We start from the raw sequence: 99,958 nt of genomic DNA on the forward strand, positions 1-99,958 counted from the left end.
CGGCCGCGAGATCGGCGATCGCCGTCTTCTCCGCGGTCGATAGATGGGATTTCTGCGGGAAGCCGGACTCCCTGGTGAAGCCCCCCGGCAGCACCGCACCGCCGTGCCGGCGGTCGAGCAGTCCTTCTGCCTCCAGCGCCCGCACGTCACGCCGTACGGTCACTTCCGAGGTCTGGACGACACGGGCGAGCTCACGGAGCGAGACCGCTCCGTTGGCGCGCACCATTTCGAGGATCAGTTGGCGACGTTCTGCTGCGAACACGAAACTGACAGTAACGCCAATGACCGTCTGCTATCAGCAGTTTGCACCGATTAACAGAAGTTGTTCGCAGGTTCGGACGTCCCGTGCTATATGGGCCGAGGCATTCGCCCCTGCAGGGCGAGACCGGAGGCCGGTGCCGGAGGTCGTTGCCGGGGGACCGTGCTAGAGCTCCCCGGCGGCCTTGCGCGTCGCCAACTGCCGTGCGGCTTCGGCGATCGAACCCGACAGGGAAGGGTAGACCGTGTAGGTGTTCGCCATCTGTTCGATGGTCAGATTGTTGTCGACCGCGATCGAGATGGGGTGGATGAGCTCGCTCGCGCGCGGCGCGACGACCACGCCGCCGACCACGATGCCGGTGCCCGGACGGCAGAACAGCTTCACGAAGCCGTCCCGGATGCCCTGCATCTTGGCGCGCGGGTTGCGCAGCAGCGGAAGCTTCACGACCCGTGCGTCGATGACGCCCGCGTCGACGTCGGCCTGGGTGTAGCCCACGGTCGCGATCTCGGGGTCGGTGAAGACGTTCGAGGAGACCGTCTTGAGGTTGAGCGGGCCGACCGTCTCGCCCAGGAAGTGGTACATCGCGATCCGGCCCTGCATGGCCGCGACCGAAGCGAGCGCGAAGACGCCCGTGACGTCACCGGCCGCGTACACGCCAGGCGCCGAGGTACGGGAGACCTTGTCGGTCCGGATGTGGCCGGACTCCTTGAGCTTGACGCCCGCGCCCTCCAGACCCATGGCGGCGGTGTTCGGTATCGCGCCGACCGCCATGAGGCAGTGGCTGCCGGTGATGACCCGGCCGTCGGCGAGGGTGACCTCGACGCCGTCGCCGACCCGCTTGACGGCCTCGGCCCGGGAACGGGCCATGACGTTCATGCCGCGGCGGCGGAAGACGTCCTCCAGGACGGCGGCGGCGTCCGGGTCCTCACCGGGCAGGACGCGGTCGCGGGAGGAGACGAGCGTCACCTTCGAGCCGAGCGCCTGGTACGCGCCGGCGAACTCGGCGCCGGTCACGCCGGAGCCGACCACGATGAGCTCCTCGGGGAGCTCCTCCAGGTCGTACACCTGCGTCCAGTTGAGGATCCGCTCGCCGTCCGGCTTCGCGTCGGGCAGCTCGCGGGGGCGGCCGCCGGTGGCGATCAGCACGGCGTCGGCGGTGAGGGTCTCGGAAGTGCCGTCGGCCACCTCCACGACGACGGTGCGGGAACCGTCGATCGCCTGCATGCCCTCCAGCCGGCCGCGGCCGCGCATCACCCGGGCGCCCGCACGGGTGACGGAGGCGGTGATGTCGTGGGACTGGGCGAGCGCGAGGCGCTTCACCCGCCGGTTGACCTTGCCGAGGTCGACGCCGACGACGCGGGCGGCCTGCTCCAGGTGCGGTGTGTCGTCCGCCACGATGATGCCCAGTTCCTCGTACGAGGAGTCGAAGGTGGTCATCACCTCGGCCGTCGCGATCAGGGTCTTCGACGGCACGCAGTCGGTCAGCACCGAAGCCCCGCCCAGGCCGTCGCAGTCGACGACGGTCACCTCCGCACCCAGCTGGCTGGCCACCAGGGCCGCTTCGTATCCGCCGGGTCCGCCACCAATGATCACGATCCGAGTCACGTACCCCATTGTCCCGCACGCGCCAAGTGATCACTTACGGGGGCGGCACCCCGCTGTCGTACTCTCGTGAGCATGTCGCTCTACGCCGCCTACGCCGGCAACCTCGACGCCCGGCTGATGACGCGCCGCGCCCCGCATTCGCCCCTGCGCGGTACCGGGTGGCTCAGCGGCTGGCGCCTCACCTTCGGCGGCGAGCAGATGGGCTGGGAGGGCGCGCTCGCCACTGTGGTGGAGGACCCGCTGCACCAGGTCTTCGTCGGGCTGTACGACATCGCGCCGGTCGACGAGGAGGCGGTGGACCGCTGGGAGGGCGTCCCGCTGGGCATCTACCGGCGCCACATGGTGCGGGTGCACACCCTGGACGGCGACGTGCCCGCGTGGATCTACGTCCTCAACGACTACGAGGGCGGTCTGCCGTCCGCGCGCTACCTCGGTGAGATCGCGGACGCGGCGGAGTCCGCGGGCGCCCCGCACGACTACGTCATGGAACTGCGCAAGCGCCCCTGCTGACCCTGCTGACCCCGCGGAAAGCACGGCGTCGCGGTCTCCCCGCGGCCCCCACGGCCCCGTCAATCGGCGGATCCTCCGAAATTTCGCAGACCGTGACCTGGGACGTCTACGCGCGTAGGAGATAACCGGCTACTCTCATCCGCGTGAACTCTTCCGCAACTCCCCACGCTGCCCGCACCCCGCTGGGCGACCCGTACGCCGCCGCCGCGGCCGCCGCCGCACGCCTGCGCGAGCTCACCGGCGGCGAGACCCACGACGTCGCCCTGGTGATGGGCTCCGGCTGGGTGCCTGCCGCCGACGCACTCGGCGAGGCCGACTACGAGTTCGCGGTGACCGAGCTGCCGGGCTTCCCGCCGCCCGCCGTGGCCGGGCACTCCGGCAAGGTGCGCTCCGTGCGGGTCGGCGACAAGCGGGCGCTGGTCTTCCTGGGCCGCAACCACTTCTACGAGGGCCACGGTGTCGCCACCGTCGCGCACGGCGTGCGCACCGCCGTCGCCGCCGGCTGCAAGACCGTCGTGCTGACCAACGGCTGCGGCGGGCTGCGCCCCACCTACCGCCCCGGCCAGGCCGTGCTGATCAGCGACCACATCAACATGACGGCCGCCTCGCCGATCGTCGGCGCGAACTTCGTCGACCTGACCGACCTCTACTCGCCGCGGCTGCGCGCCCTGTGCAAGGAGGTCGACCCCTCTTTGGAGGAGGGCGTCTACGTCCAGCTCCCCGGCCCGCACTACGAGACCCCGGCCGAGATCAAGATGGTCCGGGTCATCGGTGGCGACCTCGTCGGCATGTCCACCACGCTGGAGGCCATCGCGGCCCGCGAGGCGGGCGCCGAGGTGCTCGGCATCTCCCTGGTGACCAACCTCGCCGCCGGCATGACGGGCGAACCGCTGAACCACGAGGAGGTCCTGGAGGCCGGCCGCGACTCCGCCGCGCGGATGGGCAGCCTGCTGGCCCAGGTGCTCGAGCGGATCTGACCGGCTCGCACCCCCCGGTGGGGCAGGCCGGTGTGCCGTACCGGCACGCCGCGCGCGATCGCGGGGGTGCCCGCACCCTGGTTAGGGAAGACGCCCTACGGGGAGGTAACCCAGCGGCGCTCGTCGCGGCAGCCCGCTCCGCCGCCGCCCGGCCGGACGGACCCGGCCGCGCGGCCTCCCACCGCGGCACGGTCGCGGGCATGACGGGCCAGGGGCGCCAGGCCTGCCCGCGCGTGGCGCGGGCGGCACCGAAGACGACATCGCAGGAGCATCACGTGGCAAGCGCAAGCGAGAACGCGGAGCTGATCCCTCAGGCGCGCACCTGGCTGGCCGAGGACCCCGACCCCGACACCCGAGCCGAGCTGGAAGCCCTGCTCGCGGCCGTCGAGTCGGGCGACGCGGCGGCGGCCGGCGACCTCGCGGCCCGGTTCGCCGGCACCCTGCAGTTCGGCACGGCGGGGCTGCGCGGTGAGGTCGGCGCGGGCCCGATGCGCATGAACCGCTCCGTGGTCATCCGGGCCGCCGCCGGTCTCGCCGCGTACCTCAAGGCGCAGGGGCAGGGCGACGGGCTGGTCGTCGTGGGTCACGACGCACGCCACAAGTCGGTGGACTTCGCCCGCGACACCGCCGCCGTCATGGTCGGCGCGGGCCTGCGGGCGGCCGTGCTGCCCGGGCCGCTGCCCACGCCGGTGCTGGCGTTCGCCATCCGCCACCTGGGCGCCGTCGCGGGCATCGCGGTGACCGCGAGCCACAACCCCCCGCGCGACAACGGATACAAGGTCTACCTGGGCGACGGCTCGCAGATCGTCCCGCCCGCCGACGCCGGGATCGCCGACGAGATCGCCGCGATCGGCCCGCTGGCCGGCGTACCGCTGGCGGACGAGGGCTGGCAGATCCTCGGCGAGGAGGTCGTCGAGGCCTACCTGGACCGCGCCGCCTCGGTCGTGGACCGGCACACCCCGCGCGACCTCTCGGTCGTCTACACCCCTTTGCACGGGGTCGGCCGCGACGTGCTGACCGCCGCCTTCGAGCGGGCCGGGTTCGGCGCCCCGCACGTGGTCGCCGAGCAGGGCGAGCCCGACCCGGACTTCCCGACCGTCGCCTTCCCCAACCCGGAGGAGCCGGGGGCGATGGACCTGGCCTTCGCCGCGGCCCGGGCCCTCGGGCCCGACGTCGACATCGTCATCGCCAACGACCCCGACGCCGACCGCTGCGCCGTGGCCGTGCCGGACCGCTCCGCCGCGGACGGCTGGCGGATGCTGCGCGGCGACGAGGTCGGTGCCCTGCTCGCCACCCATCTGGTGCACCGCCGGGCCGGCGGCACCTTCGCGGCGAGCATCGTCTCCTCCTCCCTGCTGTCGCGCATCGCGGCCCGCGCGGGGCTGCCCTACGCCGAGACCCTGACCGGCTTCAAGTGGATCTCCCGGGTGGAGGGCCTGAGCTTCGGCTACGAAGAGGCCCTGGGCTACTGCGTGGATCCCGCGGGCGTGCGCGACAAGGACGGCGTCACGGCGGCGCTGGCCGTCGCGGAACTGACCGCCGAGCTCAAGGCCAAGGGCCGTACGCTCGTCGACCTGCTGGACGACATCGCCCTCGAGTACGGCCTGCACGCCACCGACCAGCTCTCGGTGCGGGTCGCCGACCTGTCGGTCATCGACGAGGCGATGAGCCGGCTGCGGGAGCGGCCGCCCAGCTCGCTGGCCGGGCTCGCCGTCGTCACGGCCGAGGACCTGTCCAAGGGCAGCGCGGAGCTGCCGCCGACCGACGGCCTGCGCTACCGGCTGGCCGGCTCCCCGGGAGCCGGCGTGGAGTCGGCCCGGGTGATCGTGCGGCCGAGCGGCACCGAGCCCAAGCTGAAGTGCTACCTGGAGGTCGTACTGCCGGTGCCGGGCGCCGACCGGCTGACCACCGTCCGCGCCCAGGCCGCCGGGGTCCTCGCGGCCCTCAAGGCCGGCCTCGCGGCCGCCGCCGGGCTCCCCGGGGACGAGGCCGCGGCGCAGGCCTGACGCCCCGGGAACACCGCCCGCCGCGGTCGTGCCGGCCCGGGCACGGCCGGGGGCGCGGTGGGCGCCCGGGCCGGCCGGCTCAGCCGATGGCGAGCAGGACGATCAGCACGACCGCCCCCGCCACCGCCGGGGCGATCACCTCGTAGGCCCAGCGGACCGTGACCTCGCTCTGCGCGCCCGCCCGGCCGCCGTGCCGCTCCGCGAGCTCGCGCAACTCGTCCACCACGCGGTCGGACCAGGCCCGGGTGGCATCCGCGGTACCGGGACGGGACCCCAGCGTCGCGCCCGGGTCGCCCGCGGCGGCGGCGCGCGTCTTGGCCCGTGCGGCCCGCTTGCGGGCGCGCATGGACACGGGCACGGCCCACAGCTGGTACTTCTTGCCCTCCGCGAACAGCTCGGTCGAGTACCCCGAACGCAGCCCCTCCACGGCGCCCCAGGACGCGGTGATGGTGCGGAAGGGGTTGCGCACCAGGAGGCGGTCGTCACCGGCCCGGACGACCGGACGCAGGGTGAACGCGACGACCAGCGGCACGATCAGCAGCAGCAGCGCGAGGGCCACCCAGGGCGTGTTCCCCGTACCGCGGACGATGGCGTCGATGCCGAGCCACAGTGTGATGGCGAGCATGATCACGCCGCCGGCGACACCGGCCGACGAGCGGTAGGAGCGCTCGGCGTACTTCGGCTGCCCGGAATCGGGCTGCGGTTCGGGGACGGGGTTCTCGGAGCTCGTCATGAGATCAGATTGTGCCTGACCGCGAGCCTCCGCCCCGCGGGGCGGAGGTTGCGTTAGTGCATCGGCGTCACCGGCCGCCTACTGGTACCCCTTGTCCTTCCTGGAGTCGTAGACGCGTTTGCCCGCCGCGTCGTAACCCTGGATGTGCGGCAGGGAATCCTCCGGCGCGGCGAGGACCCCGGTCGCGACGAAATAGCCGTGGTCGAGCGCGGCCTGCCGCGTGACGCCGCCCCAGGAGACGGTGACCTTGGCGACCCCGGGCTCGACCGTGCCGATACTGCCCCAGCGGAAGGGGAAGTGGTACGGCAGCCCCGGTCCGGTGGCGGTGTCCTGCTTGTAGAGCCGGTAGGCGTTGTCGTCCGGCACGACGGGCCCGCGGCCCGGAGCGTCGTCCGCTCCGATGCTGCCGTTGATACCGCCCGCCTTCCCGTCCTTGTCCGTGCAGATCAGGCGGACGGGGTCGCCGTCCGCGGTGCCGACCGCCACGACACGGATGCCGTCGCCCGGGGAGTTCCTGTCGCCCGTGGCGTTCAGCGCGAGGATCACCCGGTAGTCCTCGGCCTTCCCATAGTCGCGCGCGAAGGCGGACGCTCTGGGCTCGTGTTCCTCGCTGAACGCGAGACACCGCTCCAGCACCTCGGCCGCGCGCTCCATCGTGATCCCGTCGGCCAGCTGCCCCGGTGTCACCGGACCCGCGGGCCCGCTCGGCAGCGCGCTCGTCCGCACCGGGGCGGAGGGGTGCGGCTCTGCGGTGCTCGCCGGCACCGACGGCCGGGTGTCATGCGCGGGCAGGGCGGCCGAGCCGTCACCGCCGGGCTGGTAGTGCATCGCGACAGCCGTGCCGGGCACCGCGACCAGCGCCGCCAGCCCGGCACCGGCGGCGAGCACCCGGCGTCTGCGGCTCGTCCTTCCCTGCCGCACGATCGTGGCGTAGGGCGCCTCGCCCGTGCGCAGCCCGTCCGTCTGTTCCTCGAGGAGCTCGCGCAGCTGCGCCTCGAACTCCGTGTCACCGTCCGCCGGGCCGTAACCCGCCGTGTCTCCCGTGTCCTTCATCGGGCCCCTCCCGCGACCTTCGTGTCCTTCGCCGTGCCCCACGGCCTCGTCCCTGTCCTCGTCCCCATGGCCGCCCCGGCACCTACGGGCTCCGCGGCCACCACCGCCGTGCCCAGCCGGGCCCGCAGCTTGGCCAGGCCACGGGCCGCCTGGCTCTTGACCGTGCCGGCCGAGCAGCCCAGCGCCTGGGCCACCTCGGTCTCCGACAGGTCGTCCCAGTACCGCAGCACGACCACGGCCCGCTGCCGTGCGGGCAGCTCGCCGAGCGCCGCCAACAGCACCTGGCGCTGCGCCACCCGCGCCGTCGGGTCGGCCCCGACTCCCTCGGGCAGTACGTCCGTGAGCCGTTCGGCCACGCGTTTCTTGCGGAACCGGTCCTTGTTGCAGCTGATCAGAATCCGCCGCACGTACGCGTCCGGGTTGTCGCTGCGCTGCACCCGCCGCCAGGACCGATAGGCCTTGGCCAGAGCTGTCTGCGCCAGATCCTCGGCGTGATGCCCGTCACCTGTGAGCAGATAGGCGGTCCTGACCAGATGGGCCCATCTGGCGCGGACGTAGCCTTGGAACTCCGCCTCGTCGTCTGGATTCATCGATGACCCCCTTCACCCACCAGACCACCGATTCCGCCGATTCGGTTGCCGGGCCCCCCGGAAGGGGACGGACGGATCCGTCCCTACCGGTGACATTCGCTACGCGCGTAGATATGCTGGTCTGGTGACCATGCCCACCACTGTTCCCGCTCACGGCCCCGACGCCGCGGCCCGGCTGGCGTCCATGGCCGACGTCACGGCCTCCGACGCCGCGCTGCGCCGCTACCTGCACGGGCTGCCCGGCGTCGACGCGGTCGGTCTCGAGGCCCGCGCCGCAAGCCTCGGCACCCGTTCGATCAAGACCACGGCGAAGGCGTACGCCATCGACCTGGCGATCTCGATGATCGACCTGACCACGCTCGAAGGCGCGGACACCCCGGGCAAGGTCCGGGCGCTGTCCGCCAAGGGCGTCAACCCGGACCCGACCGACCGCACGACCCCCAAGGTCGCCGCGATCTGCGTCTACCCGGACATGGTCGCGACCGCCAAGGAGGCCCTCGGCGACTCCGGCGTGCACGTCGCGTCCGTCGCCACCGCCTTCCCGGCCGGCCGCGCCGCACTGCCGGTGAAGCTCGCCGACACCGCCGACGCGGTGGCCGCCGGCGCCGACGAAGTGGACATGGTCATCGACCGCGGTGCCTTCCTCGCCGGCCACTACCTGAAGGTCTTCGAGGAGATCAGGGCGGTCAAGGAGGCCTGCCGCCGTCCCGACGGCAGCTCCGCCCGCCTCAAGGTCATCTTCGAGACCGGCGAGCTGGCCACGTACGACAACATCCGCCGCGCCTCCTGGCTCGGCATGCTCGCGGGCGCCGACTTCATCAAGACCTCCACCGGCAAGGTGGCCGTCAACGCCACCCCCGCCAACACCCTGCTGATGCTCGAGGCCGTGCGCGACTTCCGCGCCGCCACGGGCGTCCAGGTCGGGGTGAAGCCCGCCGGCGGCATCCGCACCTCCAAGGACGCCATCAAGTTCCTGGTCCTCGTCAACGAGACCGTGGGCGACGAGTGGCTGAGCAACGAGTGGTTCCGTTTCGGCGCGTCCAGCCTGCTGAACGACCTGCTCATGCAGCGCCAGAAGCTGAGCACCGGCCGCTACTCCGGTCCCGACTACGTGACGGTGGACTGAGGACTCCGATGACACAGACCAAGAAGAACCAGCAGTCCCCGCAGGACCGGGCGGCCGGCCAGCCGGCACCGGGCTCGGCCTTCGCGTACGCGCCGGCGCCGGAGTCCCGCTCCGTCGTCGACATCGCCCCCTCCTACGGCCTGTTCATCGACGGCGAGTTCACCGACGCCGCCGACGGCCGGGTCTTCAAGACCGTGAGCCCGTCCACCGAGGAGGTCCTCTCCGAGGTCGCCCAGGCGGGCGAGGCGGACGTGGACCGGGCCGTCAGGGCCGCTCGCAAGGCCTTCGAGTCATGGTCGGCGCTGCCCGGCTCCGAGCGCGCCAAGTACCTGTTCCGCATCGCCCGGATCATCCAGGAGCGCTCGCGCGAGCTGGCCGTCCTGGAGTCGCTGGACAACGGCAAGCCGATCAAGGAGACCCGCGACGCCGACCTCCCGCTGGTCGCCGCGTACTTCTTCTACTACGCCGGCTGGGCCGACAAGCTCGCGCACGCCGGCTTCGGCCCGGCCCCCCGCCCGCTGGGCGTGGCCGGCCAGGTCATCCCGTGGAACTTCCCGCTGCTGATGCTGGCGTGGAAGATCGCCCCGGCGCTGGCCACCGGCAACACCGTCGTCCTCAAGCCGGCCGAGACCACCCCGCTGTCCGCGCTGTTCTTCGCCGACATCTGCCGCCAGGCGGGCCTGCCCAAGGGCGTCGTCAACATCCTCCCCGGCTACGGGGACGCCGGCGCCGCGCTGGTCGCGCACGAGGGCGTCGACAAGGTCGCCTTCACCGGCTCCACCGCCGTCGGCAAGCAGATCGCCCGCACCGTCGCCGGTACGAAGAAGAAGGTCACCCTGGAGCTGGGCGGCAAGGGCGCCAACATCGTCTTCGACGACGCACCCGTCGATCAGGCCGTCGAGGGCATCGTCAACGGGATCTTCTTCAACCAGGGCCAGGTCTGCTGCGCCGGCTCCCGGCTGCTGCTCCAGGAGTCCGTCGCGGACGAGGTGCTCGACGCGCTCAAGCGCCGGCTGTCGACGCTGCGCGTCGGCGACCCCCTGGACAAGAACACCGACATCGGCGCCATCAACTCCGCCGAGCAGCTGGCCCGGATCACCGCGCTCGCCGAGGCCGGCGAGGCCGAGGGCGCCGAGCGCTGGTCTCCGGCCTGCGAACTGCCCTCGGCGGGCTACTGGTTCGCACCGACGCTGTTCACCGGGGTCACCCAGGCGCACCGCATCGCCCGCGAGGAGATCTTCGGCCCGGTCCTGTCGGTGCTGACCTTCCGTACCCCGGCCGAGGCCGTGGAGAAGGCCAACAACACCCCGTACGGCCTGTCCGCCGGGATCTGGACGGAGAAGGGCTCGCGCATCCTCTCGGTCGCGAACCAGCTCCGCGCGGGCGTGGTGTGGGCCAACACGTTCAACAAGTTCGACCCGACCTCGCCCTTCGGCGGCTACAAGGAGTCGGGCTTCGGCCGCGAGGGCGGCCGCCACGGTCTGGAGGCCTACCTCGATGTCCGATAAGTCCGAGAAGGCCGGGGCAGTGCGGCTGTCCGTCTTCAAGACCTACAAGCTGTTCGTCGGGGGCAAGTTCCCCCGCAGCGAGAGCGGGCGGGTGTACGAGGTGACCGACGCCAAGGGCAAGTGGCTCGCCAACGCCCCGCAGTCCTCCCGCAAGGACGCCCGTGACGCGGTGTCCGCCGCCCGCAAGGCCTTCGCCGGCTGGTCGGGCGCGACGGCGTACAACCGGGGGCAGGTCCTCTACCGCGTCGCGGAGATGCTGGAGGGCCGCCGGGAGCAGTTCGTCCGCGAGGTCGGCGAGGCCGAGGGGCTGTCGAAGTCCAAGGCGGCGGCCGTGGTGGACGCCGCGATCGACCGCTGGGTCTGGTACGCGGGCTGGACCGACAAGATCGCCCAGGTCGTGGGCGGCGCCAACCCGGTGGCGGGACCGTACTTCAACCTGTCGAGCCCGGAGCCGACCGGTGTCGTCGCGGTCCTCGCGCCGCAGGAGTCGTCCTTCCTGGGCCTGGTCTCGGTGATCGCCCCGGTGATCGCCACCGGCAACACCGCGGTCGTGGTGACCAGCGAGCGGGCCCCGCTGCCCGCGCTGTCACTGGGCGAGGTACTGGCCACCTCCGACCTGCCGGGCGGCGTCGTCAACATCCTGTCCGGCCGCACAGCCGAGGTCGCGCCGACGCTCGCCGCGCACATGGACGTCAACGCGCTGGACCTGGCGGGGACGGTGGACGACGCCGGACTGGCGAGGGAGCTGGAGGTCGCCGCCGCGGACAACCTCAAGCGTGTGCTCCGTCCGCAGGCCGTGGACTGGGCGGCCGAGCCCGGCACGGACCGCATGACGGCCTTCCTGGAGACCAAGACCGTCTGGCACCCCGCGGGTGCCGGCGCGGCCTCGGGCTCCGCCTACTGACCCGCTCCCCCGGCGGCCCGTCCCGTCGCCGGGGGACCGGGAGCGCCCGCACGACCCGGCGGCGGGCCCTCGCCATCGTTGTGTCCCCGCGAGGGCCCGCCGCCGTCAGCCGCCCTGCAGGGTCCTGACGGCGTCGCCGATCAACGGCAGGTCCGCGACCGTGCGGCTGTCGGCGACCGGCTTGGTGACGTCCGCGGTGGAGACCGGCTTGAAGTCGGCGACCTGCGAACCCACGGAGTTGTCCAGGGGGTTGACGCTGGTCCGCGCGAGCGGGTTCACCGGCAGGTGGTTCACCGTGCCGATCAGGGCCGACGTCGCCGCCCGGCCGGCCTCGGCGGCCGTGGCCGTTCCTTCGCTCTGGGCGTCCGCGTGCGCCGCCCCCGCCGAGGCGACGGCCGCGACGGACGACACCGCGAGGACGGTGGCGCGGAGGAGGGTGCGGGAGAACTGCGGCATGAGGATCCACCTGCCTGGTCGCCGGCCCGCTCGCTCACGGACCGGTCCCGGGACGACCCGGCGGCCGTCCCCGTACGCGACAATGACATAACTCACCGTAGTTGGTCGAACATCACGCATCCAAAGCATGTCCCGGCGGGTCACTCCAAAGGCGGAATGCGTCACACTGGTGTCCCGTGAGCTCTCGCCCTCCCGCCGCCCGCGTGATCCTGCTGACCGGCCCCTCCGGGTCCGGCAAGTCCTCCCTCGCCGCCCGCACCGGCCTGCCGGTCCTGCGACTGGACGACTTCTACAAGGAGGGTGACGATCCGTCCCTCCCGATGCTGCCGAGCGGCATCGGCGCCGACTGGGACTCCCCGCTGTCCTGGAACGCCGACGCGGCCGTCGCGGCCGTGGCGGAGCTGTGCGCCACGGGCCGGACCGCCGTCCCGGTGTACGAGATCTCCTCCAGCTCCATCACCGGACGGGCGGAGGTCGGCCTCGACGGGGCGCCGCTCTTCATCGCGGAGGGCATCTTCGCCGCCGACATCGTCGCGCGCTGCGCCGAACTCGGTCTGCTCGCCGACGCGCTGTGCCTGAGCCGCGGCGCGGTCACCACCGCCCGCCGCCGCTTCGCCCGGGACCTGCGCGAGAGCCGGAAGTCGCTGCCCTTCCTGCTGCGCCGCGGGTGGAACCTGATGCGCGCCGAACGGGACATCATCGCCCGGCACGCGGCGCTCGGGGCGCATGTGTGCGACCGGGACGAGGCACTGGAACGGATCGGTCGCGCATCTTTTCCGACGGTTGCCGTTCGCGTTTGAACGAAACGGCGCGCGGGTCCGTAAGGCATGCGTGAGGGAGCGGTGCGCACAGACCCCCCGCTGGGCGCGACCGCTCCCTCTTGCTTCCCCCGATTCCCCCCGGTTCCCCCGATTCCCCCCCGTTTCCCCGTTCCCCCCGGCGTCAGGCCACCAGCTCGCCGAACGCCGCCTCCTCGTCGACGCCCGTGCTGAGCGTCGCGTCCTCGCGCAGCCGGCGCAGGGAGCGCCAGATGCTGCTCTTCACCGTGCCGACGCTGATGCCGAGGATCTCGGCGATCTCCGGGTCGGTGCGGCCCTCGTAGTAGCGGAGCACCAGCATCGTGCGCTGCGGCTCCGGGAGCTTGGCCAGCGCCTGCCACAGCACCGCCCGCAGCTCGGTGCCGCGCATCGCGTCCGTCTCGCCCGCCGTCTCCGGCAGCTCCTCGGTCGGGTACTCGTTGAGCTTGCGGCGCCGCCAGGCGCTGATGTGCAGATTGGTCATGGTCCGGCGCAGGTAACCGCCGACCGCGGCCTTGTCGCTGATCCGGTCCCAGGCCCGGTAGGTGGAGAACAGCGCGCTCTGCAGCAGGTCCTCCGCCTCGAAGCGGTCGCCCGTCAGGTGGTAGGCGGTCGCGTACAGAGAGGCCCGGCGCTCCTGGACGTACGCGGTGAAGTCCGCGTCCGCCGTGAAGCACCGCTCCCCCGGGATCCCCCGGGCCCCCGTGGCCTCCCCGTAGGCGACACCCCCGTGCCCCCCGTCTCCCCCGTGACCGCCCTCGATCGCCGTGATGTACGGCGGCCGGTTGCGAACCACCTGACGCCCGGTGCCACGAGCGCACCCCCGCCCGCCCGTGGCACCGGACTTCTCTGCGCCCCGGCCCGCGGTGTGCAGGCGCGGCTGAAGGACTGCGGTGGTCGTCGTGCTGTGCAGTGCGTTCATTTCGCGCCCCCCGTGGGTGGAGCCGGCCTGGTCTTCGTACCCGTCCGGCGGGGGCCGCCCGTTCGGCGTCCCCGTCGATGACCAATAGCGTGCCGCGCCAGTTTCATGGCGCTGTCCGCCGAGTGTCACAGCCCCGTCACAGACCACGGCGGTACCTTCCACGGGCCGTCTTGGGAGAGAATGCGGGCGTGCCTTTCCTGTTGCTGATCGAGGACGACGACGCCATCCGAGCGAGCCTCGAACTCGCCCTGTCGCGCCAGGGCCACCGTGTGGTGGCCGCGGCAACGGGCGAGGACGGGCTGAAGCTGCTGCGCGAGCAGCGACCGGACCTGATCGTGCTGGACGTGATGCTCCCGGGCATCGACGGTTTCGAGGTGTGCCGGCGCATCCGGCGGACCGACCAGCTGCCGATCATCCTGCTGACCGCGCGCAGCGACGACATCGACGTCGTGGTGGGTCTGGAGTCCGGCGCGGACGACTACGTCGTCAAGCCCATCCAGCCGCGCGTGCTGGACGCCCGCATCCGCGCCGTGCTGCGGCGGGGCGAGCGGGACAGCACCGACTCGGCCGCCTTCGGCAGCATCGTCATCGACCGCTCGGCGATGACCGTCACGAAGAACGGCGAGGACCTGCAGCTCACTCCGACCGAGCTGCGGCTGCTGCTGGAGCTGAGCCGCCGCCCGGGGCAGGCGCTGTCCCGGCAGCAGTTGCTGCGCCTGGTGTGGGAACACGACTACCTCGGTGACTCGCGTCTGGTGGACGCCTGTGTGCAGCGGCTGCGCGCCAAGATCGAGGACGTGCCCTCCTCGCCGACCCTGATCCGCACCGTACGGGGTGTCGGGTACCGGCTGGACGCGCCGGCGTGAGTCGACCGCATCACGAGGACACGGCCGGTGACGACGAAACCGACCGGCGGCTGAGCGGCTGGAGGTCACGGCTGCTGCGGCTCACCAGCCTGCGGCTGCGTCTGGTCGCCGTCTTCGCCGCCGTGGCGCTGGCGGCCGCCGTCTCCGCCTCGGGCATCGCGTACTGGCTCAACCGCGACGCCGTGCTCACCCGTGCCCAGAACGCCGCTCTCAACGACTTCCGCGCCTCGATGACCCGCAACGCGGGCTCGCTGCCGCGGCACCCGTCCTGCGACAAGCTGGCCGACGCCGCGCGCAGCATCGGCGCCAGCACCCAGAACTACCAGGTGCTGCTGATCGGCACCGGGCCGGACGGCGAGCGCTGCGCGACCAAGTCGCAGAGCGACGGCTTCTCACTGGACGCCGTCCCCTCGACGCTGCGCAAGGCCGTCAGCAAGCGCAACCCCAAGACGGGCGACTCCGCCGAGTACCACCTGTACTGGCAGCGGGTCACCCGCGACGGCCAGCCGTACCTGGTGGGCGGGGCCAAGGTGATCGGCGGCGGCCCGACCGGCTACATGTTCAAGTCGCTGGAGGCCGAGCGGAAGGACCTCAACTCGCTGGCCTGGTCGCTCGGCATCGCCACCGCCCTCGCCCTGATCGGTGCGGCACTGCTCGCCCAGGCCGCGGCCTCGACCGTGCTGCGGCCCGTGGCCCGCCTCGGCGACGCCGCCAGGAGGCTCGGCGAGGGCAAGCTCGACACCCGGCTGCGGGTCACCGGCACCGACGAACTCGCGGAGCTGTCGCGGACGTTCAACCGCACCGCGGAGCGGCTGGAGCGGCGGGTCGACGAGCTCAGCCAGCGCGAGGCGGCCAGCCGGCGCTTCGTCGCCGACATGTCGCACGAGCTACGCACCCCGCTGACCGCGATCACCGCCGTGACCGAGGTGCTGGAGGACGAGGCGGACTCCCTCGACCCGATGATCGCCCCGGCGGTGCGGCTGGTGGTGAGCGAGACCAAGCGGCTGGGCGAGCTGGTGGAGAACCTGATGGAGGTCACCCGCTTCGACGCGGGCACCGCGCGCCTGGTCCTGGACGACGTCGACGTCTCCGACCTGGTCACCGCCTGCATCGACGCCCGCGCCTGGCTGGACGCGGTGGAGCTGGACGCGCCGCGCGGCATCATCGCCCTGCTCGATCCGCGCCGCATCGACGTGATCCTCGCCAACCTGATCGGCAACGCCCTCAAGCACGGCGGCTCGCCGGTCCGGGTCAAGGTGCGGCAGGACGGGGACGAACTCGTCGTCGAGGTCGCCGACAACGGCCCCGGCATCCCCGAGGACGTGCTGCCGCACGTCTTCGACCGGTTCTTCAAGGCGGACGCCTCCCGGGCCCGTTCCGAGGGGAGCGGCCTGGGCCTGTCCATCGCGCTGGAGAACGCACACATCCACGGCGGAGAGATCGCCGCGGCCAACAGCCCCGGTGGCGGTGCGGTGTTCACGCTGCGGCTGCCGATGCGCACCGGGGCCGGCCAGGCGGCGGAGACCGAGGAAGGGAACGAAGGCAAGTGACGCAGCCGTCCCGGGACGCCGCCCCGAAGGCCCCGGGGCTCCCGTCCCCGGGCGCCGCCCACCGCCGGCGCGCCCCGCTCCTCGCCCTGGCCGGCCTGGTGCTGCTGGCCGGCTGCGGTATCCGCACCACCTCGGTGCCGGTGGACGCCGGGCCGGCGCCCTCCCGCGTCTCCTGCGCGGTGCCCGACGAGGAGGCGACCGCCACGGCCACGGCCACGGCCTCCGCCTCGCCACGGGGACTGACCGCCCGGGTGTACCTGGTGTGCAGCGCCCAGGTGGCCGGCGTGAACCGCTCGGTGCGGACCGAGGGCCCGGACCAGCTGGGCGTGGCGGTGCTGCTCCTGCGCGAGCTGCAGCGCAAGCCGCGCGGCGGCGAGTCGTCGGCCGGCTTCACCACGGCCGTGCAGGGCGACCTGGCGGTGGAGGGGCCGCGGCGCGGCGACCCGCGCGGATCGCTCCGGCTCAGCGCCCCGCTGGGCGACCTCCCGCCGTTCGCGCTCGCCCAACTGGTGTGCACCTACGCCGGCACGGCCGCGGGCTCCGGCGACGGCGGTGTGCTCCTGGGCGGCTCCGACGACACCCCGGTGCGCCGCTTCACCTGCACCGGCGACCTGCGCACCGACCCGGAGGCGGCGGAGACCGCTGGAACCGCCGTGAAGTGACAGACGTCCTTCCAGGCGTGCGGCGCGACGGCTCTCTCCCGAAAGTGCGCGCGGTGGGCCTGACACTCGCCGCGGTCCATCTGGCTCTGCTGGGGTGGCTGATGCTGCGTCCGCAGTACGTGCCCTGGGTGGACGCCCCCAATCTCCGTCCGTTCGCCACCATCCGCCACGACCTCACCATGGGACCCGCGGAGGCGGCCCGCCGGATCGGCGCGGGGCTGGCGCTGCTGGCCCCGCTGGGCGTGCTGCTGCCGATGGCCGGCGGCCGGGTGCGGGTCTCGGCGCCGGGCTCGTTCGCGCGGACGGTCTTCGCGGGACTGATGATCTCGCTGACCCTGGAATTCGTGCAGACCGGGGTGCCGGGCCAGATCTTCGACGTGGACGCCCTGCTGCTCAACACGGCGGGTGTCGCGCTGGCCCACCTCGCCGTGGTGCCCGCGGCCCGCGCGTGGGCGCACCGGCGCAGCCTCCGCCAGGAGGACCGGCTGACCGGTGCTCAGGGGCGGACCCCGAGGATTCACAGGGTCGGGATCGCACCGTAGAGCGATGAATCGCGGCGGTATGCGCTCGTACGGTGATGTATCGGCCGGAGAGACCGGCCTGGACTCCCGAAGGAGCACCCCCATGTCCGCACTGGTCCGCCCCCGTCACGGCCGGATGATCGCCGGAGTCTGCGCCGGGCTCGCAGACCGGTTCGGCACCTCCGCCGCCACGATGCGCGTGATCTTCCTGCTGTCGTGCCTGCTACCCGGGCCGCAGTTCCTGCTCTACCTCGCGCTGTGGCTGCTGCTGCCGGGCGAGGTGAGCACGAAGGCCGCCGTTTGACGCCACGGGCCCCCGGAAGGCCGGCGGGCCGCACCCCGAGGGGGTGCGGCCCGTCCGCGGTACGTCCGGCCGGTGCTCAGCCGCCGATCGGCAGGCCCTGCAGCGGGAGCTGGCCCAGCGGCAGCTGACCGCCGACCGGGAGGCCGCCGAGCAGCGTGCTCAGGCCCTGGGGCGCGTTCTGCACGCCGGGGACGAGGTTGGCCGACTTCGGCAGGCCGCTGGTGACGGCACCGACCGGGACCGCCTTCGCGACGCCCGCGACCGGCAGGGAGGCCGGCAGGGCCGAGGCGTCCGGCAGGCCCAGGCCGGCTTCCGAAGGAGCGGCGGAGGCGACGCCCGCGGCGGCCCCGACGAAGGCCACGCCCAGCGCGGCGGCACCGAGAGTCTTGACGGTTCCGGTCTTCATGGTTGCGATCCTCGTGATGGGGGATGGTGCGTCCGCCGCGGCACACACGGATCGTGTTCGCGGGATATCGGAACGTAGCGACGGAACACGGGGCGGTGCAAGCAGCCGCGCGCCGTCGCACCGGGCCCGGGCCGTCCCGCCGCCGCACGGCGGGACGGCCCGGGGCTCATCCCTCTTCCGGCGAGGAATCGCTGGCCACAGCGGTGGCGGCGGTCGTCTGACGGAACAGCCACTCGGCCTTCAGCTCCGAGTATCCGGGCTTGATCACGTCATTGATCATGGCGAGACGTTCATCGAAAGGGATGAAGGCGGACTTCATCGCGTTGACGGTGAACCACTGCATGTCGTCGAGGGTGTATCCGAACGCGGCCACCAGTTCGGCGAACTCGCGGCTCATGCTCGTACCGCTCATCAGCCGGTTGTCGGTGTTGACGGTGACCCGGAAGTGCAGCCGGCGCAGCAGTCCGATGGGATGCTCCGCGTACGAGGCGGCCGCGCCGGTCTGCAGGTTGGAGGTGGGGCACATCTCCAGGGGGATGCGCTTGTCGCGCACGTAGTTGGCGAGCCGGCCGAGGGCGACCGTGCCGTCGTCCGCGACCTCGATGTCGTCGATGATGCGCACGCCGTGACCGAGCCGGTCCGCGCCGCACCACTGCAGGGCCTGCCAGATGGAGGGCAGGCCGAAGGCCTCGCCCGCGTGGATGGTGAAGTGGAAGTTCTCCCGCTGGAGGTACTCGAAGGCGTCGAGGTGGCGGGTGGGCGGGAAGCCCGCCTCGGCGCCCGCGATGTCGAAGCCGACGACGCCCCGGTCGCGGTAGCGGATGGCGAGTTCGGCGATCTCCTGCGAGCGGGCGGCGTGCCGCATCGCGGTGAGCAGGGCGCCCACCCGGATCCGCCCACCCGCCTCGCGGGCCCGCCGTTCGCCCTCCCGGAAGCCCGCGTTGACGGCCTCCACGACCTCGTCGAGGGAGAGCCCGCGTTCGACGTGGAGCTCGGGGGCGTAGCGCACCTCGGCGTAGACGACCCCGTCCGCGGCGAGGTCCTCGGCGGCCTCGGCGGCGACGCGGGTGAGCGCCTCGCGGCTCTGCATGACGCCGACCGTGTGCGAGAAGGTCTCCAGGTAACGCTCCAGCGAGCCGGAGTCGGCGGCCTCGCGGAACCAGGTGCCGAGCTTGTCCGGGTCGGTCTCCGGCAGGCCGTCGTAGCCCGACGCGCGGGCCAGGTCGACGACGGTCCCGGGGCGGACGCCGCCGTCGAGGTGGTCGTGGAGCAGGACCTTGGGCGCGCGGCGGATCTGCTCGGGCGTGGGGGTCGCCCCCGCAGCGCCCGCGGGGAAGGGGAGCGTGCTTGAGCTCGTCATTTCCGAAACATACCCCCTACGCGCGTAGAACTTTTGGATGATGCCGAATATTGATCTCCCGGCCAGGTCGTGCGCACCTTCCCGTCTGCCATGGTTACGCCATGGCTTCGCAAGCTTTACCGGTGCGTGGTGCGCGGTTGGGAAAGAGAGTGACACCGGGTCTGAACCCGGCGGCACGGCGGGAGGCGGACGGCGAGGCCGTCCGGGCCGCCGTGCTGCTGCTGCCCGGCGGCAGTGCGCTGAGCACCCGTCGGCGCTCCCCCGTGGCCGCCGCGGCGATGGTGCCGCTGGCCCGCCGGCTGGTGCGGGCGGCGGGCCGCGGTGAGGGTCTGGCCGTGCACGTCGTGCACTACCGCTTCCGCGGCTGGAACGGCGGTCACGCCCACCCGGCCGAGGACGCGCGGTGGGCCGTCGACGAGGTCGTCCGCCGTTACGGTGACGTACCGGTGTCACTGGTCGGCATGGACATGGGCGGCCGGGCCGCGCTGCGCGCAGCGGGCCATCAGGCCGTCGACTCCGCGGTCGCCATAGCCCCGTGGCTGCCGGACGCGCCGGAGCCCGATCCGGTGAAGCAGCTGATAGGCCGCCACGTCCTGATCGTGCACGGCACGAACGACGACTCCACCCACCCGGAGCTCTCCTACCGGCTGGCCGAGCGGGTGAAGAAGGTCAACCGGGACGTGTGCCGGTTCGAGGTGCACACCGACGGACATCTGCTGCACGGCCACCGGGCCGAAGTCGCCTCCCTGACCGTCGACTTCGTCCTCGGCACCCTGCTGGGACGGTCCTTCGCCCGCCCGGTCGCCGACGCGCTGGCCGCCCCTCCCCCACTCGGCCTGCGCATGCCCCTGGCCTCGGGTTTCGGACGGTCGCCCCAGATGCGCTGACCCCGACGTGTCCGCGCCATCGGCCCCGCCCCGGCGTCGGCCGCGGGGCCGGGGGCTGCGGCCGTCCGGCAGCCGCGGCCCCGGCCCCGTGCCGTGAGCGGGTGAGCGGCCCACGGAATTCTCGGTGCGACTACGGGTGCCGACGCGCCGTCATCCGGGGAGGAGCTGCCCACGCCTGCCCAGCAGGAACTTCTTGAACGCCGTGACGGGCGCCGTGTCGGGGTGGCCGCCGAGCCAGGCCACGCCGATCTCCCGGACCGCGCGCGGGGCGGTGACCGTCAGCTCCACGACGCCCGGGCGCGGGACGAGCGGGGGCGGCAGCAGGGCCACCCCGAGCCCGGCGGCGACCAGGCCGCGCAGGGTCTCGGCCTCCTCCCCCTCGAAGGCCACCCGCGGGGTGAAGCCCGCCTCCGCGCACAGGGCGTCGGTGATGCGCCGCAACCCGTAGCCGGGCTCCAGGCTCACGAACAGCTCCCCGGACGCCTCCGCCAGGCGGACCCTGCGCCGGGTGGCGAGCCGGTGGTCGGCGGGGACGACCAGCCGCAGCCGCTGCTCGTCCAGGCGCCGGACGACCAGGTCGGGCGCGTCCGGCACCGGTGAGGTCAGGCAGAGGTCCAGCTCGCCCGCGCGCAGCCCGGCGAGCATCGCCTCGCCGTAGTTCTGCACGAGCTGGAACCGGATTCGCGGGTGGTCGGCGCGGAAGGCCCGCAGCAGGGCCGGTACGGTCTCGGGGCCGAGCGTGTGGAGGAAGCCGAAGGCGACCCGTCCCGACTGCGGGTCCGCGTCGGCACGCACGGACTCGGCCGAGCGCTCCACCTCGCCCAGCGCCCGCTCCACGGAGACGAGGAAACCACGGCCCGCGGGCGTGAGCGAGACCGTACGGCCCTGACGGGCGAAGAGCGTGACCCCCAGGTCGAGTTCGAGCCGGACCATGGCCCGGCTGAGCGTGGACTGCGGCACCCCCAGCTCGCGTGCCGCGCGGGTGACGTGCTCGTGCCGCGCCACGGCGGCGAACTGGGCGAGCCTGGGCGCCAGCACCGCCGCCCAGGACGCGCTGTCCAACTCGGCCCGGGTGTCTGTTGCGTCACGGGTCGGTGACAGCGATCGTGCTGACCTCGCTTCATGCGCCATGGGAACGATTATGGCTACTCCGTGCATTGGACGCATGAAACAGGCCCGGCCTAGCGTGAGGACATGTCTCCCGCCGATACAGGGGCGTCCACCGTGACACGGCCGGGCGCCGCCGCCTCCGCCTCCTCAGCCGCCACGCTCCGTCCGGGCGAACCCGGTTACCGCCGAGCCATCCTGGCCCTGTTCGCCGCGGGTCTCGCCACCTTCGCCCTGCTCTACTCGACGCAGGCCCTGCTGCCGGCGCTCTCCACGGGGCTGTCCCTCAGCCCGGCCCAGGCCAGCCTCACCGTCTCGGCCACCACCGCCGCGCTGGCGCTGGCCCTGCTGCCGGTGAGCGCGCTGAGCGAGAAGTACGGTCGCACGGCCGTGATGACCACGTCTGTCTTCAGCGCCTCGGCGCTGGCCCTGGTCATCCCCTTCGCGCCGGACCTGACCACCCTGGTCGTCCTGCGCGCCGTGCAGGGCGTGGCCCTCGCCGGGCTCCCCGCGACCGCGATGGCCTACCTCGGCGAGGAGATCCACCCCAAGGCGGTCGCCTCCGCGATCGGCCTCTACGTCGCGGGCAACAGCATCGGCGGCATGAGCGCCCGGGTCCTCACCGGCGCCGTGGCGCAGGCCTTCGGCTGGCGCGCCGCGCTGTTCGCCGCCGGCGCGATGGCGGTGCTGTGCGCCGTCGCCTTCCGCCTGCTGATCCCCGCCGCCCGCAACTTCCGTCCCGGCCCGGTCAGTCCCGCCGCCCTGTGGCGTACGGTCACCGGCCACCTGGGCACTCCGCTGCTGCGCCGGCTCTACCTGATCGGGCTGCTCTTCATGGCGGTCTTCGGCGCCGTCTACAACGTGCTGGCCTACCGGCTCGCCGCCGGGCCCTTCGGCCTGTCGCAGACCGCGATCGGCCTCATCTTCCTGGTCTACCTGGTCGGCACCGGCGCCTCCGCGGCCTCCGGGGTCCTGCACGGCCGCCTCGGGCGGCGCGGCGCCCTGTACGTCGCCGTGGTGCTGGCCACGGGCGGGCTGCTGCTCACCCTCGCGGGGTCCCTGGCCGCCGTGCTGAGCGGCCTGGTCCTCATCACCGCCGGCTTCTTCACCGGCCACTCCATCGCCTCCGGCGCGGTCAGCCGTACGGCCACCACCGGCCGCGCCCAGGCCTCCGCGCTCTACCTGACCGCGTACTACATCGGCAACAGTCTCGGCGGCACCCTCGGCGCCTCCGCCTTCCACGCCGCCGGCTGGGGCGGCACCGTCGCCCTGTGCCTGGCCGCCGTCCTGGGCGTCGCGGGGATCACCCTGTACGCGACCCGGCGCGCGGTCACGGACCGGCGGCTCGCCGTCCCGGCAGGACGCCCGGCCTGAGGGCCTGACCCGACGCGGAAAGACGAACGGGACCGGTGGAATCCACCGGCCCCGTTCCGCGTCGCGGGGTGGCCCGGCTCAGGCGATACGGTCCAGCACGATCGGGTCCGGCGTGAAGGCGGTGCCCGCCGGGGAGATCTCGACCCCGCCGGCCAGCGCCTCCAGCGCGTAGTCGAACCTCTCCGGGGTGTCGGTGTGCAGGGTGAGCAGCGGCTGGCCCTGCGTCACCGTGGCACCCGGCTTGGCGTGCAGCTCGACGCCCGCGCCGGCCTGAACCGGGTCCTCCTTGCGCGCCCGGCCGGCGCCCAGGCGCCAGGCGGCGACACCGACGGCGTAGGCGTCCATGCCGGTGAGGACACCGGACCGCTCGGCCGTCACGACGTGCTGCTCCCGCGCGACGGGCAGCGTCGCGTCCGGGTCACCGCCCTGGGCGGCGATCATGCGGCGCCACACGTCCATGGCGGAGCCGTCGGCGAGCGCCTTGGCCGGGTCGGCGTCCTTCAGCCCGGCCGCGTCGAGCATCTCGCGCGCCAGAGCCAGGGTCAGCTCGACCACGTCGGCCGGGCCTCCGCCCGCCAGCACCTCGACGGACTCGCGGACCTCCAGCGCGTTGCCCGCGGTCAGGCCGAGCGGGGTGGACATGTCGGTGAGCAGCGCCACCGTCCGCACCCCGTGGTCGGTGCCGAGGCCCACCATCGTGGCGGCCAGCTCCCGCGCCTGCTCCAGGTTCTTCATGAAGGCGCCGGAGCCGACCTTGACGTCCAGGACGAGCGAGCCCGTGCCCTCGGCGATCTTCTTGGACATGATCGAGGAGGCGATCAGCGGGATCGCCTCGACGGTGCCGGTGACGTCGCGCAGCGCGTACAGCTTCTTGTCGGCCGGGGCGAGGCCGTCGCCCGCGGCGCAGATGACGGCGCCGGTGTCGCCCAGGACCCGCAGCATCTCGTCGTTCGACAGCAGCGCCCGCCAGCCGGGGATGGACTCCAGCTTGTCCAGGGTGCCGCCGGTGTGGCCGAGGCCCCGGCCGGACAGCTGGGGAACGGCCGCACCGCAGGCCGCGACCAGAGGCGCGAGCGGCAGTGTGATCTTGTCGCCGACGCCACCGGTGGAGTGCTTGTCGGCGGTCGGGCGGGGCAGCGAGGAGAAGTCCATGCGCTCGCCGCTGGCGATCATCGCGGCCGTCCAGCGCGCGATCTCGGCCCGGTCCATGCCGTTGAGCAGGATCGCCATCGCGAGCGCGGACATCTGCTCGTCGGCGACCTCACCCCTGGTGTAGGCGTCGATGACCCAGTCGATCTGGTCGTCGCCGAGTCGGCCGCCGTCGCGCTTGGTGCGGATGACGGAAATGGCGTCCATGATTCACGTACCTTCTTAGCGGTTGATCAGGTCGTCCGGGCCGAACGCGTCGGGGAGGACGTCGCGCATCGTGCGGATGCCGTCGGACATCTCCACCAGCAGTTCCGGGCCGCCGTGCTCCCACAGCAGCTGGCGGCAGCGGCCGCACGGCATCAGCTGGTTGCCCTTGCGGTCGACGCAGGTGAAGGCGACGAGCCGGCCGCCCCCGGTGGCGTGCAGGATCGACACCAGCCCGCACTCGGCGCACAGGCCGAGGCCGTAGCTGGCGTTCTCCACGTTGCACGCCGAGATGACCCGGCCGTCGTCCACCAGCGCGGCCACGCCGACGGGGAAGTGGGAGTAGGGGACGTAGGCCCGGGACATGGCGTCCCGGGCCTGCGCCCGCAGGCCCTCCCAGTCGACGTCGTCGACGCCGACCGGGCCCGCGGTGTCGCTCACTTGCCCTGGCCCTTCCGGTACCTCATACCGTCAGCCTTGGGCATCCGCAGGCGTTGTGCCGACAGGGAGAGCACCAGCAGGGTGACGACGTACGGGGTCGCGCCCACGAACTCGCCCGGCACCTCGTCGGTGAGCAGGTACCAGGCCAGCACCAGAGCTCCGACGACGAGGCTGACGCCGCCCTGCCAGAAGCTCCGCTTCCACAGCTTCCAGGCCGCCAGCAGCACCAGCAGGACCACCAGGAGCAGCAGCAGCGCGTGCACGGTCGGGCCGCCGTTGCGCAGCTGGAGCGCGTCGGAGTAGCCGAACAGGCCGGCGCCGGTGGCGAGGCCGCCGACCCGCCAGTTGCCGAAGATCATCGCGGCGAGGCCGATGTAGCCGCGGCCGCCGGTCTGGTTCTCGAGGTAGATGTGCGCGGGCACCATCGCCAGGAAGGCACCGCCGAGGCCGGCCAGACCGCCGGAGGCGATCACGGCGATGTACTTGTACAGGTACACGTTGACGCCGAGCGACTCGGCCGCGACCGGGTTCTCACCGCAGGACCGCAGCCGCAGGCCGAACGGGCTGCGCCACAGCAGGAAGAAGCTGCCGACGAAGAGCAGCACCGCGACGACCGTCAGCGCGGACACGTTGGTGACCAGGCCGCCGAGGATGCCGGCGAGGTCGGAGACGAAGAACCAGCCGTGCTTCTCGATGCTCGCCAGTCCGTCGGACAGCCCGGGGATGTCGAACGACGGCAGGGCGTCGACCGGCGGGGACTGCTTGGGGTTGCCGCCCTTGGTGGCCGCGTCGCCGGTGGAGAACCACAGCTTGGCGAGGTACTGGGTGGCACCGAGCGCCAGGATGTTGATGGCCACACCGGAGATGATGTGGTCGACGCCGAAGGTGACGGTGGCGATCGCGTGGATCAGGCCGCCGAGCGCGCCGCCGACGACACCGGCGAGGACGCCCAGCCACGGGTTGGTCTGCCAGCCGGCCCAGGCACCGAAGAAGGTGCCGAGGATCATCATGCCCTCGAGGCCGATGTTCACCACGCCGGAGCGCTCGGACCACAGGCCGGCCAGACCGGCCAGGCCGATCGGCACGGCGAGGCCGAGCGCCGCGGTGATCTGGCCCTGGGCGGTGAGCTGGTCCTGTCCGGTGATGATCCGCACCACCGACACCAGCGCGATCGCGGCGGCGATGATCAGCAGGATCACCGGGAAGGAGAGGCGGCCCTTGCGGCCCTTGGCCCCTGCGGCCTTGGGAGCCGCGGGCGGCGGGGTCTGGGTCGTCGTGGCGGTCACGCCGTCACCTCCTTCTTGGTGCGGGCCTGGGCGGCGAGCTCCTCGCCGACCTTCTGCTGCTGGCGCTTGAGGCCGTAGCGGCGGACGACCTCGTAGGCGATGACGACGCTGAGGACGATGACGCCCTGCATCACGCCGACGATCTCCTTGTCGTAGCCCTCGAACTCCAGGCGGCCCGAGCCGCGCTCCAGGAAGCCCCACAGCAGCGCGGCCAGCGCGACGCCGACCGGGTTGTTGCGGCCGAGCAGGGCCACCGAGATGCCGGTGAAGCCGATGCCGGCCGGGAAGAGGTCGGAACCGTAGGCGTGGGCGTCGTTGAGCAGCAGCGGCATGCCGGTGAGACCGGCCAGGCCGCCGGAGATCAGCATGCTGGTGATCACCATGCGCTTGACGCTGACGCCGCTCGCGCTGGCGGCGCTCTCGGACAGGCCGACGCTGCGCAGGTCGAAACCGAAGCGGGTACGGCCCAGCACGAACCAGTAGCCGACGCCGATGACCACGGCGAGCACGACGAAGCCGTAGATCTGGCCGACGTCCTCGCCCATGTCGAAGTTGAACAGGTGGCCGGAGGAGGGCAGCGGCGTGGTCGACACCGAGGTCTGCGCCTTGTCGAGGTGGCCGAGCCGGCCGTCCTTGAGCAGGTAGCCGACGATGTAGGTGGCGATCGCGTTCAGCATGATGGTCGCGATGACCTCGCTGACCCCGCGCGTGGTCTTCAGCAGCCCCGCGATACCGGCCCACATCGCGCCGACGATCATGGCGACCACGATGATCAGCGGGACCTGGAGGAAGCCCGGCAGCGTCACCGCGCCGCCGACGGCGGCGGCGAAGAAGGCACCCAGGCGGTACTGGCCCTCGACACCGATGTTGAACAGGTTCATGCGGAAGCCGACGGCGACCGCGATGCCCGCGATGTAGTACGTGGTCGCCTTGTTGATGATCTCGACCTGGCTGTCACTCTTGAAGCCGTAGTCGAACATCGTGCCGAAGGCGCCGAACGGCTCCTTGCCCGTGGCGAGCAGGACCAGCGCCGTGATCACGAACGCGGCCACGAGCGCCAGCACGGGGGCGGCGATGGCGAGGAGCACCCGCTCCTTGTCGAACTTCTTCATCGGTCCTCTCCCCCGTGGGCGGCGTCGCCGTCCTCGTGCTCGAGATGGCCGGCGGCCGCGCCGGTCATCGCGGAGCCCAGATCCTCCGGGGTGATGGTGGCGGGGTCGGCGTCGGCGACCAGACGGCCGCGGTACATGACGCGCAGGGTGTCGGACAGGCCGATCAGCTCGTCCAGGTCGGCGGAGATCAGCAGCACCGCCAGGCCCTCGCGCCGGGCCTCGCGGATCTGGTCCCAGATCTGCGCCTGGGCGCCGACGTCCACACCGCGGGTGGGGTGCGCGGCGATCAGCAGCTTGGGCCGGTGGCTCATCTCGCGGCCGACGATCAGCTTCTGCTGGTTGCCGCCGGACAGGGACGCCGCGGTCACCTCGATGCCGGGGGTGCGGACGTCGTACTCGCGCACGATCCGCTCGGTGTCGCGGCGGGCCGCGCCCGGGTCGAGGAAGGCGCCCTTGCTGTTGGGGCGCTCGGTGACATGGCCCAGGATGCGGTTCTCCCAGAGCGGGGCCTCCAGCAGCAGGCCGTGCCGGTGCCGGTCCTCGGGGATGTAGCCGATGCCGTCCTCGCGGCGCCTGCGCGTCGGGAGCTGGGTGATCTCGGCGCCGTCCAGGCCGATCCGGCCCGCGTCGGGCGGCAGGATGCCCATGATCGCCTCGACCAGCTCCGCCTGGCCGTTGCCCTCGACACCCGCGATGCCGAGGACCTCGCCCTTGTGGATGGTGAAGGAGATCTGGTCCAGGACGACGCGCTCGATGCCCTCCAGGTCGGTCTCCGACAGGTGCAGACCGTCGACGGTCAGCATCGGGACGTCGGTGACCGTGGACTCGCGGGTCTCGGGGGACGGCAGCTCGCTGCCGACCATCAGCTCCGCGAGCTGCTTGGGGGTCGTGGTCGCCGGGTCGGCGGAGCCCACCGTGGTGCCGCGGCGGATGACGGTGATCTCGTCGGCGACGGAGAGCACCTCGCCCAGCTTGTGGGAGATGAAGATGACGGTCAGGCCCTCGGCCTTGAGGCCGCGCAGGTTGTCGAAGAGCGCGTCGACCTCCTGCGGGACGAGGACGGCGGTCGGCTCGTCGAGGATCAGCGTACGGGCGCCGCGGAAGAGGACCTTCAGGATCTCGACGCGCTGACGGTCGGCGACACCGAGGTCCTCCACCAGGACGTCCGGGCGCACCCCGAGGCCGTAGGCGTCGGAGATCTCCTTGATCTTGGCCCGGGCCCTGCCGCCGATGCCGTACAGCTTCTCGCTGCCGAGGACGACGTTCTCGAGGACGGTGAGGTTGTCGGCGAGCATGAAGTGCTGGTGCACCATGCCGATGCCGCGGGCGATGGCGTCGCCCGGGTCGTGGAAGGTGGCCCGCTCGCCGTCGATGGTGATGGTGCCCTCGTCCGGCTTCTGCATGCCGTAGAGGATCTTCATCAGCGTCGACTTGCCGGCGCCGTTCTCGCCCACGAGGGCGTGCACCGTGCCACGGCGAACCGTGATGTCGATGTCGTGGTTGGCCACGACGCCTGGGAATCGCTTGGTGATGCCGCGGAGCTCCACGGCATTCTGGCTGGGGGGGCTGGACGCGTTGATGGCGCACTCTCCTCGCGGAAAAGAGCGGGGCGGGCGGGGTGTGGCGAACGTATCGCGAGGAGGGGCCTCTACGCGCGTAGCGTCGCCAGATCCATAAGGGGGTGGGTCACAACGGATACCGCGTGCGCGACACCCGGGCTGAACGCAGGCGCGAGGCCCGGGAAGGGGGGAGCCTGGGCTGTCCCCTCCCGAGCCTCGCGACCGGCGCTCACGAGAGACCGGGCGTCACTTGACGGTCGTCTTGACCTTGATGTCGCCGTTCACGATCTTCTTCTTGGCGTCGTCCAGCTGGGACTTGATGTCGTCGATGAAGCCACCGCTGGTGGACAGGCCGACACCGTCCTTGCCGAGGTCGTAGGCGTGGGTGCCGGTCAGCGGGGATCCGCTCTTGACCGACTCGACCACGTCGTAGACCGCGACGTTCACATTCTTCAGAGCGGAGGTCAGGATCGAGTCCTTGTACTTCGCCAGACCCGGCTGCTCGTGCTGGTCGGAGTCCACGCCGATCGCCCAGGCGCCGGACTTGCCGGCGACGGCCTCGATGGCGCCGTTGCCGGAGGAGCCGGCGGCGGCGTAGATCACGTCGATGCCGTTGTCCAGCATGCCCTGCGCGGCGGCCTTGCCCTTGGCGGGGTCGGAGAAGCCGGAGAGGTCCGAGCCGCTGGTCAGGTACTGGGTGGTGACCTTGACCTTCGGGTTGGTCTCCTCGACGCCCTGGCGGAAGCCGGCCTCGAACTTGTTGATCAGCGGGATGTCCACGCCACCGATGAAGCCGACCTTGTTGTCCTTGGTCTTCAGCGCGGCGGCGACACCGGCGAGGTAGGAGCTCTGCTCCTCGGTGAAGACGATGCTGTCGACGTTCTTGGCGTCGACGACCGAGTCCACGATCGCGAAGGTCGTCTTGGGGTACTTCTTGGCCGCGGCCGTGATGGACTCGGCGTAGGCGAAACCGACACCGATGACCGGGTTGTAACCCGCGTCGGCCAGATCCTCCAGGCGCTGCTCGCGGTCGGCCTCGGTGTCCGAGGTCTTGGCGGTCAGCTCCTTGACCTCGACGCCGAAGTCCTCCTTCGCCTTGTCCAGGCCCTGGGCGGCGGAGTCGTTGAACGAGTGGTCACCACGGCCACCCACGTCGTAGGCGACGCCGACCTTCAGCTTGCCGCTGCCGCTGTTGCCGTCACCGCCACTGTCCTTGGAACTGCTGCCGCAAGCGGTCGCGGTGAGCGCGAGAGCCGCGGAGGCTATACCCGCGGCGGCGATCTTGGTTACCCGGCGCAAGAGGGTACCCCTTCAACTCTGAGCGCCCCGTCCGGCGCTGGCTTAACCGGAGCTTAACGCGCGTAGATGTCAGGTAAAGGGGGGTTGGCGGCCCGTTATCGGATCGTCGCATTTCGGCCAGGTGACCCGGCCGTGTCGACCGGGTCACCCACCGTCATGCCAGCAGCGCAGCGGAGGTGAAGAGCTCCACGCCGACCTTGATCGCGCCCTCGTCGACGTCGAAGTCACCTTGATGCAGATCACGCTTTGACGTGTCCCCAACGGGCCGTACACCCAACCTCGCCAGCGCGCCCGGAACCTTCTCCAGGTACCAGGAGAAGTCCTCGCCGCCCAGGCTCTGCTCCGTGTCCTCGACGGTGTGCGCGCCGTAGCGGGCCGTCATGGCGTCGCGCAGCAGCTCGGTCGAGTCGGCCTCGTTCACCACCGGCGGCACCCCGCGGTGGTACGTCAGCTCCCACTTCGCCCGGTACATGGCGGCCACCTGGTCGATCACCTCGTGGACCAGGTCGGGGGCCTCGTGCCAGGCGTTCAGGTCCAGGCAGCGGACCGTGCCCTCCAGCTCGGCGTGCTGCGGGATGACATTGGCCGCGTGACCGGCCTCGATGCGGCCCCACACGATGCTCATCCCGGACCGGGGGTCGATCCGGCGGGCCAGCACGGCCGGCAGCTCGGTGGCCATCTTGGCGGCGGCCATCACCAGGTCGGTGGTCAGGTGGGGACGGGCCGTGTGGCCGCCGGCGCCGTCCAGGGAGAGCTCAAGCCGGTCCACGGCGGAGGTGATCGGTCCCTGGCGCAACCCGATCCGCCCGACCTCGACCTTGGGGTCGCAGTGCAGGGCCAGAATCCGGCCCACGCCGTCCAGCGCGTCCGCCTTGATGGCGTCCAGCGCGCCCCCCGGCATGACCTCCTCGGCCGGCTGGAACACCAGCCGTACCGGACGCCTCAGCTTGCCCTCGCGCTCCAGCTCCGCCAGTACCAGACCGGCGCCGAGCACCACCGTGGTGTGCACGTCGTGGCCGCAGGCGTGCGCCCGGCCGGGCACGGTCGAGCGGTACTCCACACGCTTGGTGTCCGGGATCGGGAGCGCGTCCAGGTCCGCGCGCAACGCCAGCCGCGGACGTGCCGGGTCGGTGGCGCCGATGTCGCACAGCAGCCCCGTGCCGCCGGGCATCACCCGCGGCCGGAGGCCGGCCTGCTCCAGGCGGGCCTTGATCGCGGCGGTGGTGCGGAACTCCTGCCGGCCCAGCTCGGGGTTCATGTGCAGGTCCCGCCGGAACGCCACGAGTTCGGCCCTGAGCCGCTCGGGCAGTACGCCCAACAGCGCACCTTCGGGTGCGGCGGGAACTGTGGGCGCCACTGGCACGGGGTTTTCGGAGGGTTCGGACGCTGAGTCGTTCACCTCCGACAGGCTAGACCGCATCTGCTCTCCCGATCACTACATCGCCGTAAATTCATGCCACGCGAGGAAGAAAAACTCCCCCGTTCGGCGCGTACCCCGCCCCGCTCAGGGGTATGAACTTGGTTTGTCCCTCGCCACTCCATAGTGGCCCAACGATGGCCCGGCCGCGAGGCAACGCCCTGTGACCGGCCCCGGGTGGCCCAGGCGAGGCCCGGATCAGGGCAGCTCGGGGACACCGCGGACGCAGTCGACGGCCGGCTGCGGGACCACTTCACCTTCAGGGCACCGATCTTCGGCAGGCGCAGCTTTCCGCCGGTCGTGATCGACCGGCGGGCGTTCGCGGTGAAGCGAACGACCTGCCGGGAGGTCGTCTCCGTGACGCGCTGACCCGCCGGACGGGCGGCCGGGCGGCCGGCGGGACGTGCTCAGCTGACCGGGGCCACCGAGGCCAGGCCGTGCAGGTCGCGGGCACTGCCCGTGATCGCGGACAGGAAGCTCTGGGCCCGCGGCGAGGCCTGGTCGGTCAGCCACTCCGGATCGACGTCGCAGACCGTGATCTTGACGCCGGTGCCCTCCAGCGCGAGCGGCAGGGTGTGCACGACCGTGGAGGGGAAGCTCAGGACCGTTTGGCCGATCGGGCCGCGGCGGGCGATCAGCTCCAGCGGCAGATCGGGCCGGACGATCTGCAGCCCGGTCTCCGTGGACAGCCGGTGCAGTTTGTCGGCGCTCTCCCGGCGGTGCGCGAAGTAGCGGGTGGCGCCGTGCGCCCGGGTCAGGGCGGCGACGGCGGCCAGATAGCGCTCGGGGTCGACCACCCCTGTCTCCACCAGGGAGGTGCCGACGATGTCGGTGCCGGTCCTGACGGTGGGCGGGCCGAACCGCGCCCGGGTCCAGGCGAAGCGGTTGGCCCGCAGCGCCATCCCGGGGGGAGGCGAGGCGGGCATCGAGCTGAACAGCTCGACCCGCCGCCCGGCGCCCGGGGTGAGCCGGCGCCGGGCGGCCGAGGCGAAGACGCCGAGGGCCGCGTCCACCGGCGACAGCCTGCGGCCGCTGCGGTGCCAGCGGACGAGCCGGGCACCCTTGGCAAGGAGTTCGGTGAACTCCATGGTCGCCGTGCCGTCGTCCACGACGGTGATCTCCTTCGCCCGGCTGAGCGGCAGGAGCACCTGCACCAGCCGGGAGAAGGGGTCACCGAGGACGACCCGTCCCGCGGCCCGCAGGGCCGGGGTCAGTTCGGCGGCGGTGCGCAGCAGCGAACCCCGGGAGGAGCGGGCTTCGCACCAGCGCACCGTGATGCCCTCGTCCATGGCCAGCTCCGTCATGCGACGGAGCTGGCCACGCGTCATGGGGTCACGCGGGGCGAGGGCGACGATGGTGAGCGGCCGCCCTGGCGCCACCGGGCCCGGGTCGGCCGTGACCGTCCCGGGCCGCGGCGAGGGCACCGCGGGCGGGTGAACATGCGCCCACTCCAGCACGTTGAGCAACTGAACGGGGCTCTCCACGAGTGCCAGAGTGGCGCTGTCGCTCATGGATCAGGCCGACACCGTCTCGGGCTCCGCGGCGGCCGCGGCCTGGGCCGCCTCCTGCTCGGCGATGACGCCGGGCACGCGGCGCAGCTTCTTCATCGGGCCGAGTTCGCCCTCGTAGACCTTCTTGACACCGTCGCCGAGCGCCTGCTCGATGATGCGGATGTCGCGGACCAGGCGGTCCAGGCCCTGCGGCTCGACCGAGGCGGCCTGGTCCGAGCCCCAGTTGGCACGGTCGAGGGTGATGTGGCGCTCGACGAAGACGGCGCCCAGGGCGACGGCCGCGAGGGTGGTCTGCAGGCCGATCTCGTGACCGGAGTAGCCGACCGGGACGTTCGGGAACTCACGCTGCAGGGTGTTGATCATCCGCAGGTTGAGCTCCTCGTGCTTCGCCGGGTAGGTCGAGGTGGCGTGGCACAGGATGATGTTCGCGCTGCCGAGCACCTCCACCGCGTGGCGGATCTGCTTCGGGGTCGACATGCCGGTCGAGAGGATGACCGTCTTGCCGGTGGCGCGCAGGGCGCGCAGCAGCTCGTCGTCGGTCAGCGAGGCCGAGGCGACCTTGTGGACCCGGACGCGGTCGAACTTCTCGAGGAACTCGACGGAGGGGACGTCCCACGGGGAGGCGAACCAGTCGATGCCCTTCTTGGCGCAGTACTCGTCGATCGCGCGGTACTCGTCCTCACCGAACTCCACCTTGTGGCGGTAGTCGATGTAGGTCATGCGGCCCCAGGGGGTGTCGCGCTCGATGTCCCACTGGTCGCGCGGGGTGCAGATCTCCGGGGTGCGCTTCTGGAACTTCACACCGTCGGCGCCGGCCTCCACGGCCGCGTCGATCAGGGCGAAGGCGTCCTCGAGGGAGCCGTTGTGGTTGATGCCGATCTCGCCGGTGACGTAGACGGGCTGGCCGGGGCCGACCAGGCGGTCGCCGATCGGACGAAGGCGGGCGTTGGTGGTGGTCACTGGGAGAGTTCCCTTCGGGACAGTGAGGGGCCGAGGATCCACGAGGCGATCTCGCGGATCGCTCCGCGTCCTCCGGGCGTTGCGGTGACGGAACGGGCGGCGTCCTTGACGATGTCGTGCGCGTCGGCGACGGCCGTGGGCCAGCCGACGAGCGCGAAGCAGCCGAGGTCGTTGACGTCGTTGCCGACGTACAGGACCCGCTCGGGGGCGATTCCTTGCTCCTCGCACCACTGCTTGAGTGCGAGGTCCTTGCGGTCGATGCCGTGGAGCACGGGGACCTTGAGCTTGCGGGCCCGTGCGGCGACGACCGGGTTGGTCTCCGTGGACAGGATCAGGACGGGCAGTCCGTTGTCGCGCAGGGCGGCGATCCCGAGCCCGTCACCGCGGTGCACGGTGACGGCCTCACGTCCCTCGGAGTCGACCAGCACCGTGTCGTCGGTCTGGGTGCCGTCGAAGTCGAGTACGACCGCGTCGACGTCGTCGCGGGTCGGGTGCGCCGGGGCCTCGGGGACGTCGTCAGCCGCGGGGTCGAGCAGCGGGGCCAGCGCGCGGGCGCGGGCCAGGTCGTCCGGCTCGTCGATCTCCAGGACCTTGGCGGGGTCGGTGCGCACCAGCGCGGTGCGGCCGAAGAAGCGGTGCCTGGCCTCGCGGAAGCCGTCCGCGCGCATCGCGTAGGCGGCGCCGGTCTCCAGCAGGTCCTGCGGCCGGTCCTGGCGGCGCGGGCGGTGGGCCTTGTCGTGGTTGACGCCGTAGCCGCCGGTCGCGGCGGCCACCGTCGTACGGGACCGGCCGCCCTCGGCCGCCTCGTCTGCTGCCATGGCGACGGCGCCGATCCGGTCGGCGGCGTCGCGCCAGACGAAGCCGTGGAAGGGGGCCACGGTCACCGCCGTGTCCGCGCCGTCCTCGACGACCGCGGCGGCCACGCCGCCCACGTCCCCGGTGGTGATGAACGGGCTGGTGCACTGGACGAGCAGCACCACGTCGGCGCCGCGGCCGGTCATCGCCTCGTGCGCGTCCATCGCGTGCAGGACCGCGGCCTCGCTGGTCGCGGTGTCCCCCGCGATGGCGGCCGGGCGCAGGACGACCTCGGCGCCGGCGGCGCGGGCCGCCTCGGCGATGAACGGGTCGTCGGTGGAGACGACGACGTCGGTGACGAGGTCGGCCTCGCGGCAGGCCCGCACGGCGCGGGCGACCAGCGGCACGCCGCCGACCGGGGCGAGGTTCTTGCCGGGTACGCCCTTCGAGCCGCCGCGGGCGGGAATGACGGCCAACACCGTTGGCATGGTGGCTCCTTGGGGCTTGGGGGGCGGGTTCACAGCTGGCCCCACCTGCGGATCACGGGCGCGACGCGCTGCACGCCCTGGCGGTACGCGGCGCGCGCGGAGTTGCGCGCGATGTCGCGCACGGTCCGGCGCAGGGCGCTGGGCTCGGCGGGCTCGGTCGCGGCGCCGGGCAGGGGCTCGCCCTTCGGGCCGAGGCCGTGGCGGGCGAGCACGCCGGGCAGGTAACCGGGCGCGGTGGTGGTCGTGTAGTACGGCGCCAGCGGCGGGAGCGCGGGGGCGGCGGCCAGTTCCGTGACGCGCTCGCGCACCACGCGGAAGGGGTCGCCGTCGGAGGCGATGCCCTGGCCGCGGGCCCACTCGGGGCGGACCCTCGGCACCTCGCCGGAGTCGATCTGGTCCCAGGAGGCGTAGGCGCCCGAACCGAGGAAGTGGTGGTTGCCGAGCGCCTCGCGGATCCCGAGGTCGGTGAGGACGGCGGTGGGGATGCCGCGGTGCATGGACTCCAGCGCCGCCGTCGAACTCACCGTGACCAGCAGGTCGGTGCGGTCCAGGACCTCGCCCATGTGCCCGTAGACGAGCTTGAGGTTCTTCGGCGGGTCCAGCTTGGGGACCAGCTTCTGGTACGGCTGTTCCTCGATGTGCGTGGTGTGCTCACCGGGCTTGCTGCGCAGCTTTACCAGCACCTCGCGCTCCGGGTGGAAGCGCGCGTGGTCCACCGCGCGGCGCAGCAGGTACGTGCGGTCCTTGCGGCTGTCCGGCACGGAGGGCTGGACGGCGAAGACCACGGTGAACGGCCGGTCCCCGGAGGGCTCGTAGGGCTTGCCCTCAAGGAAGGGCAGCGCGGTCTCCACGACCGTCCCGGCGTCCGCGCCGACGCCCTCGTAGACGTCGCGGAAGCGCTGTGCGTCGTGGGCGCTGTTGGCGAGCACGGCGTCGGCGCCGGCCCGCAGCAGGAGCCCGTCGGCGAGCTTCTCGTAGACGACCCCGACGTAGCCGGTGACGACGACCGGGCGACGGGGGGTGCCCTGCCAGGCGCGGGCGAGGCCGTGCAGCATGGCCTGGACGGTGCCGCCGACGCAGGAGAGCACGACGACGTCCGCGGTGTCACGGGAGGCCCCGGCGAGGAACTGTGCCGCGGTGACCTCGCGCATCGAGTCCGCGGGGATGCCGACCTCCGCGAGCTGGCGCTCGGTCGGGGTCGCCCGGCCGCGGAGCAGGCGGGCGTCGAGCCGCGCCTCCGGGGCGATGCGGCGCGCCGTCAGCGCACCCCATTTCCATCGGGTGTCCGAGTCGGCGAGGACGGTGACCCTGATCGGGTCCGCGGTACTTGCTGGCACTCCGGAGACGCTAGGAATGCATTCCGAGCGGGCCTCCAACGCGACGCCAACGGACGGTTAACAACGCGCCGCCGAATGAAGAATCGACCGCCCCGGGCCACGGATTCAGTTCCGCCATCTTGCGTTCACCTGGGGGTGGGGAAGGCATGGTGCGCGGGGCGGTCGCGGCGGGGCACCGCACGGCGGTCTTCGAGCCGCACCCGACGGCGCCCGCGCACTGGTCGTGGCGGCTGGAGCGGGAGGCGCGTGCTCTGGGCGCGGAGCTGACGAGGGCGGTGGCGTCCGGGCTCGCCGAGGTGCTCTTCCTGCGGGCCCGCCCGCGGCTGGTCGTCGGCTGGTCGTCGGCTGCTTCTCCACCGCGCTGTACACCGCGTCCGCCCTGTACGGACTGCCGGTCGCCCGCGTCGGCAGTCCGTAACAGGGCGGACTGGTGCTCGACCGGCTGTCGCCGTACGAGAACAGCAACCGCGTGCCCGTCACCATCGCCGACCGCCTTCTGCCGGACCCGGAAGCGGCGATGACCGAAAGACGCCGGAGGTGGCGGCCACCGCCGGCGGAGCAGGCCGAACGGGACCTGACACCGCGGGTAGGCCTGCCCGTGATCCGCCCGGACGGTTGCGCCGGTCTCGCCACGCGCGGCCCGGAACGGGTCACCGCCTGGTCGCCCGCCTCGCCGGGTGACTCAGAAGACGTCGGAGGGGACGTACGTCCCCCAGACCTCGCGGAGCGCGTCGCAGACCTCGCCCACCGTGGCGCGGGCACGGAGCGCGTCCCTCATCGGGTACAGGACGTCCTCCGTGCCCTCGGCGGCCTTCCGCAGCGCGGACAACGCCGAGTCCACGGCCCGCCGGTCGCGCCCGGCACGCAGCGCGGCCAGCCGCGCCACCTGCGCCGCCTCGATCGCGGGGTCGACGCGCAGCGGCTCGTAGGGCTCCTCCGCCTCCAGTTGGAAGCGGTTGACGCCGACGACCACCCGCTCACCCGAGTCGGTCTCCCGGGCGATCCGGTAGGCGTTGCGCTCGATCTCGGACTTCTGGAAGCCGCGTTCGATCGCGCTCACCGCACCGCCGAACTCCTCCACCTTCGCCATCAGCTCCAGTGCCGCCGTCTCGAGCCCGTCGGTCATCGACTCCACCACGTAGGACCCCGCGAAGGGGTCCACGGTCGCCGTCACGTCGGTCTCGTACGCCAGGACCTGCTGGGTGCGCAGCGCGAGCCGGGCGGACTTCTCGGTGGGGAGCGCGATCGCCTCGTCGAAGGAGTTGGTGTGCAGCGACTGCGTGCCGCCCAGCACCGCCGCCAGCCCCTGCACGGCCACCCGGACCAGGTTCACCTCCGGCTGCTGGGCGGTGAGCTGGACGCCCGCGGTCTGGGTGTGGAAGCGCAGCATCTGCGACTTGGGGTTCCTCGCCCCGAACTCCTCGCGCATGACGCGGGCCCAGATGCGGCGGGCGGCACGGAACTTGGCGACCTCCTCCAGGAGGGTCGTGCGCGAGACGAAGAAGAAGGACAGCCGCGGCGCGAAGTCGTCGACGTCCATGCCCGCGGCGAGGGCGGTGCGGACGTACTCGATGCCGTCGGCGAGGGTGAAGGCGATCTCCTGCGCGGGCGAGGCACCGGCCTCGGCCATGTGGTAGCCGGAGATGGAGATGGTGTTCCAGCGCGGGATCTCGGCGCGGCAGTAGCGGAAGAGGTCCGCGACCAGTCGCAGCGAGGGCTTGGGCGGGAAGATGTAGGTGCCGCGGGCGATGTACTCCTTGAGCACGTCGTTCTGGATCGTGCCGGTGAGCCGGTCCGCGGGCACCCCCTGCTCCTCGCCGACCAGCTGGTACATCAGGAGCAGCAGGGCGGCGGGGGCGTTGATCGTCATCGAGGTGGAGACCCGGTCCAGTGGGATGCCGTCGAACAGCACGCGCATGTCCTCGACCGAGTCGACGGCCACACCGACCTTGCCGACCTCGCCGTGGGCGAGGGGGGCGTCGCTGTCGTGGCCCATCTGGGTCGGCAGGTCGAAGGCGACGGACAGGCCCGTGGTGCCGTGGGCGATCAGCTGCCGGTAGCGCGCGTTGGACTCGGTGGCGGTGCCGAAGCCCGCGTACTGGCGCATCGTCCAGGGCCTGGTGGTGTACATCGTCGGGTGGACGCCGCGGGTGTAGGGGTAGCCGCCCGGCGCGCCGAGCCGTTCGCCCGGGTCCCAGCCGTCGAGGGCGGCAGGGCCGTAGACGGGCTCGATCGGCAGACCGGATTCGGACTCGCGTGCCATGCGTCATGCCTCCAGCGACTCGGTCCCCCTTTGCTCAGTGTGCGGCGAACCGTGACCTGGCCGGTGCAACTACATGCCGGGGAAATCAGTCAAAGGGTGTACCGACTCATCTCCAGGGGGACGAAGTGGCACTCATATCCGTCACAAGATCTCGCGCGGCGGCCGCGGCCGCCGCGCTGCTCACCGGGGCCCTGCTCGCCGGCTGTACGGCCCAGGCGAGCGAGCCCACCGCCAGGGCCTCCGCGGCACAGGACACCCCGGCACCCGCGGCAAGCCCCTCGGCGAGCCCGAGCGCGGCGCCGAGCACCGGCTCCCCCTCGCCGACGGCCTCGCCGTCCGCCACGAAGGAGCCGAAGGCCGACCGCACCCCCCGGCCGGTCGTCGTCATCGCGCGAGGCAGCAGCAGCGCCCGGGTGCGCGACCTCCAGGCCCGGCTGAAGCAACTCGGCCTCTTCGGCCGCAACCCCACCGGCTACTACGGCGAGGTCACCGCCGCCGCGGTGCGCGCCTTCCAGTCCCGCCACAAGCTGCCCGCCTCGGGCACGGTCACCGACGTCACCTGGGCGAAGCTGCGCTCGGTGACCCGACAGCCCACGCGTGCCGCCATGTACCCGCCCACCAGCAACCCGGTGGCCAAGCTCGACCCGCGCTGCATGACCGGCCGCGTGCTGTGCGTCAGCAAGACCAGCCGCACCCTGGCCTGGGTCGTGAACGGCAGGGTCGTGTCGGCGATGGACGTCCGCTTCGGCTCCCAGTACACGCCCACCCGCGAGGGCACCTTCAGCGTCTTCGCCAAGAGCCGGAACCACGTGTCGACGATCTACCACACGCCCATGCCGTACGCGATGTTCTTCAGCGGCGGCCAGGCGGTGCACTACTCCGCCGACTTCGCGGCCCGCGGCTACGCGGGGGCCTCGCACGGCTGCGTCAACGTGCGCGACCTCGGCAAGATCTCGGCGCTCTTCGACCAGGTACGGATCGGCGACAAGGTCGTCGTCTACTGGTGAGCCCGGGCCAGGAGCCCGTCCAGCGCCCGCCCGAACAGGAGCCGACCGGCCCACGCCGTGGGCCGGTCGAACGCCCTCGGCAGCGGGCGCACCCGCAGGTCCTCGCGCCACATCACGCGTGAGCCCCCCTCTTCCCGCGGCCACACCTCGATCTCGGCCCAGCCGAGCACGATCCGGCCGCGCTTCTCCAGCCGGCACCGCCCGGGGCGGCCCGCGTCCGGCGGTTCCCAGCGCACGATCTCCATGGGGTCGTCGACGGCCGCCCGTCCGAGGCCGGTGCGCGCCGTGAACGACCGCTCTCCGGTGACGACGGCGGTGGTGAACGGCACCAGCTCCGCGTGGCGTTCCCAGTCGGTGACCCGGCGCCATGCCTCGGCGGCGGGGAGCGGGCAGTGCCGCTCGATCCGGAAGATCACGTCATCGACCCTACGCCGCCGCCTCTGCGGCGCTGTGTGAGGACGCGGGCGAAGCGGGGGGAAAGCGCTCCGCCCGCGTCCCTCGTTGGGGGCCCGATACGGGGGGACCGGGCGACCCCTCGACCGATGACCAGTCGGTCTACTGGGTAAAGCGCCCGGGAGGCCGAAAGTGTCACACCCCGACCCGCGGCGCCCGGGAGCGCGGCCGGGAGAGGGGACCTGCCCGGCCGCGCTCGGGTGCGGACCCGTGGGCACGGGGAGCGCCCGGATCCGCGGGGCCGATGACCAGTCGGCCCGTCCATAGGGGCGCACGGCGGCCGGAAAGTGTCACTCACCGCCGCGGCCGGGATGCGGTCCCGGCCGCCCGTCGGCCGGGGCGGCCGGGGAGGCGGGGGCGGCCAGGGCGGGCTGTGAGGTGACGCGCGGGGCGTCGCCCGACTCGTCCCCCTTCCCGGCCTTGCCGCCGTTCCCGTTCATCGAGTTCCCGTTCCCGGAGTTCGCGTTCCCGGAGTTCGCGTTCCCGGAGCTCCCGTTCCCGGAGTTCGCGTTCCCGGAGCTCCCGGGCTCCCAGCCGAGCAGCCCGGCGCAGTAGCGGCGGACCTGCTGCCCGCCGCCGCCCGCCGCCTTCCGCAGCTGTTTGTAGGCCTGCTCGTCCACGCCCTTGCGGTGCCATCCGGCCGCGGCGTAGGCCCGGCACAGTGCCTCGTGGTCCAGGACCGGCGGGGCGGACGTCGTCCCGGCGGTCCGGCCGGGGACGGCGGTGCCGTGGGTGGCGCCGGCGCCACCCGACGGGCGGTCGCTGCCGTGGCCGGGACGGGAGGGGGCCGGCGGGGCGCTGTCCGGGGCGGCCGTCGCCGCGCTCTGGGTGTGGACCGGGGCGGGGGCGGGAACGGCGTGCCCGAGCAGTGCCGGCAGCGCGCCGGCGGCGGCCGCCACGCTCACCCCCGCCACCGCCGCGGCCGCCGTCGCGATCAACGTCCCCGTCAGCGATCTGGAGTGACGGGCCGCACGGTTGCGCCCGCTCCGGGACCCCGCGTCCGTGCCCGCGCCGGGCGACCAGTCGTCGGCCGTGCCGAGGCGGACGCCCGCGGAGCCTTCGGTGAGCGCGGCCTCGGCGCGCGCGGCGCGGAACGCGGCGACGGCCGCCTCCTCACGTTCCGGGTCGAGGGGGCCGGGAGCGGCGGCGGCGGCCAGCAGCCCGGCCAGGGCGGCGGCGCGCTCGTCGCGCCAGGTCCGCTCCGCGGGGTCGTCACCGTGGGCACCCGGCAGCAACCGCTCGGCGGTGGCGTCGTCCAGCCAGTCGTGTCCTCGGTTGTCGCTCATCTCATGTCCTCAAGCGTTCGAGACGCCGAAAACGTCACACTTGACGACCCGCCGTCGAAATCCAGCAGCTCAGCGAGACGGCGCAGACCGCGACTGGTGGCCATGCGTATCGCGCCGGGCCTCTTGCCGACGACCTCGGCCGCCGACCGGGAGTCCAGGCCCATGACCACGCGCAGCAGCACGGCCTCGGCCTGGTCCTGGGGAAGGGCGGCGATGGCCGCCAGCGCGGCACCGGTGCCCACCGCGGCGACCGCCTCCTCGGCGGTGTCCGAGACGGCGGGCCGGTCGAGCAGTTCCTCCACCCCGGCGGCGGCCAGCGGCCGGCGGCCCACCGCTCGCAGGTGGTCCATCGCCCGGTTGCGGGCGACCCGGGCCGCCCAGCCGCGCACCGCGTCCCCGTCGCCGTGGAAGCCCGGCAGGTCACGCGCTATCTGCAGCCACGCCTCCGACGCGACGTCCTCGGCGTCCCCCGCACCGACCAGCGAGCGTACGTACTGCAGCAGTTTCGGCTGCACCGCTCGGTACACGAACCGGAAGCCGTCCTCGTCCCCTTCTTGCGCCGCGCGTACCGCGGTCGCCAAATCCACGTTCGGGCCTCCCCCTCGCAATCGCGCACCATACTGCCCCATGGCGGGCGCCCGCAGGGCCTCCGGGGGCGGCTACCCGCCGGTCACCAGGGGTCAGGACAGCAGCCGGGCGAGCCGCTTCAGACCGCGGTGCGCCGCCGTGCGGACCGCTCCCGCGCGCTTGCCCAGCACCCGGGCCGCGGACCCTCCGTCGAGTCCGACGACGACCCGCAGCAGCACCGCCTCCGCCTGGTCGGGCGGGAGCGAGGCGATCAGGGAGAGCGCGCGTTCGGTGCCGAGCGCCTCCAGCGCGCGGTCGGCGGTGTCCTCGGCCGCGGGGTGGTCCAGCAGTTCGGCGTCGAGAAGACGGGCGCGGGGCCTGCTGTCCTGGCGCCGCAGGTGGTCCAGGGCCCGATGCCGGGCTATGGTCGCCGTCCACCCCCGGAAGCCCGCCCCGTCCCCGCGGAACCGGCCGAGGTCGCGGGCGATTTCGAGCCAGGCCTCGGAGGTGACGTCCTCCGCCTCGTCGCCCACGAGGCCGCGCACGTAGCCGAGCAGCAGGGGCTGGACGAGCCGGTAGACGACCGCGAAGGCGTGCTCGTCCCCGCCCTGGGCACGCCCGACCGCGGCCCCGAGCTCCATGTCGCGGTCGGTCCGCGGGTCGTGGCGCCCCCCGTTGCTGGCCACACTGTCCTCTCGATTCGCCGACATCCTGTACAGCGTGGATTCGCACTGAATCGTCACACCTGTCGGGCCGCCTGGCGATGGGTGTGACACTTTCGGCCCCGCAGACGCTTTAACAATCAGAAGCGGCCGAAGACGCTCCTGTGGGGGGAGGCGGACTTCGGCCGCTTCACCATCGAGACCGCCGGATACGGCGCCTCAGCCGGCCCTCTCGGCGAGGGCGGTGAAGTCCTGCCAGGTCAGGACGGGCGGGCCGGGGTCCCAGAGCTTCTGGGTGAGCGCGCGCAGCGGCATCCGGATGCCGGCAGCGACCTCGTCCTCGGTCTGTGCGTCCGCCCGGTCGCACCAGACGGCCAGCCGCGCGCCGAGGATGCGGTCCGGCCCCGCGAGCGCCGCGGGCACGGCGTCGTCCCGGTAGACGACGGCCGGGGTCCACTCCTCGTAGATGCGCCGGCCACTGGGGTACGGGAACTTCTTCGGCGCGCCGAGGACGTAGTAGAGGTACCAGGAGTTGAGGTTGAGCAGCTGCCGGCCCTCGCGCAGGAAGTCCTCGGGCAGCCGTCCGCGCAGTTTGTTGCTGGACCAGTAGACGACCACCCGGTCCGGGTCCGCACCCACGCGGGCGCCGTCGGCGAAGCCGTCGTTCCAGGCCTCCACCCGCTTGCCGAGCGATCGCAGGGTGGCGGCACGGTCGTTGAGCCAGCCGGCCGCCGCGTCGGCCACCCCCGCGTCCGGTCCGTAGCGCTCGCGTGCGTAGGCGGCGAGCCGCGGGAAGGAAGTCTGCGGGTCGTCCGCCACGAGCGCTCCGTACTCGTCGCCGCCGACGTGCCAGTACGTGCCGGGGAAGAGCGGTGCGTACTCCCTGAGCAGGTCGTCGACGACGACCGCCGCGCCGGGCCGGGAGATGTCGAGCGCCCCGCGCACGGGGGTGCCGTCCGCGGAGCGCAGTCGCAGGTCGGGGTGGGCGTCGAGCACGGCGCCCATGTGGCCGGGGCTGTCGATCTCGGGGACGACGGTGATGTGCCGCTGCGCGGCGAGGTCGACGACGGCGCGGATGTCCTCCTTGGACAGGTGCCGGGCCGAGACGATCTCGGGGTGGCTGTCGCTCTGGACGCGGAAGCCCTGGTCGTCGCTGAGGTGGAGGTGGAGCTGGTTGTACTTCAGGTCGCCGAGCTCGCGGACCCTGGCCTCCAGCCATTCCCGGCTGAAGTACTTGCGCCCGATGTCGATCATCAGCCCGCGCTCCGGGCGGTCCGGGCGGTCCTCCACGGTGCCGGCCGGCACCCGTCCGGTGGAGCGGAGCGCCTGCAGGAGGGTGCGGGTGCCGTAGAAGACCCCGGCGTCGGTGTCGGCGCGTACTGTCACCCCGTCGGCCGAACTTGTCATCTTGTACGACTCCGGGCCCGAATTACTCCGTTCGAGTGAAAGCGCGATGTCCCCCGGCCTGGCGGGCCCACTTGCGTACGGCCGGCGGAGCTCCCCCGCGAGCAGCCGCGCCTCGTCCTCCACGGCGCTCCCGGACGGCGCCACCACCCGCGAGCCCGGACCCGGCACGAAGGCGGCGCTTCCGGCGGCAGGGGTGAACGAACGGACGGCGGGGATCGACGGGAACCCGGCGGACGCCCCCGACTCCCCCGCCGGCGGGGCACCGGGAGCGGCGGTCCCCGTGGGTGCGGCGAGCGCCGGACCGGCCCCGAGCACAGCGGTCAGTACGGCCGTCGCCGCGTACGTCGACGCACGTTTCGCCCGCAGCTGCCACATGATCCGAATTTATGCCCGTTGTAGGGATCCCGCCGTGCGGACCAGGGGAAGACGTGCACTTTCGTTCTCGTACGAGTGAAATTCGCGCATCCGTCGTACAGGGCCGAACATAGGCCGATACGGTGGTCGTCACTCCTCGTCCCACCGTGGTTCACGCCGCGCTGCCGCCTCGCGGTTCCCCCCACCGCCGTCACCGTTTCCTCCAGGAGCCCACCGCTGTCCAGCGACACTCCCGCCGTCCCGCCGCGGGCCCCGGCGCACCTCCCGGCGCAGTCACGCGGCCGGGCCCCTCGGCCTGCCCCGACGCCCCGCCCCGACCTCCCCCACGGCCTGCGGCGGCTCAACGAGGCCTTGCCCGGGGCGGCCGAGGCCGTCCTGCTGACCTGCTGCGGCAGCCTGCGCTGGGCCCGCAGGGTCGCCGCGCACCGCCCCTACCCCGACCCGGCCGCCCTGCTCGCCGCCGCCGACGAGGCCGCCTACGACCTCACGCCCGCCGACCTCGCCGAGGCGCTCGCCGCCGAGGCGGCCGGCGCCCCACCGGACGCCGCCCCCACCCGCGGCAGCCTCGCCGCGCACACCGCGCTGCGGGCCGCGCAGGCCGCGTACGAGGCGCGCTTCGGCCATGTCTTCGTGCTGTCCCTCGACGGCGTGCACCCCGGCGAGTCCCTCGACCGGATGCTGGCGTCACTCCGTCAGCGTCTTTGCAACGACCCGGACGAGGAGCGGGTCACGGCCGCCGAGGAACTGCGCCGCGTCACCCGCTCCCGCCTGGCGCGACTGGCCCTCGGGGACGCGCCGGGCGGGCCGGGGGTTCCCGGCCCGTACACCCACACGTGCGGGATCGATCACACCTGAAGGACCCGGCAGGACGTAGCCGACAAGCCGTCGCTACGATGGCCAGGGCCGGTGGACCGTACCCGGCCGGGCCGACCGACCAACGAAGCCGGCAGGCCCCACATCCGCTCCCGGAGGGTTTTTCCGTGCCGGCTGGAACGTTGTACCGCGGCCGGGAAGGCATGTGGTCATGGGTGGCTCACCGAGTCACCGGTGTCCTCATCTTCTTCTTCCTGTTCGTCCACGTCCTCGACACCGCACTGGTGCGTGTCTCCCCCGAGGACTACGACAAGGTCGTCAACACCTACAAGCAGCCCATCGTCAGCCTGCTCGAGTACGGGCTGGTCGCGGCTGTCCTCTTCCACGCTCTGAACGGCCTGCGCGTCATCGCCGTCGACTTCTGGTCCAAGGGTCCGAAGTACCAGAAGCAGATGCTGTGGACGGTCGTCGGAATCTGGGTCGTGCTGATGATCGGGGCCATCTACCCCGTCCTCGGCCACGCCGCACGAGTGCTGTTCGGGAGCTGAGCGAAGTCATGTCCGCAACCGACCACGTGGAGCTCAGCTCCTCCAGCGCCGCCTACGGCCCCGACAACCCGGCCCCGGTCATCGAGCCGCCGCGGGCCCGGACCAAGCGCACCCCGCGCAGCACCCGGACCAACTTCGAGATGTACGGCTGGCTCTTCATGCGCCTGTCCGGCATCGTCCTGGTCGTCCTGGTCGTCGGTCACCTGCTGATCCAGCTCGTCCTCGACGGCGGCGTGACCAAGGTCGGCTTCGCCTTCGTCGCCGGCCGCTGGGCCTCGCCGTTCTGGCAGACCTGGGACCTGATCATGCTGTGGCTGGCGATGCTGCACGGCGGCAACGGCCTGCGCACCGTGATCAACGACTACGCGGAGCGGGACAACACCCGGTTCTGGCTGAAGATGCTGGTCTACACCGCGACCGCGTTCACCGTCATCCTCGGCACGCTGGTGATCTTCACCTTCGACCCGAACATCCGCTAGCCAGGGCTGGACAGGGAAGCGACCCCTCATGCAGATCCACAAGTACGACACCGTCATCGTCGGCGCCGGCGGTGCCGGCATGCGCGCCGCCATCGAGGCGACGAAGCGCAGCCGCACCGCCGTGCTGACGAAGCTCTACCCCACCCGCTCCCACACCGGCGCCGCCCAGGGCGGCATGGCCGCGGCCCTCGCGAACGTCGAGGAGGACAACTGGGAGTGGCACACCTTCGACACGATCAAGGGCGGTGACTACCTGGTCGATCAGGACGCCGCCGAGATCCTGGCGAAGGAGGCCATCGACGCGGTCCTCGACCTCGAGAAGATGGGCCTGCCCTTCAACCGCACCCCCGAGGGCCGGATCGACCAGCGCCGCTTCGGCGGTCACTCCCGCAACCACGGCGAGGCCCCGGTCCGCCGCGCCTGCTACGCCGCCGACCGCACCGGTCACATGATCCTCCAGACGCTGTACCAGAACTGCGTCAAGGAGGGCGTGGAGTTCTTCAACGAGTTCTACGTCCTCGACCAGATCATCGTCGAGGAGGACGGCGTCAAGAAGTCCGCCGGCGTCGTCGCGTACGAGCTGGCCACCGGCGAGATCCACGTCTTCCAGGCGAAGGCCGTCGTGTACGCCTCCGGCGGCACCGGCAAGTTCTTCAAGGTCACCTCCAACGCGCACACCCTCACCGGTGACGGCCAGGCCGCCGTCTACCGCCGCGGTCTGCCGCTGGAGGACATGGAGTTCTTCCAGTTCCACCCGACCGGCATCTGGCGCATGGGCATCCTGCTGACGGAGGGCGCCCGCGGTGAGGGCGGCATCCTCCGCAACAAGGACGGCGAGCGCTTCATGGAGAAGTACGCGCCGGTCATGAAGGACCTCGCCTCGCGTGACGTCGTCTCCCGCGCGATCTACACCGAGATCCGTGAGGGCCGCGGCTGCGGTCCCGAGGGCGACCACGTCTACCTCGACCTGACCCACCTGCCGCCGGAGCAGCTGGACGCCAAGCTCCCGGACATCACCGAGTTCGCGCGGACCTACCTCGGCATCGAGCCCTACACGGACCCGATCCCGATCCAGCCGACCGCGCACTACGCCATGGGCGGCATCCCCACCAACGTCGAGGGTGAGGTCCTGTCGGACAACACCACCGTCGTCCCGGGCCTGTACGCCGCCGGCGAGGTCGCCTGCGTCTCCGTGCACGGCGCCAACCGCCTCGGCACCAACTCGCTGCTGGACATCAACGTCTTCGGCCGCCGGGCCGGTATCGCCGCCGCCGAGTACTCCGCGGAGCACGGCTACGTCGAGCTGCCCGAGGCCCCGGCCCAGCTCGTGGTCGACCAGGTCGAGCGGCTTCGCGCCTCCACCGGCAACGAGCGGGTCGCGCAGCTGCGCAAGGAGCTGCAGGAGACCATGGACGCCAACGTGATGGTGTTCCGCACCGAGCAGACCATCAAGACGGCCGTCGAGAAGATCGGCGAGCTGCGCGCGCGGTACAAGAACGTGTCGATCCAGGACAAGGGCAAGCGGTTCAACACCGACCTGCTCGAGGCCATCGAGCTCGGCAACCTGCTCGACCTCGCCGAGGTCATGGCGGTCTCGGCGCTGGCCCGCAAGGAGTCCCGCGGCGGCCACTACCGCGAGGACTACCCGAACCGCGACGACGTCAACTTCATGCGGCACACGATGGCGTACCGCGAAGTGGGTGCCGACGGCACCGAGTCGATCCGGCTCGACTACAAGCCGGTCGTGCAGACCCGCTACCAGCCGATGGAGCGTAAGTACTGATGAGCACCGCGACCCTGGACAAGGTCGAGGCCGAGGCCTCGCCCTACATCACGGTCACCTTCCGGATCCGCCGGTTCAACCCGGAGATCTCGGACGAGGCCACCTGGCAGGACTTCCAGCTGGAGATCGACCCCAAGGAGCGGGTCCTCGACGGTCTCCACAAGATCAAGTGGGACATGGACGGAACGCTGACGTTCCGTCGCTCCTGCGCCCACGGCATCTGCGGCTCCGACGCCATGCGCATCAACGGGCGCAACCGGCTGGCCTGCAAGACCCTGATCAAGGACATCAACCCGGACAAGCCCATCACCGTCGAGCCCATCAAGGGCCTGACGGTGCTGAAGGACCTGGTCGTCGACATGGACCCGTTCTTCCAGGCCTACCGGGACGTGATGCCCTTCCTCATCACCAAGGGCAACGAGCCGACCCGCGAGCGCCTGCAGTCCCCCGAGGACCGCGCGCGCTTCGACGACACCACCAAGTGCATCCTGTGCGCCGCGTGCACGTCGTCCTGCCCGGTCTTCTGGAACGACGGGCAGTACTTCGGCCCGGCGGCCATCGTCAACGCCCACCGCTTCATCTTCGACTCGCGTGACGAGGCGGGCGAGCAGCGGCTCGAGGTGCTGAACGACAAGGACGGCGTGTGGCGCTGCCGCACCACGTTCAACTGCACCGACGCCTGCCCGCGTGGCATCGAGGTCACCAAGGCCATCCAGGAGGTGAAGCGCGCGCTCATCACGCGTCGCTTCTGATCCCCTCCGCCGAGGCTCCCCCGAGGCCCCGCACCCGGTTCCCACCGGGCGCGGGGCCTCGGGCGTTCACGGGGTCAGCACCCGGTGGATCTGCTTGCGGGTGACCGTGTGGTCGACGCACCCCGCGAGCCTGCGCAGCTCGTCCCGGGCGGCGCCGCCGTCCAGCCGGGCCAGGGCGCGTATGCCGGCAGCGGCTACGACGGTCTTGACCGGGGGCCGTTCGACGAGGGCGCCCAGGACGCGGATGGTCTCCAGGTGGGGCGGCACGGACGGGGACGACAGCAGCCAGGCCAGGCCCCGGACGGCGGTGACGTTCCAGGGGTCGCGGCTGCCGTGGGTGGCGAGCGCCAGCCAGGGGGTGGCGGTGCGGCGTACCGCCTCGGGGTCGATTCCGTCGAGGACCGCGGCGGCCGCCCGGTCCCAGCGCGCGCTCGGGTTCGGCCCCGCGGCACGCAGATGCGGGATCAGCCGCCGCCAGGGGTCGCCGAGTTCCGGCAGCTCGGCCAGGACGCGGTCGGTCCAGAGCTCACCGGGGTTGAGAGGCGGCTCGGGGATGCGGTCCAGGAGGAGTTGCGCCCAGCCGAGGCCCATGAGCGCGGATCTGCGGAGCAGGCCGACCACCTCGCCGGACAGCGGCCGTCCGGCGTCCAGCAGTGCCTCGGCGAGGGTGGGCATGTCGTCACTGGTCTGCGACCACCAGAAGTCCGCTGCGTGGCGTTCCAGCATGCCGTTCCACTGCGCGCACCAGGAGTCCTCGGCGAAGCCAGGGGACACCGCCGCGAGCACGAGCCAGACCCTCACGGTCTTGTCCGGCACCTGGTGCGAGGCCTTGCGCTGCTCGACGAGGAGGGCGGCCAGGGCCATGCGCCGTTCCTGGGGCATCGCCCGCAGCCGGGACACGGCGCCGTAACCCTCGTCCCACCCTTCGGCCGGCTGCAGGAGCGCCTCCGCCAGTTCGGTGAGATCCCCCTCGGCTGCGAGCCGGGCGATGTGGTCGATCCGGCCCGTGTCCTCCCACGGCGAACATTCGGGGATCCGGACATGTTTCACAGTCGCCTCACGATCGTCGGGTCGGTGATCTCCGTGTCGCGGGCGAGGAGCAGCGCCTTGGCGAGGATCACCGGCAGCAGGGGGTCGCCCTCGAAGGGCAGGGGGCCCGGGACCGCGCCGGGGCGCGCGGGCGGGACGACGCACAGGTGGCGGTCGTCCGGGGACATCAGGACGTTGCCGGAACCTATGTGGATCCGGTACGTGTGCCGGTCGCCGCGGACGTGCAGGAAGCGGTCCTCGACGGCGCAGCGACCGGCGACGGCCAGGCGCGGCGTGAGGCGGGACAGCACCTCGCGGCGGGTCCGCGCGCGGGGGGTCAGCTCGCCGAAGCCGTAGGACGCCCAGTACGCGCGGAAGCGGCCGTCGGGCCCGCCGTCCTGCCAGGTGGGGTCGTTGCCGATGCCGGCGGCGCCCACGAAGAGGTCCACGTCGCGCAGGACCTCGCTGAGGACGAGCGGCGGCACGTCGGCGAGCGGGAGCGGGTCGGCCCGGTTCCCGGGGGCGTCCAGCGGATGGAAGCGCACCCGGTCCGTGCCGACGTGCAGAAAGCTGCCGCAGTGGCTGAGGTCGTCGCCGTCCACGCCTTCGACCCGGAGCTCCGCCCGCAGCCCCCACGCCGGGAGCTCGCGCGTGGCGGGCGGGAAGGTGTCGTCGGCGGCCGGCAGGCGCACGCGGTACCGCCAGCCGCGGGTGGCGGCCAGCGCGGCGAACTGGTGCTGCCTCAGAACGTGCGGGGTGGCGAAGAGGCGGGCGGCATCGGCGGGGCCGTACACCTCGCGGTGGGCCTGCGCGAAGGGCTGCGTGACGCCGTACCGCTCCAGCCACTCCCGCCAGGCCGTGATCTGCGCGCGGTCGCGCCCCATGGGGTGCCACAGTTCGACGGCGCCTTCCCCCATGTGCTGGACCGGCTCGCCGTCGAGGGCGCGCAGGCCGCCCTCGGCCCAGCCGCAGGCCACCCCGTCGACCGTCCACAGCAGCCGCCGGACGAGGGTGCCGAGCAGCGGGTGGCCCGCAAGCCGCTCCCGCCACACGGCGTACGCCCAGCTGCGCCGCTCCAGGAACTGCCGCTCCAGCCACCCGGCCTGCGCCGCCAGCGTCCGGTCGATGTCCCTGACGGTCATCCTGAGCCGCGTCAACTCCCCCGCGTGCTCCCGCCGAACGGCGGCCGGGGCGACCTTCAGCGCCTTGCCCGCCGCATTACGCCACCCCAGTACGGCCCGCCCGTCCCGGATCCCCAGCTCCGCGGTGACCCCACCCACCGGCTGCGCCACCCCGAGCCCGTACCCGGGCACGACCGGCTCCTCGACGTCCCCCCACGCGATCACGCTCACCGTCCACCCCCTGTGCGGCGGCCCCCGCCGTCGCCATCCCCGCCGAGCGTAGGACCGGCCTCTGACAACACCCCATCTGCTCCTGTGCGTGGCTTGATTCGCCCTATGGTGCACTTATTGATGATCTGTCATGCTCCGAGCAGGATGCGGGGAGCTCCGGGGGTGGGCATGGCAAAGCTGGGGCGGCCGCAACCGCTCGGACTCGGACACGCGGCCCAGGAAGTCCATTCCATCGCCGCCCCGATGCTGGCGGCCGCCGCACTGGCCCTGGCCGGCGTGGTGGCGGGCGCGAACCCGAACACCTTTGTCTGGTCCGGGCCGACCCTGCTCGTCCTGGTGGCGGCGTCGCTGTTCTTGGTGGCCAGCATTCAACTGCATTATCACGCACGCCATTTCTACTACTCCGTACAGGACATCGACTTCTGGTACGGGCTCGACGTCCGTCGCGGATCCGAAGTCTTCAAAGAACTGTGCCACCGCCAGCAACGAGACTTCGAAATCTGGGAACGATACATACGGCGAGCCGCGACATGCTTCAATACGGGCGCCCTGCTACTGGGATTCGGCGTATCCCTCGCACTTGTCCCGACATCGGGAGACAAGCAGGAAAGCTGGCGCTGGATCGCTCTCTCCATGGTGCTCGTAGGCACTGTGGCGGACATGGCATGGATTGCCCACCTCTATGGCAAGAGGGCTCAGTACGCCGATCGCGATGCCGCCTTGAATGAACTCAATGCAGTTCCCGACGAACCCAGCGAGGAATAAAACAATGGACATGCACGCCATGACACTTCCAGGGTTCGCCGGCCCCCGTCGCCGACGCGGGACCATGGAATGTTCCGGCCAAGAATGCTTCGGGCAGATTCCCACCCGCGCGGAGGCCGGGGACACCGAAGCGGCGTGGGCCGATGCACTGCGTCAGGGGAAAGGTGCGATCTCGGCGTACCTCGAAACATACAAGGCCGACCACGCACAGGGCTGCCGATACCGAGAGCTTCCGCCCTCGATCCATATCGCGGCCGCCGCCGGAGGCCGAAGGCCGGATCCCCACCTCGAGAAGGCCCTCGCCGCACTCAAGGAGGCCCGCAACCGCGAGGGCTAGCCACCCGTCCGGCAGCCTGAGCCACGCCCGCCACTACGATGACGCGCGTGGCTCGGACGGACAGGGAACGGGGGCGTCGTGCCTCCCCGTGGCTGGGTCTGTGCGCGCTGGCGCTCGGGAGCTTCGCCGCCGGGGACACCCTGCACCGGGTGCGCGCCGCGGTGGAGTGGGCCCACGTGTGGTGGCCGTGGCTGCTGCTGGTGCTGGCGGTGCTCAACCTCGTGCGGTCCTTCGTCGCCGTCAGCTCCCTCATAGCCCCCGGCGTCCTGGCCGGGATCGCCCTCGTGGGGCTGGCCCACGGTCACGCCGTCAGCGGCCGCGTCCTGGTGAACGTCGTACTGCCGGCCTCCGTCGCGCTGGTGGGCGTCGCGATGCTGCTCCCCTTCGGCGGACCGGAGCAAGGACGGTGGACGCGGTTCCTGGCCACGGGCCGCATCCACGGTCCCGGGGCGATCGGCGAACGCACCCGGCACCCGCGGCTGGAACTGCGGGCCGTCGCCGGTGAGATACGGGCGGACCTCACCGGTTCGGCACTCGACGGCGACGTGACCGTCCACATCACTGCGGTCGCGGGACACGTGCATCTGACCGTTCCCCGGAGCTGGCCGGTGACGGTCCGCACGACCGGCATGGTCCTCACGCGGGTCACCGACTCGGGGCCGAGGGACGCCGTCGACGCGGACTCCGGCGGCGTTGGCCTGCACCTGCTGGGGCTGGGCGGCGCGGTCAGCCTCGTACGGGCATAGCCGGCGGTCACCGCAGCCGGTCGGATATCAGCCGGAACAGGTCCCACTCACCGTCGTGGTCGGGGAGTTCGTGGCCCAGCGCCTTTGCCAGATCGAGCCGGTGCAGGTCGTAGACGACGTACATCAGCCCCGCGTAGGCCTGTGCCGCCGTCACCGCCCCCTTGTACGCGAGGGCGGCGCCCACCAGGGACGCGGCGAGGAGCCACCACTGGCGCGGTTCGTCGTGGAGGGCCACCGCCCCCAGCAGGGTGCAGGCGAGAAGGCAGTGGCAGAGGTTCACCGCGGTGTCGAGGGAGTCGCGGGCGGAGCTCAGCGCGGCGGCAAGGCGGTCGGACACCTGCGGGAGGATCCGCGGCCAGGAGGGCAGCGTCGCCAGGCCGTAGCGCTCACCGGCTCTCAGTTCGCCGGCCCGCAGGGCGTTTCCAAGGGCTGTGGGCAGCAGCACGTTGCCCGGGGGAAGCGCCGCCAGTCGCCGGACCGCCTGATGGCGGTCGCGTTCGAGGCGGGAGTGTGCGTCCCGCTCGCGTATCTGCTCGCCGAGGCTCTTGCCGGCGGAGCCCTCCGTGGCCGGGGTCTCGCGCCTGGTGGCGTCGAACAGAACAAGCCACCTGCGCCGCTGGTACTCCACCAGCACCCCCGCCAGCCGCGACGTCGGCGCCCACCGCTCCCAGTAACCCTCCAGCACCCGGACGGCGCGCACCTGGAAGGGGTGGAGCAGCAGGCCGAACAGTACGGCGGAGGCGAAGATCGCGAGCAGTGCGGCCGCGGCCGTGGCGGGGGTGGCGGGGAGGGCGTCGTGCCATCGGGTGCGGCCGGAGAACGCGCCCGCACGGGTGAGGGTCCAGGCGTACGTGACGAAGAGGGCGCCCGGCGCGAAGTGCACGGCCAGCATCCGGCGCAACGGGTTCCCGCCCTTCCCCCATTCGCATCAAGGGACCCAGTATGCGCTGGGCCGGCCGGTGTCCACAGCGGTGCCCCCGGTTCGGCTGCGGGGGGTCGCGGCTTGTACCGTCCCTCCATGGCTGCGACACCCCCCACACCGCCGCGACGTGCCGTCCTCGGGCTCGGCGTCGCCGCCGCCCTGCTCCCCGCCGGGAAGGCGGTGGCGGCCGGCAGAACCGTGGTCGGGGGCGAGCGGCTGGGGCGGCACGGGGTGCAGGTGGTGGCGGGGGCGCCGAAGCTGCCCGAGACGAACTCCCTGTCGTGGATCGTGGCGGACGCCGACTCCGGTGACGTGCTGGCGTCGTACAACGCGCACCGGCGGCTGCCGCCGGCCAGCACGCTGAAGATGCTGTTCGCGGACACGCTGCTGCCCCGATTCGGCCGGCGAACACGGCACAAGGTGACGCACGCGGACCTGGCGGACATAGGAGCCGGGAGCAGTCTGGTCGGGATCGAGGCAGGGATCACCTACTCGGTCGAGCAGCTGTGGCTCGGGGTGTTCCTGCGCTCGGGGAACGACGCGGTGCACGTGCTGTGCTCGATGAACGGCGGGGTGGAGAAGACCGTCCGGGAGATGCGGGCGCGGGCCCGGGAGCTGCAGGCGAACGACACGTACGTGGTGAGCCCGGACGGCTACGACACGCCGGGGCAGTTGTCGTCGGCGTACGACCTGACGCTCTTCGCGCGGGCGGGGCTGCGGAACCCGGACTTCCGGTACTACTGCCGCACTCAGGTCGCGCGCTTCCCCGGGGAGAAGGGCGCGACCTTCGAGATCCAGAACACCAACCGGCTGCTCGGCGACTACGACGGCATGATCGGGGTGAAGAACGGCTACACCACCAACGCCGGAAACACCTTCACCGGCGCGGCGGAGCGCGACGGGCGGACGCTGCTGGTGACCGTGATGCACCCCGAGTCGGGGTACGACGAGGTGTACCGGGAGGCGGCCGACCTGCTGGACTGGGGTTTCGACGCGGTGGGCCGCGTGGAACCGGTCGGGGAACTCGTGCCGACGCTGAGCCAGGTGCGCGCGATGGCCGGGGGGCCGCTTGGCGACAGCCACGGTCCGCGGCCCACGGCGGCGAGGGACGCAGCGAAGGGGTCCTCGTGGGTCGGCCCGGCCGCGGAGACCGTCCTGGTGGCGGCGGTCGCGGCGTTCGTCCTGGCGATCAGGCGCCGCCCGCTGCCGCAGCGGGCGGCCGCCGCCCGGGACGACGCCCGGCGGCGCGGGCGCGGCTCGAGCCGCGCCCGCTGAGGGCCGGAGCCGCACCGTCCTTCATCCAGGTGACGGAGCAGTTCACGCGCCCCGACCGCGCCGGGGACCCGGGAGCGGGGGACCGCGCGCCGGGCCGAGCGTCAGTTCCGGGCGACCCAGACCTGGTTGAGCTGCTCCTGGTAGTAGAAGGACGTCAACCCGAAGGCGGGCGCCAGCAGCAAACCCTTGAGGCCGGAGACCGTGTCGTGGAGGCCCGCGCGGCGCTGGGCGCGGGCGATGCGGCAGCCGGTGTTGTAGAGCGAGACGACGGCGGGCACGAGCAGCAGCGCCCCGAGGCTCACGGCGACCACCGCGAGGGCGGGGCGGACCTTGATACCGGGATCGAAGTCGCGCAGTTCCTTGTTGGCCCGGTAGTACCAGACGAGCCAGTACACGCCGAAGGTGAGGGGCCCCAGCAGCCAGACGGTCCCGGGGCGGCGCATGTCACCGGACGGCGTGGCGAGTCCCACGCCCCCGGAGACGGGGAAGCCCGGGAAGGGCCCCCGCGGGTAGGGGAGGGTCCGGTAACGGTCCTCGTTGAACATGCTGCCCCCAGGTCGGGCCTTCGGCAGGGACGGAGCGGTTGCGTGCCGAAGAGAAGGTAAAGCTACTGGGCGGTTCGGAGGCCTGTCAGCGGGGAACGCTCACAAATTTCGCACAGGATGTCGGATCCTCCCGGGATCCTGTGTTCAGCCGCCCTCTGCCCTCATCATGACGCGTCGTAGCAGGTCGGAGAGGTACCGGCGTTCGCCGGCGTCGAGCGCGCCCAGCAGCCGGTACTCCTCGTGGCCGAGGACGTCCATGGCGCCGAGCCAGATGGCGCGGCCGTCGTCGGTGAGCTCGACGTCGACGCGCCGGCGGTCGGCGGTGGAGTGGGTGCGCCGGACGTGGCCGCGCGCCTCCAGCGTGTCGAGGCGTCCGGTGACCGAGGCGGGGGCCAGGTCGAGGTCCGCGGCGAGTTCGGACGGGGCGGCGCGGCCGCCGCGGCCGGCGAGGGCGTGCAGGGTGTCGAACTCGTGCCGCTGCAGGCCGAAGTCGACCAGCGACTGCTCGCGGACCTTGCGCAGGTGGCTGGTGACGAGCTTCATGCGGGTGACGGCGCCCTCGATGTCGGGGTCGAGGTCCGGGAGAACGGGCAGCCAGCGCTCCACGTGCCCGTCGGTCCAGTCCCGTTCCACCGTGACGCCCTCGGTGTTCGTGTCGGTGTCGGTATCGGCGTCCGCTTCCATGGCCGAATCCTACGGCGGGATATATTTCGGTGGCGAATGATTCGGTGCCGAAATACATTGCGGTGCCATGACGCCCACACATCCCCTCCGGCTCCATGGCTTCCGGCTGCTGTTCGCCGGACGCACGCTGTCCCTGCTCGGCGACGGGGTCGTACCCGCCGCGCTGGTCATCGCCGTGACCCGGGCGACCGGTGACGTCTCGGCCCTCGCCCTCGTCCTGGGCTGCGCGATGGTGCCGAGGCTGCTGCTCCTGCCGTTCGGCGGGGTGGTGGCGGACCGCTTCGACGCCCGTCGCGTGGCGCTCGCCACCGACCTCGTACGCTGCGCCGCCCAGCTCTTCGTCGGGCTCGAACTGCTGGGCGGCGACCCGTCGCTGGCCCCGATCGCGCTGGCCGAGGCGGTGGGGGGCACCGCCTCGGCGTTCGCGATGCCGGCCCAGTCGCCGCTGGTCGCCGGCACGGTGACCGAAGGGGCGGCGCGACAGCGGGCCAACGCCCTGATGGGCGTGGCGAACAGCGCGACCCGGCTGTGCGGCCCCGCGCTCGCCGCGGCTCTGATCTGGGCCGCCGGCCCCGGGCCGGCCTTCGTGCTGGACGCGGCCTCCTTCGCGGTGAGCGCCGCGCTCCTGGCAGCGCTGCGGGTCGAGCGGACGCCGCTGCCGCGCGCGTCGATGCTCGCCGACCTCAAAGAGGGCTGGAGCGAGGTCCGTTCCCGGGACTGGTACTGGACGAGCCTGGTCGCGCACGCCACATGGAACGGCTCCGCCGCGGTCCTGACCACTCTCGGCCCGGCCGTCGCGATCCACCGGCTCGGCGGCGAGGGCGTGTGGTTCTGGGTGCTGGAGGCCGGGGCGATCGGCCTGGTCCTCGGCTCCCTGCTGGCCGCGCGAGCGCGGCCCCGGCGCCCCGTGCTCGTCGCCAACCTGGGCCTGGCGACGTACGCGCTGCCGCTGGCCCTGCTGGCCCTCGCCGCCCCGGCCCCGCTGCTCATCGCGGCGTACGGGCTGGCGCTGACCGCGCTCGGCTATCTCAACCCGGTCTGGGAGACGGTCGTCCAGCAGCAGGTGCCGCCGGGGGCGCTGGCCCGGGTGACGTCGTACGACTGGCTGCTGTCGCTGGCCGCGATGCCGGCGGGCTACGCGCTGGCCCCGCTCGCCGAGCGGCTGTGGGGCCCGGCGGTCCCGCTGGCGGTTTCCGCGGCGCTGGTGGCCGCCGCCTGCCTGGCGACGGCGGTGGTGCCGGGGGTGCGGACGATCGGCACGGCCCGCGCGGATCCGGCCGCGCCCGCCCCGGCCACCGGCCGGACGGCGAAGGGCTGACGGCCCAGAGGGGGCGGCGCAGAGGGAACGGCCGGGGCGGTGGCGCACCCGCCCCACGGCCCTTGTGTGTCAAGGAACTTCTCGCTTGAACATGTTCAAAAACAGGTCTACAGTCATCGGCAACGGGTTTTGAACACGTTCGAAAAGGGTGGGACCCATGGACCTCACGGTCGTCGCGTACGTCATCTACCTGCTCATCAGCGTCGCGCTGACGGTGTGGGTGGCCCGGACCCTCAGCCGGGCCGGCAAGGTCTTCCTCGAAGACGTGCTCCACGGCAACGAGAAGCTGGCGGAAGCCGTCAACCACCTCCTGGTGGTCGGCTTCTACCTCGTGAACCTCGGCTTCGTGGCGCTGTACCTGAAGAACGCGGATCCGGTCGGGGACGCCCGCGAGCTCTTCGAGGCGCTGTCGGTCAAGCTCGGTGTCGTCCTGCTCGTCCTCGGGGTGCTGCACCTGGGCAACGTGTACGTCCTCAACAAGATCCGCCGCCGGGGCGTCATGGACCGCGAGCAGATCCCGCCCGTCCGCCCGCAGGGCTGGACCGCCCCCGCGCAGCCCGGAGCGTGACGGCGATGGACCGCACCCCAGTGACCGGGGCCGCTCCGGCGGCTCCGGTGCCGGTCCGCCAGCTGACCGTCCTGTACGACCCGGACTGCTCGCTCTGCTCCTTCGTCCGCCGCTGGCTCGAACGCCAGCGGCAGATGGTGCGGCTGGACCTCGTCCCGGCCGGCTCCGACGAGGCCCGGCGCCGCTTCCCGGAACTGGACCACGCCTCGACCCTGCGCGAGATCACCGTCGTCGGGGACTCGGGTCAGGTCTACCGGGACGACGCCGCCTGGCTGGTCTGCCTGTGGGCCCTGGCCGAGTACCGGCCGATGGCGCACCGCCTCAGCACCCGTGCCGGCGCGCCCGTCGCCCGGGCAGCCGTGCTCGCCGCCGCCCGATACCGCGAGGCGCAGTGGGGCCGCGGGGCCGCCGCGACGGGCTGGGGCGGCCGGGTGTACCACGGCGCCGAGGGCTGGTCCTACGACCCCAGGGAGGGCTGGACGCACACCACCCCGCGCACCGCCCCGCACACCGCCCCGGACGCCTGCGCGGACGGCTGCGCCCCGCCCGGCTAGGCTCACGGACGTGGAAGAAGCACCCCCTGGCACGACCCCCGGCACCCCCCGGCCCCCCAAGAGCGAGCAGACGCGCGCCCTGATCCTCGAAACGGCCATGCGGCTGTTCGAGGAACGGGGCTACGACAAGACGACGATGCGCGCCATCGCCAAGGAGGCCGGGGTCTCGGTCGGCAACGCCTACTACTACTTCGCGGGGAAGGAACACCTCGTCCAGGGCTTCTACGACCGCCTCGCCGCCGAACACGCGGCCGCTGTCAAGGGCCTCCTGGACGGCGGCGGGGACCGGGACCTGGCGACGCGGCTGCTCACGGTGATGACCGCCTGGATCGACGTGGCCCGTCCCTACCACCAGTTCGCCGCGCAGTTCTTCAAGAACGCCGCCGACCCGGCGAGCCCGCTCAGCCCCTTCTCCCCAGAGTCGCACCCGGCCCGCGACGCCGCCATCTCCATCCACGAACAGGTGCTCTCCGGCTCCGACATCAAGGTCGACGCGGAACTCGCCGAGGTGCTGCCCGAACTGATGTGGATGTACCAGATGGGCATCGTCGTCTACTGGGTCTTCGACCACTCCCCCGACACCGAGCGCACCCGCCGGCTGGTCGCGCGCACCGCGCCGCTGGGCGCGCGGATCCTCAGGCTCTCCCGTTACCGACTGCTGCGGCCGATCGTGCGGGAGATCCGCGAACTGCTCTCGGAGTTCCTCTTCCGGCGCTGAGCCGGCCCACCGCCCCCGCCGTGCGCGGCCCGCCCCGTCAGCCCACGGCGGGCTCGGCCAGCACCGCCCAGACCGTCTTGCCGTACCGGCCGCGCTCCCGGACGCCCCAGGTGTCCGAGAGCGCCTGCACCAGCCGCAGCCCGCGCCCCGACTCGTCGCCGTCCCCCGCGTCGCGCGGCACGGGACGGGCCTGGGCCCCGCCGTCGGAGACCTCCACGACACACGAGCCGTCGGAGTGGACGGTCACCGCCACCTCGAACTCCCGCTCCAGCAGCGGGCTGTGCCGTACGGCGTTGGTCGCCAGCTCCGACACGACCAGGACGACGGACTCGACGGTCTCGCCCTCCTGCTCCCAGCCCTCGAGGTGGTCACGTACCCGGTGCCGGGCCAGCCCGACGGACGTCGGGTGCCGGGGCAGCCGGAACGCACTGCGCCTCAACAGGTCACTCTCCCCATGAGCGAACGCCCCCCTTCCGTTGCGCCATCCCTTACCAGTTTCGACGCGGGGAATGCGCTCCGTGTCAGATTGTTCGCACTCGGTGAGAACTTTCCGGCCAAATTCAGGCGCGCGGTGAGGCGAGGGTCACGATCGTGATGTCCGAGGGCGCACCCACACGGACCGGCGGGCCCCAGGCCCCCGCGCCCCGGGTCACGTACAGCTGGGTGTCACCGTACGCTTCCAGACCGGCCACCGTCGGATTGGCCAGCTCCGCGAGGTAGTTGCCCGGCCACAGCTGCCCGCCGTGGGTGTGCCCGGACAACTGCAGGTCGACGTGGTGCCGGACCGCCTCGTGGATGGTCACCGGCTGGTGGGCGAGGAGCACGACCGCTCGCGAGGTGTCGCGGCCGCCGAGCGCCTTGGTGTGGTCGGGGGCGTGGCCGTGGTCCGCGCCGCTGATGTCGTTGACCCCGGCCAGGTCGAAGCCGGCGAGTTCGGTGCGGGCGTTCTCCAGCGGGTGGACGCCCAGGTCGCGCACGAAGTCGATCCAGGGCGCGGCCCCGGAGAAGTACTCGTGGTTGCCGGTGACGAAATAGCTCCCGTCCCGCGCCCGGAGCCGGGCCAGCGGCTCGGCCGCGGCGCCCAGATCCGGCACCGAGCCGTCGACCAGGTCGCCGACGATGGTCACGAGGTCAGGGCGGGCCCCGTTGATCGTGTCCACGATCCGCTGGGTGTGCGCCCTGCCGAGGATCGGGCCGAGGTGGATGTCGCTCACCACGGCGATCCGGTAGCCGTCCGCGCTCGCGGGGAGCTTGGCGAGCGGCACGGTGACGTACTTCAGGCGCGGACCTCGCAGCACGCCGTACGTGCCCTGGCCGACCGTCACCCCCGCGGCGACGGCCGCCGCGGCGCCGACCGTACGGGCCACGAACAGCCGCCTCGTCGGCTCGGCGGACGCGGGCTCCGCCGGCGGCTCCGACGAGGTCACGGGCTCCGCGGTCTCCCCGGCGGCCCCGGCCGGCTCGGCGGCCCCGGCCGGCTCGAAGGCCCTGGACGGTTCGAAGGCCCTGGACGGCTCGGCGGCCCGCGCAGCACGGGACCGCTCCCTGCGCTCCAGCGCGCCCCGCAGCAGCGGCCGTACGGCCTCGCCGGCCAGCACCGCCAGCGTGAGGTAGAGCAGCGCCGCCAGCCACAGGAAGCCCGGCCAGGCCACCCACCGCTCGGCCGCCGACGGCAGCGCCCGCCCGCCCGCCAGGGCGCCCACGCTCAGCAGTGGCAGAACGACCGCCAGGACCGTCCCCGTCCGGCGCCACCAGCCGCCCGCCGCGGACACGTCACGGACCAGCCGGCGCCACAGGTAGTAGTGCACCCCGCCGAAGAGGGCCAGGACGGCCGCGACGACGGCGACCGCCACGAGGATCACCGGGTCGCCCGCAAGGCTCTCAGGCCGCGCACGCCGATGACGCCGATCGCGGTGCCGAGCACGAGCGAGGTGACCGCCAGCGTGAGGTGCACCCAGAAGTACGGGGTGGGCGAGCCGTGGTCACCGCCCTCGAAGGCGAGCCCGCCGGCGTCCTTCCACAGATTCTTGACGAACGTCGTCCATACGATCCAGCTCCACACCCCGAAGGCGGTCAGGAACCAGGACACGGGGCGGCTGAGCTTCATGCGACCAGTATGCGGGCCGCCGCGCGGTCCCCTGCGCCGGGGTCGCTCCCGGCCCCGGCATCACGGGCCGCCGCCCAAGACGCCCCTGGACACCGCACGGTTGCGCATCGGGGACGTGGGATCGGTCACGGCCCCGATCCGCCCACCACGCCTGCCGCAGGCCCCGGGCGGCCTGTAACTTCTCATCGTGCCGAACTCCTCCCCCCGCGCCGCGCGCCGTTCCGCCCTGGTGCTGTCCGCCCTCGCACTCGCCGGCGGTACGGCCCTGACCACCGCACCTGTCGCGCACGCGAAGACCCCGTCCCCGTCCGCCACGCCGACGCCGCCCGCGCAGATGTCGACGGTCGGCGGGGAACGGCTGGGACAACCGGGCACCCAGATCAGCCCGCTGACCGGCGCTCCCGCCCTGCCGCAGAAGCTCACCTCACGGTCGTGGATCGTCTCCGACGCAGAGACAGGGCAGGTGCTGGCCGCCCACAACGCGCACTGGAAGCTGCCGCCCGCCAGCACGCTCAAGATGCTGTTCGCGGACACGGTGCTGCCGAAGCTGGACAAGTCGCAGACCCACAAGGTGCTCCCCTCCGACCTCGACGGCGTCGGCGCGGGCAGCAGCCTCGTGGGCGTCAAGGAGAACCTGACCTACACCGTCCACGACCTGTGGCTCGGTGTCTTCCTCCGCTCCGGGAACGACGCCGTCCACGTCCTGTCCTCCATGAACGGCGGCGTGGACGCGACCGTCCTGGAGATGCAGCGCAAGGCCGAGGACCTGCAGGCGGACGACACCACCGTCATCTCCCCGGACGGCTACGACATGCCCGGCCAGGTCTCCTCGGCGTACGACCTGACCCTCTTCGCCCGCGCCGGCCTGCAGAACGCGGACTTCCGCGAGTACTGCTCGACGGTGCGCGCCAAGTTCCCCGGCGGGTGGAAGACGGTCAAGGGGAAGAACGGCAAGAAGAGCACGAAGAAGCGCAAGACCTTCGAGATACAGAACACCAACCGGCTGCTCTCCGGCGACTACGACCTCTCCACCTACCAGGGCATCGCGGGCGTGAAGAACGGCTACACCACCAACGCGGGCAACACCTTCACCGGTGTGGCGCAGCGCGGCGACCGCACGCTGCTGGTGACCGTCATGCACCCCGGCGACGGCCACAACATGGCCTACAAGGAGGCCGCGAAGCTGCTCGACTGGGGCTTCAAGGCGGACGGGATGGTCACCCCCGTCGGCACCCTGGTGCCCCCGAAGTCCGCCATCGCGTCGGCCTCCCCCTCGCCCTCCGCCTCCCCCACCAAGCAGGCGCGGCAGCAGGCAGCCGCGGCCGCCTCCTCCGGTGGCGGCGGGGCGTGGACCGCCCTCGCGCTCGCCGGGGGCTCCGCCCTGGTCGTCGCCGCCCTGGCCTTCCTCGTCCGGCGCCGCTGGCCGCTGCCGCAGCGGACGGCCAAGGCCACCATCCCCGCCCCGGCCAAGCCTAATGACGACGCGTCCGCGAAGCCGATGGAAGCCGTGGAGGCCGTGGAGGCCGTGGAGGCCGTGGAGGCCGTGGAGGCCGTGAAGGCCGTGAAGGCGGACACGGACGCGGACGCCGCGAATACGGACGGCGAGAAGACCGACGCCGCGAAGTCCGAGGCGGGGGCCGGGCCGAAGGAGGCCACGGCGGACCGCCCGGTCTGACCGCCGGGGGACGTGGCCTGATCCGCCACGTCCCGCTTCGCCGGCCGGCGGCGCCCCAGTACGGTCGGCCCGAGCCGGAAGACCGTTCCCGTCGGTCCTGCGGCCAGACTGCGGCCGGTGGCTCCCGCCACCGGCCGCAGTCGTGTCGTGCCACGCGCACATGCCCCCGGCCAGGGGGCGCTCGACGGCGCACGTGCGGCTCGTGCGCCCACCCCGCTGCGACCGCCCCCTGCCGCGCGGGCGCCCCGACCAAGTACCCAGGAACCACGAACCGGTACGGGAAGGGAGCACGCCATGGGCATGTTGTCGGTCATCGGGCTCGTCCTGGGCCTCGTCGCGGTCGCCTACTGTCTCCGCTCGGCCTTCCGGGCCAAGACCCCCGCCGGACGCGCCGGCTGGATCATCGCCGCCCCGGCGGCCGTGCTCACCGGGGTCTACCTGGTGGGCTACATCCTCGTCACCGTGCTGGTGCTGGCCGCGGCGTGGTTCACCGTCGCGCATTTCCTGCGCTGAACCGCTGAGCCGATGAGTTCCGGACGGCCCGACGGTCCACCTCCGCGTACACCCGACACCGGAGGAGACCACGATGACCGCCACCGCCACGACCGCCCCGTCCCACGACCGCAGCCGCGCCGACACCGCCGTGTGGGCGCTCCAGATCCTGCTCGGCCTCTTCTTCGCGATCGCCAGCGCGACGCCGAAGCTCGTCGCGCACTCCTCGGCCGTCGAGAGCTTCGACGTCATCGGCTACGGCAGCTGGTTCATGTACCTCATCGGGGCGCTGGAGCTCGCTGGTGCCATCGGCCTCGTCGTCCCGCGCCTGGCCGGGATCGCGGCGGTGGCCTTCATCGGCCTGATGGTCGGCGCGTTCACCTTCCAGGTCGTCTACTTCGACGGGCGGAACGCGGCCACGCCGATCGTCATCGCGGCCCTGCTGGGCGTCATCGCCTGGCGTCGTCTGCGCCGCGCGTGACCGCGTACGCCACGAAGTCCGCCCACGCGCCGGGCGTGAAGGTCAGCCGAGCCCCGGCCCGGTCCTTGGAGTCCCGCACCAGGACCGCGCCGGGGCCGAACGCGACCTCGACGCAGTTGCCTCCGCCGGTGTCGCTGTAGGTGGACGTGAACCACGTCAGCTCGCCGGTCATGGCCGCAGCTCCTCCGCAAGCTTCCCGATGAACGCTTCCGACTCCTCCGGGCCGAGCGCCCGCCGGAGGATCATGGCATGCCGCTGAGCGATGATGCTGACCTTCTCCGAATCCGAGTGCAGCACACCGGTCTCGTGTCCCTCGACGTAGGCGAGGTGGAGGTGTTCCGCCGTCTCCAGCAGGACGAAGGGGCCGTTGAGGCCCGGATGCGCCCCGCCGAAGGGCATCGCCTGGATGTTCACGTTGCGACGGGCCCCGGCCTCCAGCAGACGCTCCAGCTGGCGGACGTGCGCCTCCCCGCTGCTCACCGGGTAGCGCAGCGCCGCCTCCCCGATGGTGAAGCTGAACGCCCGTGTCTGCTTGTCCAGTAGGGCCTGCCGCGCCATGCGCGCGGCCACGCGCTCCTCAATGGTCTCGTCGTCCAACGGGGGCCAATGGGTGCGGAACAGCGCGAGCGCGGTCTCCTCGGTCTGGAGCAACCCCGGGATGAACTGGGGCTCGTACGTGTTCAGGGCGATCGCCTCGGCCTCGTAGCGCATGAAGTCGCGGGCGTACGACAGGAACCGCTCGGGTTTGAGGAACGCCTCCGCCGCCGTGAGCTTGCCCTGCGCCCCGCACAGCCCGTCGGCGACCTGGAGCAGCCGCTGCGTCGGGCGGCGCCGCCCCTGCTCCATCGACTTGACGGTCTCGTAGCCGTACCCCGCCTCGTCGGCCAACTGCTCGCGCGTGACGCCCGCGTGTTCGCGCCAGAGCTTGACCTGGTTGCCGCAGTACCGCCACGCCATCGGGGGCGGGGACACATCACTGGCCACTGGGGTACAACCACCCTCCGTACTCGCGCCGCTACTTCCGACGGTACGCCGCGACCTGCACTTTTGAGCCATGAACGAGACAACTCCCCCTGCCGAGTGGTGGTTTTCGCGCCACCCGCGCAGCGTCGGCCGGGCGCGGGCCAGGCTGCGGGAACAGGCCCTGGTGTGGGGCCTGCCCGCCGAGGCGACGGACACCGCGGTCCTGCTGCTCAGCGAGCTGATGAGCAACGCCGTCCGTCACGCACGGGCCCCGCGGGACCGGAGGATCGCCGCGCGGGCCGCCCTGGGCCCGGGGATCCTGCGGGTGGAGGTCTGCGACGCCGGCGAGGACCCGCCCGTACCGCGGCAGGCGTCGGAGACGGACGAGTCGGGACGCGGGCTGGCGCTCGTGGAGATACTGGCCGACGCCTGGAACGTTCAACCTCGGCCGTACGGCATCGGTAAAACGGTCTGGTTCGAACTCAGAGTGACAAAACCCTGCGTAAACAGTAGTGACCAGTGGCCGGATCCCGACGTAAGGTTCGCGCCATGGACAGTGACCTGGGACTCCTGAACGTCATCGACGTCGAGGCGACGTGCTGGGACGGCGAGCCGCCGCAGGGCTCCGCGAGCGAGATCATCGAGATCGGGCTGACCGTCGTGGACCTCGTCGCGGGTGAGCGCGTCGCCCGCCACCGCGTCCTCGTGCGGCCGGCGCGCTCCGCCGTGAGTCCCTTCTGCACCCAACTGACCGGTCTGACGCAGGCCGAGGTGGACTCCGGCCTGGACTTCGCGGACGCCTGCAAGCTGCTCGCCGTCGAGCACCGGGCGGGGTCGCGTCCGTGGGCGAGCTGGGGCGACTACGACCGCCACCAGTTCAACCGGCAGTGCCGGGCCACCGACACGACGTATCCCTTCGGCAGCCGGCACACCAACGTCAAGACGCTCTTCACCCAGGCCCACCGCCTCACCAAGCGCCCCGGCATGGCCGAGGCGCTCCGGCTTGTCGGGCTGCCCCTGGAAGGCCGCCACCACCGCGGCGAGGACGACGCGTGGAACGTCGCCGCCCTCGTCGTCGACCTGACGCGCCGGGGCGCCTGGCCGACGACACCGGCCTTCTGACGGCGGGGACGCTCCCCGGCGTCAGGCGGTCTCCGGCCGCTCGGGCCGCCCACGCTCCGGCTCGGGCGGCCCGGCCGGCTCGTCCTCACCACGGGCGGCGAGTTCCGCGCTGTGCGGGGTGGCCGTCCAGGCCGCGCAGTACAGCAGCAGCTTCGCCGTGAAGTTGATCCACAGCAGCAGCGCGATGGGCACCCCGAAGGCGCCGTACATGCTCTTGGTGGCCACGCTCTGCAGGTAGCCGCTGATGAGCAGCTTCAGCACCTCGAAGCCGATCGCACCGATGAGGCTCGCCACGACGACGTCGCGGCGGTTCGGCGTGACCCCGGGCAGCAGGGTGAGCAGGTAGGCGAGGATCAGCAGGTCCACGAGGACGGCGATGCAGAAGCCCGCCAGCGACAACAGCGCCCGCCCGGGCCCGTGCCGGTCCAGGCCGAGGGCGTCGCCGAGACGGCCGACGGCCGTCCCGGCCAGGGCCGAGCAGACGGCGGAGAGCAGCGCCACGGCACCCAGTCCGACCAGGACGCCGAAGTCCTTGAGCTTCTGGACGAGTGGGTTCGCGGGCTCGTCGTCCTTGTGCCAGACCGCCCTGAGGCAGTCGCGCAGAGAGCCGACCCAGCTGACGCCGGTGAGGACCAGCAGGATGGCGGCGATGGCGCCCACCGTGCCCGCGTTGTCGACGAGCCCGCCGATGTCGAGCTGGTCGGCGATGCCGGGAACCTGCTCGGCCAGCTTGTCCTCCAGCTCCTTGAGCCGGCTGGGGGACAGCAGGGCCGCGCCGACGGCGGCGCCGACGGTCAGCAGCGGGAAGAGCGCGACGAAGCTGACGAAGGTGATGGCGGCGGCGAGCCGCGTCCAGTGCACGCTCTCCAGATGCTCGTAGGTGCGCCAGGCGTGGGTGCGCATGAGCCGCGCGATCCACGGTCCGATCACTGGGAGCCGAGTCAGCCATTCCATAGCGCGCGCCTACCCTCCGTCACCACGTGCACTCTAGGTGGCGGTTCCCGTCGCGGCGGTGATCGCGTCCAGGACGCGGTCCGTGTCGGCCCCGGATGTACGCCAGTTGCTGAAGGCGGCCCGCACGAGCGGGCACGCCGTGGAGCACCCTCGGGGTGAGGAAGGCTCCCCGGAGGCGGCGACCCCACGGCCGAACGCGTCGACGCGCTCGGCCGTGGGGTCCTGAGCGCGGGCCCGCGGCGGGCGGCCGGGGGTCGTCGACGGCGGCCGGCTCACGGTCGGCCAGGTCCCTTACCGCCTGGAGGAGTTCGGCAAGGTGTGCGCGGTCCGCGGCGAGTGGGGGGTGCATGGGGGCAGCGAGGGCGTGCCGTCGCGCGCGGCTCCGCCCGACGCGCTCAGGCGTGCGGGGGGCCTCCTGCGGGAGCCGGGCTGAGCGGCTCGCAGGCACCCGGCTGGTGCGGCACGAGGGATTGCCCGGCGCCGCCGAAGGGGTAGTCCCGCACACTGCGCCAGACGCCCTCGTCGTCCTGCTCGTACAGCGAGAAGCAGCTGACGGTCCAGGTGGCGACGAAGTCGGCGAGCTCCGTCTCGGCGCGGTCCAGCGCCTCGTCGGGGATGCCGTGGCCGATGGTGACGTGCGGGTGGTACGGGAACTGGAGCTCGCGCCGGACCGGGCCGGAGCGGACCCGCTCCTGCAACTCGGCGCAGTCGGGTCCGCCCTGGACGAGCTCGACGAAGACGACCGGGGTGACCGGCCGGAAGCTGGCCGTGCCCTGCAGCCGCATGGGGAAGGCGCGGCCGGTGGCGGCGACCTCGGCGAGGTGCTCCCGGAAGGCCGGGAGCTGTGCCGTGTCCACCTCGGTGGGCGGGAGCAGCGTGACGTGGGTGGGGATGCAGTACGCCAGCGGGTCTCCGTAGCCGGCACGGCGCTGCTGCAACAGGCTGCCGTAAGGCTCGGGGACCGCGATCGACACGCCGATCATGCGGTTTCCCACGCGTTCACCCCTTCCCCGGGTCGGTTCGCGGCATCGTACGCACGCCGTACGACACCACTGCGTCAGCTGCCAGTGTGACGCGCGCGCGGCCTCTCGCGCGAGCGTCGTCCGTCACACCTGCGCGGGACTTAAGGCCCCACTTTCCGGGCGTTTCCCGGCGCGGAAGGAGCCGTCAGTGCTTGGCGGGCAGGAAGCCGATCCTGTCGTACGCCTTCGCCAGGGTCTCCGCGGCGACGGACCGGGCCTTCTCGGCGCCCTTGGCGAGGACCGAGTCCAGCGTCTCCGGGTCGCCCAGGTACTCCTGGGTGCGCTCGCGGAACGGCGTGACCCATTCCACGAAGACCTCCGCAAGGTCGGTCTTGAGCGCACCGTAGCCCTTGCCCTCGTACTTCTGCTCGAGTTCCGGGATTCCGGTTCCGGTGAGGGTGGAGTAGATGGTCAGCAGGTTGCTGACGCCCGGCTTCTCCTGCTCGTCGTAGCGGATCACGGTGTCGGTGTCGGTCACCGCGCTCTTGATCTTCTTCGCCGAGGTCTTGGGCTCGTCCAGGAGGTTGATCAGACCCTTCGGGGACGCCGCCGACTTGCTCATCTTCGACAGCGGTTCCTGCAGGTCGTAGATCTTCGCCGACTCCTTGACGATGTACGCGTCGGGGATGGTGAAGGTGTCGCCGAACCGGCTGTTGAAGCGCTCGGCGAGGTCGCGGGTGAGCTCGATGTGCTGGCGCTGGTCCTCGCCGACGGGGACGGCGTTCGCCTGGTACAGCAGGATGTCCGCGACCTGCAGGATCGGGTACGTGAACAGGCCGACGGTGGCCCGGTCGGCGCCCTGCTTGGCGGTCTTGTCCTTGAACTGCGTCATGCGGGACGCCTCGCCGAAGCCGGTGAGGCAGTTGAACACCCAGCCGAGCTGCGCGTGTTCGGGGACGTGGCTCTGGACGAACAGGGTGCAGCGCTCCGGGTCGAGACCGGCGGCCAGCAGCTGGGCTGCGGCGAGCCGGGTGTTGGCGCGCAGCTCGGCCGGGTCCTGCGGCACGGTGATCGCGTGGAGGTCGACGACCATGTAGAAGGCGTCGTGGGACTCCTGCAGGGCCACCCACTGGCGGACCGCGCCCAGGTAGTTGCCCAGGTGGAACGAACCTGCGGTGGGCTGGATGCCGGAGAGCACACGGGGACGATCGAGAGCCATGGCACTCATTCTCTCAGGTCCGCGCGGATTCCATGGCCGCGGTGGGAACCCGGGGGCGGGCAGCGGTGTAGAAGGGGTGACGGGGGCCGCACGGGGGCGGCGCCGGGCAACGGGAGGGGGTCCGCCACGGAGGGGGAGGCGGCGGTGATCGCGCGCGTACGCGCCGGTGAGCGGGAGGCGTACGCCGAGCTGGTGCGCCTGCACGCGGACGTCGCGCACCGCACCGCCGTGCTGCTGGGCGCGGGCTCCGACGCGGAGGACGTGGTGCAGGTCTCGTTCGTCAAGGCGTACCGCGCGCTCGCGACCTTCCGGGAGGGGGCGGCCTTCCGGCCGTGGCTGCTGCGGATCGTCGCCAACGAGGCGCGGAACGCCGGGCGGGCGGCGCGCCGCCTGCGGTCGGCGGTGGAGCGCAACGCCGCGCTGGAGGCCCTGCCCCCCGCGGCGGACGACGACCCGGAGTCGCTGGCGGTGTCGCGGGAGCGCCGGGCGGAGCTGCTGGCCGCCGTGCAGGCGCTGAGCGAACCGCACCGGATGGTGGTCACCTGCCGCTATCTGCTGGACCTGGACGAGGAGGAGACGGCGACGGTGCTCGGCTGGCCGCGTGGCACGGTGAAGTCCCGGCTGCACCGGGCCCTGGCCCGGTTGCGGGCGGGGCTCGGCGAGCCGGTGCTGGCCGCCCGGTGCGACGACGGGGGGCGGCGCCCATGACCGACCGGCTCCCGGAGGAGCTGCGCGAGGCGGGCCGGCGGCTGGAGATCCCGGCGCCGTCACCCGACTCCGTCGCCGAGCAGGTGCTGGCCCGGCTGCTGGCCGAGGCGGTGCCGGCCCCGGCCGTCCCCGCACCCGGCCGCGGCGCTCGGGCGCGCGCGTGGGCCGCGGCCCGGTGGCGGACCCTGACGGCGGCGCTGTGCGGGCTGCTGGTGGTGCTCGTGCTGACCCCGCCGGTGCGGGCCGCGGTCTCGGACTGGTTCGGCTTCGGCGGTGTGGTCGTGCACCGGGAACCTGCCGCCCGCCCCGGCACGGGCGCCCCGCCGCCGGTAGGGGGGGACGCGCCGCTGGACGGGGCGTACGTACCGGCGGAGCTGGGCGAGCCGGACGGGGTGGCGGTCGTCGACGGGGGGCGGGTGCTGTCGATGAGCTGGCAGGTGGACGGGCGCACGGTACGGCTCGACCAGTTCCGGGCCACGCTCGACGCGGTCTTCCTCAAGAAGGTCGCGGGGGCGGCCCAATGGGTCGAGCTGGGCGCCGGGGCCGACTACGGGGTGTGGTTCGCGGAGCCCCACTACGTGCAACTGATCGACCCCGAAGGCCGTACCCGCCGTGCGGCCCCCCGGACCGCCGGGCCGACCCTGGTCTGGCAGTACGGGCAGACGACGCTGCGCCTGGAGGGCCTGCCGGACCTGGCACGCGCGGTCGCCGTCGCGAACTCCGCCCGGCGGCGTCAGGCCCTGTCTCCTCACGTCTCCTCACGTCTCCTCACGTCTCCTCACGCGGACGGGAACCTCGCGGGCCCGGGCGGTGTAACAGGAGCAGGACCGAGCGAGAGGGGGACCGGATGCGGGTAAGAGGGTTCGTCACCTGGGCCGGAGTCACCGTGACGGCGGTCACCGCCGTGATCGGCGGGTCGGGGCCGGCCGCCGCGGGTGGGCCGACCAGCGTGATGCTGGTCGCTCCGGCCAGCGGCAAGGCGGCGGGCATCTACACCAGTTCACCCGACTACCGGGAACTGGAGCAGTCCATCGGGAACGAGCCGAAGGAGAAGGCGCCGAAGTCGCTGTCGGACGTGATGAACGACCAGCATCGCCAGGTCACCCTCACCTGGCTGATCCACGACGTGTCGGTCTGGAAGGTGGACTACGTCTACCCGGACGGCCCCGGCGGCGTCTGGGTCCACTCCCTCCCGCTGACGGCAACGGATCTGCCGGAGGAGGGTGTGTGGCGCAAGGCGGCCCGCTCCGAGGACCTCCGCCGCCTTCTCGGCCGGCTGGGCCTGATGGGCGCCGACAAGGGCCTCGGCGTGAGCGCCCCCGGCTACCTGCCCGGCCCGGACGACGCCGCGGTCGTGGAGGAGACCCCGGTGGCGGCCCCGCAGGCCGCGGCGGCCGGTGACGGCGGCGGAGCGGACGGCTGGTGGCTCTCCCTGGCGGGCCTCGGCGTCGGCCTGGCCGCCGGCTGCTCCGGCACCGTGCTGGCCCTGCGCCTGATATCCCGCCGGACGCCCCGTGAGCCGGGCCCACGCCAGGAGTTGGTCGACGTATGAGACGTCTTCTGCGCGTGTCGCTCGCCGCGTTCGCCGCGCTGATACCGGCCGTGCTGCTCGCAGCCGGTCCGGCGGCCGCCAAAGTGCCCAGCGATGTGGTGCTGACCTCGGTGGCGACGGGCCGCACGGTGGCACTGGGCGGGTCGGCGCCGGAGTTCATGCCGCTCGCCATGACCCTGGTTCTCGCCGAGTACGACGGCACACTGGACCCGCCGGAGCCCATCAGCGACGCGGCCGTGGCGGCCGGCGTGACCGTTCGCTGGCACTTCGCCCCCGACGGCCCCCTGTCCCAGATCGACCAGGTGTTTCCCGGCGCCACGGGGGACAGCGTCTGGGTGCGGACGGACCCGGCGCCCTACACCGCCGACGACTACGTGCTGTGGCATCGCGCGTCCGCGTCCCTCGGCCCGCTGCTCGCGAGGCTCGGCCTGTTCGAGCCGGGCGGGCTGAAGGGGACGGCGGGGCGGGGTGAGACCCCGGCTGGCGGCGACGGTCCCGTGGACGGCTGGTGGTGGGCCCTGGCGGGTCTCGCCGCCGGGTCGGGAGCGACGGCGCTGGGATGGCGGTGGCGCCGTGGCGCCACCGCCGGCTGAGGCCCTAGCAGCTCACGTCGATCCCGGGGTAGAGCGGGAAGCCGGCCAGCAGATCCGCCGCGCGCTGCGCGATCTCGTCGGAGACCTTCTCGTCGAGCACGTGCTTCGCCTTGGACGGCTTTCCGGCCGAGGTGACGCCGGCCCTCGTGGCCGTGAGCACCCGGTCGATGAGCCCGGCGATCTCGTCCATCTCATCCGTACCGAGACCGCGCGTGGTCAGCGCCGGGGTGCCGATGCGGATGCCGGAGGTGTACCAGGCGCCGTTGGGGTCCTGGGGGATGGAGTTGCGGTTGGTGACGATGCCCGAGTCCAGGAGCGCGGCCTCGGCCTGCCGGCCGGTGACCCCGTAGGAGGACTCGACGTCGATCAGGACGAGGTGGTTGTCCGTGCCGCCGGTCACCAGCGTGGCGCCGCGCCGCAGCAGCCCCTCGGCCAGGGCGCGGGAGTTGTCGACGATGCGCTGCGCGTAGTCGTGGAAGTCGGGGCGGCGGGCCTCCGCGAGGGCCACCGCCTTGGCGGCCATGACGTGCGGCAGCGGGCCGCCGAGCACCATGGGGCAGCCGCGGTCGACCTGCTCGGCGAGCGAGGAGTCGCACAGCACCATGCCGCCGCGCGGGCCGCGCAGCGACTTGTGCGTGGTGGTCGTGACGATCTGCGCGTGCGGCACGGGGTCGAAGTCACCGTTGAGGACCTTGCCGGCGACCAGGCCCGCGAAGTGCGCCATGTCGACCATCAGCGTGGCGCCGACCTCGTCGGCGATCTCCCGCATGATCCGGAAGTTCACCAGCCGCGGGTAGGCGGAGTAGCCCGCCACGATGATGAGCGGCCGGAACTCGCGTGCCGTCTTGCGCAGCGCCTCGTAGTCCAGCAGCCCCGTGGCGGGGTCGGTGCCGTAGCTGCGCTGGTCGAACATCTTGCCGGAGATGTTGGGCCGGAAGCCGTGCGTGAGGTGGCCGCCCGCGTCCAGCGACATGCCCAGCATCCGCTGGTCGCCCAGCTCCTGGCGCAGCCGCGCCCAGTCCTCCTCGGTCAGGTCGTTGACCTGCCGGGCCCCGGCCCGCTCCAGCGCGGGTGCCTCGACCCGGGCGGCGAGCACGGCCCAGAAGGCGACGAGGTTGGCGTCGATGCCGGAGTGCGGCTGCACATAGGCGTGCTCGGCGCCGAAGACCTCGCGCGCGTGCTCGGCGGCGAGCGCCTCGACCGTGTCGACGTTGCGGCAGCCGGCGTAGAAACGGCGGCCGACCGTGCCCTCGGCGTACTTGTCGCTGAACCAGTTGCCCATGGCCAGCAGCACGGCCGGCGAGGCGTAGTTCTCGCTGGCGATGAGTTTGAGCGAGGCGCGCTGGTCCTCGATCTCCTGGCCGATGGCATCGGCCACGCGCGGCTCGACACCCCTGATCACCTCAAGGGCACTGCGGAAGGCGGTGGATTCGGTGGAACCACTCGGCATGTCAGACCTCCTGCTGCACGGCACGGCATACGGGACGGCCCAGGCGCACGGCACACAGTTCACGGGCCGCTCCCCGATGGTCAGTCCCATCCCAGCGCGCCAGTCACGACCCGTGGCCAGCCTAGCAACGCCCGTCGGGGCGCCGCCCGACGCGAGGTTTCTTCGCATCCCGGGCGAGCGACGATAGAAAGGGGCCCCACCGGGCCCAGCGCCACATCTCCCGACGTACCACGAACGGAGCACTCACGTGTCGACCGCCGCCGAGCACATCGCCGCCACCGAGGCGCACAGCGCCCACAACTACCACCCCCTCCCGGTCGTCGTCGCCTCCGCCGAAGGCGCCTGGGTGACGGACGTCGAGGGCCGCCGCTACCTCGACATGCTCGCCGGCTACTCGGCGCTGAACTTCGGGCACCGCAACGCCCGTCTCATCGAGGCCGCCAAGGCCCAGCTCGACCGTGTGACGCTCACCTCGCGGGCGTTCCACCACGACCGCTTCGCCCGCTTCTGCACGGAGCTGGCCGAGCTGTGCGGCATGGAGATGGTGCTGCCGATGAACACCGGCGCGGAGGCCGTCGAGACGGCGGTGAAGACGGCCCGCAAGTGGGGCTACAAGGTCAAGGGCGTGCCCGACGGCCAGGCCAGGATCGTCGTCGCGGCGAACAACTTCCACGGGCGGACGACCACCATCATCAGCTTCTCCACCGACCCCGAGGCCCGTGCGGACTTCGGCCCGTACACCCCCGGCTTCGAGGTGGTCCCGTACGGCGACCTGGCGGCGCTCGAGGCGGCCCTGGACGACCGCACGGTGGCCGTGCTGATGGAGCCCATCCAGGGCGAGGCGGGGGTCCTGGTGCCGCCGGCCGGGTACTGGGCGGGCGTGCGCCGGCTCACCGGGGAGCGCGGGATCCTCTTCATCGCCGACGAGATCCAGTCGGGACTGGGCCGCACGGGCCGGACCTTCGCGTCGGAGCACGAGGGCGTCGTCCCGGACATGTACGTGCTGGGCAAGGCTCTCGGTGGCGGTGTCGTCCCCGTCTCGGCGGTCGTGTCCTCCGCGGAGGTGCTCGGGGTCTACCGGCCCGGGGAGCACGGCTCCACCTTCGGCGGCAACCCGCTGGCCTGCGCGGTGGCGCTGGAGGTCCTCGCGATGCTGCGCACCGGGGAGTACCAGCAGCGGGCCACCGAACTCGGCGACCACCTGCACCACGAACTGGCTCTGCTGACCGGCAGCGGGGCCGTCACACAGGTCCGCGGCCGCGGGCTGTGGGCGGGCGTGGACATCGCCCCCGGGCACGGCACCGGGCGGCAGGTCTCCGAACGGCTCCTGGAGCGGGGCGTCCTGGTCAAGGACACCCACGGCTCCACGATCCGGCTCGCGCCGCCGCTGGTCGTCTCCAAGGAGGACCTGGACTGGGGTCTCGACCAGCTGCGGGCCGTGCTGTCGGTCTGAGAACGGAGGCCCGGGGTCCGGTGTCCGGACCCCGGGGAGGGCTGCGTCCCGGCGGTCAGACGCCGTCGGGGCGCGCCGCGGGGGACATCACCGGATCGAGGCCGCCGGCCGCCGCCGCGTCCAGGGCCGTCATCGCCTTGTGGAAGTCGGGGGCGGCCTTGCCGAGCACCCTGCGGGGCGCGTGGGCGGGGACCAGGTCGTGCGGACCGAGGCCGGACGGCGCGACGGCGGAGGTCGTGATCACCGTCATGCGGGCAAACTTGGTGACGAGGTGGCCTCGGCCCGTGGTCCACTTGGAGGGTGAACGAGTGGGCCATCTCAGGAGTCGACCTTCATCTGGACCTCACCGGCGGCACCGGCGCGCGGGCCGGGCTGGAGGACGCGCTGCGTGAGGCCGTACGCGACGGCAGGCTCGCCCCCGGCACCCGGCTGCCGTCCTCCCGGACGCTCGCCAAGGACCTGGGCGTCGCCCGCAACACCGTCGCCGACGCCTACGGGCAACTGGTGGCCGAGGGCTGGCTGACCGCCCGGCAGGGCTCCGGCACAAGCGTGGGCGACGGCTGGCGCCCGGCCGTCCCGCCCCGCGGCGGCCGCGCCCGCATCACCGCGCCGCATGCGAACGGCGCCGTGGCGCCCGCCGGCACCCCGGAGCCGGCGAGGCCGCCGTGGCACCGGGAACACGCCGCGTACGACCTGCGGCCGGGCTCTCCCGACCTCGGCTCGTTTCCCCGTGCCGCGTGGTCGGCCGCCGCACGCCGCGCCCTGGCGGCCGCCCCCAACGAGGCCTTCGGCTACACCGACCCGCGCGGCCGCCCCGAGCTGCGCGAGGCCCTCGCGGCCTACCTGGGCCGGGCGCGCGGCGTGCGCACCGCCCCGGAGTACGTCGTGGTGTGCACGGGCTTCGTCCAGGCAGCCGGGCTGATCGGCCGTGTCCTGCGGGCGCGCGGTGCCCGCCGCGTCGCCGTCGAGGCGCTCGGCTACTCGCACACCCTGCGCATCCTGCGGAAGGCCGGGCTCACCACCGTCCCGCTGCCCGTCGACGACGACGGCGCGCAGGTCGGCGCGCTCGACGCCGGCGTCGACGCCGCGCTGCTCACGCCCGCGCACCAGTTCCCGTACGGCACCTCGCTCTCCCCCGCGCGGCGCACGGCGGCCGTGTCCTGGGCCCGCGACACCGGCGGCGTGGTCGTGGAGGACGACTACGACGGGGAGTTCCGCTACGACCGGCAGCCGGTCGGCGCCCTGCAGGGCCTCGCGCCCGAGCACGTCGTCTACGCCGGAACCGCCAGCAAGAGCCTCGCCCCCGGACTGCGGCTGGCCTGGCTCGCCCTGCCGCCGGCCCTCGTGGAGCCGGTACTCGCCGAGAAGGTCCTCGCCGACCACCAGTCCCCCGTCCTCGACCAGCTGACCCTCGCCGAACTGATCGCCTCCGGCGGCTACGACCGCCATGTGCGCCGGATGCGGCTGCACTACCGCCGCCGCCGCGACCGCCTCGTGACCGCGCTCGCCACCCGCGCCCCCGCCGTACGCGTGTCGGGCATCGCCGCCGGCCTGCACGCCGTACTCCGGCTGCCGCCCGGCACCTCGGCCGAGGCGCTGGTCGCACGGGCGTGGGAGCACGGTCTCGCCCTGGAGAGCCTCGCCGACTTCGGCGGCACGGAGAGCGACGCGATCGTCGTCGGCTACGGCGCCCCGCCGGAGCACGCCTTCGCCGGCTCCCTGGACGTACTGTGCGCGCTGCTCGCGGCGCACACGGGCTGAGCACACGCAACGGCCCCCCGCCGCGCCCGTGCGGGGCGGCGGGGGGCCGGTCGTGGGGCTTCGCGTCCCGGGCTCAGATGAGGCCGAGGCCGCGGACCGCGTCGCGCTCCTCCTCGAGCTCCTTGACCGAGGCGTCGATGCGCGCACGGGAGAACTCGTTGATCTCCAGGCCCTGGACGATCTCGAACTTGCCGTCCTTGGCGGTCACCGGGAAGGAGGAGATGAGGCCCTCCGGCACCCCGTAGGAGCCGTCGGAGACGACACCGGCGGAGGTCCAGTCACCCTCGGCGGTGCCGTTGGTCCAGGTGAAGACGTGGTCGATCGCGGCGTTGGCGGCCGACGCGGCGGAGGAGGCGCCACGGGCCGCGATGATCGCGGCACCGCGCTTGGCGACGGTCGGGATGAACTCCTCGGCCAGCCACTTCTCGTCGCCCACGGCCTCGGCGGCGTTCTTGCCGGCGACCTCGGCGTGGAAGATGTCCGGGTACTGGGTGGCGGAGTGGTTGCCCCAGATGGTGAGGCGGCGGATCTCGCTCACCGGCACGCCGGTCTTCTTCGACAGCTGCGAGACGGCGCGGTTGTGGTCCAGGCGGGTCATCGCGGTGAAGCGGTCGGCCGGGACGTCCGGGGCCGAGGACTGCGCGATGAGCGCGTTGGTGTTCGCCGGGTTGCCGACGACGAGGACGCGGATGTCGTCCGCGGCGTGGTCGTTGATGGCCTTGCCCTGCGGGCCGAAGATGCCGCCGTTGGCCTCCAGCAGGTCGCCGCGCTCCATGCCGGCGGTGCGGGGGCGGGCGCCGACGAGCAGGCCCACGTTGGCGCCGTCGAAGGCGACGTTCGGGTCGTCGGAGATGTCGATCCCCTGGAGCAGCGGGAACGCGCAGTCGTCCAGCTCCATCGCGGTGCCCTCGGCGGCCTTCAGGGCCGGGGTGATCTCCAGCAGGCGCAGCTTCACCGGGACATCGGGGCCGAGCAGGTGCCCGGAGGCGATGCGGAAGAGCAGCGCGTAGCCGATCTGGCCGGCCGCTCCGGTTACGGTGACGTTGACGGGAGTGCGAGTCATTGCCTTCTCCTGGCCTTCTCCTGCTGGATCCCTTGCCGCCCCGGCAGCGTCCCTTGCCCCGGAACGGGGATCTCTCGGCGTCAAGAGACCCACGCCAGGCTATACCCGCGCCGTCGTGGCGGATGCCACCACCAGTGTGGCCCCGGTCACCGCCCCGCACACATCCCCGGACGACCCGGCGGGCCGCTCCGGGGTGGGCCGTCGCGGTGCGAGACACGCGACCGAGCGCGGCGCCGGCTGACGCGAACCTCACGCGCTCGTCAGCCCGGGCGTGGGCGTGGCGCGGCTGCGTGGGCCCGTGGTGAGGGTGGCGCAGGCGCGGGCGGCCCCCGGGGGGGCGGACGGCCGGCATCGAGGTGTACACGGCGGGGCCCCGGCCGATGCGGCACATCGTGGTGAAGTGCGCCGGGTCGGCACCTGTCGCCCCGGCGGGGGCGACCCCGGCGTAACGGGGCGGAAGCAACCGCTCGTTGAGATACCGCTCCCACGACCTCCTGCTGTACCCGGTCGCCTCGGCGAGCGCCGCGACGCCCAGGCCGTGGCGGTCGGCCTGGCGCCGCGGCTGCCCGGTGAACTCCCGTACCCACCGGTCCAGGTCATCTGTCGGTGACCGCCGGGGGGCCATCTCCCCTCCTCCCTCGCGTTGTTGCCGTCCCGTCCCGGAAGGCTACCGATGGGGGATGCTTCGGGCGGCCCGCCCGGTCGCGCCCGTCATCCGATGCAGATGCCCAGGATGATCAGGCCCAGGCAGAGCCCCTTGCCGCGGCTGCGGCTCGGGGAGGCGGAAGGCGAGGGCGCCGCCGGGGCGATCGTCGGGGGCGGCGGTGCCTGGGTGGTGGGGACGCCGCCGGGTGCCGTCGTCGTCGCCCCGCCGGTGCCGGGCGCCGTGTGCGGGCCCCGTCCCGGGGCGGAGGACACCGCGCCGGTCTCCGCCACCTGCGCAGCGGGCGTGCCGCCGTCCGGGGACATGGCGCCCGCGGTCCGTGAGGCCTTCGTGTCCGTCGCCTTCGCCGCGGGTGCCGATCCGGGCCAGGAGGTGGCGGCGGAGCCGGCGGAGCCGGCGGAGCCCGTGGCGGAGGGCGCCGGGCCGGCCGGCACGCTGGCCGTGGGGCGGGCCGACAGCGGCGCCTCGGCCCGCCCGGTCCCGTCCGTGGCCACCCCGGTCGCCACGAGCAGCGCGAACACCCCGCCCAGCACCAGCCCGCCCGCGGCCGCCAGCAGCGCCTTGCGCCGCCGCCGCAGGGCGTGCCGGGGCATCCCCTCGACGGGGGCCAGCGGGTCGAGCGGGTCGGCGTACGGGAAGCCCTTCATGGTGTCGGCGACCCCACGGTCGGCCAGTTCCCACAGGGCGATCAACCGGTCGTAGTCGGCGCCGCTGAGCTGCCCCAGCACCTCGACCGCGTCACGCGGGGGGATCCTCACGCCGTTGAGGTACTGCTCCCACGCCCCGGTGCTGCTCGCCGTACGCGCGGCCAGGGCCGGGACGCTCAGCCCGCTGCGGTCCTTCATGCGGCGCAGATGCACGGCGAGACGGCGCGCCGCGCCGTCCAGTGTCTCGGGCAATGGCTCCCATCGTGCCACCACGCACCCCCCGGCTCCCTTGGTCAACCCACGGTAGCGACGCACATACGCTCGATGCATGAAATCCGAAGAATCCTCATGCCCCCTCGCGGGGTGACGAGTCCGGTCTCATAGGCGGGGACGACGGCCTGGGCGCGGCTGCCGAGGCCGAGCTTGGCCCTCGTGCGGTACAGGTGGGTCGCGGCGGTCGCCTCGGAGATGGACGGCAGGTCCGCGATCTCCGGGTGCGACAGGCCGCGGGCGCTCCGCCGCAGCAGCTCCCGTCCCCGCGCCGTCAGCGCCGCCGGTTCGGCGGGCGGTGCGCGGTCGGCGCCGGCGGGCGGGGCACGCTCGGGGCGAGGACGGCCGCGACCAGGTTCGGGGGCGCCCTTGAGCAGGAAGAACGGAGGCCCGGGCGCGCGGCGCGGTGTGGACGTCCGCGTCGAGGTCGGAGGTGGTGAGGACGAGGATCGGCGGCGGCGGGTCGGCCACTGCGGCCAGGATGCGCTCGGTGACGACGACCACGAGGGGGCACCGCCAGCGACGGGGGAGGACGGACACCGGGTCGTGCGCGTGCCGCGCGGCGGCGGACGTCCGCCTCAGACGGACATGCGCTTGCGCAGGTTCTCCTCGAGGGCGGCGAGGAACTGTTCGGTCGTCAGCCACGGCTGCTCCGGGCCGACCAGCACCGCCAGGTCCTGGGTCAGCCGGCCGGACTCGACGACCTCCAGACAGGCGCTCTCCAGCGTCCCCGCGAACCGGGCGAGCTCGGGGGTGTCGTCCAGCCGGGCGCGGTGGGCGAGGCCGCGGCTCCACGCGAAGACCATGCCGATGGGGTTGGTCGAGGTCGGCCGTCCGGCCTGGTGCCTGCGGTAGTGGCGGGTGACCGTGCCGTGCGCCGCCTCCGACAGCACGGTCCTGCCGTCGGAGGTCATGAGGACCGAGGTCATCAGCCCCGGCGAGCCGACACCCCGGGTGAGCACCCCGGACAGGATGTCGCCGTCGTAGTTCTTGCACGCCCAGACGTAACCGCCGGCGCCCTTCAGGGCCGAGGCCGCCATGTCGTCGACCTGCCGGTGCTCGTGGCCCAGGCCCGACGCCTCGAACTCGCGCCGGAACTCGGTGTCGAAGACCTCCTGGAAGAGGTCCTTGAAGCGGCCGTCGTACTTCCTGAGCACCGTGTTCTTCGTGGACAGGTGGACCGGGAGCCCGCGCGCCAGCCCGTAGCGGAATGCGGCGCGCGCGAACTCGCGGATCGAGTCGTCCAGGTTGACCATGCCGAGCGCCACGCCGGCGCCCGGGAAGTGGTGGACCTCCAGGTCGACCGGGTCGGAGCCGTCGGCCGGGGTGAAGCTCAGGGCGAGGGTGCCCGCACCGGGGATCCTCAGCTCGGTGGCCCGGTACTGGTCGCCGAAGGCGTGCCGGGCGATCACCACGGGCCGGGTCCCGCCGGGCACGGCCCGCGGCACGTTCCGCAGGGCGACGGGTTCGCGGAAGATCCCGCCGCCGAGGCGGTCGCGGATGGTCGCGTTCGGGGAGCGGTACATCCCCTTGAGGCCGAACTCCGCGACCCGCGCCTCGTCGGGCGTGACGGTGGCGCACTTGACGCCGACACCGTGCCTGCCGACCGCCTCCGCCGCTTCGGCCGTCACCCGGTCGCCGGTGGCGTCCCGGTGCTCGATGCCCAGGTCGAAGCGGACCAGTTCGATGTCGAGGTACGGCAGGACCAGCTCGTCCCTGATGAAACGCCAGATGATCCGCGCCATCTCGTCGCCGTCGAGCTCGACGACCGGGTTCCTTGCCTTGATCTTGGCCATGGGAGTCGTTCTCCCTCTCACGCCGTGACGTGTGCCCGGGGTACACGTCGCACGTCAGGACACTCGCCACACAGCGTAACCGGATCAACGCACGGAGAAACGGACGACATCCTCCAGGAAGGGAATCTCGAGCACCGGGTTCGGCTGCGCCATCAGCGCCAGCAGCACGATCAGGACGCCCAGCACCCCGTAGGTGATCATGTCGGTGAAACGGCTGCGGACCGCCAGCATGCCGACCGAGGGCAGCAGCCAGCGCATCAGCGCGCCCAGGAGCAGCGCCGAGCCGACCAGCACCAGGCCGGCCCGGGCGACGTCCGCCGCCACCAGCACCAGGCCGAGCAGCACCAGGCCGGAGACCATCAGGATCGGCCACTGACGCGCCGGGGCCGGGGCGTGCGCGCCCATGGCCCTGCCGCCGCCCTCGGGGCGCGCGGTACCGCGGGTCAGCACCTGGAAGCGGCGGCTGCGGCCGGCGTCACCGGCCTCCTCCTGCGCCTCCGCTCCCGTACGGGGGCCCGTCCCGGTCATGCGTACCGGCCCTCCGCGGCCTCCACGACGTTCGCCAGCAGCATGGCCCGGGTCATCGGGCCGACGCCGCCGGGGTTCGGCGAGATCCAGCCGGCGACCTCGGCCACGCCCGGGTGCACATCGCCGACGATCTTGCCGTTCTCGTCGCGGCTGACGCCGACGTCCAGCACGGCCGCGCCCGGCCGCACGTCCTCCGGCTTCACCAGGTGCGGCACGCCCGCGGCGGCCACGATGATGTCGGCCTGGCGCAGCTGGACGGACAGGTCGCGGGTACCGGTGTGGCAGAGGGTGACGGTGGCGTTCTCGGACTTGCGGGTCAGCAGCAGCCCGATCGACCGGCCGACGGTGACGCCGCGGCCGACCACGGTCACATGCGCCCCGTTGATCTCCACGCCGTGCCGCCGCAGCAGTTCCACGATGCCGTTCGGGGTGCAGGGCAGCGGGCCGCGCTCATTGAGCACCAGCCGCCCGAGGTTCGTCGGGTGCAGTCCGTCGGCGTCCTTGGCCGGGTCCATCAGCTCCAGGACGCGGTTGGTGTCGATCCCCTTGGGCAGCGGCAGCTGGACGATGTAGCCGGTGCACGCCGGGTTCTCGTTCAGCTCGCGGACGACCGCCTCGATCTCCTCCTGGGAGGCGGACTCCGGCAGCTCGCGCTGGATGGAGGCGATGCCGACCTCCGCGCAGTCACGGTGCTTGCCCGCGACGTACCAGCGGCTGCCCGGGTCGTCGCCGACCAGCAGCGTCCCCAGCCCCGGGGTGACACCCCGTTCCCTGAGCGCCTGGACGCGGGTGGACAGTTCTGACTTGATCGCGGCGGCAGTGGCCTTGCCATCGAGAATCTGGGCGGTCATACCTCCATCCTCTCAGGTCCGCACACCAACGCTGGACAGCGGATGACGCCGCCCACGACGATGTGGGCCGTCCCCAGTCCCATCCGCTCGAAAGAAGCCAACGTGAGCTACCCGCCCGGTCCCGGCAATCCGTACGGCCAGCAGCCCCCGCAGCAGCCCTACGGATACCCGCAGCAGCCCCCGGCCCAGCCCGGTTACGGCTACCCGACGCAGCCGCAGCCGCCCTACGGCGCCGTTCCGCCGCAGGCCCAGGGCCCGTACGGCTACGGCTACGGCTACCCGGGGGGTCCCGCCGGTCCCGTCCCGGGCATGCCCCCGTTCGCGAGCTGGGGTGCGCGCGTGGGCGCGACGCTGATCGACTTCCTGGTCGTCGGGCTCGTGCCGATGATCCTCATCGGCATCGGCTACGGGCAGTTCATCTCCGTGGTGATCGACGCGGCCCGGGACTGCGACCAGAGCGGCGCCTACTCGTGCCCCGCGCCCGCGATGCCGGGCGGCGCCCTCGCCCTGATCGGCCTGGGCTTCCTGCTGTCCCTCGCCGGCAGCCTGTTCCTGTGCTACCGCGAGGGCAAGACCGGCCAGACGCCGGGCAAGAAGGCCCTCGGCATCAGCGTGCTGCGGGAGTTGGACGGCCGTCCGCTCGGCTTCGGCATGGCCTTCGTCCGCCGGCTGTGCCACGGCCTGGACGGCGCCGCCTGCTACATCGGCTACCTGTGGCCGCTGTGGGACGACAAGAAGCAGACCTTCGCCGACAAGATCCTCAACACCGTCGTCGTCAAGGCCCGGTAGGCCCGGCAGGCCCCGGCGAGAATGAGCCCACATCCCCGGTCCCGTCCCCGCGAAGGAGGTCACAAGTGAGCTATCCGCCCGGCCCCGGCAATCCCTACGGCCAGCAGCCACCGCAGCAGCCGTACGGACACCCGCGGCAGCCCCCGGCCCAGCCGGGCTACGGCTACCCGGTACAGCCCCAGCCCCAGGCGCAGCCGCCGTACGGATACCCCCAGCAGCCCCAGCAGCACACGCCGTTCGCGGCGTACCCCGGCGGGCCCGAGGTGCTGCCGTCGTCGGCGAAGGCGGCCCGGACGATGCTCTTCGTGCTGGGCGTGATGCAGGTCCTGGCCGGGTTGTCGCTGCTCGTCGCAGCTCTCACCCTGAAGATCGCCGACGGCAGCGAGTCACTGAACATGTTGCCCATCTGGCTGGTGGGCGCCCTGGGAATCCTCTTCCTTGCGTTCGCCGTCCTGTCGTTCTCCCTGGGCGCCAGGTACAGGACGGGCGGTCATGGCACCCGTGTCGGCTCCATCCTGACCGGCGCGCTCTTCGCACCGAGTTGTGTCGTCGCCATGGCCACCGGCGCCTTCGTGCTGCTTGTGCCGGTCGTGCTGTGCGTGCTGCTGATCGTCTTCGCGGCGCGCGCCGAGACGGCGGCCTGGTTCAAGCGCCCGCGGTACTGAGCGGGCCCGCCCGCAGGCCGAAGGCCCCCGCGCGAGCGGGGGCCTTCGGCGTTCCGGCACAGCGGTCGGTCAGTGGAAGAAGTGCCGCGTCCCCGTGAGGTACATGGTCACGCCGGCCTTGCGCGCGGCCTCGACCACGGCCTCGTCGCGCACCGAACCGCCGGGCTGCACCACGGCCTTGACGCCCGCTCCGGTGAGCACCTCCAGCCCGTCAGGGAAGGGGAAGAAGGCGTCGGAGGCGGCGTAGGAGCCCGCCGCCCGCTCCTCGCCGGCCCGCTGGACGGCGAGCCTGGCGGAGTCGACGCGGTTGACCTGGCCCATGCCGACGCCCACCGTCGCGCCGTCCTTCGCCAGCAGGATGGCGTTGGACTTCACGGCCCGGCAGGCCCGCCAGGCGAACGCCAGGTCGGCCAGCTCATCGGCGGTCAGCGGCTCGCCGGTGGCCAGCGTCCAGGTGGCCGGGTCGTCGCCGGCGGCCTGCAACCGGTCCTTCTCCTGCAGCAGCAGGCCGCCCTCGACGGGACGGAACTCCGTCTGCGCGACGGGCGCCTCGGGGCAGCGCAGCACGCGGATGTTCTTCTTGCGGGCGAGGACCTCGACCGCGCCCTCCTCGAAGTCCGGCGCCACGATGACCTCGGTGAAGATCTCGGCGACCTGCTCGGCCATGGCCACGCTCACCGGCCGGTTGACGGCGATGACGCCACCGAAGGCCGACAGCGGGTCGCAGGCGTGCGCCTTGCGGTGCGCCTGCGCGACATCGTCACCGACCGCGATGCCGCAGGGGTTGGCGTGCTTGATGATCGCGACGCAGGGCTCGTCGTGGTCGTACGCCGCCCGGCGCGCGGCCTCGGTGTCGACGTAGTTGTTGTAGGACATCTCCTTGCCGTGCAGCTGCTCGGCCACCGCCAGGCCGGCGCCGCCGTCGGTGTAGAGCGCGGCGGCCTGGTGCGGGTTCTCGCCGTAGCGCAGCACGTTCTTGCGCTCGTAGGTGGCGCCCATGAAGTCCGGGAAGGGGCTGTCGTCGGCGGGGGCGTACGAGCTCGCGAACCAGCTCGCGACCGCGACGTCGTAGGCCGCGGTGTGCTGGAACGCCTCGGCCGCCAGGCGCTTGCGGGTGCCGAGGTCGAAGCCGCCCTCACGGACGGCGGCGAGAACGTCCGCGTACCGCTCGGGGCTGGTCACGACCGCCACGGACGGGTGGTTCTTGGCGGCGGCGCGGACCATCGAGGGGCCGCCGATGTCGATCTGCTCGACGCACTCGTCCTCCGAGGCGCCGGAGGCGACCGTCTCACGGAAGGGGTAGAGGTTGACCACGACCAGGTCGAAGGGCTCGACGCCCAGCTCCTCCAGCTGCCGGCGGTGGTCCTCCAGCCGCAGGTCGGCGAGGATGCCGGCGTGCACCTTCGGGTGCAGGGTCTTGACCCGGCCGTCCAGGCACTCGGGGAACCCGGTCAGCTCCTCCACCTTGGTGACCGGCACCCCGGCGGCGGCGATCCGCCCGGCCGTCGAGCCGGTGGAGACCAGCTGGACGCCCGCCTCGTGCAGGCCGCGGGCCAGCTCCTCCAGACCGGTCTTGTCGTAGACGCTGACCAGTGCGCGACGGATCTCCCGCTTGGTACTCACGGCAACAGAACCTTTCGTCCCTCAATGCGATAGCCGTCGCGGGACAGCCGCCCCACGACGTCGACGAGCAGCGTGCGCTCGACTTCCTTGATGCGCTCGTGGAGCGCTTCCTCCGTGTCGTCCTGCCGGACCTCGACCGCGCCCTGGGCGATGATCGGGCCGGTGTCGACGCCGTCGTCGACGAAGTGGACGGTGCAGCCGGTGACCTTCACGCCGTACGCGAGGGCGTCACGCACCCCGTGGGCGCCCGGGAAGCTGGGCAGCAGCGCCGGGTGCGTGTTGACGAAGCGGCCGCCGAACCGGGCGAGGAACTCCTTGCCCACGATCTTCATGAATCCGGCCGAGACCACCAGGTCGGGCTCGTGTGCGGCCACCGCCCCGGTCAGCGCGGCGTCCCACGCCTCGCGGTCGCCGTGGTCGGTCACCCGGCAGACGAACGTCGGCACCCCGGCGCGCTCGGCGCGCTCCAGGCCGGCGATGCCTGACCGGTCCGCGCCGACGGCGACGACGTGCAGTCCCGCGTCGAGCAGCGCCTGCAGGTTCGTACCCGAACCGGAGACGAGCACGACGAGTCGTGCGGGGCGGGAAAGGGGCGGGAAGACAGTGGCCACTGCGGGTCATCTCTCGGGGAGCCGGCGCTTTGGAGGATCGTACGACTCGAAGATCGCCGGAATTCCGGGGAACTCTACGAGGCCGTCGACCGTCAGCAACGATACCGGCACACCCACCGGGCCCCCACGGGACGGGGAAGCGCGCGGGCGGTAGCGTCTGGGGTGAGAACGGCGAAGTCACGCGTCCGACAACACGAGGAGTCGACGGCAAGGGGATGACCCAGGCAAACATGAGCGGTGGCCGAGGCCACGAGCAGGACAACCCGTTCGCCCCGCCGCCGGAGAACGCGCCCGAGCAGCCCTGGCAGCCGCGCCGGCCGCAGCAGCCGTCCGACTCCGGGGACGAGCCGCCCACTCCCACTCCGCCCCCGCCGCCTCCCGGATGGGGCGGCCAGTGGAGCGAGCGGCAGCCCGGCCGGCAGGACGGCGGCTACGGCGACCGCCCCGATGGCGGGTACGGCGGGCGGCGCCCGGACGCGCCGCGCTTCGACCCCACCGACCCCGCCCAGCGGCGTGCCCGCTACGCCCTGATCTGCGGCATGTGGGGGCTCTTCTTCGCGCTCTTCCTGGGATGGACGTACGCGGGGCTGCTGCTCGGCGCCCTGGCGCTGTACTGGAGCATCAACGCGCTGCGCATGAAGCCCGAGGAGCGGGCCAAGGCCCGCGCCGAGGCGGCCGCCCTGCTGGCCGAGGGCGGCGCCACCCCTCCGCCGCCGCGGCCCACCGACCCCCGCGGCAAGCCGCAGCGCCCGGCCGCGCTCGGCGGTCTGATCATGGGCGGGCTCGCCCTGTGCGTCGTCGCGACGGCCTTCACGACCCAGCTGGTCTACCAGGACTACTACTCCTGCACTCGCGACGCCCTGACCTCCTCGTCGCGCGACGCCTGCCAGCAGCTGCTGCCGACGCCGCTCCGCGACGTGCTGCACACGCCCTGACGCACCTCCGCGCCGGCCCGCGGCGGAGGCTCAGGCCTCCGACGGGGCGGCGTCGGGCACCACGTCACCCTCCGGTTCCGCTGCCTGCGCCTGTGCGCCTTCCACCGCCTCGCGCTCCGCTTGCTCGCGTTCCGTCGCGGCGGCCGCGCGGCGGACCCGCACCCAGCGCACCAGCAACGCCGTCGGCGTGCCGGCGGCCGCCGTCCACCCCGTCGCCGCGGCGGCGGTGAGCCACCAGGACGGCCCGAAGTCCTCCAGTGCCCCGGTGCCCAGCGGCCCCGCCGCGAGTTCGGTGAGCAGCGCCATGGCGATCCCGCACACCAGTCCGCCCAGGGCGGCGTGCGCCGCGGTGCGACCGAGGCCGTACGGCTCCCGCCGGCCGACGGCGAGCACCCCCACCGCCACCCCGGCGAGCACCGGAACGACCAGCGCCACCCAGGTCAGCGACGTCCCGGGCCCCGGCTGGGGCAGCGCCGCCAGGAGCGGGAAGTCCGGCAGCACCGGTTCCCCCACCACCCCGGCCGGACGCACCGCGGCCTGGGTGCCGAGCGCGAAACCGGGCCCGAGCGCGTAGGCCGCGCCCCACACGGCGGCGTTCGGGATGAGCGCGATGGCCACCGCCAGCACCGCCAGCCGCCCGGACAGCGCCTCGCTGAGCCGGGTGAACGACGCCCCGGCGGCACCGGGGTGCAGTGCCAGGGTCACCGCCGTCAGGGCCGCGCCGCCCGCGACGAGGACGCAGACCCCCGCCCCCGCCGAGCGCAGCACGGCCGCGACCTCCTGCGGCGGCACCGTCACCGGCACGGCCACCCGGGACAGCCGGGCGGGCAACGCGATGCGCGGCCGCCCCCGCTCCGCCCAGGCCCCCGCGGCCGCCGCGAGGCCGGCGACGACGGGCAGGTGCAGCGCGGCGCCGAGGAGGTCGCTTCTCACCGGCCCGTACGAGGTGTAGACGACCACCCCGGCGCCCACCGCGAGGTAGCCGCCGATCAGCCACGCGACGGCGGACCGCGCGACCTTGCCGTCCGAGGCGGGCGCGACGGCGTCCGCCCCCGCCCGGTAGAGCAGCCACACCGGGAACGCCATGGTCAGCAGCGGTGTGACGCCGACGGGAGCGGCGACACCGGAGAGGGTCTCGGTGCGCACGAGGCCGCCGCCGTGGGCGAGCAGCCAGCAGTCCGCGGCAACGTGGAGGGCGCCGTCCAGCCCGCTGTCGGGGAACGGCGAGATGACCCACAGGCAGAGCACGAGCATGGCGAAGCCGCCCAGGCCCAGGCCCGCGGCGACCACGCCGCCGGTGAAGGCGGGGGCGGATTCGGAGCTGCGCAGGGTCTCGTGGGCGCTCCGGATCCGGCGCACGGCGTGACTCAGGGCGCTTGCGGCACTCACGGAACTCATGCTGCCAAGAACATCCCCTTTCGCCGTGGCAGCATGCGAATGCCCGTCGTGTCGCGGAATATGGCGTTATGCGTTTCTTCATTCGATCCGAGTGGCCGATCGCATGAGCCGCACCTCCACGACGAAGGCCGGGAAGGCCATCGGGAAGCGACGGCGTCCCCGGCAGGCGAAGGCCTCCGGGGCGGCGCAGGCCGGGAACGCCGCGCAGGACCGGCAGGCCGCGCGGACGGTCGCCCTGGGGCCATCCGATGTGCCCGCGGAACAGGTGGCGCCCACGGAGGCCGGCGGCCCCCACGCGCCCGCGCCCCCGTCCCCGTCCGCGTCCGCTCCGCCCGGCGGGCGGGCGGCCCCGGAACCGAAGGCGCAGGACCCGGCGGCCGAGGCCGTACGGATCGCGAAGGCGGCCCAGGCCGCCTTCGACGGGCTGTACACCCGCAACGCCCCGGCCCTGCTCCGCCAGGTCGAACTGCTCACCGGCAACATGGAGCTGGCCCGGCACGCCGTGCACCGCGCCTTCGACCTGGCCTGGCAGCGGTGGCCCGAGGTCGCCGTCGACCCCGACCCGGCCGGGTGGATCCGCGCGGAGGCGCACCACCACGCCCTCGCGCCCTGGCAGCAACTGCTGCCCTGGTTCCGCACCCCGCCACGCGAGCGCAGCGCCTTCCAGCGACTGCCGCGCGGCACCCGGCACGCGGTGCTGCTCCACGACGGGCTGGGGCTGAGCCTGCGGCGCACGGCGGCGGAGAGCATGGCCACCACCTCCATGACCAGGCGGCGCATCGTCCGGGGGCGTGAGGCCCTGGGCGAGGGGGCGGCGGCCCGGCTGGGCGACCTGCTGGACGAGCAGCCGCAGCCGGAGTACCCGGCGGCCATGGTGCGCGAGCTGAGCGAACAGTGGCTGCGCATCCGCACGGTGGGCGCCGTGGCGGCGACGGTGGTGATAGCGCTGGTGACCGCGGTCGGGCTGGTCTTCGGGCCGCTCAGCGACCGGGTCGCGGCCGATCACGACCCGGTCGGGCAGGGCACCTCCGCGCCCGCGCCCTGAGCGCGCCCCGCCCTTCCCCGCGCACGCGCACGGGCCCGCCCCCCGGAGGGAGCGGGCCCGTGCGCGTGCCTCCGCGGGGGAGGCGGGGATCAGCCCTGCAGGATGGCGCGCGCGAGGCGGGCCGTCTCCGACGGGGTCTTGCCGACCTTGACGCCGGCGGCCTCGAGGGCCTCCTTCTTCGCCTGGGCGGTGCCGGAGGAACCGGAGACGATGGCGCCGGCGTGGCCCATGGTCTTGCCCTCGGGCGCGGTGAAGCCCGCGACGTAACCGACGACCGGCTTGGTGACGTGCTCGGCGATGAAGGCCGCGGCACGCTCCTCGGCGTCGCCGCCGATCTCGCCGATCATGACGATCAGGTCGGTCTCGGGGTCGTCCTGGAACGCCTTCAGCGCGTCGATGTGGGTGGTGCCGATGATCGGGTCACCGCCGATGCCGACCGCCGAGGAGAAGCCGATGTCACTGAGCTCGTACATCATCTGGTAGGTCAGCGTGCCGGACTTCGACACCAGGCCGATGCGGCCGGAGGTGGTGATGTCGGCCGGGATGATGCCCGCGTTGGACTGGCCGGGGGTGATCAGGCCGGGGCAGTTGGGGCCGATGATCCGGGTCTTGTTGCCCTTGCTGCCGGCGTAGGCCCAGAAGGCGGCGGTGTCGTGCACCGCGATGCCCTCGGTGATCACGACCGCCAGCGGGATCCCGGCGTCGATGGCCTCGATGACCGCGTCCTTGGCGAACTTCGGCGGGACGAAGATGACGGTGACGTCGGCACCGGTCTTCTCCATGGCCTCGGCGACGGAGCCGAAGACCGGCACCTCGGTGCCGTCGAAGTCCACGCTGGTGCCGGCCTTGCGCGGGTTCACGCCGCCGACGATGTTGGTGCCCGAGGCGAGCATGCGCCGGGTGTGCTTGGTGCCCTCGGAACCGGTCATCCCCTGGACGATGACCTTGCTCTCCTTGGTCAGGAAGATAGCCATGATGTGGTGACCTGTCCCTTACTTCGCAGCCAGCTCGGCGGCGCGCTCGGCGGCGCCGTCCATGGTGTCGACCTGCTCGACCAGCGGGTGGTTGGCGTCGGTCAGGATCTGCCGACCCAGCTCCGCGTTGTTGCCGTCCAGTCGGACGACGAGCGGCTTGGTGACCTCTTCGCCCTTGGACCTCAGCAGCTCCAGGGCCTGGACGATGCCGTTGGCGACCGCGTCGCAGGCGGTGATGCCGCCGAAGACGTTGACGAACACGGACTTGACGTCCGGGTCGCCCAGGATGATCTCGAGGCCGTTGGCCATGACCTCGGCGGAGGCGCCACCGCCGATGTCGAGGAAGTTGGCGGGCTTGACGTTGCCGTGGCCCTCACCGGCGTAGGCGACGACGTCCAGGGTGCTCATGACGAGACCCGCGCCGTTGCCGATGATGCCGACCTCGCCGTCGAGCTTGACGTAGTTGAGGCCCTTGGCCTTGGCCGCGGCCTCCAGCGGGTTGGCGGCGGCGTGGTCGACCAGCGCCTCGTGCTCCGGCTGGCGGAAGTCGGCGTTCTCGTCCAGGGAGACCTTGCCGTCGAGCGCGATGACGCGGCCGTCGGCAACCTTGGCGAGCGGGTTGACCTCGACGAGGAGCGCGTCCTCGGAGACGAAGGTCTTCCACAGGGTCTGCAGGATCTCGGCGACCTGGTCGGCGACGTCGGCCGGGAAGGCGGCCGCCTCGACGATCTCGCGGGCCTTCTCCGCGGTCACGCCCTCGATGGCGTCCACCGGGATCTGGGCGACGGCCGCGGGGTTGGTCGCCGCCACCTCCTCGATCTCCATGCCGCCCTCGACGGACGCGATCGCCAGGAAGGTCCGGTTGGCGCGGTCCAGGAGGAAGGAGACGTAGTACTCGGAGGCGATCTCCGGGGCCAGCTCGGCCAGCATCACCTTGTGGACCGTGTGGCCCTTGATGTCCATGCCGAGGATCTGGCCGGCCTTGGCGACCGCGTCCTCCGGGTCCGACGCCACCTTCACGCCGCCGGCCTTGCCACGGCCACCGGTCTTCACCTGCGCCTTGACGACAGCCTTGCCACCGAGCCGCTCCGCGACCTCGCGCGCCGCCTCAGGCGTGTCGATGACTTCACCGGCCAGCACCGGTACACCGTGCTTGGCGAAGAGGTCCCTCGCCTGGTACTCGAACAGGTCCACGCGCGTCCGTCCTTGGTAATCGCGGTTCGTTGTCTGCGTGCGTGCCGGGGGCGGTCGTCGCTGACGTCTTCGTAACGAACCCTACGAACGGTCGTACGGGGGGCGCACACGTCGGCCGAGCACGCGGCATGTCCGTCTCGCAGGTTATCGCCGCGCGGGCGGCACGGGTAAATCGGAGCTGCCGCGAGAGCGGTGAGAACAGTCACAGACCAGCCGAACGGGCGGTCCGGCCACGGCCGCGGAGGTGGGCTCGCCCGGGTGAGCCCGCTCACCCGGGGTGACGACGCCGCTCCGCCCATCCGGGTCCCGGCGTCACCCGCCGGAGGCGGGCACGGGCAGCGGCCGCTTCTCGATGGCGGCCGCCATGACCTCGGGGAAGAGATCCGGGGTGCAGGCGAAGGCGGGCGCCCCCAGCGCCGCGAGCGCCGCGGCGTGTTCGCGGTCGTAGGAGGGCGCGCCCTCGTCCGACAGCGCCAGCAACGCCACGAACTGGACTCCGGACGCCTTCATCGCCGCGACCCGCTTGAGCATCCCGTCGCGTATGCCGCCCTCGTACAGGTCGCTGATGAGGACGACGACGGTCTCGGCGGGCCTGCTGACGAGGGACTGGCAGTAGGCCAGCGCCCGGTTGATGTCGGTGCCGCCGCCGAGTCGGGTGCCGAACAACACGTCGACGGGGTCGTCCAGATGCTCCGTCAGATCGGCGACCGCCGTGTCGAAGACGACGAGCCGGGTGCCGATGCCGCGCATGGAGGCGAGCACTGCGCCGAACACGGATGCGTAGACCACGGACGCCGCCATGGAGCCCGACTGGTCGATGCAGAGCACGACGTCCTTCCGCACCGCCCGCGAGGCGCGGCCGTGGCCGATCAGCCGCTCGGGCACGACGGTGCCGTGCTCGGGCAGGTAGTGCCGGAGGTTGGCACGGATCGTGCGGTCCCAGTCGATGTCCCGGTGGCGGGGGCGGTTCACCCTGGCCGAGCGATCCAGCGCGCCGGTGAGGGTGGCCCGGGTGCGGGTCGCCAGACGCCGCTCCAGGTCCGCGACGACCTTGCGGACGACCGCCCGAGCCGTCTCCTTCGTCGTCCCCGGCATCACCTTGTTCAGCGAGAGCAGCGTGCCGACCAGGTGGACGTCGGCCTCGACCGCCTCCAGCATCTCCGGTTCCAGCAGCAGCGCGGACAGCCCGAGCCGGTCGATGGCGTCGCGCTGCATCACCTGCACGACGCTGCTGGGGAAGTATCTGCGGATGTCCCCCAGCCAGCGCGCCACCTGGGGCGCCGAGCCGCCCAGGCCGGCGCTTCGCGGGGGCGGCGCGCCGGCACCGCCGTGCGGGGCGCTGCCGTACAGGGCCTCCAGGGCCTGGTCCATCGCCGCGTCCCGGCCGGTGAGCCGCCGTCCCGTGCCCTCGGCGGGCCCGCCGCCGAGCACCATCCGCCAGCGCCGCAGCCGCTCGTCGGCGTCCGTGCCGGTGTTCGTGTCCGTGTTCGTGTTCGTGCGGGTGTTCGTGTCCGTGTCCGTCATGTGTCCTGACCCCCGTCCTGTCCGCCGGGCCCGAGCAGCAACCGCGCGGTGGACAGCGCCGCCTCCACCCGCTCCTCGTCGAGCCGTGGGGCGAAGCCCGGCAGGCCCTCCCCCATGGCACCCTCGCCCGTTCTCCCGCCTCCCGGGCCGCGTCGCACCAATTCCCCCACCGTGCGCCGCACCCCCGGGTCGAAGCCGCCGAAGGTGCGCCGGAGCAACGGCAGCACATCGTCGAAGGCGGCCGCCGGCACCGCGGACAGCCAGCCGTCGACCAGCGCCAGCAGCCGTTCGTCGTGGACCAGCAGCATCCCGCCGCCGGCGAGGAAACCCTCCACCCAGGCCGCCGCCTCCTGCGGCGCCGTGCCGTGCGACAGGGCGAGCCCCATCAGCCGGGCCACCTCCCCGGGCTCCAGGCGCGCGTCGTCGAGGAGCAGCCGTGCGGCGCTGCCGCGCAGTAGCCCCGGTACCCCGCGGTCGCGCACGGCCAGCCTCCGCAGCACGCCCGCCCAGCGGTCGCGCAGCGCGTCGTCACCGAGCAGGACCAAGGCCTGCTGCACCTGCGCGACATGACCGCGCATCTCGGCGGCGCCGGCCGCGTCGAGCCCCGCGCACGCGGGCGGCAGTCCGACGCAGACCCGCTCCGCGAGCCCCTCGGCGACCTCGCGCAGCGCCCGCGCGTCCGTGCCCCGCACGTCGCCGTAGCGGAGCGAGCGCACGAGCGCCGGCAGTGCCTGCGCGAGGTGCGCGACGTCCACGTCGAGCGCCGCGCGATCGGCGAGCACCCGCATCACCGTCGGCAGGGCGTCGCGCAGCCCGGCGAGCAGGCAGCGTTCGGCGAGGCCCGTCACCTCGGCGAGCACCCTCGTGTTCACCGCCGCGTCCTGGGCCCGGGCGGTCGCGGCGGACTCCACCGTGGTGCCCCACACCCCGGCCTCCGCGACCGCCACCGCGAGTTCCGGCTCCCAGCGCAGCCGCCAGCTCTCCCGGAAGGTGCCGGTGGCGGCCGTACGGGACCGGCCCGGCTCGCCCCAGCCGATGCCGAGCATCCGCAGCCGGTGCAGCAGGCGACTGCGTCCGGCGTCGGTGTCCTTGCGCAGGTCCAGGTCCACCTCCTTCTCCAGGGCCTCCGGCTTCATCCGCAGTCTGCGCTGCTCGCGTGCCAGGTCGCGGGCGAGGGGCACGGCCGGCGCGGCTTCCGGGACCTCGCCCAGCACGTCCCCCACCACCAGCCGGTCCCGGATCAGCGCCAGCGGCACCTCGGAGCCGTCGCACATCACCGCGCGTACCGCGTCCGTGGTCTCGCCGAGTCCGGGCAGCGGGCGGCCGCGCAGGGTCGCGAGGGTGTCGGCGAGCCGTACCGCCTCGATCACGTGCGCCGAGGAGACCGGGAGGTCCTCCTCGCGGAGCAGGCCCGCGACCTTGGTCATCCACCGGGCGACGGGCCGGTCGGGCGAGGTGAACAGATGGCGGTACCAGCCGGGCGAGTCGATGCCCGCGCCGTAGCCACTGGCCCGGGAGAGCCTGCGGTGCGTCCAGGGCACCCAGGTGACCTCGACCTTCGCCTTGGGCAGGCCCTTGAGCAGGGCCCGGTCGGCGGTGACCCCGCCGCCCCGGGCGAGCGCGGGCACATGCCAGGCCCCGCACACCACGGCCACCTCCTCGTGTGTGCGGCGTGCCTCCCGTATCCGCAGCCGCATGTGGGCCTCGCGCACCACGTCCTGCGGATGGCCCCCGTCTCCGTAGGTCTCGCGCAGCGCGCCCATCGCCTCGGCGAGCGCCCCGAACGCGGCCAGCGGATCGCCATCACCCTCACCGGCCCGGCCGCGGTGCTCGACGGCGTCCTCCCACCAGCGCTCCGGGTCGTCGTGGCCGGCCGTGCGCGCCAGCACGGCGAGCGGGTCGATGCGCGCGTCCGCGGCGCCGGCCTCCCCCGCACCCCCGTCCCCTGCCTCTCCTTCTCGTCCTCCTTCTCGTTCCCTGTCCGCTCCCGCCGGTACGTCCCCCTGGTCCCCGTCACGGAGCAGGAGCGAGTGCGCGGCGGGCAGGTCGATGAAGCGCACCGGCACGCCACGGCCGGCCGCCCACCGGATCGCCTCCCACTCGGGGGAGAACTCGGCGAAGGGCCAGAAACCGGCCCGGGACGGCTCGTCGACGACGTGGGCGAGCAGCGCGACCGGCGGCCGCATCCCGGGATCGGCGGCCAGTGCCAGCACCGCGTCCGCCTCCGGCGGGCCCTCGACGAGCACGATCCGCGGCTCCAGCCGGTCCAGCGCGGCCCGCACGCCGCGGGCCGAGCCGGGGCCGTGGTGCCGCACCCCCAGTAGCGCCACCCCGTCCGCGGCTGTCACGGCGTCACCTCGCGGCAGGCACGGTAGAAGTCCTTCCAGCCCTCCCGCTCACGGACCACGGTCTCCAGGTACTCCTGCCACACCACGCGGTCGGCGGCCGGGTCGCGGACCACCGCGCCGAGGATCCCGGCGGCGACGTCCCCGGCGCGCAGCACGCCGTCGCCGAAGTGCGCGGCCAGGGCGAGCCCGTTGGTCACCACGGAGATCGCCTCCGCCGTGGAGAGCGTGCCGGAGGGCGACTTCACCTTCGTGCGCCCGTCGGCGGTGACCCCGCCGCGCAGTTCCCGGAAGACGGTGACCACCCGCCGGATCTCGTCCGCGCCCTCCGGGACGGCCGGCAGCTCCAGCGAGCGGCCGAGCTGGCCGACGCGGCGGCCGACGATGTCGACCTCCTCCTCCACGGTCGCCGGCAGCGGCAGCACGACCGTGTTGAAGCGCCGGCGCAGCGCGCTGGACAGGTCGTTGACGCCGCGGTCCCGGTCGTTGGCGGTCGCGATCAGGTTGAACCCGCGCACCGCCTGGGTCTCGGTGCCCAGCTCCGGTATCGGCAGCGTCTTCTCCGAGAGGATGGTGATGAGGGTGTCCTGCACGTCCGCGGGGATTCGGGTGAGCTCCTCCACACGGGCGACGCGCCCCTCGGCCATGGCCCGCATGACCGGGCCCGGGACCAGGGCCTCCCGGCTCGGCCCGCCGGTGAGCAGCCGGGCGTAGTTCCATCCGTAGCGGATGGCCTCCTCCGAGGTGCCCGCGGTGCCCTGCACGAGAAGCGTGGAGTCGCCGCTGACCGCGGCGGCGAGGTGCTCGGAGACCCAGGTCTTCGCCGTGCCCGGGACGCCGAGCAGCAGCAGCGCCCGGTCGGTCGCGAGCGTGCTGACCGCGACCTCCACGATCCGCCGAGGACCCACGTACTTGGGGGTGACGACGGTGCCGTCGGGCAGCTCGCCGCCCATCAGGTACATGGCGACCGCCCACGGCGACAGATTCCACCGGGCCGGGCGCGGCCGGTCGTCGGCCGCCGCGAGAGCCTTGAGCTCATGGGCGAACGCGTCTTCGGCGTGCGGCCGGAGTGCGGTGTCCACGGACATGGTTCTCCCCTGTTCTCACGTGGAGCGAATGGCGCGGACGCCCCGTCAGCCCCCCGCGGGGCGTCCGCGTCCCCACCATCGCGCACCCCACTGACAATCCGGCTTCCCGTCAGGAAGCCGCAGCTCAGGGCGGTTTGTCAGTGCCTGCCCGTAGCGTCGTGGCCATGGACGGGATGGACGAACAGCGCGCCGAGCGGTGGACCGCCGACCAGGTCCTGGCACTCGCGCCCGACGCGTCGTCGCGCAAGGCCGGGACGGTCCTGGCGGCGGCCGCCCGCTGGTCCGGGACGGGGGTCTCCGGCACGGCGGTGTGGGGGCTGTGCGCGGGCAGCGGCAGCGTTCCGTACCAGGCGGTGGTCGACACGGCGGGGCCCGCCTTCCGGTGCAGCTGCCCCAGCCGCAGGTTCCCGTGCAAGCACACACTCGCTCTGCTCCTGCTCTGGGCGGGGGGCGAGGTCGGGTCGGCCGCGCACGGGGGCGGCCGGCCCGGCTGGGTCACCGAGTGGCTGGACGCGCGCCGCGCGCGCGGGGAGCGGACGTCCCCGGGCCGGCGCGGCGCGTCCGGCGGTGGTGACCCGGAGGCGGCACGCAGGCGGGCCGAGCGCCGGGCGGGACGGGTGGCCGCCGGGGCCACAGAGCTGGAACAGCGGCTGGCGGATCTGCTGCGGGGCGGCCTGGCGGGCGCGGACCGCGAGGGGTACCGGCAGTGGGAGGAGACGGCGGCGCGCATGGTGGACGCCCAGGCACCCGGGCTCGCCTCACGGGTGCGGGAGCTGGGCGCACTGGCGGGATCCGGGGGCGACTGGCCGTCGCGGCTGCTGGAGGAGACGGCGTTGCTGCATCTGCTGGCCCGGGGCTGTCTGCGGCAGGAGGCGCTGCCAGGACCGCTGGCGGCCACCGTCCGGTCCCGGGTCGGCTTCACCGTGGACTCGGCGGAGGTCCTCGCCGGTCCGAGGGTGCGCGACCGCTGGCTGGTCCTGGCGCGGCACGACGCCGCCGACGACCGCCTCACCACCCGCAGGACCTGGCTGCACGGGGAGAGCACCGGCCGTACCGCGCTGTTGCTGTCCTTCGGGGCGGGGGGCCGGGCACCGGAGCCGGCGCTGCCGGTCGGCCTCAATCTCGACGCGGAGCTGGCCTTCCACCCGGGGGCCCGTCCGCTGCGGGCAGCGCTCGGGTCGCGACACGGCGCGCCGCTGCCCGGCCGCGTGCCGCCGGGCGTGCCGGTCGCGGCGGCGCTCGGCGCCTACGGGGAGGCCCTGGCCGGGGATCCGTGGCTGGACGCCTGGCCGGTCGTGCTCGCCGGCGTCGTGCCGATACCGGGCGGGACGGTCTGGCAGGTGGCGGACGCGGACGGGAGCGACGCCGTCCCGGTCACGGCGGGCGGCGCCGGCGCCGGAGCGGGGCTGTGGCGCCTCGCGGCGGTCTCCGGCGGCCATCCGGTGACGGTGTTCGGCGAGCTCGGCCACCAGGGCTTCCGGCCGTTCACCGCCTGGGGTGGCGCGGGCGCGGAACCGGTGCCGCTGACGGTGTGATCCCGGCCGGGCCTGGCGGTCGGGCGCACGGAGACGACGAAGGAGGACCGATGACGACGACCTGGGCCGATCTGGTCGGCACCGCGCTCCTCGGCACCGACCGCAGGGGCGGCACGCCCGAGGAGCTGCTGGACTGCGCCGCGCTCGCCGTCGTACGGCGCCGCGCCGGCGTGCGTGCGGCCACGGCCGGGGCGCGGCCGGCCACGGCGCCGCCCGACCCGCGGCCACCGCTGCCCGAGGCGGCACGACGGCGGCTGTCCCTGCTGCTGGCGGACCGCTCGGTCGGGGGCGGTGGGGCCAGCCGGCGCGGCGCCGCTCCCAACCTCGCCGAGCTGCTGCCCCAGTGGCTCGCCGAGGCGAACGCCCGCGGCTGGGCGGCCCCGCCGGAGCTGCTGCCCGCGCTGCTGGACGCGGCCCGCGCACGCACCGACCTGCGACCGGACGCCCTGGCCCTGGCGGGACCGCGCGGGCTGTGGCTGGCGGAGCTGAACGCGGACTGGCGGTTCGCGCTGCGCGCCGGGGCGCCGGGCGTCGTGCCGGACACCGGTGACCCGGTCGCCGTGCGGACGCTGTGGGAGGAGGGGCTCTTCGCCGAACGGGTGGCCCTGCTGGCCCGGCTGCGGGCCCGCGACCCACGCCAGGCACGGGAGCTGCTGCGCTCGGGGTGGGCCGCCGAGCGTGCCGAGGACCGGCTGATGTTCCTGGACACACTCCGGGAGGGCCTGTCGCCGCAGGACGAGCCGTTCCTGGAGCAAACCCTCACCGACCGCAGCCGCAACGTGCGGGCCACCGCCGCCGAGCTGCTGTCGGCCCTCCCTGGCTCCGCCCTCGCCGCCCGGATGGCCGCACGGGCCAGAACGTGTGTCGCGTGGGATCCGGGGGGCGGCCGGATCGGCGTGGAGGCGCCGTACGAGTGCGACGCCGCCATGGAGCGCGACGGCGTGGTGGCGATACCGCCCGCCGGGCGCGGGGAGCGGGCGTGGTGGTTCGGCCAGGTGGTGGACGCGGCGCCGCTCGCCACATGGCGGGAGCGGTTCGCCGGCCGGACGCCGCAGGAGATCATCGCGCTGCCGGTCTCGGACGACTGGCAGGCGGATCTGCACGCGGCGTGGTGCCGGGCCGCGGTGCGCCAGGGGGACGCGGCCTGGGCCCGCGCCCTGCTGGGCCCCACCCCGGCGCCCGCGACGGCGGTCAGCCCCGTCGGGGACCCGGCGAAGCTGCTGTCGGTCCTCCCGGCCCCGGAGCGGGCGGAGTGGGTGGCCCGCTTCATCGCGGCGCACGGCCTGTCGGAGGCGTTCCAGATGCTCGCGGTCTGCGCCGTGCCCTGGGCCGAGCCGCTGGGCGCGGCGGTGGTGGACGCCCTGGACATCGCGCGGGACGCGGGCAGCTACCCCTGGAGCTTCAGCGGGGTGATGGGCCTGGCCGAACGCTGCATGGACCCCGCGGAGGCCGACCGGGCGGCGCCGCTGGCCGCGGTGCCGGCGGAGTCCGCCGACACCTCACCGGGCGCCGGGGCGTACTGGGCGGAGGCCTTCCAGCGGCTGCTCGGCACCCTGCGCCTGAGGGCCGCGATGCTCGCGGAGCTCGCCTGAGCGTCCGGCCGCGGCCGGACGGGGGGGGGGGGGGGGGGGGGGGGGGGGGGGGGGGGGGGGGGGGGGGGGGGGGGGGGGGG

At 73.0% G+C, this 99,958-nt stretch carries 100 protein-coding genes, 1 pseudogene and 1 riboswitch (1 of these 102 cut by a window edge); of the genes and pseudogenes, 45 read left to right on the forward strand and 56 right to left on the reverse strand.

The genetic code is table 11. From position 1 onward, the window contains the following. On the reverse strand, positions 1 to 226 hold the 5' portion of the coding sequence (locus ACRWNP_RS07190) for a DeoR/GlpR family DNA-binding transcription regulator (RefSeq protein ID WP_431960251.1). It extends 761 nt beyond the left edge of the window; 226 of the gene's 987 nt are visible here — the first part of the coding sequence; the start codon lies at positions 224 to 226; its stop codon lies off the left edge, out of view. A 198-nt stretch (positions 227 to 424) separates the two neighbouring features. Continuing rightward, positions 425 to 1,873, reverse strand: a complete 1,449-nt coding sequence (locus tag ACRWNP_RS07195) for an NAD(P)H-quinone dehydrogenase (RefSeq protein WP_431960146.1) — start codon at positions 1,871 to 1,873, stop codon at positions 425 to 427. 63 nt (positions 1,874 to 1,936) lie between these two features. Between ACRWNP_RS07195 and ACRWNP_RS07200 the strand changes: the two genes are divergently transcribed. The 3 genes from ACRWNP_RS07200 (at position 1,937) to ACRWNP_RS07210 (ending at position 5,357) form a co-directional block, all read left to right on the forward strand. Next, positions 1,937 to 2,374, forward strand: coding sequence for a gamma-glutamylcyclotransferase (locus tag ACRWNP_RS07200; protein ID WP_431960147.1), 438 nt, complete (start codon positions 1,937 to 1,939; stop codon positions 2,372 to 2,374). Between the two features lie 143 nt (positions 2,375 to 2,517). After that, complete coding sequence (locus ACRWNP_RS07205; protein WP_431960148.1) at positions 2,518 to 3,351, forward strand: purine-nucleoside phosphorylase; 834 nt, start codon at positions 2,518 to 2,520, stop codon at positions 3,349 to 3,351. A 275-nt stretch (positions 3,352 to 3,626) separates the two neighbouring features. After that, a complete protein-coding gene (locus ACRWNP_RS07210; protein WP_431960149.1) occupies positions 3,627 to 5,357 on the forward strand; it encodes a phospho-sugar mutase in 1,731 nt (576 codons plus the stop codon). 79 nt (positions 5,358 to 5,436) lie between these two features. Here ACRWNP_RS07210 and ACRWNP_RS07215 read toward each other — a convergent pair whose 3' ends face one another. The 3 genes from ACRWNP_RS07215 to ACRWNP_RS07225 form a co-directional block, all read right to left on the reverse strand. Continuing rightward, the gene (locus ACRWNP_RS07215; protein ID WP_431960150.1) at positions 5,437 to 6,090 is read right to left on the reverse strand and encodes a PH domain-containing protein; all 654 of its coding nucleotides are present in this window, start codon (positions 6,088 to 6,090) and stop codon (positions 5,437 to 5,439) included. A gap of 78 nt (positions 6,091 to 6,168) precedes the next feature. Beyond that, positions 6,169 to 7,143, reverse strand: a complete 975-nt coding sequence (locus ACRWNP_RS07220; RefSeq protein WP_431960152.1) for a hypothetical protein — start codon at positions 7,141 to 7,143, stop codon at positions 6,169 to 6,171. Next, a complete protein-coding gene (locus ACRWNP_RS07225) occupies positions 7,140 to 7,733 on the reverse strand; it encodes a SigE family RNA polymerase sigma factor (RefSeq protein WP_431960153.1) in 594 nt (197 codons plus the stop codon). Before ACRWNP_RS07225 ends, ACRWNP_RS07220 begins: the two co-directional genes overlap by 4 nt. A 130-nt stretch (positions 7,734 to 7,863) precedes the next feature. Between ACRWNP_RS07225 and deoC the strand changes: the two genes are divergently transcribed. The 3 genes from deoC to ACRWNP_RS07240 are packed head-to-tail and all read left to right on the forward strand — an operon-like array spanning position 7,864 to position 11,271. Then, positions 7,864 to 8,859 carry a deoxyribose-phosphate aldolase gene (gene deoC / locus ACRWNP_RS07230; RefSeq protein ID WP_431960252.1) on the forward strand — a complete coding sequence of 332 codons (996 nt, stop codon included), beginning with the start codon at positions 7,864 to 7,866 and terminating at the stop codon, positions 8,857 to 8,859. Positions 8,860 to 8,867: 8 nt separating this feature from the next. Then, on the forward strand, positions 8,868 to 10,367 hold the full coding sequence (locus tag ACRWNP_RS07235) for an aldehyde dehydrogenase family protein (RefSeq protein ID WP_431960154.1): 1,500 nt from the start codon (positions 8,868 to 8,870) through the stop codon (positions 10,365 to 10,367). After that, a complete protein-coding gene (locus ACRWNP_RS07240) occupies positions 10,357 to 11,271 on the forward strand; it encodes an aldehyde dehydrogenase family protein (protein ID WP_431960155.1) in 915 nt (304 codons plus the stop codon). Before ACRWNP_RS07235 ends, ACRWNP_RS07240 begins: the two co-directional genes overlap by 11 nt. 105 nt (positions 11,272 to 11,376) lie before the next feature. Here the strand turns inward: ACRWNP_RS07240 and ACRWNP_RS07245 are convergent, their stop codons facing one another. Next, complete coding sequence (locus tag ACRWNP_RS07245) at positions 11,377 to 11,727, reverse strand: hypothetical protein (RefSeq protein WP_431960157.1); 351 nt, start codon at positions 11,725 to 11,727, stop codon at positions 11,377 to 11,379. A gap of 176 nt (positions 11,728 to 11,903) precedes the next feature. On the opposite strand from ACRWNP_RS07245, the gene ACRWNP_RS07250 reads away from it, so the two are divergent. After that, the gene (locus tag ACRWNP_RS07250) at positions 11,904 to 12,527 is read left to right on the forward strand and encodes an ATP-binding protein (protein WP_431960158.1); all 624 of its coding nucleotides are present in this window, start codon (positions 11,904 to 11,906) and stop codon (positions 12,525 to 12,527) included. Between the two features lie 142 nt (positions 12,528 to 12,669). On the opposite strand, the gene ACRWNP_RS07255 is transcribed toward ACRWNP_RS07250, so the two are convergent. After that, positions 12,670 to 13,446: a SigE family RNA polymerase sigma factor gene (locus ACRWNP_RS07255; RefSeq protein WP_431960159.1), complete on the reverse strand. Its 777-nt coding sequence runs from the start codon at positions 13,444 to 13,446 to the stop codon at positions 12,670 to 12,672. A 188-nt stretch (positions 13,447 to 13,634) separates the two neighbouring features. Between ACRWNP_RS07255 and ACRWNP_RS07260 the strand changes: the two genes are divergently transcribed. The 5 genes from ACRWNP_RS07260 (at position 13,635) to ACRWNP_RS07280 (ending at position 17,349) form a co-directional block, all read left to right on the forward strand. Beyond that, positions 13,635 to 14,312 (forward strand): response regulator, encoded by a 678-nt coding sequence (locus ACRWNP_RS07260; RefSeq protein WP_431960160.1) that lies wholly within the window; start codon positions 13,635 to 13,637, stop codon positions 14,310 to 14,312. Next, positions 14,309 to 15,862: an ATP-binding protein gene (locus ACRWNP_RS07265; protein WP_431960161.1), complete on the forward strand. Its 1,554-nt coding sequence runs from the start codon at positions 14,309 to 14,311 to the stop codon at positions 15,860 to 15,862. Before ACRWNP_RS07260 ends, ACRWNP_RS07265 begins: the two co-directional genes overlap by 4 nt. Beyond that, a complete protein-coding gene (locus tag ACRWNP_RS07270) occupies positions 15,859 to 16,524 on the forward strand; it encodes a hypothetical protein (RefSeq protein WP_431960162.1) in 666 nt (221 codons plus the stop codon). The genes ACRWNP_RS07265 and ACRWNP_RS07270 overlap by 4 nt, the downstream gene beginning before the upstream one ends. 53 nt (positions 16,525 to 16,577) lie before the next feature. Continuing rightward, the gene (locus ACRWNP_RS07275; RefSeq protein WP_431960163.1) at positions 16,578 to 17,066 is read left to right on the forward strand and encodes a VanZ family protein; all 489 of its coding nucleotides are present in this window, start codon (positions 16,578 to 16,580) and stop codon (positions 17,064 to 17,066) included. Positions 17,067 to 17,148: 82 nt separating this feature from the next. Beyond that, positions 17,149 to 17,349, forward strand: coding sequence for a PspC domain-containing protein (locus tag ACRWNP_RS07280; protein WP_431960164.1), 201 nt, complete (start codon positions 17,149 to 17,151; stop codon positions 17,347 to 17,349). 76 nt (positions 17,350 to 17,425) lie between these two features. On the opposite strand, the gene ACRWNP_RS07285 is transcribed toward ACRWNP_RS07280, so the two are convergent. Continuing rightward, positions 17,426 to 17,755: a hypothetical protein gene (locus tag ACRWNP_RS07285; RefSeq protein ID WP_431960165.1), complete on the reverse strand. Its 330-nt coding sequence runs from the start codon at positions 17,753 to 17,755 to the stop codon at positions 17,426 to 17,428. A 166-nt stretch (positions 17,756 to 17,921) separates the two neighbouring features. Then, entirely contained in the window at positions 17,922 to 19,115 is a 1,194-nt protein-coding gene (locus ACRWNP_RS07290) for an adenosine deaminase (RefSeq protein ID WP_431960166.1), read from the reverse strand. A gap of 101 nt (positions 19,116 to 19,216) precedes the next feature. On the opposite strand from ACRWNP_RS07290, the gene ACRWNP_RS07295 reads away from it, so the two are divergent. Continuing rightward, positions 19,217 to 20,002, forward strand: coding sequence for an alpha/beta hydrolase (locus ACRWNP_RS07295; protein WP_431960167.1), 786 nt, complete (start codon positions 19,217 to 19,219; stop codon positions 20,000 to 20,002). Between the two features lie 150 nt (positions 20,003 to 20,152). Here the strand turns inward: ACRWNP_RS07295 and ACRWNP_RS07300 are convergent, their stop codons facing one another. Continuing rightward, positions 20,153 to 21,133: a LysR family transcriptional regulator gene (locus ACRWNP_RS07300; RefSeq protein ID WP_431960168.1), complete on the reverse strand. Its 981-nt coding sequence runs from the start codon at positions 21,131 to 21,133 to the stop codon at positions 20,153 to 20,155. Between the two features lie 63 nt (positions 21,134 to 21,196). Here ACRWNP_RS07300 and ACRWNP_RS07305 point away from each other — a divergent pair, with 63 nt between their 5' ends. Further along, a complete protein-coding gene (locus tag ACRWNP_RS07305; protein ID WP_431960169.1) occupies positions 21,197 to 22,483 on the forward strand; it encodes an MFS transporter in 1,287 nt (428 codons plus the stop codon). A gap of 78 nt (positions 22,484 to 22,561) precedes the next feature. Here ACRWNP_RS07305 and ACRWNP_RS07310 read toward each other — a convergent pair whose 3' ends face one another. From ACRWNP_RS07310 to ACRWNP_RS07360, 11 genes are all read right to left on the reverse strand, one after another. Next, the gene (locus ACRWNP_RS07310) at positions 22,562 to 23,839 is read right to left on the reverse strand and encodes a thymidine phosphorylase (protein ID WP_431960170.1); all 1,278 of its coding nucleotides are present in this window, start codon (positions 23,837 to 23,839) and stop codon (positions 22,562 to 22,564) included. Between the two features lie 15 nt (positions 23,840 to 23,854). Further along, positions 23,855 to 24,277 (reverse strand): cytidine deaminase, encoded by a 423-nt coding sequence (locus ACRWNP_RS07315; protein ID WP_431960171.1) that lies wholly within the window; start codon positions 24,275 to 24,277, stop codon positions 23,855 to 23,857. Beyond that, positions 24,274 to 25,563 (reverse strand): ABC transporter permease, encoded by a 1,290-nt coding sequence (locus ACRWNP_RS07320; RefSeq protein ID WP_431960172.1) that lies wholly within the window; start codon positions 25,561 to 25,563, stop codon positions 24,274 to 24,276. The genes ACRWNP_RS07315 and ACRWNP_RS07320 overlap by 4 nt, the downstream gene beginning before the upstream one ends. Next, positions 25,560 to 26,675 carry an ABC transporter permease gene (locus tag ACRWNP_RS07325; RefSeq protein WP_431960173.1) on the reverse strand — a complete coding sequence of 372 codons (1,116 nt, stop codon included), beginning with the start codon at positions 26,673 to 26,675 and terminating at the stop codon, positions 25,560 to 25,562. Before ACRWNP_RS07325 ends, ACRWNP_RS07320 begins: the two co-directional genes overlap by 4 nt. After that, entirely contained in the window at positions 26,672 to 28,222 is a 1,551-nt protein-coding gene (locus tag ACRWNP_RS07330) for an ABC transporter ATP-binding protein (protein WP_431960174.1), read from the reverse strand. Before ACRWNP_RS07330 ends, ACRWNP_RS07325 begins: the two co-directional genes overlap by 4 nt. A 258-nt stretch (positions 28,223 to 28,480) precedes the next feature. Then, the gene (locus ACRWNP_RS07335; protein ID WP_431960175.1) at positions 28,481 to 29,533 is read right to left on the reverse strand and encodes a BMP family lipoprotein; all 1,053 of its coding nucleotides are present in this window, start codon (positions 29,531 to 29,533) and stop codon (positions 28,481 to 28,483) included. A 154-nt stretch (positions 29,534 to 29,687) separates the two neighbouring features. After that, a complete protein-coding gene (locus ACRWNP_RS07340) occupies positions 29,688 to 30,890 on the reverse strand; it encodes a M20 family metallopeptidase (protein ID WP_431960176.1) in 1,203 nt (400 codons plus the stop codon). 467 nt (positions 30,891 to 31,357) lie between these two features. Continuing rightward, complete coding sequence (locus ACRWNP_RS07345; protein ID WP_431960177.1) at positions 31,358 to 32,461, reverse strand: hypothetical protein; 1,104 nt, start codon at positions 32,459 to 32,461, stop codon at positions 31,358 to 31,360. 3 nt (positions 32,462 to 32,464) lie between these two features. Beyond that, positions 32,465 to 33,421, reverse strand: coding sequence for an N-acetylneuraminate synthase family protein (locus tag ACRWNP_RS07350; protein ID WP_431960178.1), 957 nt, complete (start codon positions 33,419 to 33,421; stop codon positions 32,465 to 32,467). Continuing rightward, on the reverse strand, positions 33,418 to 34,704 hold the full coding sequence (locus ACRWNP_RS07355; protein ID WP_431960179.1) for a cytidylyltransferase domain-containing protein: 1,287 nt from the start codon (positions 34,702 to 34,704) through the stop codon (positions 33,418 to 33,420). The genes ACRWNP_RS07350 and ACRWNP_RS07355 overlap by 4 nt, the downstream gene beginning before the upstream one ends. Before the next feature lie 29 nt (positions 34,705 to 34,733). Next, on the reverse strand, positions 34,734 to 36,041 hold the full coding sequence (locus ACRWNP_RS07360; protein ID WP_431960180.1) for a DUF6716 putative glycosyltransferase: 1,308 nt from the start codon (positions 36,039 to 36,041) through the stop codon (positions 34,734 to 34,736). 146 nt (positions 36,042 to 36,187) lie between these two features. Here ACRWNP_RS07360 and ACRWNP_RS07365 point away from each other — a divergent pair. Beyond that, positions 36,188 to 36,576 (forward strand): annotated as a pseudogene (locus ACRWNP_RS07365) (hypothetical protein); the annotation flags it as partial. Positions 36,577 to 36,723: 147 nt separating this feature from the next. Here the strand turns inward: ACRWNP_RS07365 and ACRWNP_RS07370 are convergent. Continuing rightward, positions 36,724 to 38,304: an acyl-CoA mutase large subunit family protein gene (locus tag ACRWNP_RS07370; protein WP_431960181.1), complete on the reverse strand. Its 1,581-nt coding sequence runs from the start codon at positions 38,302 to 38,304 to the stop codon at positions 36,724 to 36,726. Between the two features lie 125 nt (positions 38,305 to 38,429). Between ACRWNP_RS07370 and ACRWNP_RS07375 the strand changes: the two genes are divergently transcribed. Then, positions 38,430 to 39,311 (forward strand): L,D-transpeptidase family protein, encoded by an 882-nt coding sequence (locus ACRWNP_RS07375; RefSeq protein WP_431960182.1) that lies wholly within the window; start codon positions 38,430 to 38,432, stop codon positions 39,309 to 39,311. Here the strand turns inward: ACRWNP_RS07375 and ACRWNP_RS07380 are convergent. From ACRWNP_RS07380 to ACRWNP_RS07400, 5 genes are all read right to left on the reverse strand, one after another. Next, the gene (locus tag ACRWNP_RS07380; RefSeq protein ID WP_431960183.1) at positions 39,302 to 39,727 is read right to left on the reverse strand and encodes an SRPBCC family protein; all 426 of its coding nucleotides are present in this window, start codon (positions 39,725 to 39,727) and stop codon (positions 39,302 to 39,304) included. The two genes, ACRWNP_RS07375 and ACRWNP_RS07380, sit on opposite strands and share 10 nt — an antisense overlap. A gap of 327 nt (positions 39,728 to 40,054) precedes the next feature. After that, on the reverse strand, positions 40,055 to 41,050 hold the full coding sequence (locus tag ACRWNP_RS07385; RefSeq protein WP_431960184.1) for a hypothetical protein: 996 nt from the start codon (positions 41,048 to 41,050) through the stop codon (positions 40,055 to 40,057). Next, the gene (locus ACRWNP_RS07390) at positions 41,047 to 41,679 is read right to left on the reverse strand and encodes an RNA polymerase sigma factor (RefSeq protein ID WP_431960185.1); all 633 of its coding nucleotides are present in this window, start codon (positions 41,677 to 41,679) and stop codon (positions 41,047 to 41,049) included. The genes ACRWNP_RS07385 and ACRWNP_RS07390 overlap by 4 nt, the downstream gene beginning before the upstream one ends. Before the next feature lie 51 nt (positions 41,680 to 41,730). Next, positions 41,731 to 42,258 carry an RNA polymerase sigma factor gene (locus tag ACRWNP_RS07395; protein WP_431960253.1) on the reverse strand — a complete coding sequence of 176 codons (528 nt, stop codon included), beginning with the start codon at positions 42,256 to 42,258 and terminating at the stop codon, positions 41,731 to 41,733. 240 nt (positions 42,259 to 42,498) lie between these two features. Continuing rightward, positions 42,499 to 44,061, reverse strand: a complete 1,563-nt coding sequence (locus ACRWNP_RS07400) for a family 20 glycosylhydrolase (protein WP_431960187.1) — start codon at positions 44,059 to 44,061, stop codon at positions 42,499 to 42,501. A 351-nt stretch (positions 44,062 to 44,412) separates the two neighbouring features. On the opposite strand from ACRWNP_RS07400, the gene ACRWNP_RS07405 reads away from it, so the two are divergent. From ACRWNP_RS07405 to ACRWNP_RS07425, 5 genes are all read left to right on the forward strand, one after another. Continuing rightward, positions 44,413 to 44,916 (forward strand): 2-oxo-4-hydroxy-4-carboxy-5-ureidoimidazoline decarboxylase, encoded by a 504-nt coding sequence (locus tag ACRWNP_RS07405; RefSeq protein WP_431960188.1) that lies wholly within the window; start codon positions 44,413 to 44,415, stop codon positions 44,914 to 44,916. Positions 44,917 to 45,041: 125 nt separating this feature from the next. Next, positions 45,042 to 45,422 carry a succinate dehydrogenase, cytochrome b556 subunit gene (sdhC, locus tag ACRWNP_RS07410; protein WP_078620037.1) on the forward strand — a complete coding sequence of 127 codons (381 nt, stop codon included), beginning with the start codon at positions 45,042 to 45,044 and terminating at the stop codon, positions 45,420 to 45,422. An 8-nt stretch (positions 45,423 to 45,430) separates the two neighbouring features. Beyond that, positions 45,431 to 45,901: a succinate dehydrogenase hydrophobic membrane anchor subunit gene (locus ACRWNP_RS07415; protein WP_431960189.1), complete on the forward strand. Its 471-nt coding sequence runs from the start codon at positions 45,431 to 45,433 to the stop codon at positions 45,899 to 45,901. A gap of 28 nt (positions 45,902 to 45,929) precedes the next feature. Further along, the gene (gene sdhA, locus ACRWNP_RS07420) at positions 45,930 to 47,684 is read left to right on the forward strand and encodes a succinate dehydrogenase flavoprotein subunit (protein ID WP_431960190.1); all 1,755 of its coding nucleotides are present in this window, start codon (positions 45,930 to 45,932) and stop codon (positions 47,682 to 47,684) included. Further along, on the forward strand, positions 47,684 to 48,436 hold the full coding sequence (locus tag ACRWNP_RS07425; protein ID WP_431960191.1) for a succinate dehydrogenase iron-sulfur subunit: 753 nt from the start codon (positions 47,684 to 47,686) through the stop codon (positions 48,434 to 48,436). Before sdhA ends, ACRWNP_RS07425 begins: the two co-directional genes overlap by 1 nt. Before the next feature lie 66 nt (positions 48,437 to 48,502). On the opposite strand, the gene ACRWNP_RS07430 is transcribed toward ACRWNP_RS07425, so the two are convergent. Next, positions 48,503 to 49,486, reverse strand: coding sequence for a hypothetical protein (locus tag ACRWNP_RS07430; protein WP_431960192.1), 984 nt, complete (start codon positions 49,484 to 49,486; stop codon positions 48,503 to 48,505). Continuing rightward, on the reverse strand, positions 49,483 to 50,817 hold the full coding sequence (locus tag ACRWNP_RS07435; RefSeq protein WP_431960193.1) for a DUF4132 domain-containing protein: 1,335 nt from the start codon (positions 50,815 to 50,817) through the stop codon (positions 49,483 to 49,485). Before ACRWNP_RS07435 ends, ACRWNP_RS07430 begins: the two co-directional genes overlap by 4 nt. A gap of 168 nt (positions 50,818 to 50,985) precedes the next feature. On the opposite strand from ACRWNP_RS07435, the gene ACRWNP_RS07440 reads away from it, so the two are divergent. Together ACRWNP_RS07440 and ACRWNP_RS07445 are read left to right on the forward strand one after the other, a co-directional pair. After that, complete coding sequence (locus ACRWNP_RS07440) at positions 50,986 to 51,582, forward strand: hypothetical protein (protein WP_431960194.1); 597 nt, start codon at positions 50,986 to 50,988, stop codon at positions 51,580 to 51,582. Between the two features lie 384 nt (positions 51,583 to 51,966). Next, on the forward strand, positions 51,967 to 52,665 hold the full coding sequence (locus ACRWNP_RS07445) for a hypothetical protein (protein WP_431960195.1): 699 nt from the start codon (positions 51,967 to 51,969) through the stop codon (positions 52,663 to 52,665). Positions 52,666 to 52,672: 7 nt separating this feature from the next. Here ACRWNP_RS07445 and ACRWNP_RS07450 read toward each other — a convergent pair whose 3' ends face one another. Further along, the gene (locus tag ACRWNP_RS07450; protein ID WP_431960196.1) at positions 52,673 to 53,557 is read right to left on the reverse strand and encodes a hypothetical protein; all 885 of its coding nucleotides are present in this window, start codon (positions 53,555 to 53,557) and stop codon (positions 52,673 to 52,675) included. 126 nt (positions 53,558 to 53,683) lie between these two features. On the opposite strand from ACRWNP_RS07450, the gene ACRWNP_RS07455 reads away from it, so the two are divergent. Continuing rightward, positions 53,684 to 54,862 (forward strand): D-alanyl-D-alanine carboxypeptidase family protein, encoded by a 1,179-nt coding sequence (locus ACRWNP_RS07455; RefSeq protein WP_431960197.1) that lies wholly within the window; start codon positions 53,684 to 53,686, stop codon positions 54,860 to 54,862. A gap of 101 nt (positions 54,863 to 54,963) precedes the next feature. Here ACRWNP_RS07455 and ACRWNP_RS07460 read toward each other — a convergent pair whose 3' ends face one another. Together ACRWNP_RS07460 and ACRWNP_RS07465 are read right to left on the reverse strand one after the other, a co-directional pair. Beyond that, on the reverse strand, positions 54,964 to 55,407 hold the full coding sequence (locus ACRWNP_RS07460; protein ID WP_431960198.1) for a DUF4234 domain-containing protein: 444 nt from the start codon (positions 55,405 to 55,407) through the stop codon (positions 54,964 to 54,966). Positions 55,408 to 55,551: 144 nt separating this feature from the next. Beyond that, entirely contained in the window at positions 55,552 to 56,091 is a 540-nt protein-coding gene (locus ACRWNP_RS07465; protein WP_431960199.1) for a MarR family winged helix-turn-helix transcriptional regulator, read from the reverse strand. 67 nt (positions 56,092 to 56,158) lie between these two features. Between ACRWNP_RS07465 and ACRWNP_RS07470 the strand changes: the two genes are divergently transcribed. The 4 genes from ACRWNP_RS07470 (at position 56,159) to ACRWNP_RS07485 (ending at position 59,249) form a co-directional block, all read left to right on the forward strand. Beyond that, complete coding sequence (locus tag ACRWNP_RS07470; RefSeq protein WP_431960200.1) at positions 56,159 to 57,409, forward strand: MFS transporter; 1,251 nt, start codon at positions 56,159 to 56,161, stop codon at positions 57,407 to 57,409. 157 nt (positions 57,410 to 57,566) lie between these two features. Continuing rightward, positions 57,567 to 57,977, forward strand: coding sequence for a hypothetical protein (locus ACRWNP_RS07475; RefSeq protein WP_431960201.1), 411 nt, complete (start codon positions 57,567 to 57,569; stop codon positions 57,975 to 57,977). A gap of 5 nt (positions 57,978 to 57,982) precedes the next feature. After that, positions 57,983 to 58,531 (forward strand): thiol-disulfide oxidoreductase DCC family protein, encoded by a 549-nt coding sequence (locus ACRWNP_RS07480; RefSeq protein WP_431960202.1) that lies wholly within the window; start codon positions 57,983 to 57,985, stop codon positions 58,529 to 58,531. A gap of 97 nt (positions 58,532 to 58,628) precedes the next feature. Continuing rightward, a complete protein-coding gene (locus tag ACRWNP_RS07485; protein ID WP_431960254.1) occupies positions 58,629 to 59,249 on the forward strand; it encodes a TetR/AcrR family transcriptional regulator in 621 nt (206 codons plus the stop codon). Between the two features lie 37 nt (positions 59,250 to 59,286). On the opposite strand, the gene ACRWNP_RS07490 is transcribed toward ACRWNP_RS07485, so the two are convergent. The 3 genes from ACRWNP_RS07490 to ACRWNP_RS07500 form a co-directional block, all read right to left on the reverse strand. Beyond that, positions 59,287 to 59,691 (reverse strand): ATP-binding protein, encoded by a 405-nt coding sequence (locus ACRWNP_RS07490; RefSeq protein WP_431960255.1) that lies wholly within the window; start codon positions 59,689 to 59,691, stop codon positions 59,287 to 59,289. Positions 59,692 to 59,809: 118 nt separating this feature from the next. Further along, on the reverse strand, positions 59,810 to 61,111 hold the full coding sequence (locus tag ACRWNP_RS07495; protein WP_431960203.1) for a metallophosphoesterase: 1,302 nt from the start codon (positions 61,109 to 61,111) through the stop codon (positions 59,810 to 59,812). Further along, positions 61,108 to 61,356, reverse strand: a complete 249-nt coding sequence (locus ACRWNP_RS07500) for an SCO4848 family membrane protein (protein WP_431960204.1) — start codon at positions 61,354 to 61,356, stop codon at positions 61,108 to 61,110. The genes ACRWNP_RS07495 and ACRWNP_RS07500 overlap by 4 nt, the downstream gene beginning before the upstream one ends. A 187-nt stretch (positions 61,357 to 61,543) precedes the next feature. Here ACRWNP_RS07500 and ACRWNP_RS07505 point away from each other — a divergent pair, with 187 nt between their 5' ends. The 3 genes from ACRWNP_RS07505 to ACRWNP_RS07515 all read left to right on the forward strand — a co-directional run bounded on the left by ACRWNP_RS07505 (position 61,544) and on the right by ACRWNP_RS07515 (position 64,004). Next, positions 61,544 to 63,031: a D-alanyl-D-alanine carboxypeptidase family protein gene (locus ACRWNP_RS07505; protein ID WP_431960205.1), complete on the forward strand. Its 1,488-nt coding sequence runs from the start codon at positions 61,544 to 61,546 to the stop codon at positions 63,029 to 63,031. A 294-nt stretch (positions 63,032 to 63,325) separates the two neighbouring features. After that, entirely contained in the window at positions 63,326 to 63,544 is a 219-nt protein-coding gene (locus ACRWNP_RS07510; RefSeq protein ID WP_431960206.1) for a hypothetical protein, read from the forward strand. A 73-nt stretch (positions 63,545 to 63,617) separates the two neighbouring features. Next, positions 63,618 to 64,004: a DoxX family protein gene (locus tag ACRWNP_RS07515; protein ID WP_431960207.1), complete on the forward strand. Its 387-nt coding sequence runs from the start codon at positions 63,618 to 63,620 to the stop codon at positions 64,002 to 64,004. Here the strand turns inward: ACRWNP_RS07515 and ACRWNP_RS07520 are convergent. Together ACRWNP_RS07520 and ACRWNP_RS07525 are read right to left on the reverse strand one after the other, a co-directional pair. Then, complete coding sequence (locus ACRWNP_RS07520) at positions 63,973 to 64,176, reverse strand: DUF397 domain-containing protein (protein ID WP_431960208.1); 204 nt, start codon at positions 64,174 to 64,176, stop codon at positions 63,973 to 63,975. The genes ACRWNP_RS07515 and ACRWNP_RS07520 overlap by 32 nt on opposite strands. After that, positions 64,173 to 64,988 carry a helix-turn-helix domain-containing protein gene (locus tag ACRWNP_RS07525; RefSeq protein WP_431960209.1) on the reverse strand — a complete coding sequence of 272 codons (816 nt, stop codon included), beginning with the start codon at positions 64,986 to 64,988 and terminating at the stop codon, positions 64,173 to 64,175. The genes ACRWNP_RS07520 and ACRWNP_RS07525 overlap by 4 nt, the downstream gene beginning before the upstream one ends. A gap of 70 nt (positions 64,989 to 65,058) precedes the next feature. On the opposite strand from ACRWNP_RS07525, the gene ACRWNP_RS07530 reads away from it, so the two are divergent. Both ACRWNP_RS07530 and ACRWNP_RS07535 read left to right on the forward strand, forming a co-directional pair. After that, positions 65,059 to 65,541, forward strand: coding sequence for an ATP-binding protein (locus ACRWNP_RS07530; RefSeq protein WP_431960210.1), 483 nt, complete (start codon positions 65,059 to 65,061; stop codon positions 65,539 to 65,541). Further along, positions 65,517 to 66,089, forward strand: a complete 573-nt coding sequence (locus ACRWNP_RS07535) for an exonuclease domain-containing protein (RefSeq protein ID WP_431960211.1) — start codon at positions 65,517 to 65,519, stop codon at positions 66,087 to 66,089. The genes ACRWNP_RS07530 and ACRWNP_RS07535 overlap by 25 nt, the downstream gene beginning before the upstream one ends. Positions 66,090 to 66,110: 21 nt before the next feature. Here ACRWNP_RS07535 and ACRWNP_RS07540 read toward each other — a convergent pair whose 3' ends face one another. From ACRWNP_RS07540 to trpS, 3 genes are all read right to left on the reverse strand, one after another. After that, on the reverse strand, positions 66,111 to 67,043 hold the full coding sequence (locus ACRWNP_RS07540; RefSeq protein WP_431960212.1) for a YihY/virulence factor BrkB family protein: 933 nt from the start codon (positions 67,041 to 67,043) through the stop codon (positions 66,111 to 66,113). 395 nt (positions 67,044 to 67,438) lie between these two features. Then, on the reverse strand, positions 67,439 to 68,038 hold the full coding sequence (locus ACRWNP_RS07545; RefSeq protein WP_431960213.1) for a 2'-5' RNA ligase family protein: 600 nt from the start codon (positions 68,036 to 68,038) through the stop codon (positions 67,439 to 67,441). Positions 68,039 to 68,210: 172 nt separating this feature from the next. Further along, positions 68,211 to 69,224: a tryptophan--tRNA ligase gene (gene trpS, locus ACRWNP_RS07550; protein ID WP_431960214.1), complete on the reverse strand. Its 1,014-nt coding sequence runs from the start codon at positions 69,222 to 69,224 to the stop codon at positions 68,211 to 68,213. Between the two features lie 144 nt (positions 69,225 to 69,368). Here trpS and ACRWNP_RS07555 point away from each other — a divergent pair, with 144 nt between their 5' ends. Genes ACRWNP_RS07555 through ACRWNP_RS07570 form a run of 4 tightly spaced genes read left to right on the forward strand, consistent with a single transcriptional unit; the run spans position 69,369 to position 72,077 of the window. Further along, positions 69,369 to 69,932, forward strand: coding sequence for an RNA polymerase sigma factor (locus ACRWNP_RS07555; RefSeq protein ID WP_431960215.1), 564 nt, complete (start codon positions 69,369 to 69,371; stop codon positions 69,930 to 69,932). Then, on the forward strand, positions 69,929 to 70,789 hold the full coding sequence (locus tag ACRWNP_RS07560; protein ID WP_431960216.1) for a hypothetical protein: 861 nt from the start codon (positions 69,929 to 69,931) through the stop codon (positions 70,787 to 70,789). The genes ACRWNP_RS07555 and ACRWNP_RS07560 overlap by 4 nt, the downstream gene beginning before the upstream one ends. After that, the gene (locus ACRWNP_RS07565; protein WP_431960217.1) at positions 70,780 to 71,484 is read left to right on the forward strand and encodes a hypothetical protein; all 705 of its coding nucleotides are present in this window, start codon (positions 70,780 to 70,782) and stop codon (positions 71,482 to 71,484) included. Before ACRWNP_RS07560 ends, ACRWNP_RS07565 begins: the two co-directional genes overlap by 10 nt. Continuing rightward, on the forward strand, positions 71,481 to 72,077 hold the full coding sequence (locus ACRWNP_RS07570; protein WP_431960218.1) for a hypothetical protein: 597 nt from the start codon (positions 71,481 to 71,483) through the stop codon (positions 72,075 to 72,077). The genes ACRWNP_RS07565 and ACRWNP_RS07570 overlap by 4 nt, the downstream gene beginning before the upstream one ends. Before the next feature lie 4 nt (positions 72,078 to 72,081). On the opposite strand, the gene ACRWNP_RS07575 is transcribed toward ACRWNP_RS07570, so the two are convergent. Next, on the reverse strand, positions 72,082 to 73,527 hold the full coding sequence (locus ACRWNP_RS07575; RefSeq protein WP_431960219.1) for a glycine hydroxymethyltransferase: 1,446 nt from the start codon (positions 73,525 to 73,527) through the stop codon (positions 72,082 to 72,084). A 30-nt stretch (positions 73,528 to 73,557) separates the two neighbouring features. Beyond that, positions 73,558 to 73,644: riboswitch (ZMP/ZTP riboswitch) on the reverse strand. Between the two features lie 130 nt (positions 73,645 to 73,774). On the opposite strand from ACRWNP_RS07575, the gene rocD reads away from it, so the two are divergent. Beyond that, positions 73,775 to 74,980, forward strand: coding sequence for an ornithine--oxo-acid transaminase (gene rocD, locus ACRWNP_RS07580; protein ID WP_431960221.1), 1,206 nt, complete (start codon positions 73,775 to 73,777; stop codon positions 74,978 to 74,980). Positions 74,981 to 75,035: 55 nt separating this feature from the next. Here rocD and ACRWNP_RS07585 read toward each other — a convergent pair whose 3' ends face one another. Continuing rightward, a complete protein-coding gene (locus tag ACRWNP_RS07585) occupies positions 75,036 to 75,230 on the reverse strand; it encodes a hypothetical protein (RefSeq protein ID WP_431960222.1) in 195 nt (64 codons plus the stop codon). Between the two features lie 50 nt (positions 75,231 to 75,280). Here ACRWNP_RS07585 and ACRWNP_RS07590 point away from each other — a divergent pair, with 50 nt between their 5' ends. After that, a complete protein-coding gene (locus ACRWNP_RS07590; protein WP_431960223.1) occupies positions 75,281 to 76,741 on the forward strand; it encodes a PLP-dependent aminotransferase family protein in 1,461 nt (486 codons plus the stop codon). Between the two features lie 73 nt (positions 76,742 to 76,814). Here the strand turns inward: ACRWNP_RS07590 and ACRWNP_RS07595 are convergent, their stop codons facing one another. From ACRWNP_RS07595 to ACRWNP_RS07620, 6 genes are all read right to left on the reverse strand, one after another. Further along, entirely contained in the window at positions 76,815 to 77,804 is a 990-nt protein-coding gene (locus tag ACRWNP_RS07595) for a malate dehydrogenase (protein ID WP_431960224.1), read from the reverse strand. 711 nt (positions 77,805 to 78,515) lie between these two features. Beyond that, positions 78,516 to 79,367: a helix-turn-helix domain-containing protein gene (locus tag ACRWNP_RS07600; RefSeq protein WP_431960225.1), complete on the reverse strand. Its 852-nt coding sequence runs from the start codon at positions 79,365 to 79,367 to the stop codon at positions 78,516 to 78,518. A 41-nt stretch (positions 79,368 to 79,408) separates the two neighbouring features. Continuing rightward, on the reverse strand, positions 79,409 to 79,762 hold the full coding sequence (locus ACRWNP_RS07605; protein ID WP_431960256.1) for a response regulator transcription factor: 354 nt from the start codon (positions 79,760 to 79,762) through the stop codon (positions 79,409 to 79,411). Positions 79,763 to 79,963: 201 nt separating this feature from the next. Beyond that, positions 79,964 to 81,181, reverse strand: a complete 1,218-nt coding sequence (locus tag ACRWNP_RS07610) for an NADP-dependent isocitrate dehydrogenase (protein WP_431960226.1) — start codon at positions 81,179 to 81,181, stop codon at positions 79,964 to 79,966. Between the two features lie 84 nt (positions 81,182 to 81,265). After that, positions 81,266 to 81,709 carry a DUF3017 domain-containing protein gene (locus ACRWNP_RS07615; protein WP_431960227.1) on the reverse strand — a complete coding sequence of 148 codons (444 nt, stop codon included), beginning with the start codon at positions 81,707 to 81,709 and terminating at the stop codon, positions 81,266 to 81,268. After that, positions 81,706 to 82,560 carry a bifunctional methylenetetrahydrofolate dehydrogenase/methenyltetrahydrofolate cyclohydrolase gene (locus tag ACRWNP_RS07620; RefSeq protein WP_431960228.1) on the reverse strand — a complete coding sequence of 285 codons (855 nt, stop codon included), beginning with the start codon at positions 82,558 to 82,560 and terminating at the stop codon, positions 81,706 to 81,708. Before ACRWNP_RS07620 ends, ACRWNP_RS07615 begins: the two co-directional genes overlap by 4 nt. A 102-nt stretch (positions 82,561 to 82,662) precedes the next feature. Between ACRWNP_RS07620 and ACRWNP_RS07625 the strand changes: the two genes are divergently transcribed. Both ACRWNP_RS07625 and ACRWNP_RS07630 read left to right on the forward strand, forming a co-directional pair. Continuing rightward, complete coding sequence (locus ACRWNP_RS07625) at positions 82,663 to 83,349, forward strand: RDD family protein (RefSeq protein ID WP_431960229.1); 687 nt, start codon at positions 82,663 to 82,665, stop codon at positions 83,347 to 83,349. A 65-nt stretch (positions 83,350 to 83,414) separates the two neighbouring features. Then, positions 83,415 to 84,014: a hypothetical protein gene (locus tag ACRWNP_RS07630; RefSeq protein ID WP_431960230.1), complete on the forward strand. Its 600-nt coding sequence runs from the start codon at positions 83,415 to 83,417 to the stop codon at positions 84,012 to 84,014. A 69-nt stretch (positions 84,015 to 84,083) separates the two neighbouring features. On the opposite strand, the gene purH is transcribed toward ACRWNP_RS07630, so the two are convergent. Continuing rightward, positions 84,084 to 85,637 (reverse strand): bifunctional phosphoribosylaminoimidazolecarboxamide formyltransferase/IMP cyclohydrolase, encoded by a 1,554-nt coding sequence (purH, locus tag ACRWNP_RS07635; RefSeq protein WP_431960231.1) that lies wholly within the window; start codon positions 85,635 to 85,637, stop codon positions 84,084 to 84,086. Then, on the reverse strand, positions 85,634 to 86,248 hold the full coding sequence (gene purN, locus ACRWNP_RS07640) for a phosphoribosylglycinamide formyltransferase (protein WP_431960232.1): 615 nt from the start codon (positions 86,246 to 86,248) through the stop codon (positions 85,634 to 85,636). Before purN ends, purH begins: the two co-directional genes overlap by 4 nt. Positions 86,249 to 86,478: 230 nt before the next feature. Between purN and ACRWNP_RS07645 the strand changes: the two genes are divergently transcribed. Next, on the forward strand, positions 86,479 to 87,183 hold the full coding sequence (locus tag ACRWNP_RS07645) for a hypothetical protein (RefSeq protein ID WP_431960233.1): 705 nt from the start codon (positions 86,479 to 86,481) through the stop codon (positions 87,181 to 87,183). A 30-nt stretch (positions 87,184 to 87,213) separates the two neighbouring features. Here the strand turns inward: ACRWNP_RS07645 and ACRWNP_RS07650 are convergent, their stop codons facing one another. Continuing rightward, the gene (locus ACRWNP_RS07650) at positions 87,214 to 88,572 is read right to left on the reverse strand and encodes a cell division protein PerM (RefSeq protein ID WP_431960234.1); all 1,359 of its coding nucleotides are present in this window, start codon (positions 88,570 to 88,572) and stop codon (positions 87,214 to 87,216) included. Between the two features lie 112 nt (positions 88,573 to 88,684). On the opposite strand from ACRWNP_RS07650, the gene ACRWNP_RS07655 reads away from it, so the two are divergent. After that, positions 88,685 to 89,626 (forward strand): RNA polymerase sigma factor, encoded by a 942-nt coding sequence (locus ACRWNP_RS07655; protein ID WP_431960235.1) that lies wholly within the window; start codon positions 88,685 to 88,687, stop codon positions 89,624 to 89,626. Positions 89,627 to 89,715: 89 nt separating this feature from the next. Here ACRWNP_RS07655 and sucD read toward each other — a convergent pair whose 3' ends face one another. The 5 genes from sucD to ACRWNP_RS07680 all read right to left on the reverse strand — a co-directional run bounded on the left by sucD (position 89,716) and on the right by ACRWNP_RS07680 (position 96,751). Continuing rightward, positions 89,716 to 90,600, reverse strand: a complete 885-nt coding sequence (sucD, locus tag ACRWNP_RS07660; RefSeq protein WP_431960236.1) for a succinate--CoA ligase subunit alpha — start codon at positions 90,598 to 90,600, stop codon at positions 89,716 to 89,718. Positions 90,601 to 90,618: 18 nt separating this feature from the next. Further along, the gene (gene sucC / locus ACRWNP_RS07665) at positions 90,619 to 91,794 is read right to left on the reverse strand and encodes an ADP-forming succinate--CoA ligase subunit beta (protein ID WP_431960237.1); all 1,176 of its coding nucleotides are present in this window, start codon (positions 91,792 to 91,794) and stop codon (positions 90,619 to 90,621) included. Positions 91,795 to 92,106: 312 nt separating this feature from the next. After that, positions 92,107 to 93,318, reverse strand: coding sequence for a VWA domain-containing protein (locus tag ACRWNP_RS07670; RefSeq protein WP_431960238.1), 1,212 nt, complete (start codon positions 93,316 to 93,318; stop codon positions 92,107 to 92,109). After that, positions 93,315 to 95,666, reverse strand: a complete 2,352-nt coding sequence (locus ACRWNP_RS07675; protein WP_431960239.1) for a DUF5682 family protein — start codon at positions 95,664 to 95,666, stop codon at positions 93,315 to 93,317. Before ACRWNP_RS07675 ends, ACRWNP_RS07670 begins: the two co-directional genes overlap by 4 nt. After that, entirely contained in the window at positions 95,663 to 96,751 is a 1,089-nt protein-coding gene (locus ACRWNP_RS07680; protein WP_431960240.1) for an ATP-binding protein, read from the reverse strand. The genes ACRWNP_RS07675 and ACRWNP_RS07680 overlap by 4 nt, the downstream gene beginning before the upstream one ends. A 164-nt stretch (positions 96,752 to 96,915) precedes the next feature. Here ACRWNP_RS07680 and ACRWNP_RS07685 point away from each other — a divergent pair, with 164 nt between their 5' ends. Further along, entirely contained in the window at positions 96,916 to 98,286 is a 1,371-nt protein-coding gene (locus ACRWNP_RS07685) for an SWIM zinc finger family protein (RefSeq protein ID WP_431960241.1), read from the forward strand. A 50-nt stretch (positions 98,287 to 98,336) separates the two neighbouring features. After that, a complete protein-coding gene (locus tag ACRWNP_RS07690; RefSeq protein ID WP_431960242.1) occupies positions 98,337 to 99,878 on the forward strand; it encodes a DUF5691 domain-containing protein in 1,542 nt (513 codons plus the stop codon). Positions 99,879 to 99,958: the final 80 nt, after the last annotated feature.

This window comes from Actinacidiphila sp. bgisy160, from assembly GCF_965342435.1.
Classification (GTDB): domain Bacteria; phylum Actinomycetota; class Actinomycetes; order Streptomycetales; family Streptomycetaceae; genus Actinacidiphila.

Bases quoted from the DNA above. Each gene is read 5' to 3' on its own strand.
- ACRWNP_RS07595 (WP_431960224.1), bottom strand. From the start codon at position 77,804: ATGACTCGCACTCCCGTCAACGTCACCGTAACCGGAGCGGCCGGCCAG.
- ACRWNP_RS07345 (WP_431960177.1), bottom strand. From the start codon at position 32,461: ATGAGCGACAGCGCCACTCTGGCACTCGTGGAGAGCCCCGTTCAGTTG.
- ACRWNP_RS07220 (WP_431960152.1), bottom strand. From the start codon at position 7,143: ATGAAGGACACGGGAGACACGGCGGGTTACGGCCCGGCGGACGGTGAC.
- ACRWNP_RS07370 (WP_431960181.1), bottom strand. From the start codon at position 38,304: ATGGCACGCGAGTCCGAATCCGGTCTGCCGATCGAGCCCGTCTACGGC.
- ACRWNP_RS07195 (WP_431960146.1), bottom strand. From the start codon at position 1,873: ATGGGGTACGTGACTCGGATCGTGATCATTGGTGGCGGACCCGGCGGA.
- ACRWNP_RS07295 (WP_431960167.1), top strand. From the start codon at position 19,217: ATGGCTTCGCAAGCTTTACCGGTGCGTGGTGCGCGGTTGGGAAAGAGA.
- sdhA (WP_431960190.1), top strand. From the start codon at position 45,930: ATGCAGATCCACAAGTACGACACCGTCATCGTCGGCGCCGGCGGTGCC.
- ACRWNP_RS07215 (WP_431960150.1), bottom strand. From the start codon at position 6,090: ATGACGAGCTCCGAGAACCCCGTCCCCGAACCGCAGCCCGATTCCGGG.
- ACRWNP_RS07515 (WP_431960207.1), top strand. From the start codon at position 63,618: ATGACCGCCACCGCCACGACCGCCCCGTCCCACGACCGCAGCCGCGCC.
- ACRWNP_RS07305 (WP_431960169.1), top strand. From the start codon at position 21,197: ATGTCTCCCGCCGATACAGGGGCGTCCACCGTGACACGGCCGGGCGCC.
- ACRWNP_RS07470 (WP_431960200.1), top strand. From the start codon at position 56,159: ATGACGCCCACACATCCCCTCCGGCTCCATGGCTTCCGGCTGCTGTTC.
- ACRWNP_RS07455 (WP_431960197.1), top strand. From the start codon at position 53,684: ATGGCTGCGACACCCCCCACACCGCCGCGACGTGCCGTCCTCGGGCTC.
- ACRWNP_RS07285 (WP_431960165.1), bottom strand. From the start codon at position 17,755: ATGAAGACCGGAACCGTCAAGACTCTCGGTGCCGCCGCGCTGGGCGTG.
- ACRWNP_RS07355 (WP_431960179.1), bottom strand. From the start codon at position 34,704: ATGCCAACGGTGTTGGCCGTCATTCCCGCCCGCGGCGGCTCGAAGGGC.
- ACRWNP_RS07620 (WP_431960228.1), bottom strand. From the start codon at position 82,560: ATGACCGCCCAGATTCTCGATGGCAAGGCCACTGCCGCCGCGATCAAG.
- ACRWNP_RS07535 (WP_431960211.1), top strand. From the start codon at position 65,517: ATGGACAGTGACCTGGGACTCCTGAACGTCATCGACGTCGAGGCGACG.
- ACRWNP_RS07225 (WP_431960153.1), bottom strand. From the start codon at position 7,733: ATGAATCCAGACGACGAGGCGGAGTTCCAAGGCTACGTCCGCGCCAGA.
- ACRWNP_RS07615 (WP_431960227.1), bottom strand. From the start codon at position 81,709: ATGACCGGGACGGGCCCCCGTACGGGAGCGGAGGCGCAGGAGGAGGCC.
- deoC (WP_431960252.1), top strand. From the start codon at position 7,864: ATGCCCACCACTGTTCCCGCTCACGGCCCCGACGCCGCGGCCCGGCTG.
- ACRWNP_RS07655 (WP_431960235.1), top strand. From the start codon at position 88,685: ATGAGCCGCACCTCCACGACGAAGGCCGGGAAGGCCATCGGGAAGCGA.
- ACRWNP_RS07610 (WP_431960226.1), bottom strand. From the start codon at position 81,181: ATGGCCAAGATCAAGGCAAGGAACCCGGTCGTCGAGCTCGACGGCGAC.
- ACRWNP_RS07280 (WP_431960164.1), top strand. From the start codon at position 17,149: ATGTCCGCACTGGTCCGCCCCCGTCACGGCCGGATGATCGCCGGAGTC.
- ACRWNP_RS07560 (WP_431960216.1), top strand. From the start codon at position 69,929: ATGACCGACCGGCTCCCGGAGGAGCTGCGCGAGGCGGGCCGGCGGCTG.
- ACRWNP_RS07450 (WP_431960196.1), bottom strand. From the start codon at position 53,557: ATGCTGGCCGTGCACTTCGCGCCGGGCGCCCTCTTCGTCACGTACGCC.
- ACRWNP_RS07300 (WP_431960168.1), bottom strand. From the start codon at position 21,133: ATGGCGCATGAAGCGAGGTCAGCACGATCGCTGTCACCGACCCGTGAC.
- trpS (WP_431960214.1), bottom strand. From the start codon at position 69,224: ATGGCTCTCGATCGTCCCCGTGTGCTCTCCGGCATCCAGCCCACCGCA.
- ACRWNP_RS07310 (WP_431960170.1), bottom strand. From the start codon at position 23,839: ATGGACGCCATTTCCGTCATCCGCACCAAGCGCGACGGCGGCCGACTC.
- ACRWNP_RS07290 (WP_431960166.1), bottom strand. From the start codon at position 19,115: ATGACGAGCTCAAGCACGCTCCCCTTCCCCGCGGGCGCTGCGGGGGCG.
- ACRWNP_RS07685 (WP_431960241.1), top strand. From the start codon at position 96,916: ATGGACGGGATGGACGAACAGCGCGCCGAGCGGTGGACCGCCGACCAG.
- ACRWNP_RS07565 (WP_431960217.1), top strand. From the start codon at position 70,780: ATGCGGGTAAGAGGGTTCGTCACCTGGGCCGGAGTCACCGTGACGGCG.
- ACRWNP_RS07585 (WP_431960222.1), bottom strand. From the start codon at position 75,230: ATGACGGTGATCACGACCTCCGCCGTCGCGCCGTCCGGCCTCGGTCCG.
- ACRWNP_RS07520 (WP_431960208.1), bottom strand. From the start codon at position 64,176: ATGACCGGCGAGCTGACGTGGTTCACGTCCACCTACAGCGACACCGGC.
- ACRWNP_RS07500 (WP_431960204.1), bottom strand. From the start codon at position 61,356: ATGAAGCTCAGCCGCCCCGTGTCCTGGTTCCTGACCGCCTTCGGGGTG.
- ACRWNP_RS07690 (WP_431960242.1), top strand. From the start codon at position 98,337: ATGACGACGACCTGGGCCGATCTGGTCGGCACCGCGCTCCTCGGCACC.
- ACRWNP_RS07475 (WP_431960201.1), top strand. From the start codon at position 57,567: ATGGACCTCACGGTCGTCGCGTACGTCATCTACCTGCTCATCAGCGTC.
- ACRWNP_RS07485 (WP_431960254.1), top strand. From the start codon at position 58,629: ATGCGGCTGTTCGAGGAACGGGGCTACGACAAGACGACGATGCGCGCC.
- ACRWNP_RS07245 (WP_431960157.1), bottom strand. From the start codon at position 11,727: ATGCCGCAGTTCTCCCGCACCCTCCTCCGCGCCACCGTCCTCGCGGTG.
- ACRWNP_RS07240 (WP_431960155.1), top strand. From the start codon at position 10,357: ATGTCCGATAAGTCCGAGAAGGCCGGGGCAGTGCGGCTGTCCGTCTTC.
- ACRWNP_RS07255 (WP_431960159.1), bottom strand. From the start codon at position 13,446: ATGAACGCACTGCACAGCACGACGACCACCGCAGTCCTTCAGCCGCGC.
- ACRWNP_RS07465 (WP_431960199.1), bottom strand. From the start codon at position 56,091: ATGGAAGCGGACGCCGATACCGACACCGACACGAACACCGAGGGCGTC.
- ACRWNP_RS07530 (WP_431960210.1), top strand. From the start codon at position 65,059: ATGAACGAGACAACTCCCCCTGCCGAGTGGTGGTTTTCGCGCCACCCG.
- ACRWNP_RS07200 (WP_431960147.1), top strand. From the start codon at position 1,937: ATGTCGCTCTACGCCGCCTACGCCGGCAACCTCGACGCCCGGCTGATG.
- ACRWNP_RS07400 (WP_431960187.1), bottom strand. From the start codon at position 44,061: ATGTGGCAGCTGCGGGCGAAACGTGCGTCGACGTACGCGGCGACGGCC.
- ACRWNP_RS07480 (WP_431960202.1), top strand. From the start codon at position 57,983: ATGGACCGCACCCCAGTGACCGGGGCCGCTCCGGCGGCTCCGGTGCCG.
- ACRWNP_RS07570 (WP_431960218.1), top strand. From the start codon at position 71,481: ATGAGACGTCTTCTGCGCGTGTCGCTCGCCGCGTTCGCCGCGCTGATA.
- ACRWNP_RS07645 (WP_431960233.1), top strand. From the start codon at position 86,479: ATGAGCGGTGGCCGAGGCCACGAGCAGGACAACCCGTTCGCCCCGCCG.
- ACRWNP_RS07540 (WP_431960212.1), bottom strand. From the start codon at position 67,043: ATGGAATGGCTGACTCGGCTCCCAGTGATCGGACCGTGGATCGCGCGG.
- ACRWNP_RS07425 (WP_431960191.1), top strand. From the start codon at position 47,684: ATGAGCACCGCGACCCTGGACAAGGTCGAGGCCGAGGCCTCGCCCTAC.
- ACRWNP_RS07415 (WP_431960189.1), top strand. From the start codon at position 45,431: ATGTCCGCAACCGACCACGTGGAGCTCAGCTCCTCCAGCGCCGCCTAC.
- ACRWNP_RS07390 (WP_431960185.1), bottom strand. From the start codon at position 41,679: ATGGGGCAGTATGGTGCGCGATTGCGAGGGGGAGGCCCGAACGTGGAT.
- ACRWNP_RS07325 (WP_431960173.1), bottom strand. From the start codon at position 26,675: ATGAAGAAGTTCGACAAGGAGCGGGTGCTCCTCGCCATCGCCGCCCCC.
- sucD (WP_431960236.1), bottom strand. From the start codon at position 90,600: ATGGCTATCTTCCTGACCAAGGAGAGCAAGGTCATCGTCCAGGGGATG.
- ACRWNP_RS07510 (WP_431960206.1), top strand. From the start codon at position 63,326: ATGGGCATGTTGTCGGTCATCGGGCTCGTCCTGGGCCTCGTCGCGGTC.
- ACRWNP_RS07575 (WP_431960219.1), bottom strand. From the start codon at position 73,527: ATGCCGAGTGGTTCCACCGAATCCACCGCCTTCCGCAGTGCCCTTGAG.
- ACRWNP_RS07680 (WP_431960240.1), bottom strand. From the start codon at position 96,751: ATGTCCGTGGACACCGCACTCCGGCCGCACGCCGAAGACGCGTTCGCC.
- ACRWNP_RS07670 (WP_431960238.1), bottom strand. From the start codon at position 93,318: ATGACGGACACGGACACGAACACCCGCACGAACACGAACACGGACACG.
- ACRWNP_RS07440 (WP_431960194.1), top strand. From the start codon at position 50,986: ATGGCAAAGCTGGGGCGGCCGCAACCGCTCGGACTCGGACACGCGGCC.
- ACRWNP_RS07235 (WP_431960154.1), top strand. From the start codon at position 8,868: ATGACACAGACCAAGAAGAACCAGCAGTCCCCGCAGGACCGGGCGGCC.
- ACRWNP_RS07460 (WP_431960198.1), bottom strand. From the start codon at position 55,407: ATGTTCAACGAGGACCGTTACCGGACCCTCCCCTACCCGCGGGGGCCC.
- ACRWNP_RS07395 (WP_431960253.1), bottom strand. From the start codon at position 42,258: ATGGAGCTCGGGGCCGCGGTCGGGCGTGCCCAGGGCGGGGACGAGCAC.
- ACRWNP_RS07385 (WP_431960184.1), bottom strand. From the start codon at position 41,050: ATGAGCGACAACCGAGGACACGACTGGCTGGACGACGCCACCGCCGAG.